At 41.7% G+C, this 115,343-nt stretch carries 103 protein-coding genes, 1 pseudogene and 2 other annotated features (2 of these 106 running past the window's edge); of the genes and pseudogenes, 69 read left to right on the plus strand and 35 right to left on the minus strand.

The window, feature by feature from the left end; all coding sequences use genetic code 11:
• The 5 genes in view from rfbF to ACN6NB_RS03365 are tightly spaced (at most 12 nt apart) and all read left to right on the plus strand, a layout consistent with a single transcriptional unit that may run on beyond the window.
• Positions 1-381, plus strand: partial view of a glucose-1-phosphate cytidylyltransferase gene (rfbF, locus tag ACN6NB_RS03345; RefSeq protein WP_058837819.1) — the 3' end only. It extends 384 nt beyond the left edge of the window; 381 of the gene's 765 nt are visible here — the last part of the coding sequence; its start codon lies off the left edge, out of view; it ends in the stop codon at positions 379-381.
• Positions 382-385: 4 nt separating this feature from the next.
• A complete protein-coding gene (locus tag ACN6NB_RS03350) occupies positions 386-1,357 on the plus strand; it encodes a GDP-mannose 4,6-dehydratase (RefSeq protein ID WP_039177044.1) in 972 nt (323 codons plus the stop codon).
• Between the two features lie 12 nt (positions 1,358-1,369).
• Positions 1,370-2,281: a putative nucleotide-diphospho-sugar transferase gene (locus ACN6NB_RS03355; RefSeq protein ID WP_126681368.1), complete on the plus strand. Its 912-nt coding sequence runs from the start codon at positions 1,370-1,372 to the stop codon at positions 2,279-2,281.
• The gene (locus ACN6NB_RS03360; RefSeq protein ID WP_039177049.1) at positions 2,278-3,468 is read left to right on the plus strand and encodes a glycosyltransferase family 2 protein; all 1,191 of its coding nucleotides are present in this window, start codon (positions 2,278-2,280) and stop codon (positions 3,466-3,468) included. Before ACN6NB_RS03355 ends, ACN6NB_RS03360 begins: the two co-directional genes overlap by 4 nt.
• The gene (locus tag ACN6NB_RS03365) at positions 3,469-4,398 is read left to right on the plus strand and encodes a putative nucleotide-diphospho-sugar transferase (RefSeq protein ID WP_474253233.1); all 930 of its coding nucleotides are present in this window, start codon (positions 3,469-3,471) and stop codon (positions 4,396-4,398) included. It abuts the gene before it with no gap.
• 37 nt (positions 4,399-4,435) lie between these two features.
• On the opposite strand, the gene ACN6NB_RS03370 is transcribed toward ACN6NB_RS03365, so the two are convergent.
• Both ACN6NB_RS03370 and pbp4 read right to left on the minus strand, forming a co-directional pair.
• Positions 4,436-5,674, minus strand: coding sequence for an MFS transporter (locus ACN6NB_RS03370; protein ID WP_126681366.1), 1,239 nt, complete (start codon positions 5,672-5,674; stop codon positions 4,436-4,438).
• A gap of 147 nt (positions 5,675-5,821) precedes the next feature.
• On the minus strand, positions 5,822-7,861 hold the full coding sequence (gene pbp4 / locus ACN6NB_RS03375) for a penicillin-binding protein PBP4(5) (RefSeq protein WP_144491773.1): 2,040 nt from the start codon (positions 7,859-7,861) through the stop codon (positions 5,822-5,824).
• A 262-nt stretch (positions 7,862-8,123) separates the two neighbouring features.
• Between pbp4 and ACN6NB_RS03380 the strand changes: the two genes are divergently transcribed.
• The gene (locus tag ACN6NB_RS03380; RefSeq protein WP_474253234.1) at positions 8,124-9,539 is read left to right on the plus strand and encodes an SLC13 family permease; all 1,416 of its coding nucleotides are present in this window, start codon (positions 8,124-8,126) and stop codon (positions 9,537-9,539) included.
• Positions 9,540-9,544: 5 nt separating this feature from the next.
• Here the strand turns inward: ACN6NB_RS03380 and ACN6NB_RS03385 are convergent, their stop codons facing one another.
• Positions 9,545-9,901 carry a hypothetical protein gene (locus ACN6NB_RS03385; RefSeq protein WP_144490792.1) on the minus strand — a complete coding sequence of 119 codons (357 nt, stop codon included), beginning with the start codon at positions 9,899-9,901 and terminating at the stop codon, positions 9,545-9,547.
• A gap of 83 nt (positions 9,902-9,984) precedes the next feature.
• On the opposite strand from ACN6NB_RS03385, the gene ACN6NB_RS03390 reads away from it, so the two are divergent.
• On the plus strand, positions 9,985-10,212 hold the full coding sequence (locus ACN6NB_RS03390; protein WP_039177063.1) for a hypothetical protein: 228 nt from the start codon (positions 9,985-9,987) through the stop codon (positions 10,210-10,212).
• On the opposite strand, the gene ACN6NB_RS03395 is transcribed toward ACN6NB_RS03390, so the two are convergent.
• Entirely contained in the window at positions 10,193-10,672 is a 480-nt protein-coding gene (locus ACN6NB_RS03395; protein ID WP_039177065.1) for an Hsp20/alpha crystallin family protein, read from the minus strand. The two genes, ACN6NB_RS03390 and ACN6NB_RS03395, sit on opposite strands and share 20 nt — an antisense overlap.
• A 65-nt stretch (positions 10,673-10,737) precedes the next feature.
• On the opposite strand from ACN6NB_RS03395, the gene ACN6NB_RS03400 reads away from it, so the two are divergent.
• Together ACN6NB_RS03400 and ACN6NB_RS03405 are read left to right on the plus strand one after the other, a co-directional pair.
• Complete coding sequence (locus ACN6NB_RS03400; protein WP_003213975.1) at positions 10,738-10,995, plus strand: hypothetical protein; 258 nt, start codon at positions 10,738-10,740, stop codon at positions 10,993-10,995.
• Positions 10,996-11,001: 6 nt separating this feature from the next.
• On the plus strand, positions 11,002-11,235 hold the full coding sequence (locus ACN6NB_RS03405; protein WP_024424583.1) for a hypothetical protein: 234 nt from the start codon (positions 11,002-11,004) through the stop codon (positions 11,233-11,235).
• A 35-nt stretch (positions 11,236-11,270) separates the two neighbouring features.
• Here the strand turns inward: ACN6NB_RS03405 and ACN6NB_RS03410 are convergent, their stop codons facing one another.
• Complete coding sequence (locus ACN6NB_RS03410; RefSeq protein ID WP_039177068.1) at positions 11,271-12,662, minus strand: amino acid permease; 1,392 nt, start codon at positions 12,660-12,662, stop codon at positions 11,271-11,273.
• 180 nt (positions 12,663-12,842) lie between these two features.
• Positions 12,843-13,916, minus strand: a complete 1,074-nt coding sequence (locus ACN6NB_RS03415) for a tetratricopeptide repeat-containing glycosyltransferase family 2 protein (RefSeq protein WP_144490795.1) — start codon at positions 13,914-13,916, stop codon at positions 12,843-12,845.
• A gap of 132 nt (positions 13,917-14,048) precedes the next feature.
• Here ACN6NB_RS03415 and ACN6NB_RS03420 point away from each other — a divergent pair, with 132 nt between their 5' ends.
• Complete coding sequence (locus ACN6NB_RS03420) at positions 14,049-15,932, plus strand: ABC-F family ATP-binding cassette domain-containing protein (RefSeq protein ID WP_126681365.1); 1,884 nt, start codon at positions 14,049-14,051, stop codon at positions 15,930-15,932.
• A gap of 31 nt (positions 15,933-15,963) precedes the next feature.
• Here the strand turns inward: ACN6NB_RS03420 and folE2 are convergent, their stop codons facing one another.
• Positions 15,964-16,860, minus strand: a complete 897-nt coding sequence (gene folE2 / locus ACN6NB_RS03425; RefSeq protein WP_144490796.1) for a GTP cyclohydrolase FolE2 — start codon at positions 16,858-16,860, stop codon at positions 15,964-15,966.
• A gap of 143 nt (positions 16,861-17,003) precedes the next feature.
• Between folE2 and ACN6NB_RS03430 the strand changes: the two genes are divergently transcribed.
• Together ACN6NB_RS03430 and ACN6NB_RS03435 are read left to right on the plus strand one after the other, a co-directional pair.
• Positions 17,004-17,429 (plus strand): MerR family transcriptional regulator, encoded by a 426-nt coding sequence (locus ACN6NB_RS03430; protein ID WP_041087175.1) that lies wholly within the window; start codon positions 17,004-17,006, stop codon positions 17,427-17,429.
• Between the two features lie 56 nt (positions 17,430-17,485).
• Positions 17,486-18,676, plus strand: a complete 1,191-nt coding sequence (locus ACN6NB_RS03435) for an MFS transporter (RefSeq protein ID WP_039177075.1) — start codon at positions 17,486-17,488, stop codon at positions 18,674-18,676.
• 46 nt (positions 18,677-18,722) lie between these two features.
• Here the strand turns inward: ACN6NB_RS03435 and ACN6NB_RS03440 are convergent, their stop codons facing one another.
• Positions 18,723-20,276 (minus strand): ABC-F family ATP-binding cassette domain-containing protein, encoded by a 1,554-nt coding sequence (locus ACN6NB_RS03440; protein ID WP_024426645.1) that lies wholly within the window; start codon positions 20,274-20,276, stop codon positions 18,723-18,725.
• Between the two features lie 152 nt (positions 20,277-20,428).
• Here ACN6NB_RS03440 and ACN6NB_RS03445 point away from each other — a divergent pair, with 152 nt between their 5' ends.
• A complete protein-coding gene (locus tag ACN6NB_RS03445; protein WP_058837808.1) occupies positions 20,429-21,571 on the plus strand; it encodes a DEAD/DEAH box helicase in 1,143 nt (380 codons plus the stop codon).
• A 35-nt stretch (positions 21,572-21,606) separates the two neighbouring features.
• On the opposite strand, the gene ACN6NB_RS03450 is transcribed toward ACN6NB_RS03445, so the two are convergent.
• Positions 21,607-22,611, minus strand: a complete 1,005-nt coding sequence (locus ACN6NB_RS03450) for an NADP-dependent oxidoreductase (protein WP_058837807.1) — start codon at positions 22,609-22,611, stop codon at positions 21,607-21,609.
• Positions 22,612-22,732: 121 nt separating this feature from the next.
• On the minus strand, positions 22,733-23,110 hold the full coding sequence (locus ACN6NB_RS03455) for a YfmB family protein (RefSeq protein WP_041087183.1): 378 nt from the start codon (positions 23,108-23,110) through the stop codon (positions 22,733-22,735).
• A 221-nt stretch (positions 23,111-23,331) separates the two neighbouring features.
• Here ACN6NB_RS03455 and ACN6NB_RS03460 point away from each other — a divergent pair, with 221 nt between their 5' ends.
• The 12 genes from ACN6NB_RS03460 (at position 23,332) to ACN6NB_RS03515 (ending at position 40,401) form a co-directional block, all read left to right on the plus strand.
• Positions 23,332-23,679, plus strand: a complete 348-nt coding sequence (locus ACN6NB_RS03460; protein WP_039177084.1) for a YflT domain-containing protein — start codon at positions 23,332-23,334, stop codon at positions 23,677-23,679.
• 962 nt (positions 23,680-24,641) lie between these two features.
• Positions 24,642-25,298, plus strand: a complete 657-nt coding sequence (locus ACN6NB_RS03465; RefSeq protein ID WP_144491769.1) for a methyltransferase domain-containing protein — start codon at positions 24,642-24,644, stop codon at positions 25,296-25,298.
• A gap of 266 nt (positions 25,299-25,564) precedes the next feature.
• Positions 25,565-26,290 carry a GTP cyclohydrolase II gene (locus ACN6NB_RS03470; protein WP_034282729.1) on the plus strand — a complete coding sequence of 242 codons (726 nt, stop codon included), beginning with the start codon at positions 25,565-25,567 and terminating at the stop codon, positions 26,288-26,290.
• A gap of 32 nt (positions 26,291-26,322) precedes the next feature.
• A complete protein-coding gene (locus ACN6NB_RS03475) occupies positions 26,323-27,126 on the plus strand; it encodes a formylglycine-generating enzyme family protein (RefSeq protein ID WP_039177089.1) in 804 nt (267 codons plus the stop codon).
• Positions 27,127-27,130: 4 nt separating this feature from the next.
• A complete protein-coding gene (locus ACN6NB_RS03480) occupies positions 27,131-28,888 on the plus strand; it encodes a WD40 repeat domain-containing protein (RefSeq protein ID WP_058837805.1) in 1,758 nt (585 codons plus the stop codon).
• Between the two features lie 283 nt (positions 28,889-29,171).
• Complete coding sequence (ribD, locus tag ACN6NB_RS03485; RefSeq protein WP_126681363.1) at positions 29,172-30,254, plus strand: bifunctional diaminohydroxyphosphoribosylaminopyrimidine deaminase/5-amino-6-(5-phosphoribosylamino)uracil reductase RibD; 1,083 nt, start codon at positions 29,172-29,174, stop codon at positions 30,252-30,254.
• A 110-nt stretch (positions 30,255-30,364) separates the two neighbouring features.
• Positions 30,365-33,553, plus strand: a complete 3,189-nt coding sequence (locus ACN6NB_RS03490; protein WP_474253235.1) for an exosporium glycoprotein BclB-related protein — start codon at positions 30,365-30,367, stop codon at positions 33,551-33,553.
• Positions 33,554-33,694: 141 nt separating this feature from the next.
• The gene (locus ACN6NB_RS03495) at positions 33,695-35,290 is read left to right on the plus strand and encodes a sensor histidine kinase (protein WP_099663021.1); all 1,596 of its coding nucleotides are present in this window, start codon (positions 33,695-33,697) and stop codon (positions 35,288-35,290) included.
• Positions 35,291-35,293: 3 nt separating this feature from the next.
• Positions 35,294-35,989, plus strand: a complete 696-nt coding sequence (locus ACN6NB_RS03500) for a response regulator (RefSeq protein WP_474253236.1) — start codon at positions 35,294-35,296, stop codon at positions 35,987-35,989.
• A gap of 3 nt (positions 35,990-35,992) precedes the next feature.
• Positions 35,993-36,970 carry a tripartite tricarboxylate transporter substrate-binding protein gene (locus ACN6NB_RS03505; RefSeq protein WP_144491768.1) on the plus strand — a complete coding sequence of 326 codons (978 nt, stop codon included), beginning with the start codon at positions 35,993-35,995 and terminating at the stop codon, positions 36,968-36,970.
• A gap of 324 nt (positions 36,971-37,294) precedes the next feature.
• On the plus strand, positions 37,295-38,593 hold the full coding sequence (locus tag ACN6NB_RS03510) for a citrate:proton symporter (protein ID WP_034283666.1): 1,299 nt from the start codon (positions 37,295-37,297) through the stop codon (positions 38,591-38,593).
• Between the two features lie 176 nt (positions 38,594-38,769).
• Positions 38,770-40,401, plus strand: coding sequence for a M14 family metallopeptidase (locus ACN6NB_RS03515; RefSeq protein ID WP_144491767.1), 1,632 nt, complete (start codon positions 38,770-38,772; stop codon positions 40,399-40,401).
• A gap of 53 nt (positions 40,402-40,454) precedes the next feature.
• On the opposite strand, the gene ACN6NB_RS03520 is transcribed toward ACN6NB_RS03515, so the two are convergent.
• A complete protein-coding gene (locus ACN6NB_RS03520; protein ID WP_008341777.1) occupies positions 40,455-40,940 on the minus strand; it encodes a phenolic acid decarboxylase in 486 nt (161 codons plus the stop codon).
• Positions 40,941-41,052: 112 nt separating this feature from the next.
• On the opposite strand from ACN6NB_RS03520, the gene ACN6NB_RS03525 reads away from it, so the two are divergent.
• Together ACN6NB_RS03525 and ACN6NB_RS03530 are read left to right on the plus strand one after the other, a co-directional pair.
• Positions 41,053-41,610 carry a PadR family transcriptional regulator gene (locus ACN6NB_RS03525; RefSeq protein ID WP_058837494.1) on the plus strand — a complete coding sequence of 186 codons (558 nt, stop codon included), beginning with the start codon at positions 41,053-41,055 and terminating at the stop codon, positions 41,608-41,610.
• A 104-nt stretch (positions 41,611-41,714) separates the two neighbouring features.
• Complete coding sequence (locus tag ACN6NB_RS03530) at positions 41,715-42,821, plus strand: nitric oxide synthase oxygenase (protein WP_474253237.1); 1,107 nt, start codon at positions 41,715-41,717, stop codon at positions 42,819-42,821.
• Positions 42,822-43,107: 286 nt separating this feature from the next.
• Here the strand turns inward: ACN6NB_RS03530 and ACN6NB_RS03535 are convergent, their stop codons facing one another.
• Positions 43,108-44,505 (minus strand): MFS transporter, encoded by a 1,398-nt coding sequence (locus ACN6NB_RS03535; RefSeq protein ID WP_099663024.1) that lies wholly within the window; start codon positions 44,503-44,505, stop codon positions 43,108-43,110.
• 118 nt (positions 44,506-44,623) lie between these two features.
• On the opposite strand from ACN6NB_RS03535, the gene ACN6NB_RS03540 reads away from it, so the two are divergent.
• A complete protein-coding gene (locus ACN6NB_RS03540; RefSeq protein ID WP_126681357.1) occupies positions 44,624-45,511 on the plus strand; it encodes a LysR family transcriptional regulator in 888 nt (295 codons plus the stop codon).
• Positions 45,512-45,771: 260 nt separating this feature from the next.
• On the opposite strand, the gene ACN6NB_RS03545 is transcribed toward ACN6NB_RS03540, so the two are convergent.
• Positions 45,772-46,044 carry an acylphosphatase gene (locus ACN6NB_RS03545; RefSeq protein WP_126681356.1) on the minus strand — a complete coding sequence of 91 codons (273 nt, stop codon included), beginning with the start codon at positions 46,042-46,044 and terminating at the stop codon, positions 45,772-45,774.
• Between the two features lie 122 nt (positions 46,045-46,166).
• On the opposite strand from ACN6NB_RS03545, the gene ACN6NB_RS03550 reads away from it, so the two are divergent.
• A complete protein-coding gene (locus tag ACN6NB_RS03550) occupies positions 46,167-46,817 on the plus strand; it encodes an MOSC domain-containing protein (protein WP_058837489.1) in 651 nt (216 codons plus the stop codon).
• Between the two features lie 42 nt (positions 46,818-46,859).
• On the opposite strand, the gene ACN6NB_RS03555 is transcribed toward ACN6NB_RS03550, so the two are convergent.
• The 3 genes from ACN6NB_RS03555 to map all read right to left on the minus strand — a co-directional run bounded on the left by ACN6NB_RS03555 (position 46,860) and on the right by map (position 48,166).
• Entirely contained in the window at positions 46,860-46,997 is a 138-nt protein-coding gene (locus tag ACN6NB_RS03555) for a YflJ family protein (protein WP_064497716.1), read from the minus strand.
• Between the two features lie 134 nt (positions 46,998-47,131).
• Positions 47,132-47,293: a hypothetical protein gene (locus ACN6NB_RS03560; protein WP_087976421.1), complete on the minus strand. Its 162-nt coding sequence runs from the start codon at positions 47,291-47,293 to the stop codon at positions 47,132-47,134.
• A 123-nt stretch (positions 47,294-47,416) separates the two neighbouring features.
• The gene (gene map / locus ACN6NB_RS03565; RefSeq protein WP_024424611.1) at positions 47,417-48,166 is read right to left on the minus strand and encodes a type I methionyl aminopeptidase; all 750 of its coding nucleotides are present in this window, start codon (positions 48,164-48,166) and stop codon (positions 47,417-47,419) included.
• A gap of 189 nt (positions 48,167-48,355) precedes the next feature.
• Between map and nagE the strand changes: the two genes are divergently transcribed.
• Complete coding sequence (gene nagE / locus ACN6NB_RS03570) at positions 48,356-49,723, plus strand: N-acetylglucosamine-specific PTS transporter subunit IIBC (RefSeq protein WP_064497717.1); 1,368 nt, start codon at positions 48,356-48,358, stop codon at positions 49,721-49,723.
• An 18-nt stretch (positions 49,724-49,741) separates the two neighbouring features.
• On the opposite strand, the gene ACN6NB_RS03575 is transcribed toward nagE, so the two are convergent.
• Positions 49,742-50,500 (minus strand): DUF817 domain-containing protein, encoded by a 759-nt coding sequence (locus tag ACN6NB_RS03575; protein ID WP_064497718.1) that lies wholly within the window; start codon positions 50,498-50,500, stop codon positions 49,742-49,744.
• Positions 50,501-50,940: 440 nt separating this feature from the next.
• Positions 50,941-52,302 carry a DJ-1/PfpI family protein gene (locus ACN6NB_RS03580; protein WP_099663029.1) on the minus strand — a complete coding sequence of 454 codons (1,362 nt, stop codon included), beginning with the start codon at positions 52,300-52,302 and terminating at the stop codon, positions 50,941-50,943.
• A 479-nt stretch (positions 52,303-52,781) separates the two neighbouring features.
• Between ACN6NB_RS03580 and ACN6NB_RS03585 the strand changes: the two genes are divergently transcribed.
• Positions 52,782-53,285 (plus strand): DoxX family protein, encoded by a 504-nt coding sequence (locus ACN6NB_RS03585; RefSeq protein ID WP_024426621.1) that lies wholly within the window; start codon positions 52,782-52,784, stop codon positions 53,283-53,285.
• Between the two features lie 43 nt (positions 53,286-53,328).
• On the opposite strand, the gene ACN6NB_RS03590 is transcribed toward ACN6NB_RS03585, so the two are convergent.
• Together ACN6NB_RS03590 and ltaS are read right to left on the minus strand one after the other, a co-directional pair.
• Complete coding sequence (locus ACN6NB_RS03590) at positions 53,329-53,916, minus strand: YjgB family protein (protein WP_144490807.1); 588 nt, start codon at positions 53,914-53,916, stop codon at positions 53,329-53,331.
• Between the two features lie 98 nt (positions 53,917-54,014).
• A complete protein-coding gene (gene ltaS / locus ACN6NB_RS03595) occupies positions 54,015-56,000 on the minus strand; it encodes a lipoteichoic acid synthase (protein ID WP_039177124.1) in 1,986 nt (661 codons plus the stop codon).
• 579 nt (positions 56,001-56,579) lie between these two features.
• Here ltaS and ACN6NB_RS03600 point away from each other — a divergent pair.
• The 6 genes from ACN6NB_RS03600 to treR all read left to right on the plus strand — a co-directional run bounded on the left by ACN6NB_RS03600 (position 56,580) and on the right by treR (position 64,604).
• Positions 56,580-58,238: a pyridoxal phosphate-dependent decarboxylase family protein gene (locus tag ACN6NB_RS03600; RefSeq protein ID WP_039177127.1), complete on the plus strand. Its 1,659-nt coding sequence runs from the start codon at positions 56,580-56,582 to the stop codon at positions 58,236-58,238.
• Between the two features lie 31 nt (positions 58,239-58,269).
• The gene (locus ACN6NB_RS03605; protein WP_059377711.1) at positions 58,270-59,994 is read left to right on the plus strand and encodes a methyl-accepting chemotaxis protein; all 1,725 of its coding nucleotides are present in this window, start codon (positions 58,270-58,272) and stop codon (positions 59,992-59,994) included.
• A gap of 157 nt (positions 59,995-60,151) precedes the next feature.
• Positions 60,152-60,538, plus strand: a complete 387-nt coding sequence (locus tag ACN6NB_RS03610) for a DnaJ family domain-containing protein (protein WP_058837482.1) — start codon at positions 60,152-60,154, stop codon at positions 60,536-60,538.
• A 165-nt stretch (positions 60,539-60,703) separates the two neighbouring features.
• Positions 60,704-62,140 carry a PTS system trehalose-specific EIIBC component gene (gene treP / locus ACN6NB_RS03615; RefSeq protein ID WP_041087235.1) on the plus strand — a complete coding sequence of 479 codons (1,437 nt, stop codon included), beginning with the start codon at positions 60,704-60,706 and terminating at the stop codon, positions 62,138-62,140.
• Positions 62,141-62,155: 15 nt separating this feature from the next.
• Positions 62,156-63,856, plus strand: a complete 1,701-nt coding sequence (gene treC / locus ACN6NB_RS03620; protein ID WP_099663030.1) for an alpha,alpha-phosphotrehalase — start codon at positions 62,156-62,158, stop codon at positions 63,854-63,856.
• A 19-nt stretch (positions 63,857-63,875) separates the two neighbouring features.
• Positions 63,876-64,604 carry a trehalose operon repressor gene (gene treR / locus ACN6NB_RS03625; protein ID WP_039177134.1) on the plus strand — a complete coding sequence of 243 codons (729 nt, stop codon included), beginning with the start codon at positions 63,876-63,878 and terminating at the stop codon, positions 64,602-64,604.
• A 16-nt stretch (positions 64,605-64,620) separates the two neighbouring features.
• Here treR and ACN6NB_RS03630 read toward each other — a convergent pair whose 3' ends face one another.
• Positions 64,621-68,913 carry a multifunctional 2',3'-cyclic-nucleotide 2'-phosphodiesterase/3'-nucleotidase/5'-nucleotidase gene (locus ACN6NB_RS03630; RefSeq protein ID WP_474253238.1) on the minus strand — a complete coding sequence of 1,431 codons (4,293 nt, stop codon included), beginning with the start codon at positions 68,911-68,913 and terminating at the stop codon, positions 64,621-64,623.
• A 254-nt stretch (positions 68,914-69,167) separates the two neighbouring features.
• Between ACN6NB_RS03630 and ACN6NB_RS03635 the strand changes: the two genes are divergently transcribed.
• Entirely contained in the window at positions 69,168-69,686 is a 519-nt protein-coding gene (locus ACN6NB_RS03635; RefSeq protein ID WP_034283692.1) for a type 1 glutamine amidotransferase domain-containing protein, read from the plus strand.
• Between the two features lie 108 nt (positions 69,687-69,794).
• Here ACN6NB_RS03635 and ACN6NB_RS03640 read toward each other — a convergent pair whose 3' ends face one another.
• Together ACN6NB_RS03640 and ACN6NB_RS03645 are read right to left on the minus strand one after the other, a co-directional pair.
• Positions 69,795-70,010 carry a DUF1128 domain-containing protein gene (locus tag ACN6NB_RS03640; RefSeq protein WP_003214000.1) on the minus strand — a complete coding sequence of 72 codons (216 nt, stop codon included), beginning with the start codon at positions 70,008-70,010 and terminating at the stop codon, positions 69,795-69,797.
• Between the two features lie 74 nt (positions 70,011-70,084).
• Positions 70,085-71,440: an alanine/glycine:cation symporter family protein gene (locus ACN6NB_RS03645; RefSeq protein ID WP_039177145.1), complete on the minus strand. Its 1,356-nt coding sequence runs from the start codon at positions 71,438-71,440 to the stop codon at positions 70,085-70,087.
• Positions 71,441-71,613: 173 nt separating this feature from the next.
• Here ACN6NB_RS03645 and ACN6NB_RS03650 point away from each other — a divergent pair, with 173 nt between their 5' ends.
• Genes ACN6NB_RS03650 through ACN6NB_RS03660 form a run of 3 tightly spaced genes read left to right on the plus strand, consistent with a single transcriptional unit; the run spans position 71,614 to position 73,274 of the window.
• Positions 71,614-72,084, plus strand: coding sequence for a low molecular weight protein-tyrosine-phosphatase (locus tag ACN6NB_RS03650; protein WP_106025876.1), 471 nt, complete (start codon positions 71,614-71,616; stop codon positions 72,082-72,084).
• A 20-nt stretch (positions 72,085-72,104) separates the two neighbouring features.
• Positions 72,105-72,428, plus strand: a complete 324-nt coding sequence (locus ACN6NB_RS03655; protein WP_039177147.1) for a YtxH domain-containing protein — start codon at positions 72,105-72,107, stop codon at positions 72,426-72,428.
• A 27-nt stretch (positions 72,429-72,455) separates the two neighbouring features.
• Entirely contained in the window at positions 72,456-73,274 is an 819-nt protein-coding gene (locus tag ACN6NB_RS03660) for a YihY/virulence factor BrkB family protein (protein WP_039177150.1), read from the plus strand.
• 205 nt (positions 73,275-73,479) lie between these two features.
• On the opposite strand, the gene ACN6NB_RS03665 is transcribed toward ACN6NB_RS03660, so the two are convergent.
• Positions 73,480-74,661: an MFS transporter gene (locus ACN6NB_RS03665; RefSeq protein ID WP_126681353.1), complete on the minus strand. Its 1,182-nt coding sequence runs from the start codon at positions 74,659-74,661 to the stop codon at positions 73,480-73,482.
• Positions 74,662-74,736: 75 nt separating this feature from the next.
• Between ACN6NB_RS03665 and ACN6NB_RS03670 the strand changes: the two genes are divergently transcribed.
• The 3 genes from ACN6NB_RS03670 to ACN6NB_RS03680 all read left to right on the plus strand — a co-directional run bounded on the left by ACN6NB_RS03670 (position 74,737) and on the right by ACN6NB_RS03680 (position 77,097).
• Positions 74,737-75,114, plus strand: coding sequence for an OsmC family protein (locus ACN6NB_RS03670; RefSeq protein WP_126681352.1), 378 nt, complete (start codon positions 74,737-74,739; stop codon positions 75,112-75,114).
• Positions 75,115-75,179: 65 nt separating this feature from the next.
• Positions 75,180-76,247 carry a calcium/proton exchanger gene (gene cax / locus ACN6NB_RS03675; protein ID WP_126681351.1) on the plus strand — a complete coding sequence of 356 codons (1,068 nt, stop codon included), beginning with the start codon at positions 75,180-75,182 and terminating at the stop codon, positions 76,245-76,247.
• Between the two features lie 67 nt (positions 76,248-76,314).
• Positions 76,315-77,097, plus strand: a complete 783-nt coding sequence (locus ACN6NB_RS03680; protein WP_017358796.1) for a YfkD famly protein — start codon at positions 76,315-76,317, stop codon at positions 77,095-77,097.
• A 356-nt stretch (positions 77,098-77,453) separates the two neighbouring features.
• On the opposite strand, the gene ACN6NB_RS03685 is transcribed toward ACN6NB_RS03680, so the two are convergent.
• From ACN6NB_RS03685 to yfkAB, 4 genes are all read right to left on the minus strand, one after another.
• Positions 77,454-78,173: a YebC/PmpR family DNA-binding transcriptional regulator gene (locus tag ACN6NB_RS03685; protein WP_474253239.1), complete on the minus strand. Its 720-nt coding sequence runs from the start codon at positions 78,171-78,173 to the stop codon at positions 77,454-77,456.
• A gap of 131 nt (positions 78,174-78,304) precedes the next feature.
• Positions 78,305-78,706, minus strand: a complete 402-nt coding sequence (locus ACN6NB_RS03690; protein ID WP_064497729.1) for a nuclear transport factor 2 family protein — start codon at positions 78,704-78,706, stop codon at positions 78,305-78,307.
• Positions 78,707-78,805: 99 nt separating this feature from the next.
• The gene (locus ACN6NB_RS03695; RefSeq protein ID WP_064497730.1) at positions 78,806-79,642 is read right to left on the minus strand and encodes a mechanosensitive ion channel family protein; all 837 of its coding nucleotides are present in this window, start codon (positions 79,640-79,642) and stop codon (positions 78,806-78,808) included.
• 7 nt (positions 79,643-79,649) lie between these two features.
• Positions 79,650-80,771 carry a radical SAM/CxCxxxxC motif protein YfkAB gene (yfkAB, locus tag ACN6NB_RS03700; RefSeq protein WP_041106321.1) on the minus strand — a complete coding sequence of 374 codons (1,122 nt, stop codon included), beginning with the start codon at positions 80,769-80,771 and terminating at the stop codon, positions 79,650-79,652.
• Positions 80,772-80,917: 146 nt separating this feature from the next.
• Here yfkAB and ACN6NB_RS03705 point away from each other — a divergent pair, with 146 nt between their 5' ends.
• Positions 80,918-81,109, plus strand: coding sequence for an SE1561 family protein (locus ACN6NB_RS03705; protein WP_012009274.1), 192 nt, complete (start codon positions 80,918-80,920; stop codon positions 81,107-81,109).
• 101 nt (positions 81,110-81,210) lie between these two features.
• A complete protein-coding gene (gene pdaA, locus ACN6NB_RS03710) occupies positions 81,211-82,002 on the plus strand; it encodes a delta-lactam-biosynthetic de-N-acetylase (RefSeq protein WP_474253240.1) in 792 nt (263 codons plus the stop codon).
• An 89-nt stretch (positions 82,003-82,091) separates the two neighbouring features.
• On the opposite strand, the gene corA is transcribed toward pdaA, so the two are convergent.
• The gene (gene corA, locus ACN6NB_RS03715) at positions 82,092-83,051 is read right to left on the minus strand and encodes a magnesium/cobalt transporter CorA (protein WP_039177170.1); all 960 of its coding nucleotides are present in this window, start codon (positions 83,049-83,051) and stop codon (positions 82,092-82,094) included.
• Positions 83,052-83,182: 131 nt separating this feature from the next.
• The gene (locus ACN6NB_RS03720; protein WP_039177173.1) at positions 83,183-83,698 is read right to left on the minus strand and encodes a hypothetical protein; all 516 of its coding nucleotides are present in this window, start codon (positions 83,696-83,698) and stop codon (positions 83,183-83,185) included.
• 434 nt (positions 83,699-84,132) lie between these two features.
• On the opposite strand from ACN6NB_RS03720, the gene ACN6NB_RS03725 reads away from it, so the two are divergent.
• From ACN6NB_RS03725 to ACN6NB_RS03740, 4 genes and pseudogenes are all read left to right on the plus strand, one after another.
• Positions 84,133-85,002, plus strand: a complete 870-nt coding sequence (locus ACN6NB_RS03725) for a DNA-3-methyladenine glycosylase family protein (RefSeq protein ID WP_151284136.1) — start codon at positions 84,133-84,135, stop codon at positions 85,000-85,002.
• Positions 85,003-85,104: 102 nt separating this feature from the next.
• The gene (gene rlmD, locus ACN6NB_RS03730) at positions 85,105-86,490 is read left to right on the plus strand and encodes a 23S rRNA (uracil(1939)-C(5))-methyltransferase RlmD (RefSeq protein ID WP_474253241.1); all 1,386 of its coding nucleotides are present in this window, start codon (positions 85,105-85,107) and stop codon (positions 86,488-86,490) included.
• A 161-nt stretch (positions 86,491-86,651) separates the two neighbouring features.
• A pseudogene (locus ACN6NB_RS03735) lies at positions 86,652-86,729 on the plus strand (peptidoglycan-binding domain-containing protein); the annotation flags it as partial.
• Between the two features lie 736 nt (positions 86,730-87,465).
• Positions 87,466-87,966 (plus strand): hypothetical protein, encoded by a 501-nt coding sequence (locus ACN6NB_RS03740; protein WP_064497735.1) that lies wholly within the window; start codon positions 87,466-87,468, stop codon positions 87,964-87,966.
• 32 nt (positions 87,967-87,998) lie between these two features.
• Here ACN6NB_RS03740 and ACN6NB_RS03745 read toward each other — a convergent pair whose 3' ends face one another.
• Positions 87,999-88,283, minus strand: a complete 285-nt coding sequence (locus tag ACN6NB_RS03745) for a YolD-like family protein (RefSeq protein WP_239690708.1) — start codon at positions 88,281-88,283, stop codon at positions 87,999-88,001.
• A gap of 874 nt (positions 88,284-89,157) precedes the next feature.
• On the opposite strand from ACN6NB_RS03745, the gene ACN6NB_RS03750 reads away from it, so the two are divergent.
• From ACN6NB_RS03750 to ACN6NB_RS03795, 10 genes are all read left to right on the plus strand, one after another.
• Entirely contained in the window at positions 89,158-89,919 is a 762-nt protein-coding gene (locus tag ACN6NB_RS03750; protein WP_376765031.1) for a methyltransferase domain-containing protein, read from the plus strand.
• Positions 89,920-90,066: 147 nt separating this feature from the next.
• Positions 90,067-90,477: a DUF6508 domain-containing protein gene (locus ACN6NB_RS03755; RefSeq protein ID WP_126681347.1), complete on the plus strand. Its 411-nt coding sequence runs from the start codon at positions 90,067-90,069 to the stop codon at positions 90,475-90,477.
• A 32-nt stretch (positions 90,478-90,509) separates the two neighbouring features.
• Positions 90,510-90,965: a hypothetical protein gene (locus ACN6NB_RS03760; protein ID WP_474253242.1), complete on the plus strand. Its 456-nt coding sequence runs from the start codon at positions 90,510-90,512 to the stop codon at positions 90,963-90,965.
• A 220-nt stretch (positions 90,966-91,185) separates the two neighbouring features.
• Positions 91,186-92,007: a MerR family transcriptional regulator gene (locus ACN6NB_RS03765; RefSeq protein ID WP_058837465.1), complete on the plus strand. Its 822-nt coding sequence runs from the start codon at positions 91,186-91,188 to the stop codon at positions 92,005-92,007.
• Between the two features lie 26 nt (positions 92,008-92,033).
• Complete coding sequence (locus ACN6NB_RS03770) at positions 92,034-93,221, plus strand: MFS transporter (protein ID WP_064497740.1); 1,188 nt, start codon at positions 92,034-92,036, stop codon at positions 93,219-93,221.
• A 254-nt stretch (positions 93,222-93,475) separates the two neighbouring features.
• Positions 93,476-94,660 carry a DUF1835 domain-containing protein gene (locus ACN6NB_RS03775; RefSeq protein WP_106025885.1) on the plus strand — a complete coding sequence of 395 codons (1,185 nt, stop codon included), beginning with the start codon at positions 93,476-93,478 and terminating at the stop codon, positions 94,658-94,660.
• 74 nt (positions 94,661-94,734) lie between these two features.
• Positions 94,735-94,958: a binding site (T-box leader), on the plus strand.
• 37 nt (positions 94,959-94,995) lie between these two features.
• Positions 94,996-95,220, plus strand: a binding site (T-box leader).
• 53 nt (positions 95,221-95,273) lie between these two features.
• A complete protein-coding gene (thrS, locus tag ACN6NB_RS03780; RefSeq protein ID WP_144464349.1) occupies positions 95,274-97,202 on the plus strand; it encodes a threonine--tRNA ligase in 1,929 nt (642 codons plus the stop codon).
• Positions 97,203-97,354: 152 nt separating this feature from the next.
• On the plus strand, positions 97,355-97,924 hold the full coding sequence (locus tag ACN6NB_RS03785; protein WP_106025887.1) for a hypothetical protein: 570 nt from the start codon (positions 97,355-97,357) through the stop codon (positions 97,922-97,924).
• 26 nt (positions 97,925-97,950) lie between these two features.
• Entirely contained in the window at positions 97,951-99,234 is a 1,284-nt protein-coding gene (locus ACN6NB_RS03790) for an MDR/zinc-dependent alcohol dehydrogenase-like family protein (protein ID WP_106025888.1), read from the plus strand.
• A 342-nt stretch (positions 99,235-99,576) separates the two neighbouring features.
• Positions 99,577-99,858 (plus strand): hypothetical protein, encoded by a 282-nt coding sequence (locus ACN6NB_RS03795; protein WP_039177194.1) that lies wholly within the window; start codon positions 99,577-99,579, stop codon positions 99,856-99,858.
• Positions 99,859-99,914: 56 nt separating this feature from the next.
• On the opposite strand, the gene ACN6NB_RS03800 is transcribed toward ACN6NB_RS03795, so the two are convergent.
• Positions 99,915-101,423: a helix-turn-helix domain-containing protein gene (locus ACN6NB_RS03800; RefSeq protein WP_058837459.1), complete on the minus strand. Its 1,509-nt coding sequence runs from the start codon at positions 101,421-101,423 to the stop codon at positions 99,915-99,917.
• Positions 101,424-102,112: 689 nt separating this feature from the next.
• Here ACN6NB_RS03800 and ACN6NB_RS03805 point away from each other — a divergent pair.
• The 4 genes from ACN6NB_RS03805 to ACN6NB_RS03820 all read left to right on the plus strand — a co-directional run bounded on the left by ACN6NB_RS03805 (position 102,113) and on the right by ACN6NB_RS03820 (position 110,306).
• Positions 102,113-108,265, plus strand: coding sequence for a SpaA isopeptide-forming pilin-related protein (locus ACN6NB_RS03805; RefSeq protein ID WP_228285992.1), 6,153 nt, complete (start codon positions 102,113-102,115; stop codon positions 108,263-108,265).
• Positions 108,266-108,286: 21 nt separating this feature from the next.
• Positions 108,287-108,889 carry a class D sortase gene (locus ACN6NB_RS03810; RefSeq protein WP_058837499.1) on the plus strand — a complete coding sequence of 201 codons (603 nt, stop codon included), beginning with the start codon at positions 108,287-108,289 and terminating at the stop codon, positions 108,887-108,889.
• Positions 108,882-109,208 carry a hypothetical protein gene (locus ACN6NB_RS03815; RefSeq protein WP_039177201.1) on the plus strand — a complete coding sequence of 109 codons (327 nt, stop codon included), beginning with the start codon at positions 108,882-108,884 and terminating at the stop codon, positions 109,206-109,208. Before ACN6NB_RS03810 ends, ACN6NB_RS03815 begins: the two co-directional genes overlap by 8 nt.
• A 285-nt stretch (positions 109,209-109,493) precedes the next feature.
• Positions 109,494-110,306 carry a leucine-rich repeat domain-containing protein gene (locus tag ACN6NB_RS03820; RefSeq protein ID WP_144516534.1) on the plus strand — a complete coding sequence of 271 codons (813 nt, stop codon included), beginning with the start codon at positions 109,494-109,496 and terminating at the stop codon, positions 110,304-110,306.
• 40 nt (positions 110,307-110,346) lie between these two features.
• Here ACN6NB_RS03820 and ACN6NB_RS03825 read toward each other — a convergent pair whose 3' ends face one another.
• From ACN6NB_RS03825 to ACN6NB_RS03835, 3 genes are all read right to left on the minus strand, one after another.
• Complete coding sequence (locus ACN6NB_RS03825) at positions 110,347-110,661, minus strand: DMT family transporter (RefSeq protein WP_003217878.1); 315 nt, start codon at positions 110,659-110,661, stop codon at positions 110,347-110,349.
• Position 110,662: 1 nt separating this feature from the next.
• Entirely contained in the window at positions 110,663-111,007 is a 345-nt protein-coding gene (locus ACN6NB_RS03830) for a DMT family transporter (protein ID WP_024425239.1), read from the minus strand.
• 275 nt (positions 111,008-111,282) lie between these two features.
• Positions 111,283-111,861, minus strand: a complete 579-nt coding sequence (locus tag ACN6NB_RS03835; RefSeq protein ID WP_039183028.1) for a TetR/AcrR family transcriptional regulator — start codon at positions 111,859-111,861, stop codon at positions 111,283-111,285.
• A gap of 176 nt (positions 111,862-112,037) precedes the next feature.
• Between ACN6NB_RS03835 and ACN6NB_RS03840 the strand changes: the two genes are divergently transcribed.
• From ACN6NB_RS03840 to ACN6NB_RS03860, 5 genes are all read left to right on the plus strand, one after another.
• Positions 112,038-112,583, plus strand: coding sequence for a VanZ family protein (locus ACN6NB_RS03840; protein ID WP_106025891.1), 546 nt, complete (start codon positions 112,038-112,040; stop codon positions 112,581-112,583).
• Positions 112,584-113,048 (plus strand): DUF6884 domain-containing protein, encoded by a 465-nt coding sequence (locus ACN6NB_RS03845; protein WP_106025892.1) that lies wholly within the window; start codon positions 112,584-112,586, stop codon positions 113,046-113,048.
• Between the two features lie 152 nt (positions 113,049-113,200).
• Positions 113,201-113,830, plus strand: coding sequence for a rhamnogalacturonan acetylesterase (locus ACN6NB_RS03850; RefSeq protein WP_059377652.1), 630 nt, complete (start codon positions 113,201-113,203; stop codon positions 113,828-113,830).
• A 154-nt stretch (positions 113,831-113,984) separates the two neighbouring features.
• Positions 113,985-115,025, plus strand: a complete 1,041-nt coding sequence (locus ACN6NB_RS03855) for an NAD(P)/FAD-dependent oxidoreductase (RefSeq protein ID WP_039177215.1) — start codon at positions 113,985-113,987, stop codon at positions 115,023-115,025.
• 69 nt (positions 115,026-115,094) lie between these two features.
• On the plus strand, positions 115,095-115,343 hold the 5' end (the start) of the coding sequence (locus tag ACN6NB_RS03860) for a helix-turn-helix domain-containing protein (protein WP_064497751.1). Its footprint extends 1,356 nt past the window's final position; 249 of the gene's 1,605 nt are visible here — the first part of the coding sequence; the start codon lies at positions 115,095-115,097; its stop codon lies beyond the right edge, outside the window.

A 115,343-nucleotide genomic window follows, 5' to 3' on the forward strand; every position in this document is an offset into this window, starting at 1 on the left:
CTGGCCAATATCAATATGTTTCATTTGCTGAAACGTCATCAGGATCTTGGTGCAGCTGCGACTGTCACAGGCATTGAAAAGAAGTCCCAGTACGGGACACTGAAGGTGTATAACGGGATGGCACAATCCTTCTCTGAGAAGACAGACAGTATCGGGATGATCAATGGAGGATTTTTTGTGTTGTCTCCAAAGGTATTTGATTATTTGACAGACGATGACCAATGCGTGTTTGAAGCGGAGCCTCTTCAAAACCTAGCGGATGATGGAGAGCTTGCCGTTTATGAGCATCACGGATTTTGGACAGCAATTGATACGTATAAAAACCTGAAGGAAATCAACGACATGTGGACAGATGGAAAACAACCATGGAAGGTTTGGTGACAGCATGAGCGGATTTTGGAATGGAAAGAACGTATTTGTAACTGGATGTACAGGGCTGTTAGGGAGCTATCTCGTCAAGGAATTGATTGATCAAGGGGCAAACGTGACTGGCCTTGTGCGTGATCAGGTGCCTCGATCGAATTTATATCAAGGCAGTCAATTTGAAAAAATGAATGTGGTGCAAGGCGCATTAGAGGATATGCAAACGATTGAACGTGCGTTAGGAGAATATGAAATTGACACCGTCTTCCATTTGGCTGCCCAAGCCATTGTTGGGGTCGCGAATAGACATCCTGTTTCTACATTTGAAGCGAATATCTTAGGGACATGGAATGTACTGGAGGCTTGCAGAAGACAGCCGCTGATCAAACGAGTGATCGTGGCATCAAGTGACAAAGCATACGGTGATCAAGAGCAGCTTCCATATGATGAAGACATGCCATTAAACGGGAAACATCCGTATGATGTCTCGAAGAGCTGTGCAGATCTTATTTCTCATACGTACTACAACACATATGGTCTTCCGGTTTGTATTACACGCTGCGGTAATTTATACGGAGGCGGAGATTTGAATTTCAACAGAATCATTCCGCAAACCATTCAGCTTGTGTTAGAAGGGAAGGCGCCGGAAATTAGAAGTGACGGGACATTTATTCGTGATTACTTCTACATTGAAGATGCAGTGAAGGCTTATTTGCTGCTAGCTGAGAAGATGGAGGAAAAAGGGCTGGCGGGAGAAGCCTTTAACTTTAGTAACGAAATTCAGCTGACAGTGCTTGACCTTGTGGATAAGATTTTAAAGGCAATGGGAAGTGAGCTGAAGCCTCGTATTTTGAACCAAGGAACACATGAGATTAAGCATCAATATTTGTCGGCAGAGAAAGCGAGAAAGCTGCTTGATTGGAAGCCTGACTACTCCATTGATGAAGGTTTAGAGAAGACGATTGAATGGTACCGCGAATTCTTTCAAAAATAGAGGTGTAAAAAGATGAACAGCATATATTGTACGGTTCTTTCAAGTGGAAGACTTTATCAAGCCATTGCGTTTTTCTTATCGTTGAAGCAAGTAGAAGATGATGCTGTCATCAAGACGTTATGTATGGATGATGCTGCATTTGATTTGCTTCATCAAATGAATTTTCCGCATGTGGATCTTGTTCATGTACGGGAGCTCGAAACACCTGAGCTGCTAGAGAAAAAAGAGGAACGGGATGCATCGGAATATTGCTGGACCTTAAAGCCGATTTGGATTGAGTGGTTATTTGAACAGGAGCAGGCAGAGAGCGTGACTTATCTTGATGCGGATTTATTCTTTTATGAGAGCCCTCAGGTTATTTTTCAACATCAGCCGAATGCCTCTGTTTTAATTTCAAGAGGGGATATTGTCATTCCAAGCTTTGATGCTGAGGAAGTGAAGATGCTTCAGAAGCTTTTAGGCCGCTATAATTCAGGCTTTCTGCATTTTAAAGGAGATGAAGCCGGACGAAAATGCCTCAGCTGGTGGAAAGAAGAATGCTTAAAAGAATGTAAAAATGCACCGGGAGAAGGCAAGTTTGGCGATCAAGGATATCTGGATCATATGCCGAGGCTGTTTGACAATGTAGAAGATATTGAGACAAAAGGTGTGAATATTGGTCATTGGAACTATGGGCAGCATTCTTATCGGGAGGAGAATGGACGTATTCTTCTGGAGGATGGGCACCCGCTCATTTGCTATCATTTCAGCGGCTTTCGGATTGTGAGCAAGGATGAGATGCAGCAAATTCATGAAAAAGGACGAAATGACCTGCCGTTTTTCCAAGAAGCCTATCGGCAAGTGCTTCGCCATGTGATTGAATCTGTGGAGCAGGTCGATCCGCTGTTTAACGGATATGCCAAACGGGAGGAGGATGACGCATGAACGAAAAGCCAAAGGTGAGCGTCATTATTCCAAGCTATAATGCCAAAGAGCGGTTAGAAGGAAGCCTTTTTTCCTTAACACTTCAGGAAACAGATATTCCATTTGAGGTCATTGTTGCCGATAATGGCTCAACAGATGGCACGATGGAAATGCTCGAGAACATTGAAGTGAACTTTCCGTTTAAAAAGGTGCGTATTCCTGTCAATCAAGGGATTGCAAAGGGGCGTAATCATGCCATTCGCGAGGCGGAGGGAGATCTGCTCATTTTCCATGACAGTGATATGCTGGCAGAACCGAGATTTATTGAAAAGCATGCAGAGGCCCATGCTGACAGGGAGGATCTCGTTATTTGCGGTGTGTGCTGGAAGCGGATTTATCGCTATTTTTACACAGCTTTTGATAAGGATCATATGAAGCGGTTGAAAAAGCAAGGGCTGTATAAACGGAAAATGGAGGACAAAACGCCTCTTTTATCATTGGAAGAAGTCGAAAATGGTGCATTTCTTGAGAAAAGTTTCGATTTGCAGTCTGAGTTTATAGATATCCTGAAAGACATTTTAAATACGTACCACTATGATTTAGGTTCTTATGAGCTGCCATGGCGATTTTTTATTACAAATAACTCCTCTGTCAAACGGAAGCATGTCATGGCACTAGGGATGTTTGATGAAAATATCGTTCGGTACGGATTTGAGGATTATGATTTAGGGATTCGTCTGCATCAGCTTGGTCTCTCCTTTGAATTGCGAGAGGATATCATGAGCGTGCATCAAGAGCATCCAAGTAATTTAACGTCGTTTGATGACATCAAATACAACATTTTGTATATGTGTGAGAAGTACAACAATATTGATTCTATTGATGTCCATTTGGCTTTCTCCGGTCCGTTTTCTCATACTGTGACAAATGATATTGTGAAAGAAGTTCGGCAGCTGCGTGAGAATTCAGCATTTGATGACCTGTTATCTTATTTTTTAGAACTGATTCACTTGATCACAGAGCGGAATGTAGGCATCAAACGCGATAAAAAAGATATGCTGACAGCCAAGCATGTTCCTTTGAAAAAGCTGGCAGAAGCGGCGCAGCTTGCACGGCAGGAGTATGGCTGCACGGTACTTGTAGAAGCCATTCAAGGGCTGACGAAAGAGCTGTTACACGTTGATTTGTTCCAAGTGGATGTGTTGTAAATGGCGTCTTATCACTTTACAACCATTGTGTCGAATACCCACGTCTTTAAGCTTTTGGCGCTGATTCATTCGCTTGAGAAAAACGCTCATGCATTCAAGCTATCGGTTTTATGTGCAGACCCTTTGGCTTACAAGGTGTTAAAGGAGTTCCCTCACCCGAATGTTCAATATGAACAGCTTGAAAACATTGAGGATGACTCCCTGCGCAAGGCAAAAGAGGATCGTACGTTTCATGAGTATTGCTGGACATTAAAACCTGCCTTTTTGCTCAAAACTCTTGAGTTCTCAGATGCGGATTATCTTGCTCATTTGGATACGGATTTGTATTTTTATCATGATCCAGAGGCAATTTTTGCAGAGAATCCAAGCGCTCATTTATTTTTAACGGATCATATGAATTCCAAGCGGTTCTATCGTTATTACGAGTTGTCTGGCCGTTTTAATACTGGGTTTGTAGGCTGTCGTAACACAGATGTTGCCAAACAGGCAGTCACGCAATGGAAAGAAAACTGTCTTGCCCATTGTACAGTAGAAATGGATACAGAAAAAAAGACGTACGGAGATCAGCGGTATGTGGAAAGATGGGTTGATGATTTTGAAGGGGTTCATATCGTTGCATCTAAAGGAGCCAATGCGGCGATTTGGAACATTGAAAACTACAAGCTTTCAGTTGTAAAAGAGGATATGTATCTCGACGAATGTCCACTTTTGTTCTATCATTTTTCTGCCTTTACGATCATTGATGAGAAGACCTTTAATCTGAATTGGTATTACTATATGACAGAACAAAAGCTTGTGGATCACCTGTATATTCCTTATGCTGACTTGATTCATCGAAAAATCAAACAGGTGCAAAAGGTATTTCCAGAATTTAAGCAAGGGTTTATTGCAAAGAAGCATGTTCCTGATACACATTTCTATGAGATGTGAAAAAAACCGCTCATATTGATTTGAGCGGTTTTTCCTTTTATGATTCATTCCATTTGGAGATGGTTTGGTCGCTAGGAAGTAAGAAGGCTAGGATGCCTAATATCGGTAAAAAGGCAACACCGAGCATGGTAGGCGTTAAGCCAAAGGCATCAATGAATGAACCGAGGGCAACCGATCCGATTGCACCCATACCAAACGCAAGCCCAACAGTTAAACCAGACATTGTGCCAATTTTCCCGGGAAATAGTTCTTGGGCATAAACCACGGTGACAGAGAAGCTTGATGTCAAAATGAGCCCAATCAGCCCGAGTAAAACATAAGCAAAAACGGGTCCGGCAAATGGCAGCAGCAGGGCAAGCGGGAAGGATGCCAATAAGGAAACTAAAATCACGTTTTTTTTGCCAAAGCGGTCTGCAAGTGGCCCGCCTAAAAATGTCCCAATTGCACCTAGAATGAGAAATAAGAAAATATAAGTCTGTGATTCTTTAATCGTCAAACCGTATTGTTCAATCGCATAAAACGCATAGAAATTCGAAATGGCATTTCCATACCAAGAGCGGGCGAAGATGAGAAAGACGATAATGCCAAGTGCAATGAGTGCTGATTTACGATGAATATCAGATCTAGCAGCTTTTGCAGGTGTTTTTTTCGCTTGGGCCCGAATGGTTTGAAGTCTTCCGGCATACCATCTTGAAATATAAAGAAGAAAACCGACCGCTATCATTCCAACAATCGTAAACCAAGCCACGCCTGTCTGACCGAGCGGTACGAGCATTAATGCAGCGATAAGCGGAGCAAAGGCTTGACCTGTATTCCCGCCTACTTGATAGATGGACTGTGCAAGTCCTCGTCTTGGACCAGCTGCCATGTTCGCAACACGGGAGCCCTCTGGATGGAAGATCGCAGAGCCAAGTCCGATAAAGACAACGCAAAGCAGAATGGTGGCAAAAGATGGAGCAAACGCGAGTCCGAATATACCGATAGCACTTGAAAATAAAGCAATCGGAAGTGCATAAGGCATCGGCCGTTTATCTGTGTACCAACCAATAGCAGGCTGCATCACGGAGGAGACCATATTTAATGTAAAGGCAATCAGCCCTAATTGTGTAAAGGTCAGCCCCATTGAGCGTTCCAAAATAGGGAACATCGCAGGAATAACGGCTTGAAGTGTGTCGTTCAGCATATGACAAATACCAATAATCAATAGGATGGGATAAACCGTTGAACCGGTAACAGAATGTTGAGGTTTATCCTTTGTACGAGCAGCAATGGCCAATGAGACTTCCTCCCTTCATTTATCTGTTTTCTGATTTTTGCATTCTTCTCATTTTATTCATAAGGTGAACTATAAAACAATAGCAAATTGTCATGATTTAGAAAAAAAGAGACACAAGCGCTTGATTGAGCTTGTGTCTCTAAAGAGTTATTTGTAAAAAGAAGCAATCACAGGCTTCATTTTTTGAACGACGAGTCCACTGCCGCCGCGGTTTTTCACACCTTCGATCATGCCGACGAGGACGTAATCTTCTTTTTTAGGATTAAACGCAAGTAAAAATCCATTTTCAGTGCCGTCTGTTGCACCTTGTTTGCTCTTTAATTCTGCCGTTCCTGTTTTAGCGGCAATATCCGCTCCTTCGATTTGTAAGGAGTGGGCTGTTCCGTTTGGACTGGTCACGACCTTAGTCAACGCGTCTTTCACTGTGTTTGCCGAGCCTTCTTTGATGATTTGTTTTGGTGATGCTGTTTTTTCATCTTGAATCACTCGAGGGTAGACAAGCTTGCCTCCTGTGGCAAATGGAGAATAGGCATGTACTTGTTCAATCGGTGACATGAGTAATTCGCCTTGGCCATACGCCGAGTCAGCGAGTAAGATATCCGATTGAATGCCATCGTTTGATACTTGTGCAGGCTTCATTGTAAATGGCATGTGTAAGTCTTCGCCAAACCCAAATGCTTTCACTTTTTTCTCGTAGGTGTCTTTGCCGATTTCGAGTGCTTCCTGTCCAAAATAAATATTGTCTGAGTACACAAGGGCATCGACCATATTTACTTTTTCTTTATCGTGAACCCGTGTGATCCGATAATTTCCCCAAGATTGATCCTTTTGCCATTTTAGTCCGTGAATGGTACGCACTTTGTCAGGCTTTGTGACACCTGTTTCCAGCCCAATGGCTGCTGTAATGGTTTTGAATGTGGACCCTGGCGCATACCGGCTCGCATATCGAGCTTGGAATGGAAGGTCTGGATTTTCACTGTATGCCTGATATTGCTTAGGTGTAATCCCGTTTGTCATGAGATTGACATCGTAGGAAGGGGTGCTGACAAGCGCTAATAGATCGCCTGATGATGGATTCATGATTGTGACGGCCCCTTTTTCGCCTTTCAACTGATCATAGGCTTTTTTCTGTAAAGAAGCATCAATCGTCAGCTTCACTGTTTTTCCATCTTTTCGATCTGATTTTTGCAATGTTTCTTCAATACCTGTTTCATCATGGACGATGAGAATGCTTCCGCCATCTTGTCCGCGTAAGTTTTTGTCAAATGTAAATTCAAGGCCGGTTTTGCCGATGATTTGATCTGCCTTTAATGCTGGATTTCTTTTGATATCATCCGCATTTGCTTTTCCGACATACCCGGTGAGATGAGCGGCGGCTTTGTTATATGGATAGTAGCGCATTTCCTTCGTTTGATAGGTAACGCCATTTACGTCCTTTGGAATCGGCTCCTGTTTTAACATCGATTTGAGCGGGACAAACGTGTCGTCTGTGACCCATGCTTGTTTCAATTGATTGTTGATTAGTTCTTCCTCTATATCAAAAGCTTTGCTGATCTTTTTGATATTGCGTTCTTTTTCTTCTCCTGTTCCGAGCTTTCCTGGGATGACGCCAAGTGCGTTTCCACCAGTTGTTTCTGCCAGTGTACGTCCTTTTCGGTCGACAATGTTTCCGCGGACAGCAGGGTCAGCTTTGACCTTGATGGTATCTCCTTTCTCCATTTGCGGGAAGATGAGATTTGGCTTCCAGTCCACTTTCCACTTGTCGTCCTCTTCGGAAAGAACGCCCTTGTAAGACAGCTTATGCAGCTTGCCAAGAGACGTTTTCATCGTGACATCATAGGAAAATTGATACCCATTTCCTTTGTCCTGTTTTTCAACGTTGAGCTTTGAAATGTTCAGGTCATAAGCACCAATACCGTTGAAAATATTGTCGTATTTTTCGGCTAGTTGTTTTTTTGAAAAGTCATTGGCTTTCAAAGATGCACTTGTCACCTCATCTGCCAGCTTCGTAAAGTCTTTCTTCTTCATATGTTCCGTAAAGTTTTGAGCGGCTTTTAAAGCTTCTTTTTCCTTAGAGAAAAGAGTATCTTTTAAGAAAAAGAAAGCAGCAGCAACTACGATGATGCTAAGAAGAGGGATGATGACTTTTTTCTGTTTCCAAAATGATTTTCGTTGATCCGTATACAATGAAAACACCTCAATTTTTGATTAGATCCTCTATATTTTACAGTGAATGGTCGTGATTTGTATAGTTTCTCCTATGAAAATAGACCAAGGGATCATGTCAAGGTTTGGGGAATGGGGTTAAAAAACAGCTATTTCGTAATGAAAGATATCTTCATTTTTTCTTATGATTTAAAGGATTTCTTAAAAGATCATCGAATGTGAAAAATTAGAAAAAATATGACAAGCGCTTTCATTAGGGGGAATTGTTATCGTTTATAAAAAGGTGAATTTGATTGGACTTGTTCTTGGACCGACACTCTTTTTGCTCATTTTTTTTCTCATACCTGAAGATGAATTGACCTATGCTGCGAGGGTAGTCTTGGGCATTACGGTTTGGACGGCCACATGGTGGGTGACTGAAGCACTTCCCATTCCTGCTACATCTTTATTGCCCATCATCCTGCTGCCGACACTTGGCGGGCTTTCTATGGAACAAACATCAAGGTCTTATGGAGATCCGATCGTCTTTATGTACATGGGAGGATTTATGATCGCAATTGCCATTGAAAAATGGAAATTACATAGAAGAATGGCTTTACACATTTTAAGGGTGATTGGCACAAGAAGTGACCGCATTGTATTAGGTGTCATGATCGCGACTGCTTTTTTATCTATGTGGATTTCGAATGCAGCGACTGCCCTCATGATGCTGCCAGTGGCACTTGCAGTGATTAAAGAGGTTAAGACAAATGAAATCTTATCTGGTCCATCTCTTGATCGATTCAGTAAAAGCATCTTATTGTCGGTTGCGTATTCAGCGTCAATAGGAGGATTGGCGACACTTGTCGGTTCTGTGCCAAATGCGGTGTTTGCTGCGATGTCAAAAAAACTGCTAGATCGGGAGATTATGTTTTTTGAATGGTTTATGTTTGGTTTTCCTGTTGCGCTGATTCTGCTCATTCTCTTATTTTTGTATTTGACGAGGGTACAGTTTAAGGTAGAACACACAGGTGAAATGAGTGCATCGTTCATTCAAAAGGGATTAGAGGATTTAGGAAAAATGAAAAGAGAAGAAAAATGGGTATTTGTTGTTTTTCTCATGACGGCGTTCTTATGGATTTTTAAGCTCTTTTTGTTTGGAGGGATGACCGTATCTGATACGTCTATCGCCATTTTCGGTGCCATGCTGTTATTTCTCATTCCAGCAACAAATGGAGAGAGAATATTAGAATGGCAGGATATGAAACAACTGCCTTGGGGACTTTTGCTTTTGTTTGGAGGAGGGCTTTCGCTCGCTACGGGCTTTGCAGAAACCAATCTAACAGGATGGATCGGAGAAAATCTACAGCATTTAAACGGGCTTTCGTATATCATGCTGTTGATTATTTTAACGGGAGCGATTCTGTTTATGACTGAAATTATGTCAAATACGGCTGTTGCCAATATGATTATTCCGATAACGGTAGGGCTTGGGCTTGCGATTGGAATCGAGCCGTATGGGTTAATGGCCGCTGCTGCTTTGGCTTCCTCTTGCGCGTTTATGCTGCCGATATCCACACCGCCAAACGCCGCTGTCTTTAGTGCGGATGTGCTGAAAATATCAGATATGGTCAGGGCAGGCTTTTGGTTAAATATCATCAGTATTGTGGTGATTGTTCTTGCGGTCTATTTCTGGCTGCCGATTGTGCTGAAAAGCTGAGTGCATTAAGAAGAAGAAGGCTTTGATCGAATTGAGACGACCGGTGTTTTTGTTTCTTTTGGCTTCGGTGTTTGTGTGGATTTTTTGATGCGCGTTTCCTTTGGCGTGTAATAGGTTGCCCCAATATTGAGCCTGCCTTGAAGCTGGTCAATAGAAAGCTCCCCAAATTCTAAGTGGTAATCAATTTTGTCCACGTGCAGGGATTCGATATGGATGTGTGTATCTTCTGAGACAGGAGGAGCTGGTGCAGACATTTTTTGCTCAAGAGCGGCGAGTCTTTTTTCTAGCTCAACGACAGATGGGGATGGACTGGATTCAGTTTTTTTAAAGAGTGATTGAATGAAATGTTTCAAGTAGACCACAACCTTTTCTTCCGCCTTGCTCTAGTCTATGGAAAAGCTATCGCATATATACTTATAGAGATGACAAGAAAGGGGAGAAGTATATGCTGCCTACTCAGATTCACATTGCCCATATGAAAACGAATTCGATTGGCACAGGTTCATCCATGACGTTTGGCTCGACGTTTGTTCGCAATCATTGCAGTACGATCAAAAGAAACAATGGATTTGGGGAACAGAATGCTGATGGCGTGATCACGATCCTGCCAATTGAAACAATTGATGATCGTGATCAAATAGACGCAGTGAGTATCAATATTCGTCATCTATGATGATAGCAGTCGCTTTTCCTTCATCCTTTTGCAGGCGGATGTAAAGTACCCCGTCTTTAAAGGCAGCATTCATTTGACCAAGAATCATTTCTGGAAGGCGGATTTTCTTTTCAAACGGACCATACTTCCCTTGCTTTTGGCGAAAGTCCTGCTCGTTAAAAAAGGAAAAACGCTGTCCTTTCACAACCAAATATTCACCATATGATAACACCTGAACATCTTCCTTTCGGTAGCCAGGCAAGTAAATTAAGTATTGAATTTCTGTAGGGGTTTCCACCATGTCGATTGGTGGAAACGACGCATCTGATCCCCGCTGATCCTGCTGTGTGAATGTAAATGGAGATGGACCGTTTGCCATAAAGGGGGATCTTTGCTCATCGTCGAAGATCATTTTCCAAAAATCATCTCCATGCATTTGCTGGGCAATATCCATCCACTGTTTCATTTTTTCGAAGTCCATGTGAAGACCTCCCGTTAACATACTTGATGGGTGCTTGCATATACCTATAAAAAGGAGGTTTATCTGTGGTTCAACCAACTCCGTATATCAATATTAATATTTTCATGTTAAAAATTAATTCCTTTGAAAATGCGTCGGCGGTGAATGTCGGACAAAATTTGTTAGCAGAGTGGCAAAACTCAGATAAAAAAAATCAGGGTTACGGACAGAATTTTGGAGATGCCAGCGGTTTTGTCGGTACAAAAAGCCATGTAGATGATCGAGATCAAGTGGACTCACCTGCCTCTTTTTCACCAGCAGCTAAACCCATTCAAAGGAAGTGACGTGTGATGTTATTCTCACCTTCAGTCGTCAATGTCGGTGCTTTTAAAATCAATGCAATGGATCGGGGTGCATCACTGACGCTAGGACCTTATCAGCAGATTGATTATTTTCTCTCGATGAAATTGAATCAAGGTTTTGGTGAGGACAATGGAGATTGTTCACCGCTTGTCATTCCGATTTCAAGCGTGTTAGATCCAGATATGGTGGACTCAAATTCAGTCAAAAACAGCGTGGTTTAAGAAAAAAAGAGACCGGGAATCCCCGAGTCTCTTTTCTAATTTGTTTCATTCAGATGGCTTTTTCGTCTTGCATAGGTGAAATAGACAACAACACCGATGGCGATCCAGATGAGGAAGGCTCTCCATGTCTCCCATTTCAGTGTGGCAGCCAATGTCATACAAATGATCGCACTGATAATCGGAAGCACAGGCACGAACGGTACTTTAAATGCTGCTTTAAGATTCGGATGTTTTTTCCGTAAAATGATGACCGCAATGGAAATCACCGTGAAGGCTGCCAGTGTACCGATGCTGACTAAATTCGCAAGCGTCGATAAATTCACAAAACCTACGATACACGCTGCGACTGCACCTGTCAGCCAAGTGTTGGCAACGGGCGTTTGTGATTTTGGATGAACCTTTGAGAAAATATTTGGCATAAGCCCATCGCGGCTCATCGCAAAGGTTAAGCGAACCTGTGCATATACCAAGGCAATGAGAACCGTGGTAATCCCAATAATAGCACCAGCTGATATGATACCTGCCACACTATTCAGGCCAACCACTTGAAGAGCAAATGCGACAGGATCACTGACATTCAGCTTCGTATAGTGAACCATGCCTGTTAAGACAAAGGAAACCCCGATGTATAAAATGGTACAAACACCGAGCGCTCCGATAATCCCAACCGGCATCGCCTTTTGCGGATTTTTGACCTCTTCAGATGCATTAGCGATCGCATCAAATCCGAGGTAAGCAAAAAAGACGGTTGCCGCGCCTGCAATCACGCCGTTAAAGCCCATTGGCATAAACGGTGTCCAGTTTTCAGGTTTGACGTAAGCAAAGCCTGAGATGATAAAAAGTAAGACGATGGCGATTTTGATCAGCACAATGATGTTATTCAGCTTTGTGCTTTCTTTGACGCCTCTTGAGACGATAAAGGTGATGAGCAAAATAATGAGTGCGCCTGGAAGGTTAAAGACGGCCCCATCAGCGGCTCCAGGTGCAGCTGATAAAGCCTTCGGTATGTGAAGACCGAATCCGCTGAGCAGTGATTGAAAATAGGACGACCATCCACTTGCCACAGCAGAGAGGGCAATGACATATTCAAGCATGAGATCCCAGCCCATTAAAAAGGCGAGAAATTCCCCAAGTGTTGCGTAGGAATACGTATAGACGCTTCCTGACACAGGAATAGACGAGGAGAATTCAGCGTAGCAAAAAGCGGCAAGGGCGCATGCGATCGCAGCCAAAATAAAAGATATAATAATCGCAGGTCCTGCATCATTTGCCGCAGCAACCCCCGTAATGACAAAGATCCCAGTCCCGACCACACAGCCAATGCCAAGCAAGATTAAATCAAACGTATTTAATGAACGACTGAGCCGCTTCGTTTGACTTTCAAGCATGAGCTGGTCGAGAGATTTTTTTCGAAATAAAGAACTCATGTTGACCTCCTAATGGATAAATCTTTTCGTAAGACGAATGTTAGTATATGCGCAAATGATAATTTAGTCAATTGGTTGAAAAACGCTTTAAATCACTAAAGTATTAAACGTCACAACCGAAGAAGTGTATAAAAAGAGACATCCGCCGGGAGATCGAAGGCGGATGTGGTGTCAGACAATCTAAGTCTGTTCAGCAAATATTTTTTCATTGTACAGCACACTTGGATGAGTTGGATGATGGGCCGAGGAGGCACGGTGATGTATTTTGGCTTGTTCCAGGTTGCCGAGCTGATAATAACAGTAGCAAAGCTGAAGGTGAGGATACCACGTTTTATATTGTGTCAGTGTGAAGGCTGTTTCGTTTTCAGGAGCCTTCAGCGCCTGCTCATACCAAAAGATGGCTGCCTGATGTTTATTTTGTATTTTTAAATGATCCCCGATCCGGCAGCAAAATTCTGGCCGGGGCTGATCATATAAGAAGGAACGTAATAATGAGGATAAGGCTGCTTCCTCATAGCCTACCGCATAATAGCAGTCCGCTAAATATTGGCATGTGCGAATTTCATCCTCAATCCAGCACTGTTTTGTGTTTAAAAATTCATGATAAAAACGAATCGCTTTGACACGCTGACCGTTGTCTCTTAATTCATTGGCAAAGTAAAAGAGATCACGGGGCGTCATATCCTCTCCTTTTGCCAGCATGTCTTCATAAATTCGCAAGTTGCGCCCAGGCTCACCAGCAGTTGTTTTCTTGCGTTTTTGATGTGTGACGGCGATATCTGCAGGAAGGATGTTTCCATACACTTGAAGAAACTCATGAACGGCCCCGTACCACTGAAAGTTCAAGGAACGCTTCACAAGGCGATTTCTTCTATATTTGAAATTGACTTGACCGTTTTCATCGAATCCCACATGATAAAACATCGAAACAGCATCCACCGAGGGATCAAGTGTCTGCTTGAGCTGAAGCAGTTTTTGGCGGTCTTCTTCAAGCAGAACATCGTCAGCATCGAGCCATAAAATATACTCTTTCGCTGCATGTGAGAAAGCAAAGTTGCGTGCTTTTGCAAAATGCTGGACCCATTCAAAATCCAGCACTTTTGCTGAAAAGGAATGAGCGATTTCCTTCGTTTGATCTGTTGATCCTGTATCAACGATGATCATCTCATCGACAATGTCTTGAACAGACGAAAGGCAGTCCGCCAGCACCTCCTCTTCATTTTTCACAATCATACATAAGCTAATGGTTATCATCTTTAGATCACCTCTTCATAGTGTATCGAGCATCAAAAGGAAACATTCTTTTCTGCAGCGGGTTTTTTAAAACTAGTTTTCTGCTACTGGCTGATTTAAAATAAAGAAAGAATCTATGTAAGGGCTGATAAAATGAGTTTATTGAATGTTGAAGGATTATATAAAACCTATGGCGAGAAAACGCTGTTTGATCATATTTCTTTTCATATAGAACCAAAGGAACGCATCGGATTGATTGGACCAAATGGAACAGGGAAGTCAACGCTTCTAAAGGTCATTGCAGGACTTGAATCGTTTGAAGAGGGTGACATCACGAAAGCAGGGACACTTGATATCGAATTTCTCGAGCAAGATCCTGAAATGAGCGGGAATGAAACGATTCTTGACTATATTTTTTCGGGAACGGCACCAATGATTCAAACGATGAAGGCGTATGAAAAGGCACTCGCCGATTTAGAGCATGATCCGCAAAATGAGGTAAAACAAGAGGCACTGATGCGTATGCAAAATCGAATGGATCAGGAGGATGCTTGGGATGCGAACCTTTCAGCCAAAACGATTTTGACAAAGCTTGGCGTGAAGGATGTAAGCCGCTCTGTCCATGCATTATCAGGCGGACAGAAAAAACGTGTCGCCATTGCTAAAAATTTAATTCAGCCTGCTGGTTTGTTGATTTTAGATGAGCCAACCAACCATCTTGATAATGCAACGATTGAATGGCTTGAAGGATACTTAAGCCAATATAGCGGTGCTGTCATCCTCGTGACGCACGATCGTTATTTCTTAAATCGGGTGGCCAATCGGATTTATGAGTTAAATCAAGGACAGCTTTATACGTATAAAGGAAATTATGAAGTCTTTTTAGAAAAAAGAGCGGAGCGGGAAGCAGAAGCTCAGGTGAAAGAAACGAAGCGTCAAAACTTGCTTAGACGAGAGCTTGCATGGCTCAGACGAGGAGCAAAAGCAAGAACGACAAAGCAAAAAGCACGTATAGGCAGAGTCGAAGAGCTGAAGGATCAAAAAGGACCTGATGCGAAGGGAGAGCTTGATTTTGCCATTGGCTCACACCGCTTGGGAAAACAAGTGATAGAGGCAGAAGACTTATCAATTTCATTTGCTGGCCAGACCCTTGTGGAGCGGTTTACAGATTTAGTCGTGCCAGGTGATCGTATCGGATTTATCGGACCGAATGGAGTCGGCAAAACCACTTTACTGAACTGTCTAGCAGGTAAGATTGAACCGACTTCAGGACAATTGACCATTGGACAAACCGTTCGTATTGGTTACTACACGCAGGATCACAAGGAAATGAATGATGAGCTGACCATCATTGAGTACATCAAGGAAACAGCTGAGATCGTCAAGACGTCTGATGGCGCCATTGTAACAGCAGAGCAGATGCTGGAGCGCTTCCTTTTCCCAAGATCGATGCAGCGGACGTATATTCGTAAACTGTCAGGGGGAGAACGCCGCAGATTGTATTTATTGAAGGTCTTAATGGAAGAGCCGAATGTTCTCTTTTTAGATGAGCCGACGAACGACCTTGATACAGAAACCCTCAGTATTTTAGAGGATTATTTAGAGCAGTTCCCTGGCGTCGTCATCACCGTGTCCCATGATCGTTATTTCTTAGACCGAGTGGTTCACCGCCTGCTTGTCTTTGAAGGAAATGGGCGAATCTCACACTTCCAAGGTGCATACAGCGATTATATGGAACAGGAAAAAGAGCAGAAACGGACAGAGACAAAGCCTGCTGAAAAACAAGTAGAAGCTGCGCCTAAAAAGAGAAAAAAACTTTCTTATAAAGACCAGCTTGAATGGGATGGGATTGAAGACCGGATACAAGCATTAGAGGAAAAACATCAGCAGCTTGAAGCCAGCATTGCAGAGGCAGGCAGTGATTTTGGGAAAATTCAAGAGCTGATGGACGAACAAAAAGCCGTTGCGGAAGAATTAGAACAAGCAATGGACCGCTGGACAGAACTATCTCTTATGATTGAGGAAATGAATGAATAAAGATGTGGAAATAAAAAACCTGTAGAGCGATCTACAGGTTTTTTTGATAGGAGCATTTGGCATACGCATCATGCTGGTGGATGGATTCCTCATTACGACACTCGACTTGAAAGCCTCTGATCCATGGCTGCTCATATAATTCAATGGCAATTAACCTTGTGATATCTTCTACAAAGCGCGGATTTTCATAAGCCTCTTCTGTCACTTTCTTTTCATCAGGTCTTTTGAGCACGGGATAAAGCGGTGCGCTCGCATTGGACTCAATGATATGTAAAAGAGCGGTCTTGATGTCGTCAGGGAGCGCTACTTGTTCAAACAACTCTACTTGAATGGAAACAGACCCACGCTGATTATGGGCACCATATTCACTGATTTCTTTGGAACAGGGACATAATGTCGTGACCTGTGCATCGCACCCAACGTGACAGGTCCATCCGTCCTTTTCATGAAAATGGACGTCATATTTGACAGTTGCATGCATCAAGCCTGACCGCCCGGTGACTGGACTCTGTTTTTCCATGTACCATGGAAATGAAACTTGAATGGAAGCAGAGGATTGATTCATTTTCCGGGCGAGCGCTGCCGTCAATTCTTTTAGGGTATTCACATCAAGAGGCTTGCTGCTCTCATAAAACGAGTGCAGCTGTTCAGTGAGACGGCTCATATGAATGCCTTTTTGATGGGCTGGCAGGGATGTGCTCAGTGAGAATTCAGCAGTGGTTGTTTGGCGCTGTGGTGCTGTTTTAGATACGATATGTATGGGATAGGACATGCGGCAGATCCCGACTTGTTCAAGATGAAAATAAAAGTCCTGCTCTGTTTTTTGAATGTCAGACATGTCCTCTTTTTGCCAAGGCTTTGTGCCAAGACTTGGCGGTACTGATCCAAATAGCTGGTGCCGTTCTACTTTAGGTGGAAATGAGCGCATATAGTACCTCCTGTAAATCGTAATTATTACTATTTATTTTGCGATAACATATGAAATAAATCAAGTGTTAAAACTTTGACGTTTACGTTAAGGTTATAAAGGTGTATAATAAAACATGAATTGATGAGCAGGAGGCACTGGCGATGGAATGGATGAAAATTGATCAAGTGGCGAAAAGAAGCGGACTGACAAAACGGACGATTCGTTTCTATGAAGAGATTGGTTTATTATCAGCACCAAAGCGGACTGAGGGCGGTGTCAGACTTTACTCAGAGGACGATATGGAAGAGCTAGAGAAAGTGATGCAGGCAAAAGAGGTACTCGGTTTTTCTTTACAGGAGCTTCAATCGTTTATGGAAATCGGAAAGCAGCTAGAGTTGAATAAAGAAGGCTACTTGCTGTCGCTTGATCCGAAGGAACGATTAGAGAAGCTTTTAGATATTGATGCGCAGCTCAACATACAGCATCAATTGATAACAAAAAAGCTTGAAACGATTCAATCCTTTAAAAAGGATCTTGAAGCGATGAAAGAAAGAGCGGCTCATGCAATTGAGCAACTACAAAAATAAACACCTCTGCGTGTTTATTTTATTTTGTCAACATTTGAAGGAAAGGTTCTGATGGAATGAAGGAAGAAGAAGTGTTGAAACAGCGTACAAGTCTGCTTAGGCAGCCAAAAGCCGTTTGGGCTGTTGCCTTTGCGTGTGTGATTTCGTTTATGGGAATAGGACTCGTCGACCCGATCCTGCCAGCCATTGCATCGCAATTACACGCATCTCCAAGCCAGGTCTCTCTTTTATTTACAAGCTACTTACTTGTGACCGGCTTTGTGATGTTCTTTACCGGCTTTATTTCTAGTCGGATTGGTGCGAAATGGACGTTATTAGTTGGACTCATTTTTATTATTGTTTTTTCTGCTTTAGGTGGTACTTCTTCAACGATTAATGAATTAATTGGCTTTAGAGGCGGATGGGGCATTGGGAATGCTTTATTTATTTCAACTGCACTCTCTGTCATTGTTGGTGTATCTGTTGGAGGAAGTGCGAAGGCTATTATTTTATACGAGGCAGCACTAGGTCTTGGGATATCGGTTGGACCGCTGCTTGGCGGTGAGCTTGGCACAATTTCTTGGCGCGGGCCTTTCTTTGGTGTTGCCGTGTTAATGCTTATTGCTCTTTTAGCGATTACCTTTATGCTTCCACCTATGCAAAAGCCGCAGAAAAAAGTGAAATTATTTGAGGCTGTCGGGGCGTTAAAATATAAAGGGCTTTTAACGATGGCATCTGCCGCTTTCTTATACAATTTCGGTTTCTTTGTGCTTTTAGCGTATTCGCCATTTGTGCTCCATCTTGATGAGCATGGACTTGGATATGTCTTTTTTGGATGGGGGCTATTCTTGGCTGTGACCTCTGTCTTCTCAGCGCCAGTCATTCATCGCAAACTTGGGACATTGACCTCGCTTGTCGTTCTGTTTGCTTCGTTTGCTGTGATTTTATTCGGTATTGGGGTATGGACGTCTCATGCTGTGGTCGTGATCTGCGGAATTGTCATTGCTGGGGGAATTCTCGGTATGATCAATACAGTGCTCACGACAGCTGTGATGGGGTCAGCACCGGTTGAACGTTCAATTGCTTCATCCTCTTACAGTGCTGTACGATTTATTGGGGGCGCGATTGCTCCTTGGATTGCCGGAGTTCTCGCTGAATCCTATACAGCAAGTACACCTTATTATGTCGGGGCTGCTGTGGTTCTCTTAGGCATGATCATCCTCCTCCTTGGACGTAAGCATTTGGTGAATATCCAAGCAGGTCATTAATGAGAAAAAGCCTTATATCTTTAGAAGATATAAGGCTTTTTTGTCGTTATAATACTTTTGTTGTCCAAGATTCGCAATTCCAAGTTTCGGTTGCCACATCTTGATAAAATTCAGGTTCGTGAGAAATCAATAAGACGCTGCCTTTATATTCTTTTAACGCGCGTTTTAGTTCTTCTTTTGCATCGACATCTAAGTGGTTTGTCGGCTCATCGAGAACAAGTAAGTTGGTTTCTTCGTTGATCAGCTTGCAAAGACGGACCTTTGCTTTTTCTCCTCCACTTAAAACAGATACACGGCTTTCAATATGTTTTGTCGTTAATCCGCATTTTGCAAGAGCGGCTCTGACTTCATATTGCGTGTAAGAAGGGAAGGTGCTCCATACTTCTTCAATACAAGTATTGCTGTTCTGCTCTTTTACTTCTTGCTCAAAGTAGCCAATATGCAAGAATTCTCCACGTTCCACCTCACCAGAAATAGGTGTGATTTCCCCAAGAAGACTTCGGAGCAGCGTCGTTTTACCGATACCGTTAGCACCGTACAACGCAATTTTTTGCCCGCGTTCCATTTTCAAATTCAATGGGCGGGAGAGCGGTTCATCATAACCGATGACCAAATCTTTCGTTTCAAAAATCAGTTTCCCAGAAGTACGTGCCGGTTTAAAATGGAATTCAGGTTTTGGCTTTTCTGCTGCGAGTTCAATCATATCCATCTTATCCAGTTTCTTTTGGCGGGACATCGCCATATTTCTTGTGCTGACACGTGCTTTGTTTCTTGCGACAAAATCCTTTAGTTCAGCCACTTCCTGCTGCTGTCTTTTATAGGCTGCTTCGAGCTGCTGCTTTTTGACTTCGTACACTTGTTTAAATTGGTCGTAGTCGCCAACATAGCGCGTGAGTTCTTGATTTTCAACATGATAAATCAAGTTGATGACACTGTTTAAAAACGGAATATCATGTGAAATGAGGATAAACGCATTTTCATATTCTTGTAAATAACGCTTCAGCCACTCAATATGCTGCTCATCCAAATAGTTGGTCGGCTCATCGAGAAGGAGAATTTCTGGCTTCTCTAACAGCAATTTCGCTAGCAGCACCTTCGTACGCTGACCGCCGCTGAGCTCCGTCACATCACGGTCCAGCCCGAGATCCGTTAAGCCAAGACCTCTTGCAATCTCCTCGACCTTAGAATCAATGATATAGAAATCATTGTTTGTCAGTGCATCCTGAATGACGCCCACTTCCTCTAACAGCTTTTCCAGCTCATCAGGATCGGCTTCACCCATTTTGCCATAAATGTCATTCATCGCGGCTTCCATTGAAAATAAATAATGGAATGCATCCTGAAGGACTTCACGGATCGTTCTTCCCTTTTCTAGCACGGTATGCTGATCAAGATAGCCGACACGGACATTTTTCGCCCATTCGACTTTTCCTGCATCTGGCTCCAGCTTGCCAGTAATAATATTCATAAACGTTGACTTTCCTTCACCGTTGGCGCCGATTAAGCCGACATGCTCGCCTTTTAATAAACGGAAGGACACTTCGTGGAAAATGGCTCTGTCGCCAAAGCCATGACTTAAATCTTTAACAGATAATATCATTTTTTACACCTCAAATAGATTCAAAACGGCTAGTGCCTCTCATGATTATATCGAACTGTCCGGCTCGATAAAAGCATCAAAAGAAAAATTGCGTTTCAAAGCTGATTTTGAGATACTAAAGGATAGATTGAATGAGGATAAAGGAGATCGACATGACGGAAAATTGGGCATTTTTGAAAGAAGCAAAGCCATTTATTCAAGAGAACTTTCAAGCGGCTGGCTTCGAAAAACCAACAGCTATACAAGAAAAAACAGCAGAGTGGATTACGGAGAAGCGTGATGTGATCGCAGAATCGCCAACTGGAACGGGGAAGACACTTGCGTATGTTCTGCCGCTTTTAAATAAAATTGATGTCAATATCAAGCATCCGCAAGTCTTAATCTTGGCACCTTCAAGAGAGCTTGTGATGCAAATCTTTGATGTCGTGCAAGAGTTCAAACAAGGATCAGACATCAAAGCGGTTTCCTTGATTGGTGGAGCGAACATCAAGAAGCAGCAAGAAAAGCTAAAGAAACACCCGAACATCGTTGTGGCGACACCTGGCCGAGTACAAGAATTAATCAAAATCAAGAAACTGAAAATGCATGAAGTCAAAACGATCGTATTAGACGAAGCAGATCAACTTCTTGTGCCAGAGCATATGAAAACGATCCAAGCGATCATTAAGTCCACATTAAAAGAAAGACAAATCCTTTGTTTTTCTGCCACGTTGAAAGAAGAAACCGTTCAGCTGATCAAAGAAATGACATCTGAACCAGAAGTATTGAAAATTGCTAGAAGTGAGGAAGAAGCGCAGAAAGTGGGTCACTATTATCTGTTATGTGATCAGCGTGACAAAGTGAAACTACTGCAAAAGCTATCACGGCTTGAGGACATGCAGGCGCTCGTTTTTGTGCGTGACATTACGAACTTAAGCATTTATGCAGAGAAATTAGCGTATCACCATGTCGACCTTGGTGTCCTTCATAGTGAAGCAAAAAAAGCTGAGCGTGCTGTAATATTAAAATCATTTGAACAGCGTGAATTCCCGCTCCTCCTTGCAACAGATATTGCAGCAAGAGGAATCGATATTGATGACCTGCCATATGTCATTCATGCAGATATGCCAAATGAAGAGGGCTACATCCACCGTTCAGGCAGAACCGGACGTGCTGGAAAAGAAGGCGCAGTCATCAGTCTTGTCACACCTCAAGAGCAATCAATGCTGAAAAAAATGGCGAAAAAGCTAAATCTTTCGCTTGAAGAAATTGTGTATAAGCAAGGCCAGCTGCAGCTTGCGCCCAAGCAGGCATAAGAAAAGGACCCTTCCACATGGAGGGTCCTTTTTTGTTATGAAATTTTGACAAGCTGTTTTCCGACATTTTCCCCTTTGAATAATCCAAGGAATGCATCAGGAATGTTATCAAAGCCTTCAATGATTGTTTCTTTATATGTGAGTTTGTCTTCTTTTACCCATTGTGCGAGATCCTTCGCTGCCTCTCCAAAACGATCTGAATAGTTGGCAACGATGAATCCCTGCATCAATGCGCTTGTTTTGATGAGTTTTGTTTGCACACGCGGACCGATATCTTCGCTTGCGCTAATATTATAAGAAGAAATGGCACCGCATACTGGAATGCGTGCAAAACGGTTCAAATGATTCATCACCGCATCTGAAATTTCGCCGCCTACGTTGTCAAAGTACACATCAACGCCGTTAGGACAGGCTTTTGCAATCGCATCATCTAAATCATTCGTTGTTTTATAATTAATCGTTTCATCAAAGCCTAATTCTTTTAAATAAGCGAGTTTATCATCAGATCCGGCAATTCCCACGACGTGTGCGCCTTTGATCTTAGCGATTTGTCCCACAACGGAACCAACGGCACCTGCGGCTCCAGAAATGACAACCGTCTCGCCTTCTTTTGGCTGACCAATCGCAAGCAGGCCAAAGTAAGCGGTTTGCCCTGGCATCCCCAAGATGCCTAAATAATAGGACAATGGCGCAATGGACGGATCAATTTTAGTCAGAGATTCAGCTTTGGCAGTGGAATATTCTTGCCAGCCAAGGAATCCAAGGACAAAATCACCCTTTTCAAATTGAGGCGATTTCGACTCAACGACTTCTCCGACGACACCGCCCTGAATCACTTCATTTAGCTTGAACGGAGGTGTATAGGATTTTGTATCCTGCATTCGTCCTCTCATATAAGGATCTACAGAAACATATTTCGTTTGAACCAAGACCTCTCCATCTTGCGGTACAGGTATATCTACTGTTTCAAAATGAAAAACATCTTTTGTAGGTAATCCTTTTGGACGTTTAGCTAATTGAATTTGCTTTTGTTGACTCATGTCAAATCCTCCCTTTCACTTACAGCCTAGATTTACATTAACATGATGCTTCTTTTCGTTCAAAACATACGGTCTTTTCAAAACACACACAAAAAAGCAGCCGCCATCTCATCGAAGGGGACTACTTTTTCTGAAAAGATACAGAGAGGAGCGGCGGGAGACAGCCAAACAGCTGATACACATCCGCATCACGTTCTTTTAACAAATATTCGTTTGCATTTTGCATGGAGGCTTTCATCATATCGCGCGTCACAAAAGGAAAAAGGATATTCAAATATGAGGACAACAGGTCTTGTGGATCTTGATCAATTGACTCGATATCTCCAATGTTAATAATGATGGAAAAGAGATAATCAATGGAGATGCGAAAGTGCTGTTCGGCAAACAATGTAAGCGGCTTTGTATTCGCTTCTTCAGGATTCCACTTTTGAAAAAGCTGTTTCACCAAATCACTGACAACCCAAGCATTAAACTGCTGCTCCGCTGAAAAGTAATACATCAGCTCTCCCTCATTTCTAGCCTCCAGTATAAGAATTGTACAACAAATCAACAGGAATGAACACGATATTTCAGAAAATTTAGTCATTTCAACAGGCTTTTTGTCAAAAATAAGTCGATAGGCATGGTATGTTCATTAAGCAAATTGGATGTGCTCTTGTAAGGTTTAATGTCAAAAGTGACGGGTAAAAGATTCGTAAGACGTTAAAGGAGGAATATAAAATGAAACCTGTTGTAAGAGAGTATTCAAATGATGAAACACTTCAAAGAGATGTAGAGCAATTAAAATCGATCGGTGTTGCAAGAGAGGACATTTATGTTCTATCCCATGACGATGATCGAACAGAGCGTATTGCAAATAATGCAGATGCCAATACGATAGGCTCAAGAGAAGTTGGACTTAAACATGCGGTTGGGAACATCTTTAGTAAAAAGGGAGATGAACTCCGCAATAAAATTCATGAAATTGGTTTCACCAAAGAAGAAGCTGAGACATTTGAAGAACATTTAGATGAAGGGAAAGTGCTTCTCTTTGTCACAGATCATGAAAAAGTGAAAAACTGGGCGTAAACGCCAACTGAAAAAGCCTCTTACTTTTGTAAGGGGCTTTTTTTCATGCTTCCATGTCTGAAGGAGAGACATATATCTTTTTTATGATAATAAATAAATACATAAGTATGGAATAAATAGTAAACGCTCTAATTGAAAATGCCGCTATACCAAAGAAAAACATGGGGAATCAGAAAAAAATAGTCGAAATATCACAAAAAACCATTCGGGAAATAATTATTGTATCTTTCTATTTTGATTTAAAATTAAATAAAAAACTTGTGTAATTTAGTAGATAAATTTCTTAGTTCTATTGGTTTAAATTGTATTTTTATGTAGAAATAATTGTTTTAAGGTCAAAAAACCACGAAAAATACCTGTATTTTCAATTAGGAAATTCATTTTAATGTTTAGGAAATAATTTGTTGACAAAATAAACTAAAAACAATATATTTGGCTTATTCCAGTCATTATGGAATTAGTTGTTAAATTTCTGATGAGTTTATTCGGAGCATCACTTAGTGAAAGGGGGTGGCAGAAACCAAGGCCTAAGCGCCTTTAAGTTACAAAAGGGTTTACTAAAACAAAGCAAAGAATCATGTACTTGAAGAAAAAATGATAGTCAATCTAAACAGTAGATTGGTTTTTCTACTATGAACACTTTGCAAGAGATAGTCAAAAGGCGTTAAGTCCTTATACAAAAGAGAAAGCGGTTTCAATAAAGAGTGTGAGTTGATCGAACGGTGAAGGAGGTGAACTCATATGAAAAAAAGAGAGAATAAGCTGAGGCGAGGCGGCCTTCAAACGGCTGCATATGAGGAGGATGAATGCTGAAAAAGAAGAGTGAACATGTGGGATGCTTCTCTCCTTTTTCAGACAAACAGATTTTCCTAAAAAATCCATCTTTCATTTTAACATAAGGTTTTTGGCTTGAAAACCACCTTTACCCGAAAAGACGATTGTGAATTGAAGGAGGTTTCATGATGAAAAAGGCTTTGTACCATGAAGACAGTGAATTGTATTTAGAAAAGATGCGCATGGCATTCCAAGAGCATTATGAGCAAAGAACAGATATGTGGTCCACTGATCCATCCTTAACAGACGCAGCAGTGATGTCATTAAAGGCATGGCGTTCAAGGGAAAAGAATGCACTTGCTTCTGTACTGGATATCGGGTGCGGCAACGGCCGTGCACTTGAACATTTAAGCGGGCTTTCCGCATATGTCGGTATCGATCTGTATGAGCATGAGGAGTGGGAAGGGTTACAGAAAAGAGAAACAGTTCCTGTCCACTTTGTTCATCAAGATTTTATGTCATGGTCCATGGATCAGGGACGCGGGATGCAGTTTGATTTGATTTTAGATCATGGCTGCTTTCATCATCAACATCCTGATGATCATGAACGTTATTTAAAACAGGTCTCTTCTTTACTTCATGAAGGCGGTGTCTTTTCACTTGTTGTCTGGGGAGAAGAGTGGAAAACAGGATTAATCGGAGAAGATGGCCGTTTTCATTTTTCGTTTTCAGATTCTCAGCTTGGCGAAAAAATTTGTACATCAGGTCTTGAGCTTGTATCCATATCACCATTACAAGCGAAGGCCGGAATAAGCCAGCATCATGTCATTGCCGTCAAAATCTAGTACAAAGGTGAGTGATTCAAAGCTAGCAGAGGTGTTCATGTTAAGAAAGAGCGCCTGCCAATCAAGGGTGTTTGCTGCTCTGACAAAAAAAGCATATGAACCAAGATTTCTGCTCCTTTGTACTGGAAATGGACAAGGTCTAAAGCGATGAGAGACACTGCACATTCATTTCCTTCTGCGGGAGCACACAGGCAGAGGGAGTGCGTACACATATTCATCACTCCATCACTGCGCTATGGGTGCAGTGATGAATAGGGGGGAGACAAATGAACAAGTTTGTAGATGAATTACAATCAATGATTCATCATTTTACCTTTCAAGAAAAACACTATTTGCTCGTGGGGCCTGTGAATTTGCCAATTTCCATTCAACATGAAGAAGTGCCATTTAAGTGGTATGCCTTCGCACCTGTTGAACGGGATACAAAACCAACGATCGAATCGATTGTCCAAATGAGTACCGCGCAGCAAACCTTTTCCTCTTGTCTCTTATTTGGCGACTTTGAAAATGAACGGCCGCCGCTTGTGCGAATCCATAGTGTCTGCCAAACAGGTGATGTGTTTGGGTCACTGAAATGTGACTGTGGTCCACAGCTTGCATTATCACTGAAGAAAATCACCGATTACGGAAAAGGTATGCTGGTGTATATGGCCAATCAAGAAGGGCGGTCTATTGGGCTGATGGCAAAAGCATTGACGTATAAATTACAGGAAATGCAGCTGGATACTTTTGAAGCCAACCGCCTGATCGGCTGCGGGGATGATGATCGGCATTACGAGGAAGCAGCAGCAGTTTTGCACTATTTAAACAAAGGGAAACCATTGCATTTACTAACGAACAATCCAGATAAAGTCGATTCTATTGCAGCTTACGGTCTTCCTGTTTTGCGGTTTGATCATACGGTCGAAGCCTCTCTCTACAATGAAGCCTATTTAAAGGCAAAAGCAGCCTCAGGGCATATGGTCGATGAGAAGAAATTAATTAATCAATAGACGAGTTTATTGAAAGAAGGCGGGAGAAAAGCGTGAAACCTGATATCAATTGGATTCAAATTCCAAGCGGCTATGCAACGATTGGAAGTAATGAAGAAGATATGAAAAAGGCATCAGAATACTGGAAGGACAAGCTGCTCAATCCAACCTACGGCCGTGAGAAAAAATTTCAAAAATGGCTGTACAAAGAATTTCCATCCTATCAGCCGTATATCAACGAATTTTTTATCTCAGATACGGTCGTCAGCAATGAACTGTATCAAAGCTATTGTGATGAAACAGGACAGACATACCCAGAGAGCTTAACGAACGAAGAGCTTGGCGGGGGAAAAGATCATCCAGCTTGGGGCATGGACATTGAGGAAGCCTTCTCGTTCTGTCAGTGGCTGAGCGGGAAACTGGGGATGGATGTGTCGATTCCTACGGAAGAAGAATGGGAGTATGCTGCCCGGGGAAACACGAGAAATCAATACCCGTGGGGAGATGAGTTTGATCCTTCTTACTGCAATACACACGAATCAAATATTGAAAAAACGACGCCTGTCCGTCATTACGAAAAGGGCAGATCCTTATTTGGTCTTTATGATATGGGGGGCAACGTCGAGGAATGGGTCAACACCAAATATCACGTATATGAAGGCGGCATCGAGGTCGTCGATGATTTAACGGAAACACTCGGAAGTGACTACTACATTTTAAAAGGCGGCTCCTTCGCAAGAGGTGGAGATTTATGCAGAGTCGCAAGAAGACACGGGAAGCACCCAGATCCCGTTTTTCGATTTACTGGTTTTCGTTTAGTGACTCGTCAAAAACAACATATAAAGGTGGGAGTGTAAAACTATGCATAGAGGACCAATTACATCTGTTTTATCAACTCAGCACGACCAAATCGTTTACACTGGCGGCTATGACCGCTGTATTTATCAGTGGAACCGGGAGACAGGAGAAGGAACGTTCATTGGCAGTCACGAGCATATCATTAACTCAATATCTCTTTCTGAAAACGGAAAGTATTTAGCGAGTGCATCGTCAGACTATACCATTCAATTATATGATACAGGCACAAATACACGAATCCGCACGTTGTTTGGTCATGCGGATGATGTAGAAGCCGTCGCTTTTGCGAAGCAGGATACTTTGCTTGTATCCGTATCCAGAGATAGAAGATGCTTAGTCTGGGATATCGAAACGGGTGCTATTTTAAGAGAATTCCATGGTCATAGCAAAGATGTATTAGCTGTATGGATACATGGTGATAAAGCTTACACAACAGGTGATGATGGATACGTCCTTGTATGGCTGTATGAGACCGGAGAAATTGTAGGGGAAATTGGCCCGTTTGATTATGAACTGGATACGATCAGCGGCAGCAATCAAAAAGAAGTATTCGCACTTGGCAGAGATGATGGCACCGTTATTATTTACGATGCGGCGACTTTACAGGAGAAGAAAATCATCAAAGCCCATTTACAGGGCGTCAAGCGCGTGAATTTTTCTCCAAGCGGTAATTACTTGCTGACAGCAGGCTACGACCATTTAATTAAGCTGTGGAATTATGAAACAGGTGATTTAGTCGATACACTGCTGCCTCATAAATATCAGTGGGAGCGCTCGCTTGTCTGGACAGAGGATGAGAAGTCAATACTAGGAGCCAGCTTTGGAAAAACATATTGTGAATGGTCGATTGAAAAGGGCAAAGTCATATCAGATGAGATCGAAATGGCGACACCATCTATCAATGACATTGCGCTGACTGATGCAGGTGATATTATTACCGCATCAGATGATGGAAAATTCAGAAAAAATGGAATGGAAATTGCTAAATCAACGGGCGTTTTAACGAATGGAGTAGCTGTTGCACGGGATGGAAGCTATTATGCGTGGGGAGACCATGCAAGTCAGGTGCATATTGTTCATGAATCATTACAGCAAATGGTTTCGTTTGATCTCAACACAGGTCCGGTCAACAGCGTGTATTTCCACGAGGAGGATCGTCAATTTTATATTGGAACTTACGGCGGTTATGTCCATGTCATTTCAACAGAACACTTAAAGGAAATCGGCCGTTCCAAAGCACACGATTGTGCGGTCAAAGCATTAAAGGTAGAAGGAGATCATATCATCACAGCAGCGGTTGAAGGAACCATCTGTCTTTTAGATAAAAAGAGTTTATCCTTAAAAGCGGAATACATCGGTGCGACAGAGCTGTTAAATGATGTCTTTATTGATAGTAAACGAGATCGTATCGCCATTGTCAGCCGTGACAAGAATGTGAGATTGTTTGATTTGCATACTGGAAGAATTTTAGACCAGCATAACGAACACCAGTATTCGATTAAATCGGTCACAGTCACAGACTCTGGCTATATTGTAAGCGGCGATTATTGGGGCTATATCGTAGTGTGGAATCCAGAGCTGGATGTCAACACCGGCCCAATTAGAATTGCCAAAAATGGGATTAGTGCCATCAGACAATTAGGCAATGATGTATACGCAAGCTCATACGACGGCGGGATTTATCACGTTCGAGAAGATGGGACGCATACCGAAGTATTACGCTTATTTGAACAATTTCCGAAAGAAGTAATCTCTCATTAAGAAAAAGAATGTAAGCGGGGGATTCTCATGATAAGTGTTTGCAAGGAACATATGAAAAAAGGTCTGTCTGTACTCAATTGTCCGCATGTGCTCCTCATTAATAAATATGAATGTCGCAAATGCTGTTTTTGTAAACAACGAGCATCTTATAAACTTTTTTATTCCTTGCCTTACTATGATCGATCTGAAAAGAAACGGATGGAAAAAATATAGCACATGAGAATAGAACTCCTTCATTCCCTGAAGGAGTTCTTTCCCTTGAAAGAGAGGAAAGGAGACTTACATGAAAGACGATGTTTTTTATATGAAGCTAGCGATTGCCAACGCAAAGGCCATGAAAGGACAAACCTCACCAAATCCGCTTGTCGGGGCAGTGGTAGTCAAAAAAGGTGAGATTGTTGGAATTGGTGCTCACATGAAGGCTGGCGAACCGCATGCTGAAATTCATGCGCTGCAAATGGCAGGAGATAAGGCGAAGGGAGCTCATATGTATGTGACGCTCGAACCTTGTTCGCATCATGGAAAAACAGGGCCTTGCTCAGCAGCGATAATAAAGAGCGGGGTGAAACGTGTGGTCATTGCCACTGGGGATCCAAATCCGCGTGTAGCAGGTAAAGGGGTCACGATGTTGAAACAAGCAGGGATAGAAGTAGAAGAAGGGATATGTAAACGGGAAGCGGACAGCTTAAATCTTCCTTTTTTTCATTCCATACAATCAGATCTTCCATATGTCATATTAAAAACAGCCATTTCGTTAGACGGAAAAATTGCAACAGCTCATCAAGAAAGCAAATGGATTACGGGAACAGAAGCGAGGAATGAAGTGCAGCAATTACGTCAAGAAGCAGATGCTGTGATAACAGGCGTCGAAACCATTATTCAAGATGATGCAGGTCTTATTGTAAAAGATTCATTCGTGACACAGCCCATTCGTGTCATTTTAGATTCCACCTTAAGGATTCCGCTTCATGCGAAATGTTTAAACGATCATATGGCAGAAACCATTATTTGTACCTCAAACAAGTACGATCAAAAAAAATACCATCAACTGGTGCAAAAAGGACATCAGGTCTTTATCACAAGCGGAGAAAATCGGACAGACATCCATGATGTGTTACGCATGCTGAAGAAGCGTTCTGTCATGTCGGTACTTGTGGAGGCGGGAGGAAGTGTGAGTGCATCCTTTTTAGAAGCATCACTTGTGAACGAAGTCATTATTTATATGGCACCATTATTAATTGGAGGGAAAGATGCACCTACTTTCTTTGAAGGAGAAGGTACGAAAACATTAAAAGAAGCCATCCGTCCAAAAGATATGGATTATAGTATGGTAGGAAAAGATTTAAAAATGACGATGAGACTTTAATGAAAGAAAGACCTTGTATATGAAGTGCAAGGTCTTTTGATTAATAAAAAAATAAAAGTGTACATACACCTTTCTAAATCATGATGAATACGATGGATGGGGGTGATTCTATGAGAAGATGTAGACAATGCGAAAAGACATATCCAACTCATTCGACAGACCACTACCAAAAAGGAAGCTGGTATGATGCGTATAAGGATGATGGCTGGGAATGTGATAGTTGTAAGAAAGGAAGATCAGGGAAGCCAGGAAAACCAGTGAAAAATCCTTGCTGCGGAAAAGATCCTTGTGTTTGTGTGATTCAAGGTCCGCCAGGCGGGAGAGGAAGAAGAGGCCCAGCAGGTCCAGCGGGTGCAGTGGGTCCAGCGGGTCCGGCAGGTCCAGCAGGTCCAATCGGTCCAACAGGCGTAGGTTTAACAGGCATTCTGGCATTTGATCCAGCAGTAGCATCAGCCTACCCAGTAGGGCAAGTGGTGACATACGATGGCAGTACGTATGTGGTCAATTCAGCACCGCCATTAGGGACGCCTGATACATCACCGGACTATACGCTTTTAGCTGCTGCAGGAGCAACAGGTACAGGACCAACAGGTGTTACGGGAGATCCCGGTCCGACTGGGGCAACCGGCGCTACCGGTGTAGGTCTAACTGGAGTTGTTCCGTTTGATGCGGCAGCGGCACCAGGGTATCCAGTAGGTCAAGTGGTGACATATGAAGGCGAGACGTATCTTGTAAACACAGCATCGCCAACAGGTACACCCGATACTTCCCCAGATTATACGCTTTTAGCTGCTGCAGGAGCGACAGGAGTTACGGGCGCCACCGGCACAGGAGCAACCGGTGCAACAGGTGAAACGGGAGCGACCGGCGTCACAGGAGCAACGGGGGAAATTGGTCCAACCGGCGCCACTGGAACAGGAGCAACCGGAGCCACAGGTGAAACGGGAGCGACTGGCGTCACAGGAGCAACGGGGGAAATTGGTCCAACCGGCGCCACCGGCACAGGAGCAACCGGAGCCACAGGTGAAACGGGAGCGACTGGCGTCACAGGAGCAACGGGGGAAATTGGTCCAACCGGCGCCACTGGTACAGGAGCAACCGGTGCAACAGGTGAAACAGGAGCAACCGGCGTCACAGGACCAACAGGTTTAACTGGGGTAACTGGTGAAACAGGGGCAACAGGAGTGACCGGAGCGACTGGAGTCGGTTTATCCGGAGTCGCAGCGTTTGATCCAGCAGTAGCGCCAACTTATCCAGTAGGTCAAGTGGTGACATATGAAGGAGGAACCTACCTTGTTAACACGGCGCCACCAACAGGCACACCAGATACGTCACCAGATTATACGTTATTGGCCGCTGCAGGAGCGACTGGCGTTACAGGAGCAACCGGTACAGGAGTCACGGGTTCCACCGGCGCAACAGGAGTGACAGGACCAACGGGAGAGGTTGGTCCAACCGGAGTCACTGGCGTCACAGGAGCAACAGGAGAAATTGGTCCAACCGGTGCCACTGGTGTTACGGGAGCGACGGGGGAAATTGGTCCAACGGGAGCTACTGGTACGGGAGCCACCGGTGAAACAGGTGCAACAGGGGTCACAGGAGCGACAGGAGAAACTGGTGCCACCGGCGTCACAGGACCAACAGGTGCAACAGGGGTAACTGGTGAAACCGGGGCAACAGGAGTGACTGGAGCGACTGGAGTCGGTTTATCCGGAGTCGCAGCGTTTGATCCAGCAGTAGCGCCAACCTATCCAGTAGGTCAAGTGGTGACATATGAAGGCGGAACATATCTGGTCAATACAGCACCGCCAACAGGCACACCGGATACTTCTCCAGACTATACGTTATTAGCAGCCGCAGGTGTTACCGGAGCCACCGGCGTCACAGGAGCAACTGGGGTAACCGGTGATACTGGAGTCACAGGAGTAACCGGAGCGACAGGAGCAACTGGTGTAACGGGTGATACAGGAGCAACGGGAGTCACGGGTACAGGAGTGACCGGAGCCACAGGAGATACAGGAGCGACCGGCGTCACAGGTGTTACTGGAGCAACGGGAGCAACGGGAGCAACGGGAGCAACGGGAGCCACCGGAGTAACGGGTGTAGGATTAACTGGCATCCTGGCGTTTGACCCAGCTACAGCCCCAACCTATCCAGTAGGTCAAGTGGTGACATATGAAGGTGGAACCTATGTTGTGAATACAACACCACCAACAGGTACACCAGATACGTCCCCAGACTATACGTTATTGGCCGCCGCAGGTATTACCGGAGCAACAGGAGTAACCGGGGCAACTGGGGTAACAGGTGATACAGGAGCAACGGGAGCAACAGGAGTAACCGGAGCAACTGGGGTAACGGGTGATACAGGAGCAACGGGAGTCACGGGTACAGGAGCGACCGGAGCCACCGGCGTCACAGGAGTAACAGGAGCGACCGGAGCCACTGGCGCCACGGGTTTAACAGGTGCAACTGGGGTAACCGGAGCAACAGGAGCAACGGGAGCAACGGGAGTAACCGGAGCCACTGGTGTTACGGGTGATACAGGAGCAACGGGAGTCACGGGTACAGGAGCGACCGGAGCCACCGGCGTCACAGGAGTAACAGGAGCAACCGGAGCCACTGGCGCCACGGGTTTAACAGGTGCAACTGGGGTAACCGGAGCAACAGGAGCAACGGGAGTAACCGGAGCCACTGGTGCCACAGGTTTAACAGGTGCAACAGGAGTAACCGGAGCCACCGGCGTCACAGGTACCGGAGCAACAGGTCCAACAGGTGTGACAGGATCGAGTGCGATCATTCCATTTGCTTCAGGTACACCTGCTGTCCTGACAACAATTGCAGGCGGACTTGTTGGAACATCCAGTTTGATCGGATTTGGTAACTCAGCGACAGGTGTCAGTATTGTAGGCGGAGTTATTGATTTAACAGGCGCTGCGGGTACATTAATCAACATGGCGTTCTCAGTTCCGAGAGCTGGAACAATCACGTCATTTGCCGGCTATTTCAGCACAACAGCAGCTCTTTCTTTAGTTGGCACGAGTGTTACCGTAACGGCTAGTCTGTTCGCTTCACCGACACCAAATAACAGCTTTACACAAGTAGCGAGTGTCACATTAGCCCCAGCTTTAACTGGAGTTTTAACACTGGGTGCTATTTCAAACGGTATTGCGACTGGTCTAAATGTACCAGTCACACCTGAAACAAGATTGCTTGTTGTATTCTCTGCATCCGCTACAGGACTATCCTTAGTAAATACCGTAGCAGGCTATGCGAGTGCTGGTTTATCGATCACGTAATAGGTATACAGGGATGACTCGATTCTGAGTCGTCCTTTTTTGTTTGAAAGAATTTTCTCTTAACTTAGTAAGAAAAAATGATATCATTTTCTTAGAGTCTATTCGGGTGAATCTACTGAATTAGGGGTTGTGGCGGTGAGGATGGGCAAAAGGAAAGTTACTTTACAAACGAAAATTTTGGGGTTAATTATCGGGCTTTTGCTTGTTGTCATTGCATTATTAACCATTTGTTTTGGTTTTCTGCAGACATCGGAAAGGCAGGGACAAGCTGAACAGCTGGCGGTGCAGACCGCTAGAACGATATCATATATGCCGCCCATTAAAGCATCGGTGGCGGTGTCAGCTTCCCAAAATGAAGAACAGGCAGTGCTTGAGCAAATGAAGGAGCAAGTAAGAGCACATGCCATCTTCATTACCAACCGAAAAGGAAAGGTTCTTATTCATACGAATCATGAGGACGTAGGAAAAACCATCAGTGTATCGGAAGGAAGAAGTACCCTCTTATTTGGAGGAACTTCTATATCCACTGATGATTCTAATGGTGAAACCGTTGTCAGAGGCAGTGCACCCATTATGAAAGAAACAGAAGGGCATGAAGAAATTATTGGGACAGTCACCGTCGAATTTTTAAAAAAGGAAATCGATCAAGCAACAGCTCATCAGCTATTGAAGCTTAGCTATATTGCCCTTTTAGTGCTCTTGCCTGGCATATTCGGTGCGATTTTTTTAACGAAGAGTATTCGAAAAGATACATTAGGGCTTGAGCCGCATGAAATTGCTTCGCTGTATCGAGAAAGAGAAGCGATGCTGCTCGCTATAAAAGAAGGGATCATTGCGTTTGACCAGAAAGGCGCGATTACGATGATGAATACATCAGCTGAACATATGCTGCGCGTCTCATCAGAACTGCCCCTTCATATTGATCAAGTCTTGCCAAATGCCAAACTTCTTTTCTATTTAAAGGCAGAGACGATTGAACCTAACATCGAAACCGTCGTCAATGATAAAACCTATGTTTTAAATGTGAAAAAGGTAATGCAGGACAATCGAGTATTCGGAGGGATTGTGAGCTTTAGGGAGAAAACCGAACTGACGAAGCTGCTGGATACATTAACAGAGGTCAGCCAGTATTCAGAAGACCTGAGAGCACAAACGCACGAATTCTCAAATAAGCTGTATGCCATCTTAGGCCTGCTTGAGCTGAATCAAGTCGATGAAGCCATCGACTTGATTAAAGAAGAATATCATCTGCAAAACCGACAGCACGATTTACTCATGAAGCAGATTCGGTCTCCTAAAATACAAGCGATCTTACTTGGCAAGCTAGGGAAAGCATCTGAGAAGAAAGTCCATTTCCACATTGATGAAAATAGCTCACTAGAGCCGCTCCCAGCTCATTTAAGTCTATCTCACTTTATCACCATCATTGGCAATCTCGTAGATAATGCTTTTGAAGCTGTATTAAATAAGGAGAAGCGCGAGGTAGACCTATTCATCACAGATATTGGGTTTGATATTATCATAGAAGTGTCAGATTCAGGTGATGGAGTGAATGAAGAGGAACTGTCACAGATTTTCACAAGAGGCCATTCGTCAAAGGGAGAAGGACGAGGCTACGGGCTTGCGAATGTGAAAGAAGTATTGGACGAGCTTGGGGGCTGGATTGAAGTTGCGAACCAAAAAGAAGGCGGTGCCATCTTTACTGTATACATACCGAAAGGCACAAAGGGGGAATAGATGGTGATTAAGGTACTCATTGCGGAGGATGATTTTCGAATCGCTGCCATTCATGAATCTTATATACAAAAGATAGAAGGATTTAAAGTCGCCGGAAAGGCAAAGAGTGCAAAGGATATGTGGGAGGCGCTCCAAAGGGAACAAGTTGATCTCATCTTGCTTGATGTCTATATGCCTGATGAACTTGGCACAAACCTGCTGCCGTTTTTAAGAGAACGCTGTCCTGAAGTAGATGTGATCATTATCACGGCTGCAACGGAAACGACGCTTTTAAGAGATGCACTTCATTACGGAGTGGTTCATTATTTAATCAAACCGGTGACCGCACAAAAGTTTGCACAAGTCTTAACCGAATATAAAGAAAAGAAAGACATCATCAATTCAAAGGATGAAGTCAATCAAACGATGATCGATCTGTTTTTTGGGCAAATGCAGGAAGAGCCAAAACAAAGGGATGACAGAGATCTTCCCACGGGCATCAATTCACTGACCTTGGATAAAGTGAAAACATTGATGGCATCTGAAAATAGCGGAATTACAGCAGAAGAACTCGGGGAAAAGATGGGCGCATCACGTACAACTGCGAGACGCTACGTAGAGTATCTCGTGACAACAGGGGAATGCCGGGCAGAGCTTGCATACGGAATCATTGGTAGACCTGAACGGAAATATTATCCTGCCAAACAAGCGGAGTCATAAAAGATGAAAAAAGCAATATTTTTTGTTATCGTGCTCTGCCTTTGTATCACGCTCACCTTTAATGAAAAAAAGGCCGGAGATTCTTTCCTTCAGCAAAGCTCCTTATATATTGTGGTGTCGGGTGTACCAGAGGGGGGATTTGACCAAACGGCTCAGGTGATGAAATCAGTGCTTGAACAAGAGAAGCTGGTGAAACGGCCTGTGAACATTCTTTATCAAAGAGGCGGAACGGTGGATAAAGGATGGACCTACATGATGGAGCGAGAAGCCAACTATATCAGTTTAAATTCAAGCTTATTGTTAAGCCGTAACTTGCTTGGCAGCAGTAACGTGACGATGAATGATGTGACACCGCTGGCAATCCTTGCAGAAGAGTGGCAGGTCGTCGCAGTCCCAGTAGATTCTCCTTTTGCAAATGGGAAGGAGCTGTTACACGCACTCAAGAAAAAACCAGATTCCTTAAAAATTGGGTTTGCCCCTGACTTTGGAAATGATGATCAAATCTCATTCGCCCGGGCAGCAGAAATGGCAGGGATTGATCCATATCGCATTCAATTTCTGAAATTTGACAGTGCAGATGATTTATTTCAGGCGCTCATCGACCATGAGGTAGATGCAGCAACGACTACTATTACAGAGGTTCGTCATGATTATGACAAAAAGAGGCTGAAGCTCGTAGCCACGACAACCAGCGAGCGCTTAGATGGATTTGAAGATGTGCCGACATGGAAAGAGCAGGGCATTCCGCTCATCTTTTCCCATTGGCGCGGTGTGATGGGCCCTAAACAAATGAGTCAGCATGACATTCGTGAATGGGATCAGCTTCTTCAAAAAATGACGAAAACGAGGTTATGGAAAAAACGATTAAAGCAAAAGGGCTGGACAAGTCGTTATATGAACAGCAAAGAGGCAAAGATCTTTATGGAAGATCAATTAAGGCAATACGAGCAATTGATACAAGGAGAACAAGCGGTCGAGTGAGACCGCTTCCAGCATGTAGACAAACCCTTGCATTCGCCCGCATTCCTGTGTGCCGGTGCTCACGAATCTCACATTCGCTCCAGTACTCGTCTTTCCTAGACTTCTATCAAGAAGACAAAGGGCTAAAATAAACCCTTTGTTTTTTTCATGGAATGAAAAAGGCCAATGTTTGAACAAAATGAACAAAAAGCATTTATCGACCGAAAAAGAATTAAAATTCATAATATTTACTTCAATTCTCACCTCAGATATGATGACAAAAAGGGTTGGAAATGGGATACCAACACATTAATGAAAGCGTATACAACATAAGGGGTGAACAATATGTTAGCAATCTTAGGATTTCTTATGATGATAGTATTTATGGTTTTGATTATGACGAAACGTATGTCTGTTTTAACGGCATTGGTGTTAACACCGATTGCATTTGCTCTTATCGCAGGTTTTCATTTTACTGAAATTTCAGACATGATTGTCAAAGGTGTGCAGCAAGTAGCACCGACAGCGGTCATGATCATGTTTGCGATTTTGTACTTTGGCATTATGATTGATGCGGGTTTATTTGACCCAATGGTGGCGAAAATTTTAAAAATCGTTAAAGGCGATCCATTAAAAATCGTAGTCGGAACAGCTGTCCTGACGATGCTTGTTGCACTTGATGGTGACGGAACAACGACATATATGATTACAACAACAGCGATGCTTCCACTATTTACACTGCTTGGCATCCGACCAATTATTTTAGCCGGAATTGCCGGAGTTGGCATGGGAATTATGAATACAATTCCGTGGGGAGGAGCCACACCTAGAGCGGCGAGTGCACTTGGGGTCGATCCTTCACTTTTATTTGGCCCGATGATTCCAGTCATTGGTGCAGGGGTTCTCAGTATGATTATTGTTGCTTATTTTCTTGGAAAAGCCGAAAGAAAACGTCTTGGTGTCATTGAACTTGACCAGCCGATTCATGCAAATGAAATGGCAGCTGCACTGCAAGATGACATCAAACGACCGAAGCTTTGGTGGTTTAACCTGGCGCTAACTTTGTTATTGGTGCTGCTGCTTGTATCAGGTAAAGTCAGTTTAACTGTTCTATTTGTTCTTGCTTTCTGTGTGGCAATTATTGTGAACTATCCGAACTTGGACCAGCAGCGTGAGCGAATTGCGGCTCACTCCACAAACGTTTTAGCCATTGCCTCGATGATTTTTGCGGCAGGTGTTTTTACAGGTATTCTAACTGGAACGAAAATGGTTGATGAAATGGCGATTTCGATTGTATCTGCAATTCCAGAGCAGCTTGGCGGCTTTATTCCAGTCATTGTCGCATTAACAAGCGGGATCTTTACTTTCTTTATGCCGAATGATGCATACTTTTATGGCGTACTGCCGATCCTATCAGAAACAGCGGCAGCTTACGGTGTCGATAAAATTGAGATTGCCAGAGCCTCTATTATTGGTCAGCCGATTCATATGTTAAGTCCACTTGTTCCATCGACTCATTTACTTGTTGGACTTGTTGGCGTATCACTGGATCAGCATCAGAAATTTGGGATGAAATGGGCTGTGCTGGCAGTTGTCGCTATGACTGTCATGGCAGTTCTCATTGGGGCTATTTCCATCTGGTAAATAAAAAGTGTCTGCTGTGAGCAGGCACTTTTTTTAGGTCATATTGCTGGGGAGGCTCCATTCATTTGCCCTAGACAAAGAGATGCCTGTTCCTCCAAAAGATTTATTTTTGAAAAATACTGACACTTTTGCTGTTTTTTTCTTTATAATGCAAATCAACGAAGGGAGAGGATAGCATGTCCAAACGAAAAGGCACGATTCTTTTTGCTGCTGTATGCCTCATGGCAGGCAGTTTGTCGATGGTGAGCCCAGCTTCAGCTCATGCAGAAACCCCTTATTACGGAAAGAATTATGAACAGCCGGCTTCAGTGAAAAAGCTATACCCTGAGCCTGACGAGACGTTTGATACCCCTGCCTTTCAGAAAAAAGAAGAAACATTTACAACACAAGAAGAGCTTCAAACTTTCTTACGAGACATTGTCCACAAAAGTCCTTACGCCACGCAGAAACAGATTGGAACATCCATTGAAGGCAGGTCCATCCAGGCCCTGTACTTTACAAAGGATCGCTCGATTACTCCACTTTCAAAAAAGCCAACAATCTGGCTCCAAGCACAAATACACGGAAATGAACCAGCCTCCGGTGAATCTGCTCTCGTCATTGCAAAACGATTAGCAGGTAAAGAAGGAGACCGTATACTTAATCATGTCAATATCATCATTGTCCCAAGAATCAATCCTGATGGTTCTTATGCGTTTGACCGCAGACTGGCAAACAGATTAGATGGTAATCGTGATCATATGACATTAGAATCTCCAGAACTGACAGCCCTGCATCAAGAATTTAATCGGTATGCGCCAGAAGTGGTCATTGATGCCCATGAATACGATGTGGGCCAAAAGCAGTTTGAAGATATCGGTTCATCAGGCGCTCTCAAATATCATGATTTGCTTATTCTATCAGGGAAGAATCTAAACATTCCTGAAAACATCCGGCTGACATCAAATGAGTTATATGTTAACGGAGTTCGTGAAACGCTGACGAATAAAGGGTTTTCTAACGATTTGTATTATACAAACACAAGAGGAAAGGATGGCAAGATCGACATTTATGAAGGTGGAACGGATGCGCGAATTGGCCGAAATGCCTTTGCACTTTCGCCAGCCCTGTCATTTCTTGTAGAAAGCAGAGGGATTGGGATTGGGAGAGAGGATTTTGCCCGCCGCGTCGCTGCGCAAGTAGCCACCCATGAAAAAATCATTGAGACCACGGTGAAACATGCCAAGCAGGTGAAGCAGCAAATGGTGACGGAGCGGTTGAAGCTTGTGAAAAAAGGGCTTCATCCAAAAGATGACGATCAAGTCGTCATTCAAGATGCTTTCAAATCACCTGTTGATGACACGCTGGAAATGGTTGATATTGAGAAAGGACAGACCACCAATGTTCCTGTACGTTTTCATAGTGCGAGCGATGCTGTTCCTGTCTTAACAAGAGAACGGCCGACAGCTTACCTCATTCTTCCGGGGCATGAAGGAGTAGAAAGGAAACTCAGAACATTAGGGTTAAAAAGTGTCACATTGCCGGTTGGCATGAAGTTGCCGGTACAAGCCTACAAGGTGACAAAACGAGAGGAAAAGAGCAAATCAGATATTCAGCTTGAAACAAAACTCGTTGACAAGAAACGTCAGCTGCCAAAAGGAACAAAGGTATATGTCACGGCACAGCCGCAAACCAATTTGCTGTCACTTGCCCTTGAACCAGAATCAAAGGACAGCTATATGTCATCAGGGTTTATCGCTTCAAAAACAGGTGATGAACTACCAGTCTATCGTTTCGTGCTTCCTCAAAATACGTTAGGCATTCAATAAAAAGGGGCTAAGATTTTATCAAATGTAAAAGCGGCACTAGGCGTGCCGCTTTTTTATTTTCGTCCAGCTCTTATTTCATCTGTCATGCCTTCATATGGTGCTTCTGCGATAATGGTTTCGTCATTCACACCTGCATGATGGATATACGTAATGTCCGCAAATTCTGGGACAACATATTTCGGATAGGTTTCGTATTTTTCACGAGATTCTTTCATGAGATCGATGTAGTCATTTTGATAGCAGACGGTGATGTCTGGACGTTCATGCACCCATTTTGGGAAGAAGATGACGCCATGCATGCGTTTTTCTTCAGGCATAAAGTTTAGAGAGACGTCTGTCCCAGTTGGTTCTGTCCAAGAGACTTTGTATACGCCTTTTGTCAGCTTTACAATATTTACTTCCTGATCACGGACCCAACGTCCTCCAACCATTCCGCTATGAATGCGGTAATCAATGGTGTGATCGTTTTTAATGTAAATCTCATATTCCCAGCCATTTTCATACGTATAAATCATATGAAGTCCAACGAATTGATCCATGTTTATTCCTTCTTTCATTAGAATGATGTTTTTTCAAACATGTTGTGATTTACATGTTTATTTTAAAGTCTATGGTATACTATTGTCAAAGAATAAGCGTTGGAGGCACATCATGAGAGTACTAAAATATGCCATTCTTGGCTTGCTGGATCAGCATGAGCTGACAGGATACGATATTACGAAACATTTTAAGGACTCCCTTGGACAGTTTTGGAGTGCAAAGCACAGTCAGATTTACCCTGAGCTGAAGCGTCTCACAGAGGAAGGGTTTATTGAATTTGATATTCACATACAAGGAAAAAAGCTGGAGAAGAAGGTCTATCAAATCACAGCGGCAGGAAAAGAAGAATTGCGTCAGTGGTTAAGAACAAAAGATCCGATTCCAGAAACAACAAAGGATGAATTCATGCTCAAAACATTTTTCATCTCCTCCATGGACAAAAAAGAAGCGGCTGACCTCTTTGCATATCAACTTTTAGAGCGCACCAAGAAAGTAGATGTGCTGGAACAAAAGCTGCACGCTTTGACAGAGGAAGACCCTTCTGCTGAATCACTGCATTCAGCGCAATTTGGGCATTACTTAGTGCTGACAAGGGCAATCGAAAGAGAAAAAGGCTATGTCCGCTGGCTCCAAAAGACCCTTATACGTATTGATTCATCTATGGTCTAAGGACAATGGTCGGATGATTTGATAAAAAATGGTTTGAAACGAGTGAATTTATCAATAGAAACCGCTACAATGGATATATTCGTATTAAAGTGAGGCGAGTATGTTTGAGTAATCAAGAAGCGTTGTGGAATGAAGCAGAAGCTTTTATTTCTGTATGCTATGAAGAATTAAATAAGTCAAATGAAGAGAAAGCAGCACGTCTGCATGAAATAAAAAAAGAAATTGAGTCTGAAGGTAGTTATACGCATACACTAGAGGAATTAGCTCACGGGGCGAAAATGGCATGGCGCAACAGTAACCGCTGCATTGGCCGTTTGTTTTGGTCGACCCTGCAAGTGCATGACTGCCGGCATGTAAAGACAGAGGATGAGGTGAAAGAGGCGCTCTTTCATCATATTGAGTATGCGACAAATGGCGGGAAAATCAAACCGTCCATCACGATCTTTCCCCCAGAGAGTCACAAGCAGAAGGAAGTCGTCATTTATAATCATCAGCTCGTTCGTTATGCAGGCTATGAGACGGAATATGGCATCATCGGCGACGAGGCATCTCTTGAATTAACAAAATTATGTGAAGCCCATGGCTGGAAAGGAGAGGGCACACATTTTGATATTCTACCTCTCATGTTTCAGCTAAAAGATCAGCCACCTGTTCTGTATGAGCTTCCGAAAGAAATCGTTCAAGAGGTAGAGATCACCCATCCTGAATATGATGGATTCCGTGATTTGGGACTAAGATGGTATGCGGTTCCGATTATTGCTGATATGAAATTAGAGATTGGCGGTATTCATTACAATGCTGCACCGTTCAACGGCTGGTATATGGGCACAGAAATTGGCGCACGCAACCTAGCGGATGAAAACCGCTATAATATGCTAAAAAAAGTTGCTTCTCTTTTAGGACTGGACACGACCAAGAATTCGTCCCTTTGGAAGGATAAAGCCATTGTCGAATTGAATGTGGCGGTTCTCCATTCTTATCGCGAAGCAGGGGTAACCATTGTCGATCACCATACAGCAGCACATCAATTCAAGCAGTTTGAAAAGCAGGAAGAAAAGGCTGACCGCAAGCTGACTGGGGACTGGACATGGCTGATTCCCCCTGTATCACCAGCTGCTACCCACATATTCCACAAGCATTACGACAATACGATTGTGAAACCAAACTATTTTTATCAGGACAAGCCCTATCACGGGACAGAAAAAGCCTAGCGATAGTTATATGTATGTTCTCTAATATGATGTTGAACATTTAAATTGATTAAAAAACAAGGGATAGATATCTATCCCTTGTTTTTTATTTATGATGACCACAAAAGATCTCTTCCTTACTACAACAAGGGGCGAAAAATTGCGCTCTCGCATTCCACTTCTGTATGACTTTCTCACCCTGGGGTTGTTTATCCTTTTGCATTCCCTACCAAGTTTGATCCCATGAGGACCATTCCTTGATATTAACAATTGTTATAACATTCAACTCCTATTTTTATTTTTTGTTTTAATTGCTTTTACTCGGTTCATCCAATTGCTCAGAATTTCTGAGTCGCAGACTTATAAATACTAAGATCAATGCAATGACCGTTAGGAAAACCCCCAGCAATCGGAATCCTGTAAAGTTGAACGCACCTCCCATAATGATACCTGTCAACAGTGAAGATAAAATTGTTCCCAAGTATCTCGATGTATTAAATAGGCCAGATGCTACACCGGCAATTTCTTTTGGAGAGCTTTTAAACAAAGCTGCCTGCATACCAACAGCGTTTAGCCCATTGCTAAAACCGAATGCGGCTAACGCCAGACACACACTGATGACTGGTGAACTTTGCGTCCATGTCACGATCCACACTGCCCCTACTACCATCAGTAATGAGGATACAATCAATACAGGTCTGGGTCCTGATTTATCGACCCATTTCCCTGCTATTGGCGAAGCTACAATCGAGCTCAAGCCCAAGGTTAACATAAGAATCCCTGTCTGGAATTCACTGACATGACGTACCATTTGCAGGTATGATGGAATCCCAAAAAAGAGTGAATAATAAAGTAAGTTAACTAGCAAGTATTGTATATTGACCCAAGTCATCTCTGGATATTTGGCGAAGATGCGTAAAGGAATAAATGGCGACACTGTTTTTAGCTCATGTCGTACGAATATTCCCACCGCAACGAGACCGATTAGCACAATAACGATATTCCACATAGAGAAATGCCCAGATGATTTCGCTGCCAGCAAGCCAACTAGAAGGGCAATCAGACCCACCGCAAAGAGCAGAATTCCTGGCACATCAATCACACCCAGTAATTTTCGAAATGACATGTCACGTGAAACCGTTGCTGCTGATCCATCATTAGGGATCATTTTCCAAGCTAATATAAAGCTCGCCACTACAAACGGGGTATTGACGATGAAGATCGCTGGCCAGTCCCACCATTGAATAAGTACTCCTCCGGCAAAAGGCCCTATAGCTGCTGCACCGGATAGGAAAATTGATAAACCTGCTAAAGCATCTGATTGCTTTTCAGTAATATGAATGCGTATTATAGCTGTTCCAACTGCAATCAGCATACTAGTTCCGATTGATTGTACGATTCTGAACACAATTAGCCATCCGAAATTTGGAGAAAATGGAGCCAGAATAGAAGAAACTAAAGATACAACAAGACCAGCCAGAAATATCTTCCTCCGACCGAATAAATCACTAGCCTTCCCCATGACAGGTTGGGCGATAGCACTAGCGATATAAAATGAAAACACAATCCAGGAAACAGCAGTAAAATCAATGCTATACACATGTTGCAACCTAGCAATGGCAACAGAAATCATTGATGAATTTAAAGGGTTTAATAATATTCCTAGTCCAACGGATATCATTAACCATCTGCTACGAGAATTCATTTTTTTCTCCCCCTTTAAATTTGTTACATTGATATCTTACTTGGAATTTTACATTCATTCCAACGCATTTAAAGTTATGATATCATTGACCAAAAGGAATGATTGGAGAGAAAATGAAATGGAACTCCTTCAACTACAATATTTTCTAGAGGTAGCTCGATTAGAGCATGTAACCGAAGCTGCACGAAGCCTCCACGTTACGCAATCGTCGCTAAGCAAAACGATTCAGCGTCTGGAAGAAGATTTAGGGGTACCTTTATTTGATCGCACAGGCAGGAAACTGCGATTAAATGAATTTGGCAACAAATTCATTCGTCGCGCGGAAAGGGCTTTGTTTGAGTTGGAACAGGGAAAACAAGAGATTAGCGATTTGTCTAGAGCAGAATCTGGCACACTAAAGCTTGCGGTAACCACAGCAAGCACTTTGCCTCAGATTATGCGAGAGTTTCGTAAAAAACGCCCTAATATCCAATTTCATGTGCAAATGCTGACCACACTCGAAATGGTCACGCTTTTACATCGAGGCGAAGTCGATTTTTGCTTGTCGTCCTCTCCTTTTCAAGGGGAAGACATCGAATGTCAAGTAGTCTTTGTTGATCCCATTCTTGTAGCAGTTCCTAATGGGCATCGACTGGCAGACCGAGGTAGCGTATGTTTAACAGAACTTAAGGATGAATGCTTTGTCGGTGTGAAAAGAGGATACGGCACTCGTGATTTAGTAGACTCTGTATGCAAATCGGCTGGAATTGACCTTAAATATGTGTATGAGGGCGATGAACCTACACGTTTGATCAGTCTTGTAGAAGCTGAAATTGGACTTGCCTTCATACCAAGCACAGCAAAAATATCATGGGGAAAGATTAAATATTTGCAAGTTGAGAATCATGAACTTGTACGTGATATCGCTTTATTATGGCATACAAGCCGATACATGACGCAAGCTTCATTGGAATTCCGCAAGGTAGTTCTAGACTATTTTGAGGCAATATCGAACCAGTCCAATTAATCTTATGCATGACTTGTACCGATTCGATGTTATACGAGGTCTAAGTCCCAACCAGCCTCAAACATATCTCTACAAGTAGGTGGTAAACTGTTTACTTGACGGAAATCAATGTCCTACGCCCCCGTACGTTCTACCCTGGCTACTGATAGATTAAATCTAAATAAAAAAAGTTCAACCAGAAAGTTCTGGCTGAACTATATAATACGAACGCTCTGTCTAACTATCATGAATAGGAATAATGTTTACAAATAGCTAGTTTTTTATGACCGTATTCGAAAAAACTTATAATGAGCCAGCTCGGTGAGCGGTTCCATGTGCATGCCGGTGACTTTTGAAAAAGGACTTCCTTTCCGGACAGTTTCTAAGAAATCAATCACTTTCTGATGCTCACCTTCTACCTTTAACTCGACATGACCTTCATCTGTGTTGCGTACCCAGCCTTTCATTCCACGATTGACGGCTTCTCCCTGAACAAAATAACGAAAGCCGACTCCTTGCACACGTCCTTTTACAATGGCGTGATAATGAACCATGGTCATCTCTCCTTTTTTCACATCGTACCATAGCTTGCATCTGATCTTCACGCCTCGACTTTGATTTGTTTGTCAAACGATGTAAAATAAAAGCCAGTAGACAACCAAAGGAGATGGCCATCGTGGGACAGAAGAGATATGCCATAGAAGGAATCCAGGTGGGACAACCTATCATTACCTATGCGAACGGAAAAGAAATCAAAACAGCCATCAACAAAAAGCGCATTCATGAGCCTGTGTATTTAAGTCAGATCAATTTTGAGGGAGATGGCCAAGGTGATTTGATTCATCATGGGGGTTATGATAAAGCCGTCTGCGTCTTTCCGTACGATCATTATGCTTACTTTGAGCAATTTTTAGGGATTCCTTTACAGGAAGCTGCCTTTGGCGAGAATGTAACAGTACGCAAGCTAGTCGAGACGAATGTGCATATTGGCGATGTGTTTCAGCTTGGAGATGCATTTGTTGAGGTGAGCCAGCCAAGACAGCCTTGTGTGAAATTATCTGTTAAGCATGGCAACATGAAGCTCGTAAAGGAAGTGCAAAAAACAGGGTATACAGGCTTTTATTTACGTGTACTGAAAGAAGGCATGGTGCCGCCTGATGCATCGCTTGTACTCGTAGAAAAAGCGTCCCATCACATTACGGTCCATGAGGTCAATGAAGTCAAATATCGTCAAACAAGTCCAGAGAGACTGAAAGCCGTTCTTGAAGTAGAAGCTTTAGCAGATGTGGTGAGGAAGTCTTTAGAAAAACGAATTCAGCACATTTAAAAAAAGCCGTACATCAGCTTAAGATGTACGGCTTTTCAGCGTTTATGAGCTGCGTTTCTTTTGCTCAAGAAGATTTGCAAGGAAATATGTTTTTAAGCTTTGAAGCTTTCTTCCTTCATGCTTAGTCACACCAAGCTTCTTTAATTCTTCGACATACCAGCCTTTGCTACCATAATGCATGATAGAAAACTCCTTTCAATTGAAACTGCCTGCATTGTAACATCTCAAAAAAGGACGTGAAAAGTGTGCAGGTGTCAAGAAATGAAAACTGATTCTATCTGCCTATGATCCATGTATATGCTGGAAATATTGATTTATGAATTTGGCGGGTTGAGGGTAACGAGGATCATGCCGACCGTCATAATCATGATGATAACACCAAGATAGGTCATCATGGATTGTTTTTTCTTAATCCCTACAACCGTTAAAATAATACTTTCGATGAAAAAGATAACACCTATGATGATGAACCACATATCAAATAAGACCCCTTTCGCATATCTTTGCCTATTTTACCACAGGCATTTTTGTTTAGTCGTGACAGATTCGTGAAACGGGCATGAAAAAATCCCCTCCAGTAAAGGAAGGGACCCGCTGGCTTACAGCTTTGTTAAAATAATCGGTTCGTCTTTAGTGATCACAATGGTATGTTCAATCTGTGCGACTAGACTTTTATCTGGTGTTTTAAATGTCCAGCCATCATCAGCCTGATAAATCGATTCAGCATTTGTTGAAATGAAGGGCTCGAAGGCAATAACTGTGCCATTTTTAAACAAAGCATTATCGAATGGATCATAGTAGTTCAAAATATGGTTAGGTGCTTCATGCAGGTTCTTCCCAATGCCGTGTCCTGTCAGGTTTTTAATAACGGTAAATCCTTGTTCTTTCGCTGTATTGTAGACCGCACGGCCAATTTGGTTTTGTCTTTTACCGGCTTTTGCATGTTTTAATCCTTCTAGGAACGCATCCTCCGCACACTTACATAATGCTTCAAGACGAGCATCACCTGTACCTAAAACAAATGAAATGCCTGTATCGGAATAATATCCGTCAAGCTCTGCTGAGATATCAATGTTTACGAGGTCACCCTCTTGTAAAATGGTTTTTTCACTAGGGATACCGTGTGCCACTTCATCGTTTACACTGATACAAGTGGTACCAGGGAAGTCATATTCCTTTTCAGGTGCTGAATTGGCCCCATGCTCTTCTAATATTTTTTTCCCAATCAAATCTAATTCTTTTGTAGACATGCCTGGTTTCGCTTGGCTTTTCATTTCTTCTCTTGCCAAAGCGACAATTCGGCCGACTTTTTTTAAGGCTTCTAACTCATGATCATGTTTGACAATCACTGTTCATTCCCGCTTTCTATAACTTCATTCTATTCAATAGCTTACCACATTTTACGCAAAAAGAGTAAAGAGCGGAATTCAAATGGATGTGGACAAATTGGTATAGATAACTAGACGTGCATATGATATATTTTTTATGAACATCATGAACGTTTTAGTCATGATGATGACAAAGGGGGGAGAAGTCAGATGGTGTTTCAGTTTTTTCAAAAGCTAGGAAAATCATTTATGCTTCCAATCGCTGTACTTCCAGCAGCAGGGATTATTTTGGCCATTGGGCGTGAGGATGTATTCAATATCCCGTTTATTTATGAGGCAGGGAATGCAATTTTTGCGAACTTGGCTTTAATTTTTGCAATGGGTGTAGCGATTGGTATTTCAAAGGATGGGAATGGGGCAGCGGCATTATCAGGTGCGATTTCTTATTTTATTTTGTCAGCCGGTACAACATCGATCAACTCCACCAACAATATGGGGGTATTGGGCGGTATTTTGTGCGGGCTTTTGGCAGGTTATGTTTACAATAAATTTAAGGATACGAAACTGCCGGAATACTTAGGTTTCTTTAGCGGAAGGCGGCTTGTGCCTATTATGACGGCACTTTTCACCATTCTATTAGCAGCCGTTTTCGGATATGTATGGCCTCCGATTCAAAGTGTGATCAATGATTTAGGGGAATGGATTTTAAGTCTCGGTGCAACAGGTGCAGGGCTGTTTGGTTTCTTTAACCGATTGCTCATTCCATTAGGACTTCACCATGTTTTGAATAACTTATTTTGGTTTCAATTCGGGGAATTCAGCGGGGCAACAGGGGATTTAGCGCGATTCTTTAAAGGAGATCCAAGCGCGGGTGTCTTTATGACAGGATTCTTCCCAGTGATGATGTTTGGTCTGCCAGCGGCATGTCTAGCCATGGTTGTGACTGCAAAACCTGAGAAGCGAAAAGCAACAGCTGGTCTGATGATTGGGATGGCACTTACATCATTTATTACAGGGATCACTGAACCAATTGAATTTTCTTTCATGTTTTTATCTCCACTTTTATATGGTGTCCATGCTATTTTAACAGGGCTTTCGCTTTTTATTGTGAACACCCTCGGGATTCATAGCGGTTTTGCCTTTTCAGCAGGTGCGATTGATTACGTCTTAAGCTTCGGCATTGCGCAAAAGCCGATCTTGCTTCTTGCAGTAGGAATCATTTATGGCGTCGTGTACTTTGTCGTTTTCTATTTCCTCATTAAACTATTAAAGCTGAAAACACCAGGCAGGGAAGATGATGACATGGAAGATATCGCAGCGGATGATGCGGTGACAACAGGAGGAGCAAGTATGCTCGTAGAGGGACTTGGGGGCAAAGACAATATCACCACGATTGATCATTGTGCCACACGTCTTCGCTTAACAGTAGAGGATACAAATTTATTAAATGAAGGTACATTGAAAAAAGCAGGCGCCAAAGGGGTGCTGACTTCTGGAAAAACATCCGTACAAATTATCATTGGAACGAATGTAGAATTTGTCGCAGATGATCTCCGTAAGGAAGTCGATCGAGATTAAAAAAAGCGTTCAGCCAGGTCAAATGGGCTGAACGTTTTTTTGTTTACGCTGTTCGATCACTAGCACAATACTGATCACGACGAGTAAGAACCATGAACTAATTTTCCCTAGATGAACAATGGACCAAGCATGCTGCTGATTTGGATATTGCCATGCGCCTAAAAAGGTGGTGACATTTTCGGCAATCCAAATGAAAAAGCCAATCAGGAAAAATGAAACAACAAGCGGCATTCGAAAGGAAGATGGACCAACCTGAAACGAAACCGACGTTTTCCAAAACACAAGAACAAGCAGACATGTCAGCCACCACCTGACATCATAAAGCCAGTGATGCGTAAAGAAATTGAGATAAATGCACAAACTGATACCAATTGAAAGAAATGGATGAGGCCAGTCGGTCACTTTTACATGAAGTCGTGAAAATGCCTGATAAATATAACTAGCCACACTCGCATACATAAAGCCGCTATAAAGTGGAACCCCAAATATTTTTGTATAAGCTTCTTCTGGATAGGACCAAGAGCCCATATGTACTTTATACACTTCCAAACAGATTCCTATGAGATGAAATAGACAAATGACCTTTAGCTCCGCCCAACTCTCCAGCCGCAGCGCAAGCATCAGGATTTGAGCTGCGAGGCAAAGCAGTAGAATGAAATCATACCGGTGAAGAAAAGGAATAGACACCGTCTTTGATAGGGCAAGCGCCGCAAAGATCATGACGGGGAATAGACATGAGATGGCCTGTAAATAAGCAAAATGAAATAGTGTTTTCATACAAAATTAAACCCCTTTTTACTGTCTGAAATGACTTAGACGGTTTTCGCAAGGGAAAAGTTTACCTCTATGAAGCAGAAAGAACAAGATAAGATGAATTCTGGTGGTGACCTGTTCAGTTTTGACTCAGCTCAAAGAACACCCTCTTAATAGAGGGTGTTTTTATAAAGTTTAATCAAAAATACCTCATAAACCCTTATTTTACGATAAATTAGAAGAATCCATTTTGAAAAAAGTATGATCAAAATGGATTCTTCTCTAGCATATTTAAGTTTTGGTTTTATAAAAAAGTTTGATCATTTTTTATCAGGAATTTAATTAAATTTATAGTAATCAACCATTATGGCAACTTTCAAAGCATGATCAATCTCATTTACTCTTAATTGTAAATGGATTGTGCTTCTTCTTCCTAAACTGTGATGTTTCTTTTGCTTCCTGTTTTATGCAGGAACAGTTTTTTTCCTTAAGAAACGTCTTTCTACCAAATATACGACGAACATAGACAACAAGCCGACACCGATCGGTATGCCGAACGCTTCGTACGAAAATGGTGCTCCTTTAAGCTTAAGCTGGCTTGTGGCGCGGTACTCGAGCCGCTTGGCGGCGAATTTCGCCGTCAAGATATCTTCTTGCTTCGCCAAATCTTCAAACGCAGGTTCCATCGCGAACCGCTCTGGCGAATCACTGTGCAGGAAAAGCTGCTCAGCCTTTCCACCGTTCACGTTCCAGTTTCGGATATCATCTGCAGCGCGCGTCTTCACGTCCGGTCCCACAAAAATCATTTTGTCGAGTTTTGGAGCATCCTCTATTTGATATCGGGCGATCAGGTTCAGACCGTGCCGAGTAACAACCGGCTCGCGTTTGTTGGATATCGTCAATGTTGTTGTTGTTCCAGAAGCCCCGTACGTGTCAAAAGCCGAGGATAACATAAGCTCGTCGGCACCGTCATACAGCAGGACTCCGTTCTTTTCCTTGCTCCATTGAAACGCATTGTTCAAAATATAGACGATATCGCTCAATCCGGCCGTGAAAGGCTCCATTTGCGGATGCTGAACAAAATCGTAGGAAGGGTAATTCATTTCCTTCGCCACTTTCTCCGCTACAGGATCTCCCATTTGCTGGGATATAACATACAGTGTGGCATCAATCCCCGAAGTCAGGCCGGCGGAGGAGACTATGTTACCGTCATGCACGTAACGCTGATCCCTTTTCCAAGTAATCTCGGTATATTTCTTTTCCAATCTGCCGATATCTCCCCAATGTGTTGCTGCAGATTTCCTGTTCAGCAGGCCGGTATCCGCCAAATTTTCCGCCCCATTGCAGATGGACAACAATATCGTTTCCTTGCCGGAGTGCTTCCTTATCCAATCGCGGACGGGCTTGTATTGCGCTTCATCCAAAATCGGCATGAAAGGGATCACAATTATATCCGGGCTTTTGCCTGTCAATTTGTCCAACTCGTCGAAAGAGTAATGCGGTACGACATCAAGCCCGCCCGTCAACGATTTTATGTTTTTGTTGGGAGCTGCCGCAAATACATTGTACGAACCCGTCATGGAGAACATTTCGTATGGTACGAGAAAATCAAACACCTCGGTTACTTCATTCGCCAAAATAACGACCACTGTTGGCTTTTTCGAATCATAGGTAGGAGTTTGGATGCTTTGTAGAGAAGCAGGAACTGGCTTATCATAAACCGACATAGCCTCCTGCATCGTGCTCATGAAACCGATCGCTCCGGTTCCTCCAACAACCAGAACGAAAACGCATACATACACGATGAAACGCCATAATTTATTCAATTGTCTTCTCTCCCTTAATGTTCTCTAGTTAATTGTGACGTGTTACTTACTTTGATAATAAAGGGAGGAGGAAATTGATTAAACCCGCTCGAGGCTTATATTTTCTCTGACTAAGGTCTTAGTAAAGGACTTTTTTCTCGAACAGCAGACGAAAGCTTATTTTAAAATATTAACTGACCGGACAGGTTGTTAGAGTATTACTTCTGGTTCTTTAAAGGTACACATCACTACTAACCAATACCTCATCCCTATCGTACTTTGACACAGCAGTTGAGTTGTTTGAAAACCATGAAACGCGTCACACTCCAAAAGTTTATTTCTACAAGCTGCACACACTTTTGAGATTTGCATAAATTAGATATTCATGAACAATTTGTGAATATATATGTGAAAAAGATCACAAATAAGATATAACATAGTATAATAAGATCATAAAGAAAATGTGAAATATTTCACATAATTTAAAAGGAGGCATCATCATGTTTACAAAATTCTTACAAACGAATGTATGGGCAGCCGTTATCCTTTTGGCAGCAAGACTTTATATCGGATGGACTTGGCTGACATCTGGTATTGGAAAACTAACAGGTGGATTTGATGCATCAGGCTATTTGCAATTTGCGATATCTGAACCTGTCGTCAAAGATGGTCATCTTGTGTATCCATTCTATGTATGGTTTTTAGAAAATGTCGCTTTGCCGAATGCCGGATTATTTAGTGCCATGGTCATGTGGGGTGAAATCTTAGTAGGCCTAGGATTAATTGTCGGATTATTCACAACAACGGCAGCCTTTTTTGGAAGCGTGATGAATGTCTCTTTCTTACTAGCTGGAACCGTCTCTGTGAACCCGCTGCTTCTTCTGATCGCAGTCTTCATCATGGCAGCGAAAGGAAATGCCGGAAAACTTGGTCTTGATTATGTAGCAGGTCCAGTCCTCAAACGAAAACTGAAAAGAAAGCCGCAATTAGAAGTGGCATCATAATAAAGAAAAGCATCCAGAGCATGTGCTCAGGATGCTTTTTTATTTAAGAATTGGCTTTTATCAAGTTGATATGCAGCACGGTGAGTTCATGCTGGCTAATATCTGGATCATGGCCTACAATAAATTCGAGTTCATAATCACTGGTTCGATACACATATTTTTTCTCTTTTGTTTGCGGGATGGTGCTCACTGAATCCGCTGATCCGAGCTGTTTCTTTAGTAGTGCAGGGGTCATTCCACCAATATTCGTTTCTTTTTCTACATTCGTTCCGAAATAACGGATTTCATCAATCTTGCCTTTTGCATCATAGTGAAAAGCAAATCCTGGATTCCCCATTTCAGCGTGATAGAGATCAAAGCTGCTTTGTCCTGTTTCTGGGTATGGATTTCCGAGCTTATGATGAACGTCTTTTTTTGTTTGAACGCCTATTTTGAGCCCTTTTGCATAGTAAGGCATCTGCCCTTTATGTGCCAGCTCATAAATGCTGTTAAGTGCGGCTTTTGGACCTTGAGGAACGGATTGTTCTGCTGCTGGTTTGGTCATGGCGTGTGCTGAGACCGCAGGGCTGAAACCGAATAAAGCGGACGAAGCAAGCGAGGCAGTCACGACAAAAGCTGCTGTTTTCTTCATGATAAATCCCTCCTTCTTCTCCTATACCCGGAGTAATCATGATCAAACGTAAAAAGAACCAGCTGATCAAGGATCGGCTGGTTCTTAGCATGAGAAAGTTATTTTGAAGAAGAGCTGGATTCATCTTTGGCGGAAGAGGAATCCTTTTCATCCTGTACTTTCTTTGTATAGTCATAGTCGTTGCGGTCAATCGGTGTAAAGCCTTTAGGCTTGTAGAAACGGAGTAAATCTTCGGTGACAATCTTATCAGATGTCTCCAGCATCTTTTTCACCGTTTCATTTTCTTGTGATGCCTTGTCAGTTGGCTCGATTTTCTCGCCTGTTTTGTTGCTGTAATAGTTATTGCCTACTTTTGTGTAGTCTTTAGACACGAAGTCACCGTTTCTAAATGGCACAAGCTCTTTAAAGTTCTTCGATAAGATATCAGAACCAGACATTAAATAGTTCTTCGTATCATCGCCAAGCAGGTGCAGAAGGGTTGGTGCGACGTCGACTTCACCAGAGTATTTATGAATCTGACCACCTTTTACGCCAGGTACATGGATAAAGAGCGGCACACGCATGAGCTGTGCATTTTCATAATCTCCAATTTTTTGTCCTGTCACTTTTTCCATCGCTTCATTATGGTTTTCAGAAATGCCGTAATGATCTCCGTACATAATGACGACTGTATTGTCATAGAGACCTGACTTTTTCAAATCGTTGAAGAACTGTTCAATCGCTTCATCTAAATAATGAGCCGATTGGAAGTAGTTATCGACGACAGAGTCACCGAAGTCACCAGGTTCGAAATCAGTGTCACCTTCGTCCATTCCAAATGGGAAATGGTTCGATAAGGTAATGAATTTCGAATAAAACGGCTGCTTCAGGTTTTTAAGCATTGGCATCGATTCTTTGAAGAACGGTTTGTCTTTCAGTCCGTAGTTCTTCGTATCCTGCTCGTTCATATCGTAGTACTCAGAATCGTAAAATCTGTCATACCCAAAGGATTTAAACATTTCATTACGGTTCCAGAAGGTTTTCGTATTACCATGGAATTCTGCTGACGTATATTGATCCTTCTTTAAAATACCAGGAAGTGCTTGATATGTGTTTTGCGCTTTGTTAATAAAAACAGAGCCCTGTGATAATGGGAATAATCCAGTATCCATCATAAATTCAGCATCAGACGTTTTTCCCTGTCCTGTTTGATGGAAGAAGTTATCAAAGTAAAACGTTTTGTTGTCGTGTGCCAATGAGTTAAGGAACGGCGTTACTTCTTTTCCATTCACTTTATAATCAATGACAAAGTTTTGCAGAGATTCAAGAGAAATTGTAATCACGTTCATGCCTTTCGCTTTCCCGTAATAAGCCGGGTTAGGATCAGCGCTGTTCGCTTTTAAATAATTCTCTACATCTGTCACGTCATTTGAATTTGCGAGAGCACGCTGGCTGTTTGATTTCACATTTTGAATGGCATCAAACACAGTAAAGTTATAAGCACCTAAATATTTAACTAAATAATTGCGGTCGAACGATCTTGATAAAAGCTCTGGACGATCGATCTCTGCAGCAACTAAGTTTAAAACAAAGATCACAACAGAGGACACAAGGACGAGTCTAAACGATTTTGACTTTTGTACAGGTACAGTCGTGGCTGTACTTGTTTGCTGCTGCCTTTTCATGCGGACTGCAAGTACGATCAAAATGATTGTATCAATAAAGTAAAACACATCAGTCCAACGCATGAGTGAAAATGCACTATCACCTAATTGTCCGCCATTCGTTCCTGCCTGCATCACTGTAGGCAGCGTGATAAAGTCATTGAAGAATCGATAGTACACGATGTTTGCGTATAGTAAAAAAGACATGAAAAAGTGAATCACAATGATAGCGGCAGGCTGCCATTTTTTCTTGAACAATAAAGCAAAGCCAAGAAAGAACAAGCTGGAGCTAATAGGATTCACGAAAAGCAAAATATGCTGAAGCACATTTGATATACCAAGTTTAAATTCGATTAAATACGCTGAATACGTTTTGAGCCATAGTAAGATGGCTGCAATCAGAAAGAAGCCGAGACCTCTTTTTTGAATAAATGTTTTCATATAAACACTCCTTTTCTCCGATACACGGAAGAGGCGGAACGAAAGAAAACGAACCATTAGAATATACCACGAAATGCACAAATAGAAAAGTCATAACCGGTGAGGCGCCTTTGCAAGCCTGTCCGAGCAATAAAAGGAGAGAAAATGAAAATATTCGCCCATCGAAAAACTTTTTATGAAAATCGACCTATTATTGACAGAAAATTCAGCAATTTTCCAGTTGCTATATCAATAAAACAGGTAAAAAGGCATAAGTCTAAAGAATTAATTTAATTTCTACAATGGTCATTTAGAGAGTTTTTCCATTGTTTATTAATGTTTATGCAGGTTAAGCAAAAAAAATGAACAATGGAATGGAACAAGATGATGGATAAAAATTCCTCTCATACGATATATCAATATATTTTTGTATTTCATCAACATAATGCTTTTAATGTGTTTTTTAAGGGTTTTATTTATTTTAATAAGTAAACAAATTATCTAGATATACTTAAGTGAACATATCGAGACTATAAACTTCTGAATTGGGGTCGATATAGACAGTGACAGGAAATCTTCCATTGAAAGGATTGATAGTATATGACTGTACGAGCAGAGAACCTCGTTCAGAACTGGTTTCCGAGTGAGGACGGAAATGCAGGAGAGCGTAAAGAACTCGTCAAATTGATGGAGCAGATCATTTCAGGGGTCGATGACCTGAAGGATCCCAACCGTGCACACCTTAAAGGTGAAAAGAATCGTGGGGAGGACTTTTACAAAAAGCTCACTGAAACAAGTCAAATTCCGATGAACGGCCAGCAAGCGGAACTTGTGAATGAAGAATTACTGAAGCTTTTACATAACCATCCATACCACACCAAGTATTTCTTCACGAACATTTTGCCAATGGCAAGTACACCAGGAATTTTAGGCATGCTGACAGCTATGCTGGTAAACGGAAACAACCTATGGGATGTTTACGGGCCAGCAGGTGCGGAAGCTGAGGTCAGAGTGGTCTCAATGATGTCTAAGCTCATCGGATATGATCCAAACGTGAGCGGGGGATACACAACATGGGGAGGTCAAGGAGCGATTTTTTCAGGACTTCGTTTAGCGATTGCCAAAGCAGCGCCGGAGTCACTGCGAAAAGGAGTTCCGCAAAATCTTTATGCGTTTTGTTCTGATGCCGCACATTACAGCTTATTTAAGTCAATGGAAGCAACAGGACTTGGCACAAACAACTTAATCAGAATTAAGACGAATAAAGATCATTCAATGGATATGGAAGATTTGCGTTGTCAAATGGAACGTGTTGCACAGGATGGCGGGATTCCCGTTTATATTGTGGCAACAACCGGAACAACAGATGCCATTGCAATTGATGATGTAAAAGGGGTACGTGAAACAGCAGAAGCGATTGCTGAAAAGTATGATCTGAAGGTGCCGCATATTCATGCAGATTCGGCGCTGGGTGGATTCTTTGCTTTCTTTAATGAGTATGATGTATCAGAAAACCCGCTGCAATTCTCAGACGGTGTTCTTCGTATGCTAAAAGAAATCAAAGCGAAATTCCAGCATCTTTCTCTTGCAGACTCGATGTGCTTTGATTTTCAAAAGCTCGGCCAAACACCTTACACATCCAGTTTATTCTTAGTGAAAAACGCTGCTGACTTAAAGCGTTTGGATCTGGAAGAACAAGAGACGCCATATGTTGGCCATAGAGGCTACGGGGAATACCATACGGGTTATACACTTGAGTGCTCAAGAATGGGAAGCTCAATCAGCATGCTGAGTGTGCTGTTAACGTTTGGGATTGAAGGCTACCAGCGCTTGCTCGGTCAATTCTTAGAAGTAAACCTTGCCTTCAGAGAAGCACTTAGTAGGGAAATTCCGCAAGCAGAAGTCGTGAATGATGACAACGTCGGAATGGCTACATTATTTAGAATTTACCTAGACGGCTCACCGCGTTTTCAAGAAGAGATTTCTGGCGAAGCGACTTCAATGGAAATTGAGCGAAACAATGAATTGAACAAAATGCTGTTTGAAAAACTTGGAGAGAAAAGAGACGAGATGTTCTTTGGCGATACAACGAAGTTTTTACTTGTTAACTCAAAAGAAGGTCAAGAATTCTATCTAAGTGTTAGTAAGTTTTTTGTCATCTCACCTTATACGTTACCAGAGCATATCCCTCATATCGTATCTTATTTAAAAGATGTGATTGCATCTGTTTGTGGACAATTTGAAAATGTACATGCTTAAATCAAATCTGAGAGTGGAGATGTAGGAAAAAATGGCGAAACAAAGGAAATTTGGAGGATACACGATATCCTCTAAAATCATGTCAGTCGTTACCGTAACATTACTCGCAACCGTTGCATTATTCGTTCTAACATTTTATCTAGTCAGCCAGGATTTATCATCCCAGTTATTAAAGCAATTTGATTATCGATTAACAACAGATATTGATACCGCCAAAAAAGAAATCGATAACATCGATGGAAACGTGCTCAGCATTAGCGGGAAGGATGATCCCATTTATGTCGATATCAAAAAGAAATTCACAGAGCTTCAAAAAGATCATACGCTTGAGAACTTATACGTGTTATCTAATAAAGGCGGTAAAGAAAGAATTATCGTATTAACTGGGGAAGACAATGATTTTGACCAGGATTATGCATTTTCAGATGAGATGAAGCAAGCTCTTTCAGAAGATAAAATGGTCAAAAGTGATATTTACCATGATTCATATGGAACACATAAATCAGTCTTTTTGCCAATCAAAGATTCAGGCGGTGAGCTGACAGGGATTTTAGGGATTGATCTAGATGCATCAATTGTTCCAGCCACTACGAAGAAGCTCACAATCTACATTACGGTTGCATCGGCTATTGTGCTCATCGGTGGATTGCTCTTCTCCTTTATCATGGGAAGAAGAATTGCGAAACCAGCACGTTCATTGATGGAATCAGCGAACCGAATTGCTGACGGTGATTTAACTGGAATGGTAGAAGTTGAGAGTAAAGACGAGATCGGCCAGCTTGCCGCATCCTTCCAAAAGATGCAGGGGCGGATCAAAGAGCTCATTTCGAAGATCTCGCACTCATCTAGTGAAGTATCAAAAATGTCTTCACAGCTTCGCACGGTGACGAACGAATCAAGTCAAAGTGCGCAGCAAGTGTCAGAAGCCATGACGAATATGAGTGAAGGAATCAATGATTCTGTCGCAAATATTACGGATTGTACGAGATCTGTTGCAGAGATCGATACTCAAATCGAAGGCGTCACAAAAGAAGTCGATGAAATGAAATCTGTTTCATCTGACGTACAGGAGCAGTCAGAATCTGGTCAAAAACTTGTGAACCATGTGCTTGATCATCTGAACTTGTTACATGACAAGATGACCAACTCGAAGCAGGCAGCAGAAGAATTACAATCCCATTCAACGGAGATTGAAAGTGTGATCTCGATTATTACGGACATTTCAGCACAAACGAATCTTCTTGCACTGAATGCTTCCATTGAAGCGGCACGTGTTGGGGAAGAAGGAAAAGGGTTTGCTGTTGTGGCAGATGAGGTACGTAAATTAGCAGAGCAATCAGCAGATGCAGCTAAAACTGTTTCAGACCTCGTTATCGGTACACAGGAAAACAGCCAGCGTGTTCTTGAAAGCGTAGAGGAAAGCAGTAAAGCAGTGGAAGAAGGACGTGAGCAAATGGAAGGCACGTCACAGAACTTCGCTGTGATTTACGACGGTGTATCTCAGTTTTCAAGAAGAACGAACAATTTGCTTGCTTCTATTAAGCAAGTTGAGCGAGCATATCAAACGATTTCTACATCGATTGAGCAAATTTCTGTTGTATCGGAAGAACATGCAGCCAGCTCTCAAGAAGTAGCGGCAGCAACAGAACAGCAAAGTGCTGGTATGCAGCAAATTTCAAGTGCGATTGAACAGCTCTCTGACATGTCAGACGACTTAGCACAAATGGTCTCAACTTTCAAAATCGACAAGAAATAACGAGAAAGGGCTAAAATATTTTAGCCCTTTTTCTCTTTTCAGTGAAGTAGGGATGAGCACCGAATGCGGTTTGTCTAGACGCTGAAGTTGGCTCTTGTGAGAGAGGCAGCTTTTTTGCTATGCTTAATCACATACTTGCGGTGAAAGGAGAAACGCTATGGATTTTGCGCAGAGATTATCAGAAGAACGGATCAAAAAAGCGATGGATAATGGGGCTTTTGAAGGATTATCTGGCTTTGGGAAGCCTCTGCCAAAAGATGACGCTGCTCATGTACCAGAAGAACTTAGAATGGGCTACCGCATTATGAAAAATGCCGGATTTGCTGGGGAAGAAACAGCGCTGAAAAAAGAACTTATGACTGTCAAAGAATTACTTCAATCGAGTATAGATGGAGAGGTAAGAAAGAAACTGTCTCTCATATGTGAAGAAAAACAAAAACGTCTGGATGAACTTACATCTAAGCGTCAAACTTTTGCCCGCCCAGCCTCCTCCTTTTACAAAAATAAGGTCTACGAGAAATTAACGGAGCATAAAAAAAGATGATGACACGCTGCCTCCCTGAGCACATTGAGGGAGCTTTTTTATGTAAGCGCTACATTTTATTGTTGACTACATGTATATACAAATATAAAATATGAAGTAAACATGTATATACAAGTTTTTTGGTTCTTTTTTCTTATATAAAAAAACGATCTCGGAGGGGATAGTATGGCTGATTATCAGGCAGCAGCAGATCAGATTGTGAAAGCCATCGGCGGAAAAGAAAATATCGATCAAGCGACACATTGTGTAACAAGGCTGCGCTTTGTGCTGAAAGATGAAGGTAAGGTGGATGAGAAAGCACTTGAACAAATTGATGAAGTGAAGGGATCTTTCTCAGCGAACGGTCAATACCAAGTTGTTATCGGCCAAGGGGTCGTCAATCGAGTATATGCCGAAATGGTCAAAAGGACGGGAATTGGGGAAGCCACAAAAGAGGACGTCAAGCGTGCCTCTGATCAAAAATTGAATCCATTGCAGCGTGCTGTGAAAACGCTTGCTGATATCTTTATACCGATTCTTCCTGCTATCGTCACAGCCGGTTTATTAATGGGGATTAATAATATTTTAACAGCTCCTGATATTTTCTTCGATCAAAAATCGATTGTGGATGTGTACCCGGCATGGGCTGATTTAGCGAATATGATCAACTTAATTGCTGGCACTGCCTTCACGTTCCTGCCAGCATTAATTGGCTGGTCAGCTGTGAAGCGATTTGGGGGGAATCCACTTTTAGGGATGGTCCTCGGTCTGATGCTCGTACATCCAGACTTGTTAAACGCATGGGGCTATGGAGCGGCAGAGAAGACCGGTGACATTCCTGTTTGGAACTTGTTTGGACTTGAAGTGCAGAAGGTAGGCTATCAAGGACAGGTTCTTCCGATACTCGTTGCCTCCTATTTACTTGCAAAGCTCGAATTATTTATCACAAAACGGACACCTGAAAGTATTCAGCTGTTAGTTGTTGCACCGATTACGTTATTAGTCATTGGATTTTTATCATTTATCGTCATTGGACCTGTTACATTTGCAATCGGTAACGTTTTAACATCTGGACTTGTAGCGGTATTCCAGCAATTCGCAGCACTTGGCGGTCTATTATACGGCGGACTGTATGCAGCATTAGTCATTACAGGAATGCACCATACGTTCCTCGCTGTTGATATTCAATTGATTAACTCAAAGCTGCACGGCACGTTCCTATGGCCAATGCTTGCCTTATCCAACATTGCACAAGGATCAGCTGCCCTTGCGATGATGTTTGTCTTAAAAGATGAAAAGCAAAAAGGACTTTCGTTAACATCCAGTATTTCTGCTTATTTAGGAATTACTGAACCGGCCATGTTTGGGGTCAACCTGCGTTATCGATTCCCATTTATTTTTGCTCTGATCAGCTCAGGATTAGCCGGTATGTTTATCGCTTCTCAAGGGGTGCTGGCAAGTTCAGTTGGTGTTGGAGGCATTCCAGGAATCTTCTCCATTATCCCGAAATATTGGGGTGCATTTGCAATCGGAATGGTGATTGTACTCATCCTCCCATTCATCGGTACTCTTTTATATGCAAAACTAAAAAAGAAGAAGGATTTTTCAGACGAACTTAACTAGTGGTGGTGAAGGAAATTGAATCAGCAAACAAATGAACCGTGGTGGAAAAAAGCGGTGGTCTATCAAATTTATCCGAAAAGCTTTTTAGATACAACAGGCTCTGGGACAGGTGATATCAATGGCGTGACGAAAAAGCTTGATTATATCAAAGAGCTTGGGGCGGATTGTATTTGGCTCACGCCAATGTATGAGTCCCCGCAGCATGACAACGGCTATGATATTAGTGATTATACAAAAATCCATGAGATGTACGGCACAATGACAGATTTTGAACGCATGCTGAAGGAAGCGCATGAGAGAGGAATAAGGGTCATCATGGATTTAGCCGTTAACCATACATCCATTTTCCATGAGTGGTTTCAAGCCTCGCGTGAGTCAAAGGATAACCCTTATCGAGATTATTATATTTGGAAGGAGCCAAAAGCGGATGGATCTCCGCCGAATGATTGGCAGTCGAAATTTGGCGGTCCAGCCTGGGAACTCGATGAAGTAACAGGAGATTATTATCTTCATTTATATGATGTCACTCAGGCGGATCTCAATTGGGAGAAGGATGAAGTGCGCAGGAAAGTATATGACATCATGCACTTTTGGTTTGAAAAAGGAATTGATGGGTTTAGGCTGGATGTCATCAACAACATCTCAAAGGATCAGCGTTTCTTAGATGATGCCGGACAATCTGTGCAAGGCGACGGCCGCATGTACTATACAGACGGGCCAAGAATTCATGAATTTCTGCATGAAATGAACCAGGAGGTTTTTTCGAAATACGATAGCATGACAGTGGGAGAAATGTCTTCAACGAATATCGCAGACTGTATTCGGTATACAAGACCTGATCGGCAGGAGCTGGATATGACGTTTAACTTCCATCATTTAAAGGTGGATTATCCAAACGGTGAAAAGTGGGCGATCGCACCATTTGATTTTCAAGAATTGAAGTCGATTCTTTCTGAATGGCAGACGAAAATGCATGAGGGCGGCGGCTGGAATGCGCTGTTCTGGTGCAATCATGATCAGCCGCGTATCGTCTCAAGGTATGGTGATGATGACACGTATCATCAGCAATCAGCGAAGATGCTGGCAACCACAATGCATCTCATGCAAGGGACTCCTTATATTTATCAAGGTGAGGAAATAGGCATGAAGAATCCTCGCTTTGAGGACATTTCGTCTTACCGTGATATCGAATCACTCAATATGTACGAAGTCATGCTTGAAAAGGGGAAATCAAAGGAAGAAGCACTCGCCATTTTACAGGTCAAGTCAAGAGATAATGCGCGAACACCAATGCAGTGGACCTCAGAGAAGAATGCAGGTTTCTCAACAGGAACGCCTTGGATTGAGCCAGCCAATAACGACATTTCGGTCGAGGCTTCATTAAAAGATCGGACGTCCATTTTCTATCATTACCAAGCCCTTTGCAGACTGCGTAAAGAACTTGACGTGATCACATATGGCAGCTTCTCCTTACTCCTAGCAGAAGATCCAAAGATTTTTGCTTATGTTAGAGAAAGCAAGGATGAGAAGCTCCTCGTGATCAACCACTTTTATGCAGGGGAGACGGACTTTACGCTTCCTGATGAGCTTGTGCAGGCTGCTGATGAGATGGAGAGTCAAGTGCTGTTATCCAATTATGAGGATGTGCCGGCACATATCAAGGGATTTACGTTGCGCCCATATGAGTCAATCGTTTATCATTTAACCAAACGCTAGAAAATGGGGCGGAGGGAAAATGAAAGAGAATAAGTTTCGAGTGATTTATGATCAGCTCGCAAGACGAATTGAACAAGGTGAATGGCAGGATAAAGGTATCCTCCCATCAGAGCATGAGCTTTCGATCATGTACGACACGTCCCGGGAGACGGTGAGAAAGGCATTAAATATTCTTGTGCAAAATGGCTATATCCAAAAAATCCGCGGGAAAGGCTCTGTATTGCTGAATCGGGAGAAAATGCAGTTCCCTGTATCAGGTCTTGTCAGCTTTAAAGAGCTTTCCAAAACGCTTGGCCGAAAGACAGTCACAACGGTTCATGAATTTGGTTTAATCAAACCGGATCAGTATATTCAGTCTCAGCTAAAAATTGACGAACAGACGGACGTCTGGAAAGTCATTCGCTCTCGCAATATTAGCGGGGAAGAAGTGATTTTAGACAAGGACTACTTTTTGCAAAAGCATGTTGAAGTATTGTCTAAAGACATATGCGAAGGATCAATCTACGAGTATATTGAAGGAGAACTCGGTGTATCAATCAGCTATGCTCAAAAGGAATTTGTGGTAGAGCCATGTACAGAAGAGGACGCCAAGTACCTTGATTTAAAGGGATTTGACCATGTCGTCGTGGTAAAGAATTATGTGTTCTTAGAGGATACGAGTCTATTTCAATACACAGAAAGCCGTCACAGGTTAGACCGCTTCAGGTTCGTCGATTTTGCTAGAAGAGAAAAAAAGGACAGAGCATAGGCTCTGTCCTTTTCTTTTAAGATGATACATTTTTTCTTGTACGCTTACGCTGGTAGTAATAGAGGATACCGCCTGAGGCAAGCATGAGTACGCCAATCAATACAGCTGTATACATCATTGTTGCTGTATTCGGCAGTGTGCCGCCTGGGAGTCCGGTTCCATCTTGGTTTGGATCTGTACCTGTACCTCCGCCTGGCGCTGAACTTCCGCCGTCTCCACCAGTTTGATCTGGCGTTGTTCCAGCTGCCCCGCTTTGGTTGAGTACGGTGTATTCGCTGAAGTGCTCAGTTTGACCTGAAACGACCCCATTTTCGAATGATCCATTACTTGTTTTGGCATAACGATTTTTCTTGCGGTCTACATAATATACACCAGGTTTCTTTGCCTTTTGAGGCTCATCTAATGTAAAGGATAGTGTAACAGGATCTTTAAAGGTAGAAACCTTTTTCTGATCTTGTTTGATTTGGAAATCATACGTATCCGTTAATGCATTTTTCACCTTATCCGTCTTTGTCATCGATATTTCTGCGTTTTTCTCGGACAAGTTAGAGAGCGGTAATGCGAGTCCCACTTTGTCATGATAGATAGTGACGTTCGGATCTTGCTCTCTTTTCTTCAGCTCGGTTACCTGTGCTTTTGATAGTGACAATTGAACGTTTTTCGCTTCGCTCGCTTTGTCTAAATAGAGCAATGCTTTGTTTGTATGCTGCACATACGTTTGGAATTTCTCATCATCTTGAATGTCATAAGCGCCTTTTCCTTTCGCACGTGGAAGGAACACTTCTTTCACTCGATGATCGATGACAGGAGAAATATGCCCGCCGTCTGCCTGTTCAATTTGCTCTTTGAAGATTTCATAGTCAACATAGCCTAAGTCTTCGCCGTGAGAGGCTTCTGTAAAGACGCTGTAGCCATCGCCGCCTGTCCCGACAAATGCGTTTGTTGCCACGCGGTATGTTTTCTTATCATCAATGTCTGTTAGTTTGCCGTTTTTGTCTTTCAGTTTGACATCAATGAGTCTGCTGCCAGCTGGTTTACTCAGTGTAAACGTATATTCAATGCCGGCTACATGAGGGAATGCGCCGCCGCCTTCCTCAATGCCTGAAAGCCCTTGTTCGAGCGCTTTCTTAATTTGGCTGCCTTTTAAATCCGCGACATAGAGTGTGTTTCCGAATGGCATGACCGTTAAAATATCACCTAAAGTGATATCTCCTTTTTCAATGCTGCCTCGAATACCGCCGCCGTTTGTGATGGCAAGATCGGCACCAGCAGATTCCTGCGCTTTCTTCAGCATGCCGTCAGCAATAAAGTTCCCAAGGTTTGTTTCCTTCGCCCGGACATGCTCTCGTTGTCCGTCTAAGAGGACATCAGTAGACCCGACTTTTTCCGTTTTTAAATCTTGAATATCTGCCTTGTACTGATCGAGGATCGCTTTTGCATCGGCATCTTCTTTGACAGAGTCATCGATGGTGATGAGGTCAAAAGAAGATTTCTTTGGCTGTACGACGCCTTTTTGATTAAAGGCCACATCTACTTTCCCTAAGAATTGTCCGTAGTCTTTCACCTGCGCGACAATCGTTGGTTCTTTCTTATTGACGACCTTTAATTTTTCTACAAGGGTGTGCGTGTGACCGCCAATGATTAAATCAATACCGTCTACTTTTTGAGCCAGCTCAAGGTCACGGTTATAGCCAATGTGTGTTAAAGCAATGATTTTATTGATTTTTTCTTCTGTTTGAATGGTGTTGACTGTTTCCTTTGCTTTCTTGTATGCATCTTTGAATTGAATGTTAGGGCCGCTGCTGGATGTAATGGCCGTGTCTTCAGTGGTTAAACCGAATACCGCCACCTTTTCACCGTTTACATCAAGCAGGATGTATGGGTAAATCCCAGCTTCTTTTTTCTCACCAGCTTTAAATGTGGCTGGCTTTTTCACTAAGCCGCTCAATTGTTTTTCCTTAGAGACATCAACGTTTGATGACACAATCGGGAATGCAGGCTTTTCAAATTGATGACGGTTTTTCGCATCTACATCTGATGCATCACCTGTCAGGAATTGACGAAGAACAGAAGGACCTTTGTCAAATTCATGATTACCAAACGTCATGGCATCATATTTCATTAAGTTCATCAGTTTGAGATCGGCAAGTCCTTGCCATTTTGTGAAATATAGGTCACCAGAGAAGACATCTCCAGCATCTAATAAAATGTTGTTCTTGCTTTCGGCCCGAACTTCTTTAATCTTTGTGGCACGTCTTGCCGCATCATCAAGGTGGGCGTGTGTATCGTTTGTATGCATCACCGTTAAATTCCAGTTGTCTGATGCAGGCGGTTCTGTTGTGCCATCCTCTTTAAAGGCTAGCTTGTACACACCAAGACCATCTGTGCTGGCGTTACGAACAAAGTCTACGCTGCTAGATTTTTCAGCAAACGGCTTAGCTAAAAGAGAAGATTCGAATGTGACTGTTGCGCCTTTGATTGGTGCAATGGACCAGTTTTGGTCCGCACTTGGGTTGATGGTTTTTTGTTCGATAATATAATCCATCAGCACTTGGCGGTTCTCATCGGCTGAGGCAAGCACCACTTTATCTTGCGTCAGATGCGGGAAGCCACCGCCGCCAGAAGCTCGATAGTTGTTTGTCACGACTAAAAATTCTTGATTGTCAGAGACTGGTTTTCCGTTGTAGGACAGGTTTTTGATGCGGTTTGCATTCGCATTGACAAGAGTGCCTGTTGTGCTGTACTTAGCAGGCTGCGTCACATCAACTTGATAGGTGACACCATCGATCACATCAAAGTTATACGAGCGGTATTCTTCGTTTAAAATAGGCTGTTCATTTGAATAGTTTGGTTTGATCTGATTAAACTGTCCGGCAGACATCTCGAGCCAGTCTTTCACTTCACTGCCTTTCAGTTTGACAATTTGCACGGTGTTATCGTAAAGGTAGAGATCGCCGATGTTTTTAATCGCTAAATCACCTTTTGCGATATTTGTATAATAATTTACACCGTTTCGGCCGCCGGCTTTAAACGGGGCGCCTGCAGATAAAATCGGTAAGTTTTTGTATGACGTATCCTTCATTTTTTCTTGTGCATACCATTTTTGTGCATCCGTCACAATTTGAATAGAAGGGTCATCCATCACTTGAGCAAAAAAGCTGTTAATGTCTGCTTCTGTTTTACCGACAGGCTTTCTTACATAATCAAGTGTGTTTTGATGCGTCGTTTGAATAGCATCTTTTACAGTGCTGTTTTGAGAGGTGACTCCTGCAACAGATTCAATCTTTCCTGTTCCATCTGTGACTTTCCAGTTGCTGCCGTCAGGCTCTAATGTTAAATCAATGACGCCGAGGTAGCTTCCCCAGTTTTTAGACATGACGACTGGAATGCCGTTGATGGTTCCTTTTGAGACATCGAATTTGTCAACGCCGCTATATTCAGCGCTTGGGAATGTGCCGTGCTGGTGGCCAGACACGATCGCATCAATGCCTTTCGTTTTCGTGGCAAGGTCAAAGATCATATTTTCTGATCCTTTAGGCGAAGCGGTTTTTTCAATTCCTGTATGGGCAAGAGCGACGATGATATCTGCCCCTTTTTCCTTCATTTCAGGAATGGTTTCATTGGCAGATTCGACGATATCCTGCACTTGAACTTGTCCATATAAATGCTTCTTATCCCACGTCATAATTTGTGGTGGAACGAATCCTATGTAACCGACTTTCACAGTTTGTGAGGCTCCGTTTGCGTCTTTAAATGTTTTTTCTTGAATCACATAAGGCGTAAAACGGTGTTCTCCATTTAACTTTTTGACGTTCGCATTGACAATTGGGAAGTTAGCCCCGGCAATAGTACCGTCAAGAAATGATAATCCGTAGTTAAATTCATGATTGCCAAGTGTTCCTGCATCGTACTTTAGTTTGTTGAGTGTATGAATAATGGGGTGAACCTTTGTTTGATTGATGATGCCGTCTTTCTCATTTTTGTAAACGTATTCTCCAAGAGGGGTTCCTTGAATCAGGTCTCCGTTATCAACAAGGAGTGTATTTGGATTTTGTGAACGGTGCTTTTCAATTAGCTCGGCTGTTTTTGCCAAACCAAATTCATTTGTTTCTTTGTCGCTGTAATAATCATAATTCATCATGTTCGCATGAACATCCGTTGTGGCTAAGATGCTGACTTTTACGGCATCGCCGTTTTCTATTGCTGCATGAGTAGGTACTGCTGGGAGAATGAGACTAATCATCATAATGGAAGTGAGCAGAATAGACAGGTTTTTCCTTCGTTTAGACCTATGTGTTTGCTTCTTCACCTGATCTCCGCCTTTCTAATTTTTTTGACCACAATACCTATTGTAGAAATGTTTCGTTAACTTTTGTAGTTATTTTTTGCAGATTATTGTAAAGATAACATAAATCATACGAATTACCTTGTTGAGGAAATATAAATAAGTCTAAATACTTATTTTTATCATAAGGGGTTTTCTGATCGGGATAGGATGTTTGATTTCAATGTACCCGGGTATAGTGTGTAGTGTAAACGATAATCAAGCAGGAGGGTTTCTACATGGGTAAGAAAATTGCAGTTGTATTAACAGATTACTTTGAGGATGTTGAATTCACCGAGCCTGCAAAAGCCTTTAAAGATGCAGGCCATGAGGTCACAGTAATTGAAAACGAAAAAGGAAAAACAGTGAAAGGGAAGCAAGGAGAAGCAGAAGTGAGAGTGGATGCGTCCATTGATAACGTGAAGCCTGAAGACTTCGATGCACTACTGATTCCTGGCGGTTTCTCACCAGACATTCTGCGTGCAGACGATCGCTATGTCCAATTCACAAGAGCATTTATGGACGAGAAAAAACCAGTATTTGCGATCTGTCACGGACCGCAATTGCTCATTACAGCGAAGACGCTGGAAGGCAGAGGCGCGACTGGCTATACATCCATTCAAGTAGATATGGAAAACGCAGGCGCCAAATTCAAAGATGAAGAAGTTGTTGTTTGTCAGGATCAGCTTGTGACAAGCCGTACACCTGATGACATTCCAGCATTTAACCGTGAATCATTAAAACTGCTCGCAAAATAAGCAGTTTTTTACAGGATAAATAAAGCCAGCACCTTGCGGGGTGCTGGCTTTTTCTGTGCATGGATGGAAGAAAGCGGCGTAAACCGCAATCTGGTTTCCTTTGCACGTTTATTTTCTTAAGTTTTTTAGCTCGCTTGCGATGGCTTGCATTTCACTTGGGCTGAATGAAGATTTTTTCATCACCATTTGGTGTAGAAATTCAATATCTTCGTACTTGTCTGGACTGAAGTCTTCGGCTTTGATGACTCCAATGTTCAGCATATTTAACTTTTGCGAAATGTCTTCAATCAGCTGATTGACTTCAGCCGCTTTTTGCTCTGACAAGGGCGGCACGTCCTTTCCTGCATATGTGAATAACATGTCTATTTTAACAGAAATGCAAAAGAATAAAAGGGCTATTAAGACGACACCGAGATGTTTTTCTCCTTTTTCTCCTGCTTGATCTTATCAATGATTCGTTTAGATTCAAACACGACAACTCCTGATAAACCGATAAGGCCGATTAAGTTCGGAACAGCCATCAGTCCGTTTAGCATATCCGCCACGCCCCAGACGAAATCATTCTTAAACACGGCACCGAAAAAGACAGCAATAACAAACACAACACGATAATACATCACATACGAATCTTTTGCCAAATATGTAAAGCATTTTTCACCGTAATAGGACCAGCCAATAATGGTGGAATAAGCGAATAAAAGTAAGCCGATTGCAACAATGATTGAGCCGATTGGTCCAAGGAAATGAGCAAAGGATAACGAGGTGAGTGCATCACTTTTTTCTGTGACGTACATATCGGCCATGACAATTGTGATCCCTGTAATGGAACAAACAATCATCGTATCAATAAATACTTGCGTCATTGACACAAGCGCTTGACGAGCAGGCATATCTGTTTTGGCAGCAGCTGCAGCGATTGGTGCAGAACCAAGACCTGCTTCATTGGAAAATACCCCTCTCGCCACACCCCAGCGGATTACGGTACCGATCGCACCGCCTGCAACGGCTTGACCTGTAAATGCATCCGTAAAAATGAGCCCGACTGCACTTGGGACAAGATCCGCATTCATGACAAGAATGATCAGCCCGCAAATGACGTAGAATAAAGCCATGACCGGTACAAAAATAGCCGTCACCCGGCCAATGCTTTTAATCCCGCCTAAAATCACGAGCGCAGTAAAGGCCGTAATAATAATGCCTGTGATCCATGTTGGAATCTGAAAGGTTGAATTCATGACACCAGAAATCGAATTTGACTGCACGAGATTCCCAATTCCAAAGGCAGCCGCAGCACCAAAAATAGCAAACAGCACCCCTAGCCATTTTTGCTTCAAGCCATGCTCCAAATAGTACATCGGCCCGCCGGACATTTCACCTTTTTCATTTTTGACACGGTATTTCACTGCGAGAACAGCTTCAGCATATTTTGTCGCCATTCCAAAGAACGCTGCAAACCACATCCAAAACACAGCGCCTGGTCCGCCGGCAATGACAGCAGAGGCGACCCCTACAATATTTCCCGTTCCAACCGTTGCAGCAAGAGCTGTCATTAATGCTTGGAAGTGAGAAATATCACCTTCTGATGTCTTGTCTTGCTTTGAAAATGCAAGCTTCAGCGAATAGGGGAGCAGCCTAATTTGAATAAAGAGTACGCGAAAGGTAAGGTAAATCCCAGTCCCCACGATCAAAAACAAAAGCGGCGGTCCCCATAATACATCATTGATATTGCTGACAATCTGTTCTACCCATCCCATATGTATCCCCCTTTATTTGTGCAATTCTCCTAAAGTGTCCCCTTTTTTTGTATAATGTGTCAATGCCGATGGGAGTTTTTCTTGCAAAGTTTTCAAAAGAAAAAGGGCTTGATATGATAGAGAAAAGGTTTTCGAAAGCAGTTTCTAGGGAAAAGATAGGAGGAGAATGAAGGATGATTCATGTATTATTCGTATGTCTTGGCAATATTTGTAGGTCACCGATGGCAGAGGCCATGTTTAGAAAACGAGTAGAAGATGAAGGACTAAGCGAGCACTTTGTCATTGATTCAGCAGGCATTGGCGGCTGGCATCAAGGCAGTCCTCCGCATGAAGGAACACGAAAGCTGCTTGATGAAAAAGGGATCAGCTATGAAGGGATGTCCGCAAGACAAATCATACATGAGGACATCACAGCATACGACTATATCATTGCGATGGATGCTGAAAATGTAGGGGCACTTCGCAGTATAGCCGGTTATGGGAAACATCACTTTATTGGCCGTCTTCTTGACTTTGTTGAAGACGATGATCGAGATGATGTGCCAGACCCTTATTACACTGGAAACTTTGAGGAAGTACATGATTTAATTGAAACAGGAATTGATCGTTTTTTGACGTATGTAAAGAAAGAGAAACACCTTTAACTGAAAGGAGATCAGACGAGATGGAAGAGAAAAATCAAATCATGCTTCGAGGAGCTGTGATAGGAGCAGCTTGCGGCGCACTGCTGACATTATTTCATCGGCCAACGAGAATTGCGCTTAAAGACAAATGGGATGACTGTCAGGAAAAGCTGGCGGAATACCGTCAGGAGCCAGCCAGAATTTCTGCTTGCGTGAAAGAAAAAATGGAAGAAACGAAGCAGCTGATGCGAACAGTCTCAGATGATTTGTCATTTTTAAATGAACAAGTCAATCAGTTAAAGGAAACAACCCCAAAAGTATTAGAGATTATTGAAGAAACAAAGGATCACTTTCGATCGAAATAGAAAGATTGATCATTGGAGATGAGGCGTATGGGTTTTATTAAAGCGTTAATTGAACGCTTTTTGCTGCATGAAGGACCAGCAAAATCTGCTGAGCTTGCTTACTTCTTTTTGCTTTCATTATTTCCGTTTCTCATCTTCGTGCTGACACTCGTTGGATATTTGCCGCTGACGTCGAAGGATGTCCTGAGCGTCATCTCTGGTTATGCGCCAGAAGGAGCGCTTTCGATGATTGAATCCATCGCCGAAGAGACACTGAACAGCCGCAACGGCGGATTGTTGTCATTCGGGATTATTGCCGCCCTTTGGTCTGCATCTAACGGGATTAATGCCGTCGTCAGAGCATTTAACCATGCTTACGAAGTTGAGGAAAATCGTTCCTTCATTCTCGTACGTTTAACATCAATCATCTTAACCATAGCGATGGTTCTTACGATTATTTTTGCCTTAATGCTACCTGTCTTTGGAAAAGAACTTGGCTTATTTGTCGCTAAATTAGTTGGGCAGTCAGATGCCTTTCTCACCATTTGGACGGCCATGAGGTGGATCATTAGCCCGCTGATTTTATTGATTGTGTTTACAGCCTTGTACTATTTCGCCCCAAACATCAGACTGAAATTGAAATTTGTTCTGCCAGGCGCCATTTTTGCATCGATTGGATGGATTTTGGTCAGCATGCTGTTCTCATTTTACGTAGGCGAGTTTGCTAATTACAGCGCGATGTACGGAAGTATTGGGGGAATCATTATTTTAATGATCTGGTTCTATTTAACCGGCATCATGATTATCCTTGGCGGCGAGCTCAATGCGCTTTTACATAAGCGTAAAATCGTACCAGGCAAGGTGTGAAGAAATCTGGGCATCCTAAAGAAGAACGAACATGTTCAATCTTGATGGATGGGGGAATCACATATGTCCAAACAATCGAAAAAAGGCGGAAGCAACACGAAACAAAACAAAGGCCATCAGCCAAAACACAAAACAAGCGGCAGTGCGAACGGGCAAAATGGTTATCATTAAATGAAAAAACTCCTCTGCAGTGCAGGGGAGTTTTTTAATTAGAAATGGATTCATTGGGACTTTCCAGCACTGCCGTCGTTCTCCCAAACCGAACGCAGCAAAACACAAATAATATCACGATACTGACAAGGTAAAGTAAATTCATTCCTTCAAACGTTTGCACAAAGAATCCTCCGAGTACCGGCCCGAGAATACTGCCGGCACTAAACGCCATCCCGCACATCAAGTTCCCGGCGGGAAGCAGATGCTTTGGCAATAAGTCGGTCATATAACTGATGCCAAGTGAGAAGGTAGAGCCTACAGCCATTCCAGCGATAAAGAAACAGATGGCGACAGCCAAAACGGATTGAATGAAGATCCCTGCTAAAAGGAAAAAGAATGATCCAGCGAGTGTCACACATAAAATGATGCGGCGTCTGCCAAACCGGTCACTGAGCATCCCAAGAGGAAGCTGAAAGACAATGCTCCCAATGGCAAACGCAGGTAAAATAAACGCAACTGCATCTACTGTCACCCCGCTTCTTAGCGCATACACAGGGAAGTTACTATTAAGTGTCGTTTCTAAAAATCCATAGCAAAATGGCATCATAAAGGCGACCCAGCCAAATTGAAAGGCCTTTTTGAAGCGCTTCAAACTGTTTGTCTGCTCTGACGTTTGCACTTCGCCCGTATCTGGATATGTATTTTTTAAAACAAAAACAAGCAGCCAAATACATAAACTAACGGCACCAGAAACAATAAAAGGCAAAGCTGGATTGATCTCAATGAGCGGCGTTAAAAAAGGGCCGGCGGCAAAACCGAGTCCAAACGATAATCCATACAGTGAAATGTTTCTTCCGCGATTTCTCGAGGATGAAGCATAGGTCACCCACGTCTGTGTAGAGAAATGCAGCATATGGTCACCAATCCCGATCATAAGCCGGAGGAAGAACCAGACGACATAAGATTCAAAAAACACAAAGCTAAACAAGCTTAAAAAGACAGCGGCGCCTCCAATGACGATTAACGGCTTAAATCCAAACCGGCGAAGCGGTGTTTCCATAAAAGGAGACGCAAGCAGCACACCGAGATATAAGCCTGTGGCATGCAGGCCGTTTAACGTGGGAGATGTACCGGCATGTTCGAAAATAATGGAAATGACAGGAAGTAATGCACCCTGTGAAAAACCAGATACGGATACAAGTAAAATTAAAATCATAAAGTGAATTCTCGACATAAGAAGCTCCTTACAAGTTCATGCTTTCATCGTACAATGGAACCATAGGGGTTTCAATAGAAAGGTGGAAAAGGAATGAAGCTGACATACGAAAAGGATCGTTGGATTGCACATATTGAGGACAGGCAGCTGACTATATCAGGAACAGAAGAAATGGGGTACCGTCCATCTCAATTGTTCACCTCAGCCATTGCAGGCTGCTTTGGAGAAATGCTCATTCATGTGTGCCGTAAAAAGCGAATATCCTATGAAGGGCTGACGATCACACCTGAAACGACAAGAGCAGGAGCTGTAAACAAGATTTCCAGCATTCATTTACATATCTTATTTGAAGACATTAATACATCTGATGAACAAATCGATAAAGTGATCACCCTTGCATTGAAGCATTGCTCAATGGTGCAGTCCGTGAAAGGAAGTATTGATATCACCTTTTCACACGCGCGAATCTAAAATGTATATGATGACGGCACTCACGAAAGAATAACAGTCAGACATATGTAAAGGAGAATGGCTGTATGAATCGTTTATTTCTTGTGATTGTCGCAATCGGTGTTCCGCTATCGGTGATTGGCAGTTTTCTTCATTTCCCGCAGGTCGTCATGTTTGCCGTTTATTGTATCGCCATTATTGGTCTTGCTAGTTTTATGGGAAGAGCCACAGAAAGTCTTGCCATCATTGCGGGGCCCAGAATTGGCGGACTTTTAAACGCTACATTTGGAAATGCGGTGGAGTTAATCATTTCGTTTTTTGCTTTAAAACAAGGACTGACGGCCATCGTACTTGCATCATTAACAGGATCGGTCATCGGAAATTTACTGCTTGTGGCTGGCTTGTCTTTTTTCGTTGGCGGATTAAAATATAAGCGCCAAGTATTCAATGTCCATGATGCAAGGCACAATTCAGGCTTGCTCATGTTTGCCATTATTGTAGCGTTTGTCATTCCAGAAGTATTTTCGATGGAGATGGCAGAGAATAAACAGTTTGTTTTAAGCATTGGGATCAGCATTGTGATGATTTTGCTTTATGTCGCGGCGCTCTATTTCAAACTGGTCAGCCACCGCGGGGTGTATGTTGCCAAGCTGGAGAGTATGGAAGGCGAAGCAGAGACGGAAGAAGAAACACCTGAATGGTCTGGAAAGTTTGCCACTGTCATTTTGCTGCTTTCGACGATCGCAGTTGCGTACATTTCAGAGCGCCTTGTTCATACATTTGATACGGTAGGAGAACAATTTGGCTGGAGTGAGCTGTTTATCGGTGTCATTATTGTGGCCATCGTCGGCAACGCAGCAGAACATGCCTCAGCTGTCATCATGGCGTATAAAAACAAAATGGATGTAGCAGTAGAAATCGCCTTTGGCTCCACACTTCAGGTTGCTATGATGGTCGCGCCAATCCTTGTCATCAGCTCTCTATTTTTCGACAAGCAGATGCCGCTCATTTTTTCCTTACCAGAGCTCATTGCGATGGCATCCTCTGTGCTGCTCACGGTCATTTTATCAAATGATGGTGATACAAACTGGTTTGAAGGCGCCACATTACTCGCTGCCTATTTTATTATGGCGATTGGATTTTTCCTTTTATAATCTTTTGTGGATAAGGGGCGTCTTTCGGGAAAATACTATGGAAAAATGAATGAGAAAGAGTGATGATATGAAAAAGATGCCCCGCATCATGTTTGTTGTTCTCTTATCCTTAAGTTTTCTATACAGCTTTCCAGCGGAGGCGGCAAAGCCATTTAAAGTGCCGTCCTCTGTCGCAAGTATTTCAAAGGAGAATACGTATCCGAACGCGTCACAGGATCAGCCGCTGCTCCAGCCGAGCGAGCTGACGGCTGAATTGTTCAAAACAACAAGTGTCCCGATTGAGAATACTCATTTGATTAAAATGCTGAATGAATCCAGCATTTCAGGGACGCCATTAGCAGTTGGATACCGCGCGACCATTTTCCTTGGGAGATGGGCACTGAGCTATGATTCAAACGAAACAGTCGCCAATTGGGAATACAAAAAAGTGAACACGAATCACATTGATAACAGAGGCGGCAATAAAACAGCCATTGGCAAATACGTTCAAAAGCAGCAAGTGAAAGTAAGCGGCGGACTCACAGCAAAAGTACCAAACCCAGAAGATGTGAAAACATTGATGATGCAAAAAGCCATTCAAAAAACAAAGCTGCCCCTCGCGTTTGACACCGTAATTGGTGCAGGAACAAAACGAGATCAGTCTTACCATGTCTCTCCAAAAAAAGCAGCATCGCTTCATGCCTATGCACCAGCGATTAACGAAAAAGGTAAGGTTACTTACGGAGAAGTGTACCTTGTGCTAAAAGGAAATAAACGCAAACTCGTCGTAAAAAACGTGACTTCGCAAGGAATCGGCGCTTGGATACCTGTTCAGGATCACCTGACGTTTGGGTTTCAAGGGATGAATTAAAACAGTCATCTCCTCTTATCAACAGAGGAGATGACTGTTTTTTGCTAATATGTGTTCTCTTTTTTTCTCTTTAGTTCATTTTTGTAAAAGTCAAAGGCGTTATATAAATACCAAATGATAAAAAGAAAGAAGATAACTTTAGTCAATATCGGTAAGTCGTTGGAAATAAGACATAGGCCAAGATAAGGGATGATCATAAATCCATAATAAGAAAACCACCATGTTTTAAAAATGAAACTCATCTCCTTGAAAATTGTAGACATTAACACATTATACATATATTACATTTTATTGAGAAAATAAAAAAGCCATAGTAGAAGTTGAATGAACTCAACGACTACTATGGCTTAAGTTTTTTATTCCCCTAAATCCACATTATGATAAACCTGCTGCACGTCTTCAAGCTCTTCTAAAACATCGATCAGCTTTTCAAATTGTGCCTTAGATTCATCATCTAACGTCACTTCGTTTTGCGGGAGCATTGTGATTTCAGCGACAGTGAATTCTTCAACACCGGCTTGTTTGAATGCTTCTTGTACTTGATGGAATTGATCTGGTTCAGCGTACACAATCACCGTTTCATCTTCTTCCATGATGTCACGTACATCAACATCTGCTTCCATTAAAAGCTCAAGTGTTTCTTCTTCGCTTTTCCCTTCGACACCGATGACAGCTATTTCGTCAAACATGTAAGCAACAGAGCCGCTTACGCCCATGTTTCCGCCGTTTTTCCCAAATGCTGCTCGAACATCTGAAGCTGTACGGTTCACGTTATTGGTGAGGGCATCAACGATTACCATTGATCCGTTTGGACCAAATCCTTCGTAGCGCAGCTCATCGAAGTTCTCTTCCGCACCGCCTTTGGCTTTTTCAATGGCACGGTCCACAATATGTTTTGGGACACTATATGTTTTTGCACGTTCTAGGACAAAACGAAGTGCTTGGTTTGATTCTGGGTTTGGCTCACCTTGTTTGGCAGCCACATAGATTTCACGCCCGAATTTTGCGTAAATACGACTTGTACTGGCATCCTTTGATGCTTTCTTTTCTTTAATGTTGTTCCACTTACGACCCATCTTATTCACTCTCTTTCACTTAGAAAATACACAGTATGAGGGTCCCCATGCTGCATGAAATCATTCTGCTATCTATTATACATGAATCAGTCAAGAGGATAGAAGTAAGAGGGCTGAAAGGAAGAGAATTGTTAGCTGATGTGCCCAAGCTGTTCAAGCATTTCATGTTTTTCGTGAGCCCGAGTCAGCTCGTCGCACCGAATGATCCTGCCATCTGATAAGGTGAAAAGAGCTGTGACATCTATTAAACCCCCGTCTCCGCTTGCAAGGTCAACATGTACCGTGTAACGAAAACACGCTTGCTGCGTTTCTTCATCAAATAACACATCATGAAAGGCGGGGATCGCAAGCTGTGTTGTCATTTCTTTTAATGTGGATAGATGCTTTTTAAATTCATCAAGCGTGGACACCTTCCCATCGGTCACTTGCTGATAGTCAGGTGAAAAATATGTCTCCACCTTTTTTGTATCGAACTTGGTTAACACCTCTTGATACATCTCCTTGATGAAAGAAATTGCTTCTGTTTTTGTCATTCCATACATCCTCTCGATTATTAACTGGTTAACTAAATAACATTATAATTAACCAGTTAACAAAATGCAAATAAAAAAATAACCTCATATAGAATGAGGTTATTTTGCAGGTTGGGGATAAGCGAGATCCTCAAGCAATTTGACATCATGATGATGAAGTTGCTTGATCATTTCTTTTCGCACAGCGAGAGCGGCTTCAAAGTATTTTTCGTCTTCGACCATTCCCTTAACTGTAATTTCAATCCCGCGATTCAGCTTATTCAAGCCCATAATTCCATGAACTTGAAAGGGTTCAATGGCGTTTTGGAATTCATCTTTTTTAAGTAAATCATGATGCATTTGATTTAAATTGTCACATGCTGATTCAAGTGCTTGGAAGGCGATATCTGGGTTTTGATTCGCGCTAATTAACACAGATTCCGTAATCCGCATATATTGCATGTTATAGTTTTGGATTTGCCGGATATCCCCGTTAGAAATGGTTAACAGCTTGCCGCTCCATTCTCTAATTTGCAGAGAGCGGAGACCAATCTCTTCGATGGTTCCATTAAAGAGGTTATTCACCGTCACATAATCCCCTTTATGAATCTGGCGTTCATAGATGAGAAAAATGCCTGCTAAAATATCACGAATGAGCGTCTGGGCGCCAAAACCGATGACGATCCCAGCGACACCAGCACCCGCAAGAATTTTCCCGAAGTCATGAAAGAAAAGAGAAATGACATAGAGCACAAAGCAAATCGAAGCGGTGTATTTCGTGACCGATTTGACCAAGCTCTCGATCGTTTTCTTCTTTTTATCCTCTATAAACTCAGTTCGTTTAAAGAAAATTTGAAGGGCTTTGTTGATCATAAAGACAGCAAGCCAAAGAACAAGCCCAACAAGGAGAATTTCAATGTATTTATTTTTGACCACTGTCAGAAATGTATCGTCCATCTATCGGTTACCCCCTGGCTGTTCGAGAAGTAAAATCAACATCTTGATAATAGCTGTTTTTCACTAGAACATTCGGACCGAGGCACTGCACGCTTGGGCAATGACAATTCAGCTCTTTTGCTAATTTCGTGTCCATCCAGCGTGTATAGGCTGATTGCAAAGTATCAGTTGCAATGTTTCCAAGCGGCGGTGTATCGCCAAAGTCTGTCACAATAATATTCCCATCAAAAATATTCACATTCAACCGTGAACGGCCGTCAGGGTCATTTCGTACTGTGACATTTTTCTCCTGGCGCAATCGATTGAGGAGGCGCTGGTCTTCTTCGTCTGTGCTGCATGAATAAAATGGCAGGGTGCCAAACAGCATCCATGTGTTTTGATCACGAATATCAAGCAGCTGATGAATCGCATCCCGCATTTGCGGAAGCGTCAATGATTCAAGGGCGCTGGCGAAATCACTTGGGTACATCGGGTGAACTTCGTGGCGCTGGCATTTCATTTCCTCGACGATCTGCCGGTGGATGTGCTCAATATATGGAAGCGTGCGCTTATTCAGCATAGTTTCAGCGGATACAGTTACGCCCGCTTTGACAAGTGCCTGACTATTTTCAATCATGCGGTTAAATAATTTCTCGCGCTGCTCAAAGGTTGGTTTACGATCCATCATAGCAAAACCGACTGTTGCAAACTCTTCAACAGTGCCCCAGTTATGTGAAATGTGAAGGACGTCTAAGTATGGAATAATTTCTTCATAGCGCGCCAAATCAAGGGTTAAATTTGAATTGATTTGTGTACGCACGCCGCGTTCATGGGCATACTTTAATAAAGGGACGACATATTCCCGTACAGATTTAAGAGAAAGCATAGGCTCTCCGCCTGTAATACTGAGTGAGCGCAGGAGCGGAACTTCATCTAAACGTCGGAGTAACAAATCGATCGGCAGCGCATTCGGGTCTTTAGGCTGTAAGGTATAGCCGACCGCACAATGCTCACATCTCATGTTACAGAGCGTTGTTGTCGTAAATTCAATATTTGTCAGCTTCATTTCTCCGTAATCCTGCACATCGAGATAGGCTTCCCAAGGGTCGTATGCAGGTGTGATCGGACGAAGTGCTGTTTTTTGGTTCATGGTATCTATCTCCTTTTCATTCGGGCAAACGTAGACCCGCCAACAGTTAATTTTAAGCCTCATCACGGTTATACGCAAGAGGGACACAATTGATTTACAAGGGAAAAAAAGATAAGCTATAAACAAACGCTAAAGGGAGTGTATCGATGGGCAAGGCAGCAGACAGCAAAGAGCAGCAGGTTGATTATTTAAAGAACCGATTAGATATGTTTATGAATGTGATTGATTCATTAGATCCCGAATCAACAGACGTTGAGGATATAGACAGACTGATCCAGATGATTGACGACCTGGAAGCGAAATATGAACGGTTTAAAAATGATTGGAAGGAAGAATAGCTCGCGCAATGCGGGCTTTTTTCTTTAAATTGGCAGGTGAATCGGTGTATGAGTCTCGGTCTTATTCTGCACAATAGAAGAAAAACCGGGAAGTGACGTAAATGAAAAAATTCATGCTGATCTGTTTATGTGCGCTTTTTGTTTCCATGCCTCTTTCAGAAGCAGGAGCCGTGTCTAATAAGCCCATCCACTGGGGATTTGCGAAAAGCAAAGAGCACAGGCCGCCGGATGTGGGCAAAGAATTGACGGCACTCTTAAAAAAGTATGATGCCTTCTATTTAGGTAACACGAAAAAGAAAGAGATTTATTTTACCTTCGACAACGGCTATGAAAATGGGTACACACCCAAAATTTTAGACGTGCTGAAAAAACATCAAGTACCAGGCACCTTTTTTGTGACAGGTCATTTTGTAAAGGACCAGCCCGGGCTTGTCAAACGTATGGCACAAGAAGGTCATATCATTGGCAACCATTCCTATCATCATCCAGATTTAACAACAAAAAGTACGAAAGAAATCAAAGAAGAACTGGACCGTGTCAATGAAGCTGTGTACAAAATCACAGGAAAACAAGATAACCTCTATCTTCGTCCGCCGCGCGGTGTGTTCAGTGAAAGGGTACTAAAAGAAACGAAACAGCTCGGCTACCAAACTGTTTTCTGGTCAGTAGCGTTTGTAGACTGGCATATCCATCATCAAAAAGGAAAACAGTATGCTTATGATCAAATGATGAAGCAGGCGCACCCAGGTGCCATTTACTTACTTCATACCGTCTCAAGAGACAATGCCGAAGCGCTGGATGATGCCATCACCGCTCTGAAAAAACAAGGATATTCCTTTAAAAGCCTAGACGATCTCATGCTTGAAAAAGTATGGCATCTGCCTCAGCTATAGAAAGAAGCCTGCAGAAGATCTGCAGGCTTTTTGATTATCCTTCTCTGATTTTACGCTGAAACAAAAGAGGGGGATGAACTGAACAAACATTATTTAAAAATCCTAAACCACCCTTTATGTTTAAACCACAAAAGCATACCCGAAACGAGCAGACCCATGAAAATCAGCACGCCAAAATAGCCGTATTTCCAATGTAATTCAGGCATGTTGTCAAAGTTCATTCCGTACACCCCAACAATAAAGGTCAGTGGAATAAAAATGGTCGACACAATGGTCAATGTCATCATAATCGCATTCATCCGGTTGGAATTCAGCGTCTGATAGCTGTCTCGTAAATCCGCTGTCATGTCCCGGTTCGACTCAACGATCTCTGTGAGCTTCAAAAGATGATCGTAAATATCATTAAAATACGCTTGGCGGTTTGTATCGCTTTTCATCGTATTTGTGTTCACAATCCGATATAAAAGGTCCCTCATCGGGATAATCGTTCTTCGCAGTTTGAGCAAATCGGATCGGATTCCGAATACTTCGTTCATCAACGTGCCATACGTTTTATGACCTTCTTCATCCTCAATTTCATTCAGCCTGTCCTCTATTTGATAAATAATAGGGAAATAATCATCAACAAGCTGATCAATCAGCATGTAGGCAATATGCTCAGGTCCGCTGTTTCTTTCTTTATCAGACCCCTTGAGCTTTCGAATGACACGCTCAATGTATGGCGCTTCCTTTAAATGAAAGGTCACGATATAGTTTTCACCAACAAACAGATCAACTTCCTCAGAACGCAGCGTTTTTTGATTAAGGGCATGCAGCACGAAAAATAAATAACCCTCATAAAAATCAAGCTTCGGCCGCTGCAAATAATGGAAGCAATCCTCAATCGCAAGCGGATGGAACTGAAAATATTCCTTCAAAAGCGCTGCTTCCTTTTCCGTTGGTGCATGAAAATCAATCCAATACCAGGCGATTTCGGGGCTTGAAAGCTGCTGCATTGTTGCATGTTCAATCAAGTCGCCGTTTTTTGTTACTGCAAGTTTTCTCAGCATGTGCACCCCTCCAGACTTGCATTATATCATGAAGCAGCGTCGGTGAACTTATACGTTTTCTACATAAAAAAGCCGATCTCAGAAAGAGATCGGTTAAATGTGCGTGTATGATTGATGGATAAAACCGAGAATTAAGGACGATGGAACGTAACGAATTTATCTTGACGGTCAAACCAGCCTCTAAACGCCCAGTTATCCCAGCCGCCATCGCCGTTGTTTTTAAATGTACCGCTTTCGAATACCCAAATTCCGTAAACAACATTACCAAGATTAGCAGTAGCAAAAGTTTTGACGCCGTTAAAACGGTCTTCGTAGTTCTGGCTTAGGTTAAAGACCATGACATTATATCTGCCGCCAGCAGCGTAGAATGTGCTTTCCATGACGCTTTTCACGAATCCAGAACGGTTTGCATTTGCGTTTACTGCGTTTACAATGGCATTGGCAATCCCAAGAACATCAAAGTTTACGTTAACATTAGGGCTAGCCGTAGTGCCAGCTTTACCTTCAGCAGCAGCTTTGTTTAAGACAGTTTGCTGAAGTGTAGTAGAAACAGGTGCTGAAGTTTTTGGCTCAGCAGCGTCAGCGAATAATGGCAGTGTCGAAGAAACAGCAGTGGCAAGTGCAACAGAAAGAATGGTTTTTTTCATTGGTCGGATCTCCTTTGTTTTTTAATTTTGGGTCTTCTTTTTTGTAAAATGTGAAACTAGGTGAAGCCGGTTATCAATGAGGTAAATATGTTCTTGCAAGATAAAACAAATGATTGCCTAATCCGCTAATTCCTTTGTTCACCTCCTTGATATGTCATAATTATACAAATATATTCAGGGAGGAAGATATCACCCAGAGGTTCTATTTCTAATTTAAGGAAAATGATCCTAAAATGTTGAAGATTGCTGTCGAATGTTAGCTGAATTCGACTAAAAACTTTCGTCTATCCAAAAGGAGAATGACCACAAATAAGGAAGATATAACTGATAAATTCTTGTACTCTTTATGTTAAAAAGTATTCAATAAAGAGAATCATTCATGCAAAATGAAACAATTACATCTGCGTATGTTGGCAGAAAGGAAGAGGACATGTATGTGGGAAAAACAGCTGGTGATAGAGCCGCCGTATCATTTCGATCAAGTGCTTAGACGCTTATCAAGTGATCCATTAAAAGCAGTCGATTTGAGTCAAAGAGAAATCAAAGTGCCGATCAGATTGGAGCAAAAACCGTATGTGGTCATCGTTCAAGCTACTGGAACAATAGATGCGCCTATGTTCCGGGTGCGATCAAACGGCCCAGAGGAACCCCTTCTTTCTGAGGTAAAACGGATATTTGGCATGGAGCATCAATTACACATGATTCAAGACCATTTTTCTCAAACCAATTTAGCGCCCATTTTTGAGGAGCATATCGGAACGCCACTCATGCTGGATTTTCATTTATATCATTGTTTCATGAAATGCATCATTCATCAGCAGCTGAACCTTTCGTTTGCTTACGAGCTCACGAAACGATTTGTCCATACGTACGGCGAGCAAATAGAAGGTGTATGGTTTGATCCTTTACCAGAAACCATTGCCTCTCTTGAAACAGAGGATTTGAGAAAGCTGCAGTTTAGTCAGCGAAAAGCAGAATATGTTATCGATGTATCGAAACGAATTGTGAGCGGCTCTCTTTGTTTAGAGGAATTACACGATTTATCTGATCTGGAGGTAGAAGAGCGATTGCTTCCGATTAGAGGGATTGGACCTTGGACGGTTCAAAATGTGCTCATGAATGGGCTTGGAAGACCAAATCTCTTTCCAATGGCAGATATCGGCATTCAAAATGCAATCAAACAGCACTTCGACCTGCCTGAAAAACCGACAAAAGAAGAGATGGCAGTGCTAAGCAAGGAATGGACTCCATATTTAAGCTACGCTTCTCTATATTTATGGAGAAGCATTGAGACAGATAAATAAATGAAAGGCATTTTCTCTCTTTGTCCAAGACGTGATATACTAAGGAGATGGAATAAAATGAAGACAACCTATCAATGGTTTAAATAGAACGGAGAGAATAAAGTGAAAGAAAAACAGCAAGGTGCCCTTTTGCAAAAGGGACAGCAGTTCCCGCTTACCATTAAACGCCTTGGCATTAATGGAGAAGGGGTCGGTTATTTTAAAAAACAAGTGGTCTTTGTCCCAGGCGCGCTTCCAGGTGAGGAAGTGGTGGTTGAAGCAACGAATGTCCAAGCAAAATATGCAGAAGGTACGGTCAGGAAAGTGCGAAAGCGCTCTGAGCATCGAGTCAAACCGCCATGCCCAGTATACGAGCAGTGCGGCGGCTGTCAGCTTCAGCATTTGGCGTATGAGCAGCAGCTAAATGAAAAGCGTGATATTGTCATTCAATCAATGGAGCGCCATACAAAGCTATCGGTTGAAAAGCTTGATATCAGGCCAACGATCGGCATGGAAGACCCGTGGCATTACCGAAACAAAAGTCAGTTCCAAGTAGGACGTTCTCACAGCGGGGACATCATTGCAGGACTTTATGGACTGAATTCTCATAAGCTTGTACCGATCAAGGAATGTATCGTGCAGCATCCAAAAACGAACAAAACAACGGGTGTTGTTCGCAAAATTTTAGAGAAGCTCGGCGTATCTGTTTACAATGAACGGACAAGAAAAGGCGACGTGCGTTCGATTGTCGTGCGTGTCGGCTTTGAAACAGGGGAAGTACAGGTCGTTCTTGTCACATCAAAACCTGAATTTCCAAAGAAAAAAGAAATTGCCGAAGCCATTCAAAAACGTCTGCCTGAAGTGACGTCCATTATGCATAATATCAATGGCGAAAAAACATCAGTCATCTTCGGCCATAAAACATCTCACCTAGCTGGCAATATGGTCATCCAAGAATTTTTAGGAGACGTCTCTTTCGAACTAAGTGCACGTGCTTTCTTCCAATTGAATCCGAAGCAGACGCTAAAGCTTTATGATGAAGCGAAAAAAGCGGCCAAACTGACTGGCAAAGAAAAGGTTGTCGATGCGTATTGCGGCGTTGGAACCATTGGGATGTGGCTCTCAGATGGCGCAAAAGAAGTAAGAGGAATGGATGTTATCAAAGAATCAATTGATGATGCTAAGAAAAATGCCAAAAAACACGGCATGAAAAACGCGACCTATGTGACAGGAACAGCTGAACATTGGCTGCCAAAATGGGTCAAAGAAGGCTTCCGTCCTGACGTCATCGTCGTCGACCCGCCAAGAACAGGCTGCGAGCGCACCTTCTTAGACACCGTCAAACAAGTCAAACCAAAACGCTTTGTCTACGTCTCTTGCAACCCATCCACACTAGCAAAAGACCTTGAATACATGTCAAAAGACTACAAAATCGAATACATGCAGCCAGTTGATATGTTCCCGCATACGGCGCATGTGGAGTGTGTAGTGTCTTTAGCCCTTAAATAATAAGGGTTAAAGAGCCACAAACCTTCATATGACCACATTTTGACCACTTAGCCTTCTAATTTTATGTAATCGCCAAATTTTTTTGCTGTTCTAACTTTAATTTTTGGTGTTACGTGAGCATAAATATCACCAGTCATTTTAATAGATGAATGGCCTAGCCGCATCCTGATAAGGGCGCGAAAAACAATGGGATTAACGGCTATTATGGATCAAAAACAGCGGATGCAGTAAAACGGTTCATGAAATAAGTCACCCCCTAATCATGAAGGTTAGGGGGGTATTTGTGTTTATTAGATACAAAATGTTCATCAGCAAAATTGTTATATTTTCTCGGTATATCGCAAAACAAGAAACAAAAGTAATGTTCCATCTAGCAAGTATCATGCTTCTTATTGCTTATTTTTACATAAATGTTGGAAAATGAATATGCTATCTGCGATAATAAGTCTAAATTGTGCTGAATAGAAGAGGAGGGAATTGATGAATCACTTTAAAGTTACGATATTGAGCCTTACCTTATTAATGGGGATCACAGCTACAGTACATATAAATTCCTCGGATTTTCAAACTGCAGAAAACGGATACTTTGGGTGATTTTTAAAAAAAGTAGACTCTCTACAAGTCTACTTTATTTATTTTCTAATGTGAGGTGAACTATAATGAATGGTATAGATATATTAGAAGACGTATCAAAAATTGGTCAATTAATTCTTTTGTTCTCTGGTTATGCTCTTCATTGGCGATTGTCTAAATTAAAGAAGGAACGTCCTCTTACAAAGTACGAAAGTTTTCTTAAATTTTTTGTAATGCTTGGTATACTTACTTGGGCGCTATCATTCTTCCTTTTATTTATGTGGGGTTAACGTGTCGCAAAATGTCGATATTTGCAAGAAAACTTTAACTCTCTCTTAAAAACCTTTATTTTACATAAAAGTATGATAAAGTAAATTTTGGTTAAAAAAAGGGGGAGTTAATATGAAAAGATTGATATTTTTAATGTTAGCATTAGTTCTAGCTGTGACTGCCTTTGCTCCAGCTGCTTCTGCAAAGACGCAAAGCACAAAGGGATTAGAAGGTTTGACAGAAGAGCAAATTGAGACGTCTTTAAAAGAAATTGAATACATCTTCACAAAGATTATCATTTCTGAAAAAGAAAAAGGCTTCGTCATTAATGAGGAAGAGCTTGCAAAATCGCCTTATTCGGATGAAGTGAAAGATGGAATGGTCGCTTTTGCAAAATTAATGAATCAAGAAATTGTCACTCAAAGCAACACTGTTACGAGATGTATTGAAGATGCAGCTGGTATCGCTAGAGGTACTTTAAAGAATGTACAAAAATCAATAGACAGGGGAGATTGGTTGGCGGTAGCAGGCGCTATTGGTCTTGCGGGTGCAGCTGTTCATCCTACCGTTGTGTTCATATTCATGCTAACTTGTGGTGCGCCAGTAGCCAAAATTGCTCCTGCTCATGAATAATGTACAAGCACATAAAAACACCCTGACTAATGTTAGGGTGTTTTTACATTCAAAATATCTGCAAACCGTATAAAGTTTGTGTCGCCACGATCATCCTTAACCCTGAATTCTTTTCTTAGATGATCCACATACCCGACTTTCCCAGTGATCTCACGAACAAACCCATTATCAAATAGATCGAAATTCAGAGCCAAGTCTTCGCTCATAGCAGTCGCTATTGTATATTCAAACTCTTCCAATTGTTCCGGGCTTAAAACTAGTCGCTCAATTTTTTTTGCAAGATGCAGTTGTCTTAATGCCTCATTATGTTCTGGCAAGATGAATTTCATCTTCCACCTATTTCGATCTTTTCTTCGTTCTACATTTCATCCACCTCACTTGAGATTATAAGCGAATATTTGTTCGGTATCTAAATGTGGTGTATAATTAGAGTATACGGTTTACCCGCGGAAACGGGGTTTTAAAAAATTCGTATATATTTCAATGATTAACTTCTTCTTATATTACTCACACCCGGCCGTCCTTATGGATAGCTTTTTTTGACCACCGACCACATAATTGACCACATTTGATCTAAAGGTTTGAGAACGTATATTCTTTTTCGTGATTATTAAGATTTTAGTTTATACTGGTTGTGAAGGTCGAAAAAAGTTGACGAGCTAGATGATTTATACGCCGCATGTTGAGTGTGTGGTGTCTTTAGCCCTTTTGATTACTTAACCTTCTGATTCCATGTAATCAATCGCTGAACTTTTTTACTGTTCTAACTTTCATTTTCGGAGTTAAATGAGCGAAAATATCACTAGACCAAGCTTTTGACAATTGGCGCGAGAGTAAAAGCATCTAAATGAATAAAAAACTAACAATCTATTTTATTTTTTTCTAAGCTCCCATTTCGTATTTCCTCCTTATCTTGCACCTAGTCCTCTATAATGAGACACCCATCATGAGTTCTCGATTCTCAAACAAATTTTTTTATTGTTTCACTCAAATATCAGCTGAATGAATATAAAATAAATGTTAAAAACAAGGTCTTCGGCAAGGTCCTCTTTAAATATAATTTTAAGTATTTTTAAAGGGAGTGATTAAATATGAGACTAAAAGAACATGAAATATAACAACTTTATATATTCGTAAGAGGCCCACCAATTATTTAATCATTAAAACTGCAAAATGATAATTGGAGGGATTATGATGAATGACAAACAGTTTTCTTCATTTATAAAACAAGCAGATGCACCTTTTGTTGGGTGGGATTTCTCATTCATATCTGAAACGGGAAGAATGAAAAGTGAGTTGCTTTCATGGTCATATGGTAGTATAGCTACTTCTCTTGTTCAAAGTGCAAAATCAATGCTGGACATGGGAACAGGTGGTGGAGAGTTTTTATCAAAATTAAGACCTTTTCCAACATCAGTTTATGCTACAGAAGGTTACTTACCTAATGTACCTGTCGCAAAAGAACGATTAACCCCTTTAGGAGTTAAGGTAGTTCAAATTTCTAATGATGAAAATTTGCCGTTTGAGACTGGAAAATTTAATCTTATCATCAATCAACATGAGTCATTTTCATCTCAAGAGGTGAGAAGAATTATCTCGAAAGAAGGTATTTTTCTAACTCAACAAGTCGGTGGACTCGATTGCATAGAGATTAATGAGAATCTAAGGGTACCAATAAATGAAGAATTTATTGATTGGAACTTAAAGCTAGCTTTAAAAGAGATACAGGAGAATCATTTTGAGGTGTTGAAAAGTGCTGAAGAGTTCCCCATTCTAAGATTTTATGATATCGGAGCATTGGTGTATTATCTAAAAGCAATTCCTTGGCAAGTGCCAGGTTTTGAAATAAGTAATTTCAAGGATGAATTATACACCATTCATAAAACCATTGAACAAAAGGGTTATTTTGACGCAAAACAACACCGATTTATGATTTTAGCTAAAGCAATTTAGTTGGAAATGGAGCCTTCGATCTATTTGAAGGCTCCAGCTTAATTCTGAACTAATGTCACTCCTGTATGCACGATACATGGCCTGAAAATGTTTCCTTTTATTATTGTCGGGCTTGAAAGCATTCTAAAAAAATAGAGGAGGATAACCATGAAACAATTCGAGATTCTAACAAAATACATACCGATGCTTCACGAGGACCATATCGGAGAATGGGTGATCGACCAGGAAAATGATGGAACAGCTGAACGCCCAATCCAGATGCCCTTTGTGAATTATTCCGAAACGGTCCAACGCTTTATTGAAGATGTCTATACCTTTGCAGAACAGCATCAAGAAATGGAACTTACCCACTATAGAGAAATCCTCAAAGAAATTGGCATTGAATGGGGAACGAACGATATGGTGCATGTGGACATTTCAAATTTAAATGCGCAGTGTGTACTTGCTCTCATCATGGGGGCTTTGAGAGCTGAGCGATTTAGTGAAGGAGCCATATTCAATTTCTTTAAAAGTGGAAACATGTTGAAGTGTCTTGAAAGATTGGATTGTTTGGAGTAAGAGCGGTTTATTTCAATTATTGGAGTGATCATATGAAAAATAAAACAGATGCAGCCGATACTTTTCCTCCTATGAAAATAGAAGAAATTGATCAAATTTTATTATATGATCTTGATGCAATAAAAATTGAAAAAGAAGATGAGCGTATAAAATTCATTTTACAAGATCCCTATTGTCCTGATAAAAGTCATATTCACAGTGTGTATGTCATTTATAAGAAGTCTATACTCAATTTACTTGAAGGTAGGATTCGTTCTATTCATAGTCATGAATTCATGAGTGCTAAGAAAAAAGATCGAACGATTTCTAAAGAAGATATAGAGTATGTATTAGAGATGGCTACAGTTGTGGTTCTTGCAAGTGAAAATAATGGAGTATTGACGAATTATTTTTATAGTGGAGACGGAGAAAGGTTAGATCGTATTTTTAATATATGCTTAGGTTATTCAACAGACTTACAAAAAGAGAATAAAGTAAGTTTGGAATGATTTATGAATGATATGAAGATTGTTGAGCAGATGGGATTGTTAGAAAAAATTTTAGGATAATGGGAAAAGCCTAGATTTTAGAGAAATCTAGGCTTTTTGCGCTTTTGAAAAATTTATTCAACTTCATCAAATGATTATGCAAATGAAAAACTTCTATTGACTTTCCCCTTAACTGAAAGGTTTATACTTTGATCAGATCAACAAAACGGAGGAGATCAGGATGTTCAAGATTGGTGATTTTTCTATGTTAAGTAAAGTCCCTGTCAAAACCTTAAGGTATTATGACCAAATCGATTTATTAAAGCCTAAACAGATCGATCAAGATTCTGGATACCGGTATTACTCAGCTGAGCAGCTGCTTGAGGTCAATCGGATTTTTCTATACAAGGAATTAGGTTTTACGTTAAAGCAAATGAGTCAGCTTCTTCGTGAAGATATTTCTGTCGACCAGATTCAGGGCATGTTTCTCTTGAAAGAGAGTGAGATTCAGCAATTGATCGAGAGAGAACAGCAGAAATTAGCGCGTATTAAGGAGCGGATGCACCTCATCAAACGAGAGGGGTGTGTTGAAAAAGAGCAGGAGGTCATCATCAAATCGGTTGAAAGCAAACACATCATGTCTTTTCAAGTCAACGGAACTGTTGACGAAATCCCATCATTCTTTGAAACGTTTCATCATTTGTTACAAAAACATCCGCAAGAATTGAACTCTGAGCCACAAATCGTGCTGTGGAGGGAATCACTTGCTAAAGAAAGTGAGTTCGAATTTCAGGTTGGGTATTCCGCTAAAGCGTTAAGGGGCTCTCTGCCTCAGGGAATTACGATGCGCACGTTACCAGCTGAAGAAACCATGGCGACGCTCCTATTTCATTCAGATTCTCCATTTGCACAATCTGCTTGTGTTGACCTGGCGACATGGATCGAAAATAACGGATACCGCGTGAAAGAAGATCAGCCTGGCAGAGAGATTTATTACCCATTGTCTGAAAATGAAGAAGGAAGACTCATTGAAATACAAATTCCTATAAAAAATGAAGTGTAAACATTGCCCAAAGGAGAAACTTCACGATGAAAAATAAAGCCGTTGTTTATTTACTTGCTTTAGCAGCCTTCTTAATCGGAACAATCGAATATATCATTACAGGGATTATTCAAATGGTCGCAGATGATTTACAGGTCACGACATCAGCTGCTGGTTTATTGGTCACATCCTTAGCGCTCTCAGCAGCAATCGGCGCACCGATTGTCATTGCACTAACCATCAATATCGACCGCAGAAAAATATTATCATGGATGCTGATCATTTTTACTTTAAGTAATATCCTCACAAGTGTCAGCCATTCGTTTGAAATGGTGCTGATGACAAGGATTTTACAAGGAATTAGTGGAGGGACGGCCATTGTGGTGGCAATGGCTGTGGCTACTCGTCTTGTCGAGCGAGAAAAAAGAGGAACAGCCATTGGCATCATTTTAATGGGATTAAGCAGTTCCTTGGTTTTAGGTGTGCCAATCGGGACATTTCTAAGCAGCATGATTGGATGGAAAGCATTATTTGCAGCCATTGGATTGATCACGCTCATTCCGCTGATTGTTGTATATAGGCGCATCCCTTCTATGAAAGAACAAGAACCGGTGACGCTAGGTATGCAGTTATCAATTTTAAAAGATAAGAGAATTTTGCTGGCAGTGGCAGTGACGCTATTCTATGTTGGGGGATATTCCACTTTATTTACCTATTTAACGCCCTTCCTGCAAGAATCAGCAAACCTTAGCATTACAGAAATCAGTGGCATTTTATTACTAGCGGGAATATGCAGCTTTTTGGGCTCCAGTCTTGGAGGGGTAGCAGCAGATAAAAAAGGCCCAACATTCACGATTTTCTCCGGAATTATTCTACAAATCATCATGCTTATGCTGCTAGCATTTGTGACAGGGAACCTCGTGGTCATGGTGGCGGTGATCATGATATGGATGATTGCAACATGGAGCACATCGCCAGCTCAGCAGCTATATCTTGTCACACTTGTACCGAAATCTCCTGATATCGCATTAAGTGTCAATACATCATTTATTCAATTCGGATTTGCTTTAGGCTCTGGTTTAGGAGGTCTTGTACTAAGCAGGACATCTATATTGAACCTAAGCTGGATCAGCGCTGGAACGGTTCTTCTCGCTTTACTCATGACCATTCTGATGGTGGCGTTTGATCGAATCTCTCAGCAGAAGAGTTTGAAGGTGATGGAGCAAGTAAGGTAACATGAACGATTTCACTAGTGAACATACAAATTTAGTTTTGTATTGTGGGAACTACTTATTTAGGGTAGTTCCTTTGCCCATTTCCTGGGCTTTTTTTATAAAAATTTTTATCTCTTCACTTCTGCTTTATTACTTCTGTAAATACCTGATCATCTCATTGTCATACTTTTGAATGAAATTGACTCAATAGAATTGACGCAAGAACCATGAATAGGTGAAGATGAAATAAACTGTAAGATAAAGGGAGACGGATGATGATACATATCATATTTGGGGCGGCAGCTGCCGGTAGTTTAAAACAAGCAATACGTGAAATGAAGCAAAAACAAATAGATGATGTCATCGCTTTTGATGATATTTATTCAATTGGGCCACTTCTACATTTACACGAACATGAAGGACAAGCGAACCGTATAGAGTGGCTGCGTAACGTGATGTCAAATGAATTTGGCTATTTTGATGACATGGTCAACGATCAGCATAGAATGCTTCAGCAAATAAAAGAAATAAAAGCTGGCAGTCGTATACTCATCTGGACAGGCAGTAATGCACATGAGCAAATTGGCTTGCGATATGCCGTCTATTTATTAAAAGAGAAAAGGGTTGAATTGTCTGTAATCAATATAACGACAGCATTTGATCAGCTGTTCAATACGAATACAAGAAGAATGATCCTTCGACATTCCGGAGAAATCGCATCTGAAAAATTTAAAATTTTGTATGAGAGTAAATCGCATATTCACCCAGTGACAAAAGAAGAGAGAGAAAGATTACAAAACGAATGGGTTTCACTTGCTAAAGAAAATCATACGCTGCGGATATGGCAAAAAGGACAAGTGATCATCGTACCAGAAGATGAATTTGATGCTTATTTAGTGAAAATGGCTAAGCGGCTTCATCAGTCCGCGCCAGAAGAGGAGTATATCGTCACTCCACGCTTAATAGGAGAAGTCATTGGTCATTTAGATCAGTATATCGGTGATGATTTTATTGAATATCGATTGAAGACATTAATTGATCAAGGGATGTTTGACATGAAAGGAAAACGAACTTCCATGCGTTATTACTCGATTAAACTGACAGAGTTCGGTCAGCACTTCAAAAAATGGGTGTGCTGCCGAGAGTTTGAGGATCATCCTTTTGTGAAAATTGAAGGAGATTACGGTAGTGAACCTTTTCATTGCGGGCATTGTCAATGTCATTTAGAAAGAGATGATGTACCAATGAGTGATACTCTTTTCTCAAAGTTATGGAATTGGAATATACAGTATGGCCGCTGGTTTGACGAAGAAACCGATGATTTGCAGCCAAATGGCGTAGACATGGAAAGAAAGTTCAATCAAGAAGGAGAGCGAATCACTGAAGAAGTGAAACGAGCCTTATCTCCTGCGTTTGAAATTGAATACAGCCCAAGTGAATACACACAATATTACATTTAAAGAATGAATTTCGTTATCACTGCACAAAATAATCCTTTACATCATCCATCATCATCATGTAAGATATGGAGAAATTAAAAGCGAAGAAAAGGACATGAGCCATTTTTACTGGTTATCAGAGAGGGAAGTCACGCTGAAATCTTCCTAACACAGAAAAGTTGTCTTACCACCTTTGAGCTGTATTGGGGAAATTACAGTATCCAATATCGTCTACGCCACGTTACGGCACCAGAGCCATAAAGCGAATACGCATTATGGGAATTTGGGTGGAACCACGGATCACACATTCGTCCCTCTATGAGGGATGGGTGTGTTTTTTTGTACACTCATATAGGATCATTGCTTTGAAAAGGACATGAGCAGCTTTTATCGGTTACCAGAGAGGGAAGTCACGCTGAAATCTTCCTAACGCAGAAAAGCTGTCTTACCACCTTTGAGCTGTATTGGGGAAAATTGCAGTATCCAATACCGTCAATGCCGCGTTACGGCACCAGAGCCATAAAGCGAATACGCGTTATGGGAATTTGGGTGGAACCACGGATTACACATTCGTCCCTCTATGAGGGATGGGTGTGTTTTTTTTATTTCAAAAAATAGGAAAGGTGTGTCAGTTATGAGAGAAAACATGGTGAAGATTCAATTTCCAGATGGAAAGATAAAGGAGTTTCCCGCAGGTACGACTGTTGCAGATGTTGCCTCCCATATTAGTCCGAGCTTAAGAAAAAAAGCAGTGGCGGGAAAGGTCAATGATCAAATGGTTGATTTAAGTGAAAAGCTAAACAGCGATGCTGGGCTGTCTATTGTCACACTTGATTCAAAAGAAGGGGTTGAAGTGCTGCGCCATACATCAGCACACGTATTAGCCCAGGCTGTGAAAAGGTTATATGACAATGTCACACTGGGGATCGGACCTGTCATTGAAAATGGATTTTACTATGATATGAAGCTCGATCAAACATTAAGCGTAGAGGATTTGGAAGAAATTGAAAAAGAGATGAAAAACATCATAAATGAGAATCATCCCATCCAAAGAAAAGAGGTCTCTTACAAAGAAGCAGAAGCGCTGTTTGCACATGATCCATATAAGCTGGATATTTTAAAAGGGTTACCCTCTCAAGAAGCCATCACAGTTTATCAGCAAGGAGAATTTGTAGATTTATGCCGCGGGCCGCATGTACCTTCTACAGGGTACTTAAAGTCATTTAAACTAACACGTGTTGCAGGGGCTTATTGGCGGGGAGATAGCAATCAGGATGTCTTGCAGCGAGTGTATGGTGTAGCGTTTCAGCATCCAAATCATCTAGCTGATTATCTTCATTTCATGGAAGAAGCAAATAAACGTGATCACCGGAAATTAGGGAAACAGTTATCCCTCTTTATGTTTTCAGAAGAAGCGCCAGGCATGCCGTTTTATTTACCAAAAGGTCAGATTGTCAGAAATGAATTAATGGCCTTTTCAAGAGAAGTGCGAGGAAAAGCGCAATACGAAGAAGTGAGTACACCGTTTATGATGAACCAAGAGCTTTGGGAAAAGTCAGGGCACTGGGATCATTATCATGAAAATATGTATTTCTCAGAAGTAGACCATACAAGCTTTGCTTTAAAACCGATGAACTGTCCAGGGCATATGCTCATGTTCAAAAACAGCTTATATTCATACAGAGACCTTCCAATCAGAATGGCTGAGTTTGGTCAGGTGCATCGTCATGAATTTAGCGGAGCGTTAAATGGATTGTTCAGGGTCAGGACATTTTGCCAAGATGATGCTCACATTTTTTTAAGAGAAGATCAAATCGAAGCTGAAATCAAACGGATTTTCCAATTAGTTGATCATGTGTATCGGACATTTGGGTTTGAGTATTCAGTCGAGCTATCCACTCGTCCAGAAAAAGCCTTAGGGGATGATGCTATTTGGGAAATATCCGAAACAGCACTAAAAAATGTGCTTGATCGTCTAAAGGTCGACTACCAGCTAAATGAAGGAGATGGGGCATTTTATGGCCCGAAGATCGATTTTCATATTAAAGATGCCCTGCAGCGGAGCCATCAGTGCGCCACAATTCAGCTGGATTTTCAAATGCCTGAGAAATTTGATTTAACATATATCAATGAAAAAAATGAAAAGGTACGGCCAGTTGTGATTCACAGCGCCATTTTTGGTTCTCTAGATCGTTTCCTTGGCATTCTCATTGAGCATTTTGCGGGTGTCTTTCCATTATGGCTAGCACCAGTACAAGTACAAATCATCCCAGTCTCAACTGTTCACCTTGATCACTGCTTAAAGGTGCAGCAGCAATTAAGAAGTATCGGAATAAGAGCAACAATCGATGAACGGGATGAAAAACTTGGCTATAAAATGAGAGAAGCACAATTGCAAAAAATTCCTTATATCGCTGTCATTGGCGATAAAGAAATGCAAGAAAAATCACTAAATATTAGACAGCACGGAGAAAAGACTTCAAAGCAGCTGTCTGTCGAGGATTTTAAACGTTTGGCAGCTGAGCAAATAAAAGACAGAACAGCTGCTCAAGACATGCTGTGATGATTTCATTACGAAGGGTGAGACGTCTATTGAATGATGGGCGTCTTTCCATTTCTGCAATGGAAAGGGGAAATATTGAAACATTTTTTCAATAAAATCGTAATAGAGATAGAGCGCTTAACAGAAACATTTGAAACGAGGAGGAGTATTGTATGGAACAAGCTGCATTAAAAAAGATGAGGACAAAACAAATAATCGTCTCTAATTTAATAGCCGGTATCATAATCGTCGCTTTTTTTATCTTGATTCAAATGTCTGACATTCGATTTACACATTTCTTTCTTTGTTTAGGAATTATTATGCTCTTTCTAAGTATTTATGGTTTTATTAAAAAAGGATCAACAAAGTCTTTCATTCCCCTTTTCGAGCAGATAGCCATTTATGAAAAAGAAAAATTGGGGGAAGAGTGGGAGAAAGAAAAGAAGGCAGAAAATATTTCAAGAGTAGTATTAAGTGGTCTGATGTTCCTTCAGTCATTCAGCTTCCAAGATGTAACAAATCCATTCTTAAACATACAACCTACGCTTTTAATTTTCTTATTATTTGTAACTCTAGCCCTTATTAATTTAAGCATGCTTTTTCGCTTTAGAAAAATCGACCGGTCGACTGAAGAGCATGAATTAAAAGGCTTTACAAAGAAAACAAACATGGTGTCAATGGTTTTAGGATTATTAACAGCGATCGTTATCTTCGGCTTTATCGTCATCTTTGTTCTTCCATAAGACTGAATCATTTTGAGGTGAAAAAAATGAATGCAAACATTCAACAACTGATCGATCAGACAAAGGCGAAATTTGGCTTAGAGCTTTACTATCTAAAAAGGCACAGTTTTCATCGTTACGTCAATATGTTCAATGAAACGGTGTATACATTGAATATGGAATGGTTTCCCACCCATGAAGCTGAACCAGAGGACGATGATCTAAACCCAGACGGCACAGCCGTGATTGACGTGAATTTGAATACAGGGCAGGTTGAAACAGTTATTTTTGTCATGGATAAAACCTTCGCGAAGAATGGTGTCACATTTAAAAGCCCTTATCCAGCTCATGCCATTCAATGGATTGAACAAGAAACAGGGTTGATTGATGGTGAGCATTTTCACTTGCAACAAAAGGAGAAAGGGGAACTTTTTTTCGAAGAAGCAATAGATGGTGTGAAAGTGACGCCTTCAGGTAGAATCGAGGTGAAATGGGATGAACATGGGCAGCTCATTCACTTTATACATCGAGGGCCATTTATGGCAAAAAAACGACTAAGAGCTGAAGAATATGTGCTTTCCATTGATAGGATCGAGGATTTAGCTGAGCAGCAAGTGCAGCGGTTTGATTGGCCCTCCTTCGAGCAGAATCGAATCCGCCCTATATTTGCGTTAGAAGAAATTTATGTCAAGAACGATGGAACAGGAACGATACCATTTGAAATTGGGCGTGAAGAAACACATTGTATACACATGAATCAGGTCATGGAGTGGAATGAACCGTTAACCAAAGCCTTTGAAAAAAAGGAAATCAATATAAACGAGAACATTACTGCTGAACAAGCCTTCTCACTGGAGCCTTCGCCAGATACATTCCCGATCTCAAAAGAAGAGCAAGCTGAGTGTATCAAAGCGGTTCGCACCTTTTTGGCGCAAAAATATTCAAAGGATACAGGGAAGTGGGTGCTTAAAACACTCCACCGTGATCATGGCTATATCGAAGCGATATTAAAAACGAATGAGCAAGAAGGCTGTGGATTTATGGATAAGATCAAGGTCTTCATTGATGCCAGCACTTTTGAAGCCATTAATTACATAGATAAAAAAGAGATGTTTCAAGTATGCGGGATACTCAATCCATCTCAATCAGCTAGTGAAATCACCATATCTCAGAAAGAAGCCTTTGAAACATTGAGAGAACGCCTCGAACTTACACCGATCTATGTCTATGACGATGTGCAAAAACAATATGTTTTATGCGGCAAGCTTGACTGTCATGATGGCGTTGATGCAGTGAGCGGCGAAGTATTCTCTTTGACAGACCTTTCATAACTTCTAAAAGAACAGTGAGCAGCTGTTCTTTTTTGGCCTATTTTCCTCTTTTTAGAATAAAAATGGAATTTTGTAGAAGGAAGTTGTCGTTTCATCACGAAAGAAACAGATAAGAATATGATCATAGGTCCATCGGTGGGAATTCGTATTTCATATAGTAAACGTCATACATATGGAAAACTCATGACAGTAAAGTTGATCTACAAATCTTTTAGAAGAAAAAATGACATTGTGTCTCTAGTAGTATGCGAAAATAGGCGGACTGAGATCATAGGGTGAGTTGAACATGTTTGTTTTAGGTAAGCTTAAAGCTATAAATAGAAGAAAGTGAGGATATCTAACTTGAGTACATTGGAAGTGTTTCGTCAGTTTTTGGTTGATCATTATCCTGCGTTACAAGATGAGCTTTGGTTGCAAGATGTTGATACCCTTCGAATCTCTCCTATTCTTCATCCTTTTCTGAAAAGCAAGCTGCCAGAAGGAATCGAAAAATTCACTTGTGTCCTATTCACGCAGCAGACAGATCAAACTGCTGCACCGCTCAAAGTCTACCTTCTATTAGATGAATATGAGCAATCGCTTTATGCTATTGATTTGATGAATGAACAAATAGCGCTTCATTAATACAGAAGCAAAAAGCTGCTTGAGAGAGCTCCTCAGCAGCTTTTTTTTGGTGAATCTTAGTTTGTCATATCAACCAATCTTGAGTGCAAGTTGTCCACTTCTTTCTTTGTTGGAAAAGAGCTGATCAGCAGCGTAGACCGTCCTAATTGATTAGGAAGTTCAGTATCGGTCACAATCATATCAATCCCAAGTCGATCCATTGTCTGTTCATTTAATGTATTTTCTGGACTTGTGAAAATATGAATGAGAGGAGGCAATCTTAATTTAATTAAATCCGCAATAAACAAACTATGATTATAACCTAATGTTGAAATGACAAAAATGTTCAACACGTTTCTCCGATCCATTTCCAAATGAACAAGCCCCCTCCAGTTAGAAGTAATGATACGAATCAATTCTCGTTCATTTTTCACAAAAGAAGCAAGTATATCGTCTGTTTTTAACTCTTGGATGATATGAGTAATCCTCGAATAGAAGTAAGGAAGCTGTTTTTTTACCTCTGATAAATACCTCGATTTCTTTTTGAAAAGGAATCCATCTCTTACGGTAATTTCCCTAGAATACACATAATATTGGAGAAGAATCAGTGTCATCGCCTTGCGATTAGCCACCTCTTGATGAAATATCAACTCCAGTTGGTTGATAAAGGAATGAATGGCTTCGAAGAGGTGTGGTGTATGCGATTGAAAGAACGTCAATTTTTCTTCGACAGTTTCAATTGATTTATAATGGCCAATAGCTGGTTCAATCAATAGTAAAAAGACAAATTCGTGACGATCCAACGTAACACCAAAAGTGTCCTTTGTCATTTGGCAAACGTGTTCTTCCAAGTTTTTGATTTGATTATAGATACCTTTAGCTGTAGATGTTTGTTTTTCCTTATCCATTGAGTACCTATAATTGCGTCGTATTGAAAAATTTTTCCTCACTCGGTGTATGGAAACGGCGAGCCATAGGCAAAATTTATCTATCGCCACATCAGGTAGATTGACTTCGAGCACCTGAAATAGCTTTTGTAAAAAATCAACTGCATCTTGCTTTTGAATATCATCGAATGGCCAAAGCCTGCTTCCATAGACTTCAAACAAAAATTCCACAAAAAATTGACGAATCTCCTTCTCATTTCCATGGAACTGCATACTATCTGGTCGTAACTCAATGTCATACGAGATAAGAAGCGAATTGATTTTATGAATGGTGTTATACAATGTGGATCTACTGATATTCAGTATGTCCATCCATTCATAGAAAGACCTGTTTTGTTCAAAGAAAACGCCATCAATCAATCGAATTTCAATCGTATCTTTTAGAATTTCTTTGATATAGTAGTCGACTCGTATCGTCTGTGTATAACAAATGGATATGCCTTGTCTTGGCTTTATGTGGATTAACGGCTCTCCGTTCTCTGTTTGGAACGACTTCATTTGTTCTAAATCGCTTTGAATGGCACGAACCGAACCGATTTGTTCATTCGATATTTCTTGAAGGCTCCACCACTTATCTTTTGATACAAGCAGTTTTAAAATTTTTATCCATCTCTTTGATTTATTATCAATGAGCTCCATTAAACAACTAACTCCTTCCCTTGGCTTGCCTCTATATTATGAAGTTCACTTAAAGAACATTTGATTTTCTAAATAGGCATAAAATGATTTTAATATTTAGGCTAAATCGTTTTGTCTTCACTTTTCATGATAAAAGAGAAAAAAATTAGACGAAAACAAATATTATTCGTTAATTCTCCATATTTTTCTTTTAAAAGGTGATAAGTAAGCCATGAATCCTATAAAAATGGATCATTTTAGATATTTTGTTTATTTTTTTGCTGTTGAAACGGTAAATGAAAGAATAAAATGCAGCAGATTTTTGATTACCATATGAAAGGGAGTAGAAAGGAATGCGGTCTATAAGATGCTGAACTGTCTAACCATACATACCATATGATACATGCTTGTTTCATATGAACGAACTATATGTGAATACATGCTTATATATGCATGTACACATCGTTTATTGTTCATTCAAGTATCAATAGAAAAATTCATATTTATTCTTTCATGATCCCTCTCACTATTCCCCATTTCTATGGACCCCAATCCAGTTATTGAATCCACTACTCATGATTGACAACTCATTTTATTCATAGGGTCTTAAGGTGCAATTTTTAGAAAATATTTGATCAGAAGCGGAGTGATTGATCTGACAGTATACAACTGATTTTTTTATCATTGTTGAAAATTAATTTTAGAAAAGGGTGGATGTATTGAAAAGAATATTGTCGCTGGCACTCATTGCGGTGCTAGTCATACAGTCTAGTATATTAGGAGTCTTGCCTTTAGCAGGGGCACAAGCAAAAGAAATTCAAGAAAATATTTATGGGGATATTGAGTTTGCTGATAGCGAAGGCAACAAGTTATCAAGCATGGAAGATCAGCAAGTAAGAAAGGCCACTGTGCATTGGTCAATAAAAGGAATTGATCTAAAAAAACAATATCCGTATGTTTTCACTCTTCCTTCAGCCATCCAGGTAGAGAAGGAGCAGAAGGAACCCATTACTGTAGGTGACATACCTGTTGGCGAGTATACCGTTTCAAAACAAAATGAAGTGACGGTAAAATTTAAAGAAGATGTTGAGATCGATCCAAATTTAGAAGGATCAATTGACATCGATGTCACCAGTATAACTCAGCAAGAAGAGAAAACAAAGCAAAATGAGGGTGAAGAAAGCCTTCCAAAAGATGACTCAACCTCATCTGAGAAAGATAAAGCTTCTAACAATCAAGAAGCCGCTCAAACGAAACAAAACGAAGAAGATGAATTACTAAAAAACAAAGTGAGCGTGTCTAAGCGTGCAGGGCTGCAAAGTGTTACAAAACAAACGCTGATACAAGAAAATCTCCTCACTGATGCGAAATTAATATTTGAAGATCCGGAAGGAAATTCAATTGAGAAACCTGATATCAACTCGCTGATTTCCATTAACTATGAGTGGGCCATCCCGAATGGGCATAGCTATAATGGCGGAGATGAATTCCATTTCAAGGTTCCAGAGGAATTAGTGATTTACGAAAAAATCGATCGTCTCGAGATGAAATTTAATCAGGCAACCGTTGGTTATTTCTCTGTAGATGAGAGCGGAAATGCCTCCATCGAGTTCACCGATTTTATTAAACAATATTCAAATATCCATGGAACACTTCAAGTTTGGACGCAATTAGATCAACAAACAGTCATCACTGAAGAAAAAGAAGTCATCATTACCCCGATTGAAGGCAAGGATACGGTATCCATTCCGATTCAATACATTCCAAATGGTCCAAACGTCTCTAAAAAGGGAAAACCAAATCGATCTTACAATGCTGAAACCATTCAATGGACAGTAGATTTTAATATGGACTTAGACGATGTGAAACAAGCGAAGCTATTAGATCCGATTCAAGAAGGTCAGGCATTGAAAAAAGATTCAATCAAGCTTTATCGTATTGATACAAAGCTAAATGGGGAAACATCGATTGGTCAGCTGCTTGACGAAAACCACTACACAATCGGCCAAACAGCAGATGGTCAAGATTTCACGATTGAATTTAAAGATGACGTGCATCTAGCTTACCGTTTAATGTATGAAACGGACATTACAAATCAAGATCAGTCTGCATTTCGTAATAAAGCGTCCCTTGTTTCTGGTGATAAAGTGATCAGTTCAGCAGAAGGCACAGTGAATGTGACAAGAGGCAGTCCTTTAAATAAAAAAGCCGCTCACTACGATCCAGTCACACAAACGATTACTTGGGAAATTCGATATAACTATAACGAAAAAAAGCTGGCTCAAAAGGATGCTTTGTTAGAAGACTACTTTAATGGCACACAGGCGCTGATTTCTGATTCATTTCAAGTCAAAGAAGTCACAATTGATCAAAATGGCAACGAAGCAGGGACAAAAGCGTTTGAAAATTATGTAGTTCAACCTCAAAAAAAGGATGAACAAAACGGGTTTACCTTGCAATTCAATCAAGATATTCAATCAGCTTATCTCATCACCTATCAAACAAAAGCAACCGAGCGGGTTTTTGAAGCTGAAGAGATCATCAATACGGTAACAGCTGGCAAAGAGAGCAAACAAGGGAAGCAAAGAATTGACCAGCAAATCCTAACGAAAAATCATGGAACACCGAATTACAAGACCAAGACCATTCCATGGCGTATCACCTTCAACAAAGATCAACAAACGATGAACAATTTGATATTAAAAGATACGTTTACAAACGAAGGATTGACGCTGCAAAAAGATAGTTTAAAAGTGACGACAGGCAATTCAGTGCTTGAAGAAGGCACAGATTACCTAATAATTGAACATGAAAATGGATTTGATATTCAATTTACAAAAGAAATTAAGACAGAACATATCGTCACATATACAACGTCTTTTGATTATGAAAAAAGAGCAGATAAAGACCAAAAGAATCTGCGTAATCATGTAAAGCTTGAATGGGTAAATGAAGATGGCAAGGATTTGACGAAGGAAAATCAATCTGTCTTCACACCTGACACATACACGCAGTCAAATGGTTTTAAGAACGGAACTTATGATGCAAAGAAAAAAGAGATCACATGGAATATCGGTGTGAACTATAATTTGAAACATCTAGAAGAGGCGAGAATCGAGGATTTCATTCAAGGAAATCAGCGTTTGCTTAAAGATTCAATCACCGTCTATTCGCTTGATTTACAGGGCGGGGAAAATGGAGCAGAAGAAAAAGAGGTATTAGCGAAAGAACATTATGACATCAAATTCCTTGAAAATGAAAAGGGAGAAACAGGCTTCGAAGTCATTTTCAAAAAAGCCATTGATTCCCCTTATAAAATCACGTATCAAACAAGTGTTGAAGGAATGGATTTAGTACAGAAAACCTACGAAAATAAAGCGACCCTTTATGATGGACAGACAAAAGAATCAGATGTGAATGCTGTGGTGTCCATTCCAAATGGAGGGAAATACACGAGCAAATCAGGAAATCAACAAGGGAAAGTTATTGATTGGAAAGTGAATATCAATTTTGGTCAATCAACAGTCCAAGAAGCGACGATTATAGACCATCCAAGCAGTAACCAAGCCATAATAGAAAACTCATTTCATCTCTATTCGACGACAATAGATGAAAAGGGGCAAGTGACAAAAGCAGAAGAGCTGGAAAAAGGGAAGGATTACGAACTAGACCTTGAATTCGACCCAGATTCTTTTCAAATCAAATTTAAAGAAGAAATCACGAGACCATATATTTTAGAATACCAATCTCTCATTTTAGATAAGGTGGGAAGTACACTTCAAAACGAAGTAACGTTTAGAGGTGAAAATGTAAAAGAAATCAAAAAGGAATCCGAAGCCTCAATTGTGGTCAAACGCACCGCTGGCATGGGGGACGGCACAGGAGCGATTGGTGCTTTAACCGTTAAAAAGGTAGATGCGAGTACTGGAAAAGCGCTAAAAGGAGCAACCTTCTCTCTGACAGATGCTGCGAGCGGCATCGTCATTGGTACAAAGACAACAGATGAAGAAGGATCTCTTCGATTTGATCGTCTTCTGTATGGTGATTATATCGTGACAGAAGAGAAAGCACCTGATGGTTATATTAAAACCAAGGATCCGATCCATGTAACGATTGATCAGCCTTACGAATCTGGAGATCAAGCGAAAACAGGAAATAGCATGACGGTGCAAAACCAAGAAATCCGCCAGCATGTCAAGTTAACGAAAAAAGACAAAGAGACGGGTGTAGCATTAGAGAATGCAGAATTTGAACTGAAAAATGAATCTGGAGATACCGTCCAAACTGATTTGAAAACGGACGAAAAAGGAGAAATCCTTTTCAAACATCTTGAGCCAGGTTCCTATTATTTTGTTGAGACAAACGCACCGAAAGGCTATCAATTAAATCAGCAAAAATGGCCGTTCACCATTAAAGAAAATCAAACAGAAACAACAATTGTAACTGCAGTAAATGACATCATCAAAGGCTCAGCAGAATTGAGCAAAATAGGTGAAGGCGGAGAGCGACTAGAAGGTGCACAGTTCAAGCTTTTAGATCAAGATGGGCATGAGCTAAATGGTTCGCTTGTCACAGGAGAAAATGGCAAGATCACGATAAACGAACTAAGGCCGGGCACGTATCAGCTCATTGAAACAAAAGCACCCGATGGTTATGTATTAGATGAAACGCCAATCAAATTTGAAGTACCACTTGATCCAAAGGAACCAATCGTCATTTCGCAAAAGAACTTCTATGAAACAAGTGCATTAGAAGTGATAAAAGAAGGGGAAGATGGCAAGAAGCTTCAAGGTGTTCAATTTGAAGTCTTGGATCAAAATGACAAAGTCGTACGTAAAGATTTGACAACAGATGAAGATGGGAAGCTTTTGGTTGATAACCTCAAACCGGGCAAATATCAGCTCGTGGAGACAGAGAGTATTGATGGTTACCAAAAGAAAAATAAATCTTATCCTTTTACCATCGAAATCGCACAAAAAACACCGGCAGAAATCAAAGTGATCAATGATCTCAAAACTGGATCTGTCCAGCTCACGAAGCTCGGCGAAAAGGATGATGTGCTTGAAGGAGCAGAATTCAAGCTTGTAGATGCAAATGGAAAAGAGATGAAAACAGGTCTTGTCACTGATCAGAACGGGAAGATCATCGTCAACGATCTGAAGCCTGGAACCTATCAGTTTGTTGAAACGAAGGCGCCATTCGGTCACGAGCTTGACGAAACACCTGTCACTTTTGCTATTCCATTTAACCCTGAGAAGCTGGTCAGTGTGACAAAAGAAAATAGCCGCAAAACAGGCGGAGTGCTGCTCCACAAAAAAGGCGAAGATGGGAAATCATTAGAAGGGGTTGTCTTTGATCTATCTGATGATAAAGGAAAGATAGTGGCAGGAGGAGAAGGAATTACAACCAATCAGGATGGAAAGATCACCTTCACAGGGCTAAAACCTGGAACCTATCAATTTGTTGAAAGAATGAGTCTTGAAGGCTATGAATTGAGTACAAAACCACTTGTCTTTGAAGTTGAATTAGGTCAAAAAGAATTGATTCAAGTGGAGGCAATCAATCAGCTCAAGAAAGGTTCTGTAGAACTCACAAAAATAGGGGAAGAAAAAGAAAGATTGAAAGGCGCAGAATTTACACTTTTCAATGACGATGGCAAAGAAATGATGTCAGGTTTAACAACAAACGAGAAAGGCATCATCACTGTCAACGATTTGAAACCAGGCGCTTACCAATTGGTTGAAACGAAGGCTCCGTTTGGACATAAACTAGATGTAGAACCAGTAGAATTTAAAATTGATTTCAACCCAAATCAACTGGTGAAAGTGACAAAAGAAAATATTCGGACGACAAGTGCTGTGAAGCTTCAGAAAAAAGGAGAGGATGGTCAGTTGCTCGCTGGGGTGACCTTCGATCTGATGGATGAGCATGATCAGCGTATTCAGAAAGACTTAAAGACAGACAAAAACGGTCAACTGACAGTCGATCAACTGAAGCCAGGAACCTATCGATTTGTCGAAACAGCAAGCATTGCCGGCTATGAATTGGATCAGACACCAGTCTCATTTACGATTCGTTTAGGTCAAGACAAACCAGCAAAAGTAGAAATGATCAACAAACTGACGCCGGGAGCAGTGGAACTGACCAAAATCGATGATGAGGGACATCCGCTGGAAAATGCAGAGTTTGCTCTTCTGAGTAAAGAAGGAAAAACGTTGAAGAAATCACTTGTAACGGACCAAAAAGGAAAGCTTCACATCAACGATCTAAAACCGGGAGAATATCAATTCGTTGAAACGAAAGCACCTCATGGTTATGAATTGGATAATAAGCCGATCCTGTTCACAATTGAGAAAAATCAGCAGAAGCCGCTTCATTTAACAGCGAAGAATCACTTGATCTTAGGAAGTCTGCGTATCATAAAGGTAGACCAGCAGACAGATAGAACCTTAAAAGGGGCAGCCTTTGACATTCGTACAAAAGCTGGGAAAACCATAAAATCTGTGACAACAGGAAAAGACGGAGAAGCCATTGTCAAAGGGCTTAAACCTGGAGAGTATCTACTCACAGAGACGAAAGCACCAGATGGTTATGTAGCTTTAAAGAAACCGCTCGCTTTTACAATTCAAATGGGCGAAGTGGAGATCAAGACAATGATTGTGAAAAATGCACCAGTGAAGAATGAAGAGGACCACACGAATCCTCCAGCTTCAGATAAAGGGGATCAACATCCGCCTCATGACTCAAACGGAGAGCTGCCAAAGACTGGAGAAGAATGGCTGCGTTACTTGATGTATGCAGGGATTTTACTAGTAGCTTCTGGAACTGTTCTTCTTGTTCTTAGAAGAAGAACCATTCAGTAAGAGGAAGGAACGAGTGTATTGATGAAAAAAAGAACCTTATTAGGCAGCTTTTTGGTGGTCACGGGGCTGATGCTCATCTCCGTTCCTTTTCTATATGAGTGGCGAACTTCTCAAGAGACAGCAGCAATGGAACAGGCATTAAAGATGATTGAAGAAAATGAAAGTGATGCCCTTTCTTCTATTCCACATTTAACTGTGTCAGAAGAAGACCTGCGAGATGTGATGGAGCTAGAGATCCCGTCAATTGATTTAAACGAAAAAGTGCTGCCTGTTACAACAAAAGAAAATTTAGGCATTGCATTGACTCAAATCAAATCTCATCAAATGCCAGGTGAAGGAAATTTCACGATTGCAGGCCATAGAGGGTATAGAGGCGACCGCCTTTTCCGGCAGCTGCCAGAGGTACCTAAAGGAGAAAAAGTCGTCTTACATCATCAAGCTGAAACATACGAATATAAAATTGTCAGCTCTGCTACGATAGAACCGACGGATGTGGATGTATTAAAGGATCGCGGGAAAAATGAACTGACATTGATCACTTGTACACTTGATGGTCAGAAACGCTTTGTCTTAAAAGGAATACGAATCAACGCTTCAAAGGGTGAACAGCTGTCGGATGTATAACACCAACATAATAAATGATGGATGCGATGGAAAAGCAGCGCTCACGACCGGCATGTTACACCAATTGTTATCAGAGCAATATCCAACTTTAAAAAACGAATGTTGGGATGTTGATGTAGATACAATTCGGGCTTCACCTATTCTTCACCCTTTATTAAAAAGAAAGCTGCCAGTTGGTATTGAAAAATTCACATGTGTTTTGTTCACGCAACAGACAGCAGCTTTTGGAGAACCTTTGATTGTGTACTTTCTGTTGGATGAGAAAGGCGAATCGATTTACGCAATGGATCTATTGCTTGAGCAGCAAGATACCCATTAAACGAGAAAGATTTTAAGGTAGAAAAATAAAATCAGTCATATCATGAGGACTCTAATTCGTATACGAATTAGAGTTCTTTTATTTGTTTATATATAGGCGTTTTACTAACTTTATTATCTACTAAAATTAGCATATCAATTGGTAGAAGTCCGCTGCCTAGCAGATAGTCTCCATGACTGCTCCATAAGAAATAGTAGAAAATGCTAAAGATCATAATGTGTTGACTCCAAAATACTGATAAAATTTATTTGGATATTCCTTAATTATAGGTGTGGAGGTAAAAGCATGCGAAAAGAAGACCCCCAATATATTTTTCATCATGATAAACGACCAGAAGTTGTTCATGATTTAGCCGATGTAGATGAAAATTCTACTGACTTGTTAATTACAGGGAAAACAATAAACATTGAAAGGTTGAAATCTTTTTCTAACCTGACGAAATTGTGGATTTACAAAGTGGACCAAAAGGAATTCAATACGATTTTGAGTTTAGTTAATCCCAAAATGCTCTTTGTGCATGAACTGAGAGTAGAAGATTTATCAATGATAAGTTCTCTTAAAGATGTTGAGGTATTGGCACTTGAATGGAATACAAAGGCACAAAGTTTATGGGATCTATCAAAAAACACGTTTTTAAAAGCTTTATCCATAACAGATTTTTCAAAGTTGAATGACATAGCCCCTTTGCAAAAAAACACTGGTTTAGAATTGCTGCAATTGTCAGGCGGGGTTTGGAATTCATTAAATTTAAATACGCTTCAACCTTTAAGATACCTCAAGAATTTAAAATATCTGTGCTTATCAAATATAAAAGTGAAGGACGAGTCTTTAGAGCCAATATCGGAATTAGACGGACTCAAGGAACTTGAAATCTCGAACCAATTCCCGACAGAAGAATATGCTAGATTATCCGTAACCCTCCCAAATACGAAGTGTGATCGTTTTGCACCATACATCTTTTTATCAAGTTCTATTGTAGATAAAGATGTGATGGTGATTGGAAAACGAAAACCGAAATTAAATTCAAAAGTGGATGGAGCAAAGTTGCAAAAATACGAAGAACAATTTAAAGCGTACCAACAAAAGTATATAAATTAACTCAAAAAGCAATGGGAAATCAATTCCATTGCTTTTTCTATTACGCAAACAACTTCAGCCCAACCACACCAATCACAATCAGCAGCAGGCTGAGTATACGAATCATGTTTTTCGGCTCTTTAAATAGAATCATATTAAACAAGACAGAGCCCGCCGTTCCAAGCCCGATCCAGACCGTATAAGCGACGGATACTTGAACGGACGAGAACGAGGCGTATAAAAACAAAAAGGATAACGCAAACCCGCCGACAAATAAAATGCCTGTCGTGATTTGCTTTTTCTTACTAAACATATTGAGGCCAATGGTCCCGCCGATTTCGCAGGCAGAGGCTAACAGTACAAAAAACCAGCCCATGTTATACCGCTTCTCCTTTCTGCTCATGTGCATCTCCATCAGACACTTTCAGTCCAATAATTCCGAGAATTAAAATGCCCATAAATAAGAGCTTTTCTAATGAAAATGAACCGCCAAACAGCGCATAATCCATCAAAGATGTCCCAATCGTTCCAACTCCGGCAAACACGGCGTACACGGTCCCTGTCGGCAGCTTTTCGCAGGCCTTCATTAAAAAATAAAAATCAACCGGGATCAGGCAAATAATGATGGCCCACTCCCACAACGCATCTGCTCTATTTAAACCAAACACCCAAAGTAATTCGAATAAACAAGTGAGTGCAACATACATCCAGCTTTTTTTCATTGTATTTCCTCCTAAAACTCAAAACTGACGATTCGTCATTTTAAAGCCAAAAAAGAGTGTACAGCAAGTGCTGTATTCAGAATGTCGACAAAGGGCTAAAATGAACTTTATTTTAGCCCTTTGTCTTCTTTTCAGCGTGATAGAAAACCTTTGCAGTCTAGGAAGGACGGCTACTTTTGCGGAGCGAATTTGACATTCGTGAGCACCAGCGCGCAGGACTGACAACGAATGCGAGGGTTTGTCTACACGCTGCGTACAGCAAGTGCTGTACTAAGTTAAGGTGTCTCTATGCCAAGTGCGTAAAGAAGAAATTGCTTTACCTCTCGCTTTTGAATCAGAACCTCTTCTGTATCTGTTTCCGTAAATAAGTACATTTGCTCAGCAGACGATTCGAGTAAACCGATAATGAATTTCGCCGCGTAATGACAGTTCAAATTCGCACGGACTCGTTTGTCCTGCTTTGCTTTTTCTAGAAAAGCAGCGACCCATTTGTAAATCGGCTCATAAATATCTTCCCATTCCTTTAAATGCTCGGTGGCGGCTAAGCCTGAGTAGGTGAGGGCAAGGACATCACGGTATTGCCTTGTAAAAGCAAAAATGAATTCAACAAGCGCATCTGCTTGATCGAGGACATCTGCATGCTGAGTGAATTCCTTTTCGATCGCAGGCACCATCTGAGCGATCAGATGTTCAGCGATCGCAGGCATGACGGAAAGCTTTGAAGGAAAATATAAATAAAACGTTCCTTGCGCTACTCCTGCTGCTTTCACAATATCCGAAATGGTCGTCTTTTCAATGCCTTTTTCTTTAAACGCATCAATGGCAGCAAGCATAATCTTTTCTCGTTTCGACATATCATCACCGACCTTAAATGACTGAATGTCATTCAGTTTAGCGAGAAAATGACGATTTGTCAATATGGTTTTCTCTACATTGAATGTGAGAATAAGTGATGAATAGATGCGGGCAAGCCTGAATAAGCTGTAAATATGGTCAAGCATCATCATGTGAGAAAGGGGCAGCTCTCTGTATGACATCCAGTGCTATGTTTTCCATTGCTTATTTTCTCCTGCTCGTCCCGCTCTATTTACATATGAGATACAGACAGGCAAAAAAGCAACATCGTTTTATCTATTTACGAACAGAATTGATCCTTGCCTGCCTGTTTATTTATACGAATGTTTTATTATATTTGACGGTCTTTCCAAATCGTTTTTCCGCCCCAAGGGATCAGGTGAGTGTGAATCTCATACCTTTGCAGTCCATTTATCAAAATCTTCACGCCTACCATCACGGCTATCCAAATCTCGTCTTTTTAAATTTAGCAGGGAACATATTGTTATTTGTCCCACTCGGTTTTTTTCTTTATCAAGCCTTTCGAACCATGCGCTGGCAAAAGGCGCTTCTTGGCGGCTTTCTCCTGTCAACCATGATCGAAGTGCTCCAATGGATGTTCTCGCAATCTGGTATCATTACAAGAAGCAGCGATATTGATGATATTCTTTTAAATACACTTGGCACAGCGCTAGGCTGTATCGTGTATCAGATCTATCGAAAAAGGAAGGAGAAAACCTGAGTGAAGCGAGTTTGTATTATTCCATGTGGCGCGAAGAAAATTTGGGACGTCGATCCAGAGGCAGGAAGCCAGCCAGCGAACCTTGTTTATTTAAGTCCCCTGCATCAGCGTACGAAAAGCTATGCTCAAACGTTCTTTTCAGACTGGATGATCTTATCAGCGAAGCACGGATTCTTAAAGGCAGATGATATCATACATGAAAATTATGATGTGGCTTTTGGTATACCGCATGCTAAGCAGATCACACGAGAAGAACTGAGCCGGCAATTTCATCAAAAAAATCTTTTCGCATATGATGAACTGGTAGTACTAGGTGGGAAGAAATATCGTAAAGTGATCGACCCTTTATTACATCCTCATCAAAAAGCGAATTACCCGCTGGCTCCATATAAAGGAATTGGCTATATGCTTCAGGCGTTACATCAAGCAGTGAAATCAAAAATAGAACTTCCGCCGCATATTTAACACATTCACATCTACCGGTAAGCAGGGTTTTGATCATTAAAAAGAGAATAATTGAAATAGCGATGCTGATTGTTTCATATCTTTTCAGCAGCCACTAGGATGCCCGTATCGCTCGGGTGAAGTGGCTCAATGAAAAAGGGAGGCGTATGAACATGACAACCATCTATTTAGCTGGTGATTCGACCGTTTCATCTTATCCAGATCGTCCTGTTCAAGGAGGATGGGGAGAGTTTTTACACCGCTATACAGCGCACGGCGTTCACGTCGACAATCGTGCCATTGGTGGAAGAAGCTCAAAAACATTCATTGAAGAAGGACGCCTTGATGACATATTGGCTGACATTCAGCCAGGAGACTGGCTTTTCACACAAATGGGGCACAATGATGCTTCTAAGGAGAAGCCCGAGCGCCATACAGATCCTTTCACGACGTATAAAAGCTACCTGTCTCAATATATTCACGGAGCAAGGGCAAAAGGGGCAACACCACTTTTACTCACTCCAGTCGGCCGTTTTCATGAAAAAGACGGAGAATATATCAACGATTTTCCTGATTACTGTGCCGCTATGAAAGAATTAGCCGATGAAGAAGAAGTTCTTCTCGTCGATTTAAATACCGCAAGTCTTCAGTTTTATCAAATTTCCGGCATAGAGAAAACGACCTCTTACTTTATGCTGTCAACAGGAATTGAGGATCGCACGCACTTTACAAAAGAAGGCGCAGATGCGATTGCAAGACTTGTTTCTCTTGAATTAAAAGACCTTGGTTTAACGATCGTGTGATGAATGACAGGACGAGTGAGCGCTCGTCCTGTTCTTTTTTTTGCAGAAAGCTATTGATTCCCTTCACTAGAGTAGACTACAATAGATACATATGATAATGAGAATCAATATCACTGATAAATAGATCATTCGATGGAAAACTGGAGGGACTCAAATGTCAGATCAGCTTGAATTGTTTGACGTCACCATTATTGGCGGCGGGCCAGCAGGCATGTACACCGCCTTTTATAGTGGGATGCGGGACTTAAAGACGAAGGTACTTGAGTACAACGAAAGCCTTGGCGGGAAAATCCTTCTGTATCCTGAAAAGGTCATTTGGGATGTCGGCGGTTTGCCGCCAACAAGAGGAGAACAGCTGATACAGCAGCTGGAAACTCAGGCGAAAACATTTGAACCAGAGATTGCACTGAATCAAAAAATCACGTCATTCGAGCGAGATGAACATAATCATATCCTACTGACGGCTGAAAATGGTGATCGTCATTTGACAAAGACCCTCATATTAGCGATGGGTCACGGCATTCCAGTTCAGCGGAAACTTGAAATCGAGCATGCAGACCGCTATGAAGTGACAAACCTTTATTACACTGTCCAGGAGCTCAAGACATTTGCAGGGAAGCGGGTTGTGATTTCTGGAGGCGGTGACTCAGCGGTTGACTGGGCCAATGCCCTTGCTCCAATTGCTGAAAGTGTCACCGTTGTGCATCGCCGTGACATGTTTGGCGGACATGAGAAAAACGTCGCCAATATGAAGGCAACTTGCAAACGAATTTTAACCCCGCATGAACTGACAGAACTGCATGGTCAAGGTGACAAAATTGATGCTGTCACCATTCAAAACATAGAGACAGGTGAAAAAGAACGAATCGAAACAGATGCTGTGATCGTTAATCACGGGATGAAAGGCGATTTAAGCGTGCTATCAGAATGGGGTCTCAAGCAAGGTGAATGGGGACTGATCGAGGTCAATGAAAAAATGGAAACCAATTTACCGGGCGTCTACGCAGTAGGCGACTTGTGTACACATAAAAGCAAGGTCCGCTTAATTGCTGGTACGTTTGTTGATGGAGTCAATGCGCTGAATAGCGCAAAGCTTTACATTGAACCAGAAGCCGAAAAAGTGGCATACGTTTCCTCTCATAATGAACGCTTTAAGGAGAAAAACAAAGAATTACAAACAGCTGGAGCTCGCTGATAAATATCCAGTCAAACATTGAAGTGCTAAAATTTTAGCACTTTTTTTATATGGAAGGAGAAAGAGAAAATGACAACCCGTACTCATACCATTCTGCGCATGAAAGAAAGTAAAGAGCGATCTCTTTCTGTCAAACAAACAGTCTCCTGGCATACATCTTTCCCTATGTTCTTGACATGCGACGGATCTGTGAGAATTGAAATGGAAGGATTGCAATATCAGCTAAACGCAAAAGACAGTATGTTGATCCGCTCAGGTATCAATGTCATGCTCCAATCTTTATCCAACGAACAGGTGGCGATTTATACGATCACATTT

The sequence above is a fragment of the Bacillus sp. 11B20 genome, assembly GCF_056098985.1.

What these genes read in the sequence shown, in the direction of transcription:
- ACN6NB_RS03350 (WP_039177044.1), top strand. Translation starts at nt 386, where the DNA reads ATGAGCGGATTTTGGAATGGAAAGAACGTATTTGTAACTGGATGTACA.
- ACN6NB_RS03355 (WP_126681368.1), top strand. Translation starts at nt 1,370, where the DNA reads ATGAACAGCATATATTGTACGGTTCTTTCAAGTGGAAGACTTTATCAA.
- ACN6NB_RS03360 (WP_039177049.1), top strand. Translation starts at nt 2,278, where the DNA reads ATGAACGAAAAGCCAAAGGTGAGCGTCATTATTCCAAGCTATAATGCC.
- ACN6NB_RS03365 (WP_474253233.1), top strand. Translation starts at nt 3,469, where the DNA reads ATGGCGTCTTATCACTTTACAACCATTGTGTCGAATACCCACGTCTTT.
- ACN6NB_RS03390 (WP_039177063.1), top strand. Translation starts at nt 9,985, where the DNA reads ATGCTGCCTACTCAGATTCACATTGCCCATATGAAAACGAATTCGATT.
- ACN6NB_RS03395 (WP_039177065.1), bottom strand. Translation starts at nt 10,672, where the DNA reads ATGGACTTCGAAAAAATGAAACAGTGGATGGATATTGCCCAGCAAATG.
- ACN6NB_RS03405 (WP_024424583.1), top strand. Translation starts at nt 11,002, where the DNA reads ATGTTATTCTCACCTTCAGTCGTCAATGTCGGTGCTTTTAAAATCAAT.
- ACN6NB_RS03410 (WP_039177068.1), bottom strand. Translation starts at nt 12,662, where the DNA reads ATGAGTTCTTTATTTCGAAAAAAATCTCTCGACCAGCTCATGCTTGAA.
- ACN6NB_RS03415 (WP_144490795.1), bottom strand. Translation starts at nt 13,916, where the DNA reads ATGATAACCATTAGCTTATGTATGATTGTGAAAAATGAAGAGGAGGTG.
- ACN6NB_RS03420 (WP_126681365.1), top strand. Translation starts at nt 14,049, where the DNA reads ATGAGTTTATTGAATGTTGAAGGATTATATAAAACCTATGGCGAGAAA.
- folE2 (WP_144490796.1), bottom strand. Translation starts at nt 16,860, where the DNA reads ATGCGCTCATTTCCACCTAAAGTAGAACGGCACCAGCTATTTGGATCA.
- ACN6NB_RS03430 (WP_041087175.1), top strand. Translation starts at nt 17,004, where the DNA reads ATGGAATGGATGAAAATTGATCAAGTGGCGAAAAGAAGCGGACTGACA.
- ACN6NB_RS03435 (WP_039177075.1), top strand. Translation starts at nt 17,486, where the DNA reads ATGAAGGAAGAAGAAGTGTTGAAACAGCGTACAAGTCTGCTTAGGCAG.
- ACN6NB_RS03440 (WP_024426645.1), bottom strand. Translation starts at nt 20,276, where the DNA reads ATGATATTATCTGTTAAAGATTTAAGTCATGGCTTTGGCGACAGAGCC.
- ACN6NB_RS03445 (WP_058837808.1), top strand. Translation starts at nt 20,429, where the DNA reads ATGACGGAAAATTGGGCATTTTTGAAAGAAGCAAAGCCATTTATTCAA.
- ACN6NB_RS03450 (WP_058837807.1), bottom strand. Translation starts at nt 22,611, where the DNA reads ATGAGTCAACAAAAGCAAATTCAATTAGCTAAACGTCCAAAAGGATTA.
- ACN6NB_RS03455 (WP_041087183.1), bottom strand. Translation starts at nt 23,110, where the DNA reads ATGTATTACTTTTCAGCGGAGCAGCAGTTTAATGCTTGGGTTGTCAGT.
- ACN6NB_RS03460 (WP_039177084.1), top strand. Translation starts at nt 23,332, where the DNA reads ATGAAACCTGTTGTAAGAGAGTATTCAAATGATGAAACACTTCAAAGA.
- ACN6NB_RS03465 (WP_144491769.1), top strand. Translation starts at nt 24,642, where the DNA reads ATGAAAAAGGCTTTGTACCATGAAGACAGTGAATTGTATTTAGAAAAG.
- ACN6NB_RS03470 (WP_034282729.1), top strand. Translation starts at nt 25,565, where the DNA reads ATGAACAAGTTTGTAGATGAATTACAATCAATGATTCATCATTTTACC.
- ACN6NB_RS03480 (WP_058837805.1), top strand. Translation starts at nt 27,131, where the DNA reads ATGCATAGAGGACCAATTACATCTGTTTTATCAACTCAGCACGACCAA.
- ribD (WP_126681363.1), top strand. Translation starts at nt 29,172, where the DNA reads ATGAAAGACGATGTTTTTTATATGAAGCTAGCGATTGCCAACGCAAAG.
- ACN6NB_RS03490 (WP_474253235.1), top strand. Translation starts at nt 30,365, where the DNA reads ATGAGAAGATGTAGACAATGCGAAAAGACATATCCAACTCATTCGACA.
- ACN6NB_RS03495 (WP_099663021.1), top strand. Translation starts at nt 33,695, where the DNA reads ATGGGCAAAAGGAAAGTTACTTTACAAACGAAAATTTTGGGGTTAATT.
- ACN6NB_RS03505 (WP_144491768.1), top strand. Translation starts at nt 35,993, where the DNA reads ATGAAAAAAGCAATATTTTTTGTTATCGTGCTCTGCCTTTGTATCACG.
- ACN6NB_RS03510 (WP_034283666.1), top strand. Translation starts at nt 37,295, where the DNA reads ATGTTAGCAATCTTAGGATTTCTTATGATGATAGTATTTATGGTTTTG.
- ACN6NB_RS03515 (WP_144491767.1), top strand. Translation starts at nt 38,770, where the DNA reads ATGTCCAAACGAAAAGGCACGATTCTTTTTGCTGCTGTATGCCTCATG.
- ACN6NB_RS03520 (WP_008341777.1), bottom strand. Translation starts at nt 40,940, where the DNA reads ATGGATCAATTCGTTGGACTTCATATGATTTATACGTATGAAAATGGC.
- ACN6NB_RS03525 (WP_058837494.1), top strand. Translation starts at nt 41,053, where the DNA reads ATGAGAGTACTAAAATATGCCATTCTTGGCTTGCTGGATCAGCATGAG.
- ACN6NB_RS03535 (WP_099663024.1), bottom strand. Translation starts at nt 44,505, where the DNA reads ATGAATTCTCGTAGCAGATGGTTAATGATATCCGTTGGACTAGGAATA.
- ACN6NB_RS03540 (WP_126681357.1), top strand. Translation starts at nt 44,624, where the DNA reads ATGGAACTCCTTCAACTACAATATTTTCTAGAGGTAGCTCGATTAGAG.
- ACN6NB_RS03545 (WP_126681356.1), bottom strand. Translation starts at nt 46,044, where the DNA reads ATGGTTCATTATCACGCCATTGTAAAAGGACGTGTGCAAGGAGTCGGC.
- ACN6NB_RS03555 (WP_064497716.1), bottom strand. Translation starts at nt 46,997, where the DNA reads ATGCATTATGGTAGCAAAGGCTGGTATGTCGAAGAATTAAAGAAGCTT.
- ACN6NB_RS03560 (WP_087976421.1), bottom strand. Translation starts at nt 47,293, where the DNA reads ATGTGGTTCATCATCATAGGTGTTATCTTTTTCATCGAAAGTATTATT.
- nagE (WP_064497717.1), top strand. Translation starts at nt 48,356, where the DNA reads ATGGTGTTTCAGTTTTTTCAAAAGCTAGGAAAATCATTTATGCTTCCA.
- ACN6NB_RS03575 (WP_064497718.1), bottom strand. Translation starts at nt 50,500, where the DNA reads ATGAAAACACTATTTCATTTTGCTTATTTACAGGCCATCTCATGTCTA.
- ACN6NB_RS03585 (WP_024426621.1), top strand. Translation starts at nt 52,782, where the DNA reads ATGTTTACAAAATTCTTACAAACGAATGTATGGGCAGCCGTTATCCTT.
- ACN6NB_RS03590 (WP_144490807.1), bottom strand. Translation starts at nt 53,916, where the DNA reads ATGAAGAAAACAGCAGCTTTTGTCGTGACTGCCTCGCTTGCTTCGTCC.
- ltaS (WP_039177124.1), bottom strand. Translation starts at nt 56,000, where the DNA reads ATGAAAACATTTATTCAAAAAAGAGGTCTCGGCTTCTTTCTGATTGCA.
- ACN6NB_RS03600 (WP_039177127.1), top strand. Translation starts at nt 56,580, where the DNA reads ATGACTGTACGAGCAGAGAACCTCGTTCAGAACTGGTTTCCGAGTGAG.
- ACN6NB_RS03605 (WP_059377711.1), top strand. Translation starts at nt 58,270, where the DNA reads ATGGCGAAACAAAGGAAATTTGGAGGATACACGATATCCTCTAAAATC.
- ACN6NB_RS03610 (WP_058837482.1), top strand. Translation starts at nt 60,152, where the DNA reads ATGGATTTTGCGCAGAGATTATCAGAAGAACGGATCAAAAAAGCGATG.
- treP (WP_041087235.1), top strand. Translation starts at nt 60,704, where the DNA reads ATGGCTGATTATCAGGCAGCAGCAGATCAGATTGTGAAAGCCATCGGC.
- treR (WP_039177134.1), top strand. Translation starts at nt 63,876, where the DNA reads ATGAAAGAGAATAAGTTTCGAGTGATTTATGATCAGCTCGCAAGACGA.
- ACN6NB_RS03635 (WP_034283692.1), top strand. Translation starts at nt 69,168, where the DNA reads ATGGGTAAGAAAATTGCAGTTGTATTAACAGATTACTTTGAGGATGTT.
- ACN6NB_RS03645 (WP_039177145.1), bottom strand. Translation starts at nt 71,440, where the DNA reads ATGGGATGGGTAGAACAGATTGTCAGCAATATCAATGATGTATTATGG.
- ACN6NB_RS03650 (WP_106025876.1), top strand. Translation starts at nt 71,614, where the DNA reads ATGATTCATGTATTATTCGTATGTCTTGGCAATATTTGTAGGTCACCG.
- ACN6NB_RS03655 (WP_039177147.1), top strand. Translation starts at nt 72,105, where the DNA reads ATGGAAGAGAAAAATCAAATCATGCTTCGAGGAGCTGTGATAGGAGCA.
- ACN6NB_RS03660 (WP_039177150.1), top strand. Translation starts at nt 72,456, where the DNA reads ATGGGTTTTATTAAAGCGTTAATTGAACGCTTTTTGCTGCATGAAGGA.
- ACN6NB_RS03665 (WP_126681353.1), bottom strand. Translation starts at nt 74,661, where the DNA reads ATGTCGAGAATTCACTTTATGATTTTAATTTTACTTGTATCCGTATCT.
- ACN6NB_RS03670 (WP_126681352.1), top strand. Translation starts at nt 74,737, where the DNA reads ATGAAGCTGACATACGAAAAGGATCGTTGGATTGCACATATTGAGGAC.
- cax (WP_126681351.1), top strand. Translation starts at nt 75,180, where the DNA reads ATGAATCGTTTATTTCTTGTGATTGTCGCAATCGGTGTTCCGCTATCG.
- ACN6NB_RS03680 (WP_017358796.1), top strand. Translation starts at nt 76,315, where the DNA reads ATGAAAAAGATGCCCCGCATCATGTTTGTTGTTCTCTTATCCTTAAGT.
- ACN6NB_RS03685 (WP_474253239.1), bottom strand. Translation starts at nt 78,173, where the DNA reads ATGGGTCGTAAGTGGAACAACATTAAAGAAAAGAAAGCATCAAAGGAT.
- ACN6NB_RS03690 (WP_064497729.1), bottom strand. Translation starts at nt 78,706, where the DNA reads ATGACAAAAACAGAAGCAATTTCTTTCATCAAGGAGATGTATCAAGAG.
- ACN6NB_RS03695 (WP_064497730.1), bottom strand. Translation starts at nt 79,642, where the DNA reads ATGGACGATACATTTCTGACAGTGGTCAAAAATAAATACATTGAAATT.
- yfkAB (WP_041106321.1), bottom strand. Translation starts at nt 80,771, where the DNA reads ATGAACCAAAAAACAGCACTTCGTCCGATCACACCTGCATACGACCCT.
- ACN6NB_RS03705 (WP_012009274.1), top strand. Translation starts at nt 80,918, where the DNA reads ATGGGCAAGGCAGCAGACAGCAAAGAGCAGCAGGTTGATTATTTAAAG.
- pdaA (WP_474253240.1), top strand. Translation starts at nt 81,211, where the DNA reads ATGAAAAAATTCATGCTGATCTGTTTATGTGCGCTTTTTGTTTCCATG.
- corA (WP_039177170.1), bottom strand. Translation starts at nt 83,051, where the DNA reads ATGCTGAGAAAACTTGCAGTAACAAAAAACGGCGACTTGATTGAACAT.
- ACN6NB_RS03720 (WP_039177173.1), bottom strand. Translation starts at nt 83,698, where the DNA reads ATGAAAAAAACCATTCTTTCTGTTGCACTTGCCACTGCTGTTTCTTCG.
- ACN6NB_RS03725 (WP_151284136.1), top strand. Translation starts at nt 84,133, where the DNA reads ATGTGGGAAAAACAGCTGGTGATAGAGCCGCCGTATCATTTCGATCAA.
- ACN6NB_RS03740 (WP_064497735.1), top strand. Translation starts at nt 87,466, where the DNA reads ATGAAAAGATTGATATTTTTAATGTTAGCATTAGTTCTAGCTGTGACT.
- ACN6NB_RS03750 (WP_376765031.1), top strand. Translation starts at nt 89,158, where the DNA reads ATGATGAATGACAAACAGTTTTCTTCATTTATAAAACAAGCAGATGCA.
- ACN6NB_RS03755 (WP_126681347.1), top strand. Translation starts at nt 90,067, where the DNA reads ATGAAACAATTCGAGATTCTAACAAAATACATACCGATGCTTCACGAG.
- ACN6NB_RS03760 (WP_474253242.1), top strand. Translation starts at nt 90,510, where the DNA reads ATGAAAAATAAAACAGATGCAGCCGATACTTTTCCTCCTATGAAAATA.
- ACN6NB_RS03765 (WP_058837465.1), top strand. Translation starts at nt 91,186, where the DNA reads ATGTTCAAGATTGGTGATTTTTCTATGTTAAGTAAAGTCCCTGTCAAA.
- ACN6NB_RS03770 (WP_064497740.1), top strand. Translation starts at nt 92,034, where the DNA reads ATGAAAAATAAAGCCGTTGTTTATTTACTTGCTTTAGCAGCCTTCTTA.
- ACN6NB_RS03775 (WP_106025885.1), top strand. Translation starts at nt 93,476, where the DNA reads ATGATACATATCATATTTGGGGCGGCAGCTGCCGGTAGTTTAAAACAA.
- thrS (WP_144464349.1), top strand. Translation starts at nt 95,274, where the DNA reads ATGAGAGAAAACATGGTGAAGATTCAATTTCCAGATGGAAAGATAAAG.
- ACN6NB_RS03785 (WP_106025887.1), top strand. Translation starts at nt 97,355, where the DNA reads ATGGAACAAGCTGCATTAAAAAAGATGAGGACAAAACAAATAATCGTC.
- ACN6NB_RS03790 (WP_106025888.1), top strand. Translation starts at nt 97,951, where the DNA reads ATGAATGCAAACATTCAACAACTGATCGATCAGACAAAGGCGAAATTT.
- ACN6NB_RS03800 (WP_058837459.1), bottom strand. Translation starts at nt 101,423, where the DNA reads ATGGAGCTCATTGATAATAAATCAAAGAGATGGATAAAAATTTTAAAA.
- ACN6NB_RS03810 (WP_058837499.1), top strand. Translation starts at nt 108,287, where the DNA reads ATGAAAAAAAGAACCTTATTAGGCAGCTTTTTGGTGGTCACGGGGCTG.
- ACN6NB_RS03815 (WP_039177201.1), top strand. Translation starts at nt 108,882, where the DNA reads ATGTATAACACCAACATAATAAATGATGGATGCGATGGAAAAGCAGCG.
- ACN6NB_RS03820 (WP_144516534.1), top strand. Translation starts at nt 109,494, where the DNA reads ATGCGAAAAGAAGACCCCCAATATATTTTTCATCATGATAAACGACCA.
- ACN6NB_RS03825 (WP_003217878.1), bottom strand. Translation starts at nt 110,661, where the DNA reads ATGGGCTGGTTTTTTGTACTGTTAGCCTCTGCCTGCGAAATCGGCGGG.
- ACN6NB_RS03830 (WP_024425239.1), bottom strand. Translation starts at nt 111,007, where the DNA reads ATGAAAAAAAGCTGGATGTATGTTGCACTCACTTGTTTATTCGAATTA.
- ACN6NB_RS03835 (WP_039183028.1), bottom strand. Translation starts at nt 111,861, where the DNA reads ATGTCGAAACGAGAAAAGATTATGCTTGCTGCCATTGATGCGTTTAAA.
- ACN6NB_RS03840 (WP_106025891.1), top strand. Translation starts at nt 112,038, where the DNA reads ATGACATCCAGTGCTATGTTTTCCATTGCTTATTTTCTCCTGCTCGTC.
- ACN6NB_RS03850 (WP_059377652.1), top strand. Translation starts at nt 113,201, where the DNA reads ATGACAACCATCTATTTAGCTGGTGATTCGACCGTTTCATCTTATCCA.
- ACN6NB_RS03855 (WP_039177215.1), top strand. Translation starts at nt 113,985, where the DNA reads ATGTCAGATCAGCTTGAATTGTTTGACGTCACCATTATTGGCGGCGGG.